At 69.5% G+C, this 113,284-nt stretch carries 103 protein-coding genes, 1 tRNA gene and 2 pseudogenes (2 of these 106 running past the window's edge); 60 read left to right on the top strand and 46 right to left on the bottom strand.

Features of this window, described 5'->3' with window-relative positions; genetic code table 11:
- A protein-coding gene (locus OG729_RS19505; protein WP_405807350.1) for a rhomboid family intramembrane serine protease crosses the window boundary here: on the top strand, positions 1-284 show its 3' portion. It extends 610 nt beyond the left edge of the window; 284 of the gene's 894 nt are visible here — the last part of the coding sequence; the start codon falls outside the window, past its left edge; its stop codon occupies positions 282-284.
- Positions 285-557: 273 nt separating this feature from the next.
- On the opposite strand, the gene crgA is transcribed toward OG729_RS19505, so the two are convergent.
- Positions 558-812, bottom strand: a complete 255-nt coding sequence (crgA, locus tag OG729_RS19500) for a cell division protein CrgA (protein ID WP_360867069.1) — start codon at positions 810-812, stop codon at positions 558-560.
- A gap of 141 nt (positions 813-953) precedes the next feature.
- Between crgA and OG729_RS19495 the strand changes: the two genes are divergently transcribed.
- Genes OG729_RS19495 through OG729_RS19470 form a run of 6 tightly spaced genes read left to right on the top strand, consistent with a single transcriptional unit; the run spans position 954 to position 5,199 of the window.
- The gene (locus OG729_RS19495; protein ID WP_360867067.1) at positions 954-1,721 is read left to right on the top strand and encodes a DUF881 domain-containing protein; all 768 of its coding nucleotides are present in this window, start codon (positions 954-956) and stop codon (positions 1,719-1,721) included.
- 26 nt (positions 1,722-1,747) lie between these two features.
- Positions 1,748-2,449, top strand: coding sequence for a class E sortase (locus OG729_RS19490; RefSeq protein WP_405807348.1), 702 nt, complete (start codon positions 1,748-1,750; stop codon positions 2,447-2,449).
- 56 nt (positions 2,450-2,505) lie between these two features.
- Positions 2,506-2,679 carry a hypothetical protein gene (locus OG729_RS19485; protein ID WP_405807347.1) on the top strand — a complete coding sequence of 58 codons (174 nt, stop codon included), beginning with the start codon at positions 2,506-2,508 and terminating at the stop codon, positions 2,677-2,679.
- The gene (locus OG729_RS19480) at positions 2,676-3,314 is read left to right on the top strand and encodes an aminodeoxychorismate/anthranilate synthase component II (RefSeq protein WP_360867061.1); all 639 of its coding nucleotides are present in this window, start codon (positions 2,676-2,678) and stop codon (positions 3,312-3,314) included. The genes OG729_RS19485 and OG729_RS19480 overlap by 4 nt, the downstream gene beginning before the upstream one ends.
- On the top strand, positions 3,311-4,483 hold the full coding sequence (locus OG729_RS19475) for a class E sortase (RefSeq protein ID WP_405807345.1): 1,173 nt from the start codon (positions 3,311-3,313) through the stop codon (positions 4,481-4,483). Before OG729_RS19480 ends, OG729_RS19475 begins: the two co-directional genes overlap by 4 nt.
- Positions 4,484-4,524: 41 nt before the next feature.
- Positions 4,525-5,199, top strand: a complete 675-nt coding sequence (locus OG729_RS19470; protein WP_360867055.1) for a class E sortase — start codon at positions 4,525-4,527, stop codon at positions 5,197-5,199.
- 72 nt (positions 5,200-5,271) lie between these two features.
- Here OG729_RS19470 and OG729_RS19465 read toward each other — a convergent pair whose 3' ends face one another.
- The 7 genes from OG729_RS19465 to OG729_RS19435 all read right to left on the bottom strand — a co-directional run bounded on the left by OG729_RS19465 (position 5,272) and on the right by OG729_RS19435 (position 14,575).
- The gene (locus OG729_RS19465; protein ID WP_405807343.1) at positions 5,272-6,321 is read right to left on the bottom strand and encodes a restriction endonuclease; all 1,050 of its coding nucleotides are present in this window, start codon (positions 6,319-6,321) and stop codon (positions 5,272-5,274) included.
- Positions 6,322-6,547: 226 nt separating this feature from the next.
- The gene (pknB, locus tag OG729_RS19460; protein ID WP_360867049.1) at positions 6,548-8,515 is read right to left on the bottom strand and encodes a Stk1 family PASTA domain-containing Ser/Thr kinase; all 1,968 of its coding nucleotides are present in this window, start codon (positions 8,513-8,515) and stop codon (positions 6,548-6,550) included.
- Between the two features lie 168 nt (positions 8,516-8,683).
- A complete protein-coding gene (locus OG729_RS19455; RefSeq protein ID WP_360867046.1) occupies positions 8,684-10,144 on the bottom strand; it encodes a penicillin-binding transpeptidase domain-containing protein in 1,461 nt (486 codons plus the stop codon).
- On the bottom strand, positions 10,141-11,550 hold the full coding sequence (locus OG729_RS19450; RefSeq protein WP_360867043.1) for an FtsW/RodA/SpoVE family cell cycle protein: 1,410 nt from the start codon (positions 11,548-11,550) through the stop codon (positions 10,141-10,143). The genes OG729_RS19455 and OG729_RS19450 overlap by 4 nt, the downstream gene beginning before the upstream one ends.
- Before the next feature lie 24 nt (positions 11,551-11,574).
- Positions 11,575-13,068: a PP2C family serine/threonine-protein phosphatase gene (locus OG729_RS19445; protein WP_360867041.1), complete on the bottom strand. Its 1,494-nt coding sequence runs from the start codon at positions 13,066-13,068 to the stop codon at positions 11,575-11,577.
- 129 nt (positions 13,069-13,197) lie between these two features.
- A complete protein-coding gene (locus OG729_RS19440; protein WP_360867038.1) occupies positions 13,198-13,710 on the bottom strand; it encodes an FHA domain-containing protein in 513 nt (170 codons plus the stop codon).
- Between the two features lie 10 nt (positions 13,711-13,720).
- Positions 13,721-14,575, bottom strand: coding sequence for an FhaA domain-containing protein (locus OG729_RS19435; protein ID WP_405807340.1), 855 nt, complete (start codon positions 14,573-14,575; stop codon positions 13,721-13,723).
- Positions 14,576-14,892: 317 nt separating this feature from the next.
- Between OG729_RS19435 and OG729_RS19430 the strand changes: the two genes are divergently transcribed.
- The 3 genes from OG729_RS19430 to OG729_RS19420 all read left to right on the top strand — a co-directional run bounded on the left by OG729_RS19430 (position 14,893) and on the right by OG729_RS19420 (position 17,714).
- Positions 14,893-14,976, top strand: a tRNA-Leu gene (locus tag OG729_RS19430).
- A gap of 337 nt (positions 14,977-15,313) precedes the next feature.
- A complete protein-coding gene (locus OG729_RS19425) occupies positions 15,314-17,008 on the top strand; it encodes a sensor histidine kinase (protein ID WP_405807338.1) in 1,695 nt (564 codons plus the stop codon).
- Between the two features lie 34 nt (positions 17,009-17,042).
- Complete coding sequence (locus tag OG729_RS19420; protein WP_360866969.1) at positions 17,043-17,714, top strand: response regulator transcription factor; 672 nt, start codon at positions 17,043-17,045, stop codon at positions 17,712-17,714.
- Between the two features lie 158 nt (positions 17,715-17,872).
- Here the strand turns inward: OG729_RS19420 and OG729_RS19415 are convergent, their stop codons facing one another.
- The gene (locus tag OG729_RS19415) at positions 17,873-18,484 is read right to left on the bottom strand and encodes an NAD(P)H-dependent oxidoreductase (protein ID WP_360866966.1); all 612 of its coding nucleotides are present in this window, start codon (positions 18,482-18,484) and stop codon (positions 17,873-17,875) included.
- A 111-nt stretch (positions 18,485-18,595) separates the two neighbouring features.
- Between OG729_RS19415 and OG729_RS19410 the strand changes: the two genes are divergently transcribed.
- From OG729_RS19410 to OG729_RS19395, 4 genes are all read left to right on the top strand, one after another.
- Entirely contained in the window at positions 18,596-18,955 is a 360-nt protein-coding gene (locus tag OG729_RS19410) for a helix-turn-helix domain-containing protein (protein WP_360866963.1), read from the top strand.
- Positions 18,956-19,084: 129 nt separating this feature from the next.
- On the top strand, positions 19,085-20,596 hold the full coding sequence (locus OG729_RS19405) for a DUF2252 domain-containing protein (protein WP_360866960.1): 1,512 nt from the start codon (positions 19,085-19,087) through the stop codon (positions 20,594-20,596).
- 33 nt (positions 20,597-20,629) lie between these two features.
- Entirely contained in the window at positions 20,630-21,463 is an 834-nt protein-coding gene (locus OG729_RS19400; protein ID WP_360866957.1) for a hypothetical protein, read from the top strand.
- Positions 21,464-21,527: 64 nt separating this feature from the next.
- A complete protein-coding gene (locus OG729_RS19395; RefSeq protein ID WP_405807336.1) occupies positions 21,528-21,872 on the top strand; it encodes a rhodanese-like domain-containing protein in 345 nt (114 codons plus the stop codon).
- Between the two features lie 22 nt (positions 21,873-21,894).
- Here OG729_RS19395 and OG729_RS19390 read toward each other — a convergent pair whose 3' ends face one another.
- The 6 genes from OG729_RS19390 to paaA all read right to left on the bottom strand — a co-directional run bounded on the left by OG729_RS19390 (position 21,895) and on the right by paaA (position 26,739).
- Positions 21,895-23,052 (bottom strand): acyl-CoA dehydrogenase family protein, encoded by a 1,158-nt coding sequence (locus OG729_RS19390; protein ID WP_405811193.1) that lies wholly within the window; start codon positions 23,050-23,052, stop codon positions 21,895-21,897.
- Between the two features lie 138 nt (positions 23,053-23,190).
- Positions 23,191-24,246: a 2Fe-2S iron-sulfur cluster-binding protein gene (locus tag OG729_RS19385; RefSeq protein WP_405807334.1), complete on the bottom strand. Its 1,056-nt coding sequence runs from the start codon at positions 24,244-24,246 to the stop codon at positions 23,191-23,193.
- On the bottom strand, positions 24,247-24,759 hold the full coding sequence (paaD, locus tag OG729_RS19380; RefSeq protein WP_405807332.1) for a 1,2-phenylacetyl-CoA epoxidase subunit PaaD: 513 nt from the start codon (positions 24,757-24,759) through the stop codon (positions 24,247-24,249).
- Positions 24,753-25,469: a 1,2-phenylacetyl-CoA epoxidase subunit PaaC gene (gene paaC / locus OG729_RS19375; protein WP_405807330.1), complete on the bottom strand. Its 717-nt coding sequence runs from the start codon at positions 25,467-25,469 to the stop codon at positions 24,753-24,755. The genes paaD and paaC overlap by 7 nt, the downstream gene beginning before the upstream one ends.
- On the bottom strand, positions 25,466-25,756 hold the full coding sequence (gene paaB, locus OG729_RS19370) for a 1,2-phenylacetyl-CoA epoxidase subunit PaaB (RefSeq protein ID WP_360866943.1): 291 nt from the start codon (positions 25,754-25,756) through the stop codon (positions 25,466-25,468). Before paaB ends, paaC begins: the two co-directional genes overlap by 4 nt.
- A complete protein-coding gene (paaA, locus tag OG729_RS19365) occupies positions 25,753-26,739 on the bottom strand; it encodes a 1,2-phenylacetyl-CoA epoxidase subunit PaaA (protein WP_360866940.1) in 987 nt (328 codons plus the stop codon). Before paaA ends, paaB begins: the two co-directional genes overlap by 4 nt.
- Before the next feature lie 113 nt (positions 26,740-26,852).
- Here paaA and OG729_RS19360 point away from each other — a divergent pair, with 113 nt between their 5' ends.
- Genes OG729_RS19360 through OG729_RS19350 form a run of 3 tightly spaced genes read left to right on the top strand, consistent with a single transcriptional unit; the run spans position 26,853 to position 29,775 of the window.
- Positions 26,853-27,860, top strand: a complete 1,008-nt coding sequence (locus OG729_RS19360) for a DUF5819 family protein (RefSeq protein ID WP_405807328.1) — start codon at positions 26,853-26,855, stop codon at positions 27,858-27,860.
- Complete coding sequence (locus OG729_RS19355; RefSeq protein ID WP_405807326.1) at positions 27,857-29,125, top strand: HTTM domain-containing protein; 1,269 nt, start codon at positions 27,857-27,859, stop codon at positions 29,123-29,125. The genes OG729_RS19360 and OG729_RS19355 overlap by 4 nt, the downstream gene beginning before the upstream one ends.
- Positions 29,122-29,775, top strand: coding sequence for a TrmH family RNA methyltransferase (locus OG729_RS19350; protein ID WP_405807324.1), 654 nt, complete (start codon positions 29,122-29,124; stop codon positions 29,773-29,775). The genes OG729_RS19355 and OG729_RS19350 overlap by 4 nt, the downstream gene beginning before the upstream one ends.
- Before the next feature lie 67 nt (positions 29,776-29,842).
- On the opposite strand, the gene paaN is transcribed toward OG729_RS19350, so the two are convergent.
- Positions 29,843-31,504, bottom strand: coding sequence for a phenylacetic acid degradation protein PaaN (gene paaN / locus OG729_RS19345; RefSeq protein WP_405807323.1), 1,662 nt, complete (start codon positions 31,502-31,504; stop codon positions 29,843-29,845).
- A 124-nt stretch (positions 31,505-31,628) separates the two neighbouring features.
- On the opposite strand from paaN, the gene OG729_RS19340 reads away from it, so the two are divergent.
- Positions 31,629-33,140 carry a 3-hydroxyacyl-CoA dehydrogenase gene (locus tag OG729_RS19340; RefSeq protein WP_405807321.1) on the top strand — a complete coding sequence of 504 codons (1,512 nt, stop codon included), beginning with the start codon at positions 31,629-31,631 and terminating at the stop codon, positions 33,138-33,140.
- Positions 33,137-33,730 (top strand): TetR/AcrR family transcriptional regulator, encoded by a 594-nt coding sequence (locus OG729_RS19335; RefSeq protein ID WP_360866923.1) that lies wholly within the window; start codon positions 33,137-33,139, stop codon positions 33,728-33,730. Before OG729_RS19340 ends, OG729_RS19335 begins: the two co-directional genes overlap by 4 nt.
- Before the next feature lie 38 nt (positions 33,731-33,768).
- On the opposite strand, the gene OG729_RS19330 is transcribed toward OG729_RS19335, so the two are convergent.
- Entirely contained in the window at positions 33,769-34,311 is a 543-nt protein-coding gene (locus OG729_RS19330) for an Lrp/AsnC family transcriptional regulator (protein ID WP_405811191.1), read from the bottom strand.
- Between the two features lie 204 nt (positions 34,312-34,515).
- On the opposite strand from OG729_RS19330, the gene pdhA (OG729_RS19325) reads away from it, so the two are divergent.
- The 6 genes and pseudogenes from pdhA (OG729_RS19325) to OG729_RS19300 all read left to right on the top strand — a co-directional run.
- A complete protein-coding gene (pdhA, locus tag OG729_RS19325) occupies positions 34,516-35,655 on the top strand; it encodes a pyruvate dehydrogenase (acetyl-transferring) E1 component subunit alpha (RefSeq protein WP_405807319.1) in 1,140 nt (379 codons plus the stop codon).
- Positions 35,652-36,656 carry an alpha-ketoacid dehydrogenase subunit beta gene (locus tag OG729_RS19320; protein ID WP_360866918.1) on the top strand — a complete coding sequence of 335 codons (1,005 nt, stop codon included), beginning with the start codon at positions 35,652-35,654 and terminating at the stop codon, positions 36,654-36,656. The genes pdhA (OG729_RS19325) and OG729_RS19320 overlap by 4 nt, the downstream gene beginning before the upstream one ends.
- Positions 36,656-38,032, top strand: a complete 1,377-nt coding sequence (locus OG729_RS19315; protein WP_405807317.1) for a dihydrolipoamide acetyltransferase family protein — start codon at positions 36,656-36,658, stop codon at positions 38,030-38,032. Before OG729_RS19320 ends, OG729_RS19315 begins: the two co-directional genes overlap by 1 nt.
- Positions 38,033-38,109: 77 nt before the next feature.
- On the top strand, positions 38,110-39,042 hold the full coding sequence (locus OG729_RS19310; RefSeq protein ID WP_405807316.1) for an NTP transferase domain-containing protein: 933 nt from the start codon (positions 38,110-38,112) through the stop codon (positions 39,040-39,042).
- On the top strand, positions 39,039-40,430 hold the full coding sequence (locus OG729_RS19305) for a molybdopterin molybdotransferase MoeA (RefSeq protein ID WP_405807314.1): 1,392 nt from the start codon (positions 39,039-39,041) through the stop codon (positions 40,428-40,430). Before OG729_RS19310 ends, OG729_RS19305 begins: the two co-directional genes overlap by 4 nt.
- A 20-nt stretch (positions 40,431-40,450) precedes the next feature.
- Positions 40,451-40,569 (top strand): annotated as a pseudogene (locus tag OG729_RS19300) (Ion channel protein); the annotation flags it as partial.
- On the opposite strand, the gene OG729_RS19295 reads toward OG729_RS19300, so the two are convergent.
- Entirely contained in the window at positions 40,558-41,655 is a 1,098-nt protein-coding gene (locus OG729_RS19295; protein ID WP_405807312.1) for a potassium channel family protein, read from the bottom strand. The pseudogene OG729_RS19300 and the gene OG729_RS19295 overlap by 12 nt on opposite strands.
- A 233-nt stretch (positions 41,656-41,888) precedes the next feature.
- Positions 41,889-41,993: pseudogene (locus OG729_RS19290) on the bottom strand (DNA mismatch repair protein MutT); the annotation flags it as partial.
- Positions 41,994-42,199: 206 nt separating this feature from the next.
- Between OG729_RS19290 and OG729_RS19285 the strand changes: the two are divergent.
- The 3 genes from OG729_RS19285 (at position 42,200) to OG729_RS19275 (ending at position 46,298) form a co-directional block, all read left to right on the top strand.
- Positions 42,200-44,293, top strand: a complete 2,094-nt coding sequence (locus OG729_RS19285; protein WP_405811189.1) for a right-handed parallel beta-helix repeat-containing protein — start codon at positions 42,200-42,202, stop codon at positions 44,291-44,293.
- Between the two features lie 81 nt (positions 44,294-44,374).
- Positions 44,375-45,298 carry a potassium channel family protein gene (locus OG729_RS19280; protein WP_405807311.1) on the top strand — a complete coding sequence of 308 codons (924 nt, stop codon included), beginning with the start codon at positions 44,375-44,377 and terminating at the stop codon, positions 45,296-45,298.
- Positions 45,299-45,308: 10 nt separating this feature from the next.
- Positions 45,309-46,298, top strand: a complete 990-nt coding sequence (locus OG729_RS19275; RefSeq protein WP_405807310.1) for an NAD(P)H-quinone oxidoreductase — start codon at positions 45,309-45,311, stop codon at positions 46,296-46,298.
- Positions 46,299-46,517: 219 nt separating this feature from the next.
- Here OG729_RS19275 and OG729_RS19270 read toward each other — a convergent pair whose 3' ends face one another.
- The 6 genes from OG729_RS19270 to OG729_RS19245 form a co-directional block, all read right to left on the bottom strand.
- The gene (locus OG729_RS19270) at positions 46,518-47,057 is read right to left on the bottom strand and encodes a bacterial proteasome activator family protein (RefSeq protein ID WP_360866901.1); all 540 of its coding nucleotides are present in this window, start codon (positions 47,055-47,057) and stop codon (positions 46,518-46,520) included.
- A 108-nt stretch (positions 47,058-47,165) separates the two neighbouring features.
- Entirely contained in the window at positions 47,166-50,027 is a 2,862-nt protein-coding gene (locus OG729_RS19265) for an FtsX-like permease family protein (RefSeq protein WP_405807308.1), read from the bottom strand.
- Positions 50,024-50,776, bottom strand: a complete 753-nt coding sequence (locus tag OG729_RS19260; protein ID WP_360866895.1) for an ABC transporter ATP-binding protein — start codon at positions 50,774-50,776, stop codon at positions 50,024-50,026. The genes OG729_RS19265 and OG729_RS19260 overlap by 4 nt, the downstream gene beginning before the upstream one ends.
- Before the next feature lie 180 nt (positions 50,777-50,956).
- Positions 50,957-51,592, bottom strand: a complete 636-nt coding sequence (locus tag OG729_RS19255) for a PadR family transcriptional regulator (RefSeq protein WP_405807306.1) — start codon at positions 51,590-51,592, stop codon at positions 50,957-50,959.
- 84 nt (positions 51,593-51,676) lie between these two features.
- On the bottom strand, positions 51,677-52,222 hold the full coding sequence (locus OG729_RS19250) for a hypothetical protein (RefSeq protein ID WP_405807305.1): 546 nt from the start codon (positions 52,220-52,222) through the stop codon (positions 51,677-51,679).
- Positions 52,223-52,447: 225 nt separating this feature from the next.
- A complete protein-coding gene (locus OG729_RS19245) occupies positions 52,448-54,073 on the bottom strand; it encodes a protein kinase domain-containing protein (RefSeq protein ID WP_405807303.1) in 1,626 nt (541 codons plus the stop codon).
- A 358-nt stretch (positions 54,074-54,431) separates the two neighbouring features.
- On the opposite strand from OG729_RS19245, the gene OG729_RS19240 reads away from it, so the two are divergent.
- Complete coding sequence (locus OG729_RS19240; RefSeq protein ID WP_405807301.1) at positions 54,432-55,952, top strand: protein kinase domain-containing protein; 1,521 nt, start codon at positions 54,432-54,434, stop codon at positions 55,950-55,952.
- A gap of 171 nt (positions 55,953-56,123) precedes the next feature.
- Here the strand turns inward: OG729_RS19240 and OG729_RS19235 are convergent, their stop codons facing one another.
- On the bottom strand, positions 56,124-57,131 hold the full coding sequence (locus tag OG729_RS19235) for a phosphotransferase (protein WP_360866881.1): 1,008 nt from the start codon (positions 57,129-57,131) through the stop codon (positions 56,124-56,126).
- A gap of 471 nt (positions 57,132-57,602) precedes the next feature.
- Between OG729_RS19235 and pdhA (OG729_RS19230) the strand changes: the two genes are divergently transcribed.
- The 5 genes from pdhA (OG729_RS19230) to OG729_RS19210 all read left to right on the top strand — a co-directional run bounded on the left by pdhA (OG729_RS19230) (position 57,603) and on the right by OG729_RS19210 (position 63,067).
- A complete protein-coding gene (pdhA, locus tag OG729_RS19230; protein ID WP_360866879.1) occupies positions 57,603-58,751 on the top strand; it encodes a pyruvate dehydrogenase (acetyl-transferring) E1 component subunit alpha in 1,149 nt (382 codons plus the stop codon).
- 2 nt (positions 58,752-58,753) lie between these two features.
- Positions 58,754-59,734 carry an alpha-ketoacid dehydrogenase subunit beta gene (locus OG729_RS19225; protein WP_360866876.1) on the top strand — a complete coding sequence of 327 codons (981 nt, stop codon included), beginning with the start codon at positions 58,754-58,756 and terminating at the stop codon, positions 59,732-59,734.
- Between the two features lie 16 nt (positions 59,735-59,750).
- Positions 59,751-61,154 (top strand): dihydrolipoamide acetyltransferase family protein, encoded by a 1,404-nt coding sequence (locus OG729_RS19220; RefSeq protein ID WP_405807299.1) that lies wholly within the window; start codon positions 59,751-59,753, stop codon positions 61,152-61,154.
- 239 nt (positions 61,155-61,393) lie between these two features.
- The gene (locus OG729_RS19215) at positions 61,394-62,092 is read left to right on the top strand and encodes an HAD-IB family hydrolase (RefSeq protein WP_360866870.1); all 699 of its coding nucleotides are present in this window, start codon (positions 61,394-61,396) and stop codon (positions 62,090-62,092) included.
- 285 nt (positions 62,093-62,377) lie between these two features.
- Positions 62,378-63,067 (top strand): response regulator transcription factor, encoded by a 690-nt coding sequence (locus tag OG729_RS19210; RefSeq protein WP_360866867.1) that lies wholly within the window; start codon positions 62,378-62,380, stop codon positions 63,065-63,067.
- A 33-nt stretch (positions 63,068-63,100) separates the two neighbouring features.
- Here OG729_RS19210 and OG729_RS19205 read toward each other — a convergent pair whose 3' ends face one another.
- From OG729_RS19205 to OG729_RS19195, 3 genes are all read right to left on the bottom strand, one after another.
- Positions 63,101-64,006, bottom strand: coding sequence for a serine/threonine protein kinase (locus tag OG729_RS19205; protein WP_405807296.1), 906 nt, complete (start codon positions 64,004-64,006; stop codon positions 63,101-63,103).
- A gap of 94 nt (positions 64,007-64,100) precedes the next feature.
- Positions 64,101-65,438, bottom strand: a complete 1,338-nt coding sequence (gene rfbH, locus OG729_RS19200; RefSeq protein WP_405807295.1) for a lipopolysaccharide biosynthesis protein RfbH — start codon at positions 65,436-65,438, stop codon at positions 64,101-64,103.
- A gap of 47 nt (positions 65,439-65,485) precedes the next feature.
- The gene (locus OG729_RS19195; RefSeq protein WP_405807293.1) at positions 65,486-66,628 is read right to left on the bottom strand and encodes a nucleotide disphospho-sugar-binding domain-containing protein; all 1,143 of its coding nucleotides are present in this window, start codon (positions 66,626-66,628) and stop codon (positions 65,486-65,488) included.
- 175 nt (positions 66,629-66,803) lie between these two features.
- On the opposite strand from OG729_RS19195, the gene rfbB reads away from it, so the two are divergent.
- Together rfbB and rfbA are read left to right on the top strand one after the other, a co-directional pair.
- The gene (gene rfbB / locus OG729_RS19190; RefSeq protein ID WP_405807291.1) at positions 66,804-67,778 is read left to right on the top strand and encodes a dTDP-glucose 4,6-dehydratase; all 975 of its coding nucleotides are present in this window, start codon (positions 66,804-66,806) and stop codon (positions 67,776-67,778) included.
- 7 nt (positions 67,779-67,785) lie between these two features.
- A complete protein-coding gene (gene rfbA / locus OG729_RS19185) occupies positions 67,786-68,652 on the top strand; it encodes a glucose-1-phosphate thymidylyltransferase RfbA (RefSeq protein ID WP_405807289.1) in 867 nt (288 codons plus the stop codon).
- Between the two features lie 59 nt (positions 68,653-68,711).
- Here rfbA and OG729_RS19180 read toward each other — a convergent pair whose 3' ends face one another.
- On the bottom strand, positions 68,712-68,966 hold the full coding sequence (locus OG729_RS19180) for an acyl carrier protein (protein ID WP_360866851.1): 255 nt from the start codon (positions 68,964-68,966) through the stop codon (positions 68,712-68,714).
- A 43-nt stretch (positions 68,967-69,009) separates the two neighbouring features.
- Positions 69,010-70,065, bottom strand: coding sequence for a beta-ketoacyl-ACP synthase III (locus tag OG729_RS19175; protein WP_405807288.1), 1,056 nt, complete (start codon positions 70,063-70,065; stop codon positions 69,010-69,012).
- Between the two features lie 267 nt (positions 70,066-70,332).
- On the opposite strand from OG729_RS19175, the gene OG729_RS19170 reads away from it, so the two are divergent.
- The 7 genes from OG729_RS19170 to OG729_RS19140 are packed head-to-tail and all read left to right on the top strand — an operon-like array spanning position 70,333 to position 75,783.
- Complete coding sequence (locus OG729_RS19170; protein WP_405807286.1) at positions 70,333-71,079, top strand: AfsA-related hotdog domain-containing protein; 747 nt, start codon at positions 70,333-70,335, stop codon at positions 71,077-71,079.
- A 48-nt stretch (positions 71,080-71,127) separates the two neighbouring features.
- On the top strand, positions 71,128-71,745 hold the full coding sequence (locus OG729_RS19165) for a hypothetical protein (protein ID WP_360866843.1): 618 nt from the start codon (positions 71,128-71,130) through the stop codon (positions 71,743-71,745).
- Positions 71,746-71,754: 9 nt separating this feature from the next.
- Positions 71,755-72,567, top strand: coding sequence for an SDR family NAD(P)-dependent oxidoreductase (locus OG729_RS19160; protein WP_405807285.1), 813 nt, complete (start codon positions 71,755-71,757; stop codon positions 72,565-72,567).
- A 15-nt stretch (positions 72,568-72,582) separates the two neighbouring features.
- On the top strand, positions 72,583-73,851 hold the full coding sequence (locus OG729_RS19155; RefSeq protein WP_405807283.1) for an MFS transporter: 1,269 nt from the start codon (positions 72,583-72,585) through the stop codon (positions 73,849-73,851).
- Positions 73,848-74,693, top strand: coding sequence for a hypothetical protein (locus OG729_RS19150; RefSeq protein ID WP_405807282.1), 846 nt, complete (start codon positions 73,848-73,850; stop codon positions 74,691-74,693). The genes OG729_RS19155 and OG729_RS19150 overlap by 4 nt, the downstream gene beginning before the upstream one ends.
- Positions 74,694-74,709: 16 nt before the next feature.
- Complete coding sequence (locus OG729_RS19145; RefSeq protein ID WP_360866833.1) at positions 74,710-74,925, top strand: tautomerase family protein; 216 nt, start codon at positions 74,710-74,712, stop codon at positions 74,923-74,925.
- Positions 74,926-74,967: 42 nt separating this feature from the next.
- Positions 74,968-75,783, top strand: a complete 816-nt coding sequence (locus tag OG729_RS19140; protein ID WP_405807280.1) for a carboxymuconolactone decarboxylase family protein — start codon at positions 74,968-74,970, stop codon at positions 75,781-75,783.
- Here OG729_RS19140 and OG729_RS19135 read toward each other — a convergent pair.
- Together OG729_RS19135 and OG729_RS19130 are read right to left on the bottom strand one after the other, a co-directional pair.
- Complete coding sequence (locus tag OG729_RS19135; RefSeq protein ID WP_405807278.1) at positions 75,780-76,841, bottom strand: hypothetical protein; 1,062 nt, start codon at positions 76,839-76,841, stop codon at positions 75,780-75,782. The genes OG729_RS19140 and OG729_RS19135 overlap by 4 nt on opposite strands.
- Positions 76,838-77,467 (bottom strand): NAD(P)-binding oxidoreductase, encoded by a 630-nt coding sequence (locus OG729_RS19130; RefSeq protein WP_405807276.1) that lies wholly within the window; start codon positions 77,465-77,467, stop codon positions 76,838-76,840. The genes OG729_RS19135 and OG729_RS19130 overlap by 4 nt, the downstream gene beginning before the upstream one ends.
- Before the next feature lie 101 nt (positions 77,468-77,568).
- Between OG729_RS19130 and OG729_RS19125 the strand changes: the two genes are divergently transcribed.
- On the top strand, positions 77,569-78,477 hold the full coding sequence (locus tag OG729_RS19125; RefSeq protein WP_405807274.1) for a LysR family transcriptional regulator: 909 nt from the start codon (positions 77,569-77,571) through the stop codon (positions 78,475-78,477).
- 75 nt (positions 78,478-78,552) lie between these two features.
- On the opposite strand, the gene OG729_RS19120 is transcribed toward OG729_RS19125, so the two are convergent.
- A complete protein-coding gene (locus OG729_RS19120; RefSeq protein ID WP_405807273.1) occupies positions 78,553-79,464 on the bottom strand; it encodes a D-alanyl-D-alanine carboxypeptidase family protein in 912 nt (303 codons plus the stop codon).
- 236 nt (positions 79,465-79,700) lie between these two features.
- Here OG729_RS19120 and OG729_RS19115 point away from each other — a divergent pair, with 236 nt between their 5' ends.
- Together OG729_RS19115 and OG729_RS19110 are read left to right on the top strand one after the other, a co-directional pair.
- The gene (locus OG729_RS19115; RefSeq protein ID WP_360866818.1) at positions 79,701-80,342 is read left to right on the top strand and encodes a GntR family transcriptional regulator; all 642 of its coding nucleotides are present in this window, start codon (positions 79,701-79,703) and stop codon (positions 80,340-80,342) included.
- A complete protein-coding gene (locus OG729_RS19110) occupies positions 80,339-81,640 on the top strand; it encodes an MFS transporter (protein WP_360866815.1) in 1,302 nt (433 codons plus the stop codon). Before OG729_RS19115 ends, OG729_RS19110 begins: the two co-directional genes overlap by 4 nt.
- 145 nt (positions 81,641-81,785) lie before the next feature.
- Here the strand turns inward: OG729_RS19110 and OG729_RS19105 are convergent, their stop codons facing one another.
- The gene (locus OG729_RS19105) at positions 81,786-82,610 is read right to left on the bottom strand and encodes a maleylpyruvate isomerase family mycothiol-dependent enzyme (protein ID WP_360866812.1); all 825 of its coding nucleotides are present in this window, start codon (positions 82,608-82,610) and stop codon (positions 81,786-81,788) included.
- A gap of 164 nt (positions 82,611-82,774) precedes the next feature.
- On the opposite strand from OG729_RS19105, the gene OG729_RS19100 reads away from it, so the two are divergent.
- A complete protein-coding gene (locus OG729_RS19100; RefSeq protein WP_405807271.1) occupies positions 82,775-83,572 on the top strand; it encodes a carbon-nitrogen family hydrolase in 798 nt (265 codons plus the stop codon).
- 22 nt (positions 83,573-83,594) lie between these two features.
- On the opposite strand, the gene OG729_RS19095 is transcribed toward OG729_RS19100, so the two are convergent.
- Positions 83,595-84,053 carry a MarR family winged helix-turn-helix transcriptional regulator gene (locus OG729_RS19095; RefSeq protein WP_405807270.1) on the bottom strand — a complete coding sequence of 153 codons (459 nt, stop codon included), beginning with the start codon at positions 84,051-84,053 and terminating at the stop codon, positions 83,595-83,597.
- 85 nt (positions 84,054-84,138) lie between these two features.
- Between OG729_RS19095 and OG729_RS19090 the strand changes: the two genes are divergently transcribed.
- Both OG729_RS19090 and OG729_RS19085 read left to right on the top strand, forming a co-directional pair.
- Positions 84,139-84,510, top strand: a complete 372-nt coding sequence (locus OG729_RS19090) for a VOC family protein (RefSeq protein ID WP_360866804.1) — start codon at positions 84,139-84,141, stop codon at positions 84,508-84,510.
- 2 nt (positions 84,511-84,512) lie between these two features.
- Entirely contained in the window at positions 84,513-85,484 is a 972-nt protein-coding gene (locus OG729_RS19085; protein WP_405807268.1) for a DNA-3-methyladenine glycosylase family protein, read from the top strand.
- Between the two features lie 92 nt (positions 85,485-85,576).
- Here OG729_RS19085 and OG729_RS19080 read toward each other — a convergent pair whose 3' ends face one another.
- Positions 85,577-86,077: an LURP-one-related/scramblase family protein gene (locus OG729_RS19080; RefSeq protein ID WP_405807266.1), complete on the bottom strand. Its 501-nt coding sequence runs from the start codon at positions 86,075-86,077 to the stop codon at positions 85,577-85,579.
- Between the two features lie 41 nt (positions 86,078-86,118).
- On the opposite strand from OG729_RS19080, the gene OG729_RS19075 reads away from it, so the two are divergent.
- Positions 86,119-87,957, top strand: coding sequence for an NHL domain-containing thioredoxin family protein (locus tag OG729_RS19075; RefSeq protein WP_405807264.1), 1,839 nt, complete (start codon positions 86,119-86,121; stop codon positions 87,955-87,957).
- A gap of 54 nt (positions 87,958-88,011) precedes the next feature.
- Here the strand turns inward: OG729_RS19075 and OG729_RS19070 are convergent, their stop codons facing one another.
- From OG729_RS19070 to OG729_RS19060, 3 genes are all read right to left on the bottom strand, one after another.
- Positions 88,012-88,383, bottom strand: coding sequence for a hypothetical protein (locus tag OG729_RS19070; protein WP_405807262.1), 372 nt, complete (start codon positions 88,381-88,383; stop codon positions 88,012-88,014).
- 74 nt (positions 88,384-88,457) lie between these two features.
- The gene (locus OG729_RS19065) at positions 88,458-89,753 is read right to left on the bottom strand and encodes a M18 family aminopeptidase (RefSeq protein ID WP_405807260.1); all 1,296 of its coding nucleotides are present in this window, start codon (positions 89,751-89,753) and stop codon (positions 88,458-88,460) included.
- A gap of 104 nt (positions 89,754-89,857) precedes the next feature.
- Positions 89,858-91,684, bottom strand: coding sequence for an acyl-CoA dehydrogenase (locus OG729_RS19060; protein WP_405807258.1), 1,827 nt, complete (start codon positions 91,682-91,684; stop codon positions 89,858-89,860).
- A 175-nt stretch (positions 91,685-91,859) separates the two neighbouring features.
- Between OG729_RS19060 and OG729_RS19055 the strand changes: the two genes are divergently transcribed.
- The 3 genes from OG729_RS19055 to OG729_RS19045 all read left to right on the top strand — a co-directional run bounded on the left by OG729_RS19055 (position 91,860) and on the right by OG729_RS19045 (position 94,532).
- Positions 91,860-92,309, top strand: a complete 450-nt coding sequence (locus tag OG729_RS19055; protein ID WP_360866783.1) for an SseB family protein — start codon at positions 91,860-91,862, stop codon at positions 92,307-92,309.
- Positions 92,310-92,445: 136 nt separating this feature from the next.
- Complete coding sequence (locus OG729_RS19050) at positions 92,446-93,405, top strand: pirin family protein (RefSeq protein WP_405807257.1); 960 nt, start codon at positions 92,446-92,448, stop codon at positions 93,403-93,405.
- 80 nt (positions 93,406-93,485) lie between these two features.
- Positions 93,486-94,532 carry an AI-2E family transporter gene (locus tag OG729_RS19045; RefSeq protein ID WP_405807256.1) on the top strand — a complete coding sequence of 349 codons (1,047 nt, stop codon included), beginning with the start codon at positions 93,486-93,488 and terminating at the stop codon, positions 94,530-94,532.
- Here the strand turns inward: OG729_RS19045 and OG729_RS19040 are convergent.
- Entirely contained in the window at positions 94,505-96,613 is a 2,109-nt protein-coding gene (locus OG729_RS19040; protein WP_405807254.1) for a SpoIIE family protein phosphatase, read from the bottom strand. The two genes, OG729_RS19045 and OG729_RS19040, sit on opposite strands and share 28 nt — an antisense overlap.
- Before the next feature lie 137 nt (positions 96,614-96,750).
- On the opposite strand from OG729_RS19040, the gene aspS reads away from it, so the two are divergent.
- Positions 96,751-98,523, top strand: coding sequence for an aspartate--tRNA ligase (gene aspS, locus OG729_RS19035; RefSeq protein WP_405807252.1), 1,773 nt, complete (start codon positions 96,751-96,753; stop codon positions 98,521-98,523).
- Between the two features lie 327 nt (positions 98,524-98,850).
- On the top strand, positions 98,851-99,627 hold the full coding sequence (locus OG729_RS19030) for a L,D-transpeptidase family protein (RefSeq protein ID WP_360866773.1): 777 nt from the start codon (positions 98,851-98,853) through the stop codon (positions 99,625-99,627).
- Positions 99,628-99,800: 173 nt separating this feature from the next.
- Here the strand turns inward: OG729_RS19030 and metG are convergent, their stop codons facing one another.
- Positions 99,801-101,417, bottom strand: coding sequence for a methionine--tRNA ligase (gene metG / locus OG729_RS19025; RefSeq protein ID WP_405807251.1), 1,617 nt, complete (start codon positions 101,415-101,417; stop codon positions 99,801-99,803).
- Positions 101,418-101,586: 169 nt separating this feature from the next.
- Here metG and OG729_RS19020 point away from each other — a divergent pair, with 169 nt between their 5' ends.
- Both OG729_RS19020 and OG729_RS19015 read left to right on the top strand, forming a co-directional pair.
- The gene (locus OG729_RS19020) at positions 101,587-102,240 is read left to right on the top strand and encodes a response regulator transcription factor (protein ID WP_405807249.1); all 654 of its coding nucleotides are present in this window, start codon (positions 101,587-101,589) and stop codon (positions 102,238-102,240) included.
- Positions 102,237-103,331, top strand: a complete 1,095-nt coding sequence (locus OG729_RS19015; RefSeq protein ID WP_405807247.1) for a sensor histidine kinase — start codon at positions 102,237-102,239, stop codon at positions 103,329-103,331. Before OG729_RS19020 ends, OG729_RS19015 begins: the two co-directional genes overlap by 4 nt.
- Before the next feature lie 192 nt (positions 103,332-103,523).
- Here the strand turns inward: OG729_RS19015 and OG729_RS19010 are convergent, their stop codons facing one another.
- The gene (locus OG729_RS19010; RefSeq protein ID WP_405807245.1) at positions 103,524-105,161 is read right to left on the bottom strand and encodes a VWA domain-containing protein; all 1,638 of its coding nucleotides are present in this window, start codon (positions 105,159-105,161) and stop codon (positions 103,524-103,526) included.
- 308 nt (positions 105,162-105,469) lie between these two features.
- On the opposite strand from OG729_RS19010, the gene OG729_RS19005 reads away from it, so the two are divergent.
- A complete protein-coding gene (locus tag OG729_RS19005; RefSeq protein ID WP_405807243.1) occupies positions 105,470-107,545 on the top strand; it encodes a PhoX family protein in 2,076 nt (691 codons plus the stop codon).
- Positions 107,546-107,587: 42 nt separating this feature from the next.
- Here the strand turns inward: OG729_RS19005 and OG729_RS19000 are convergent, their stop codons facing one another.
- Together OG729_RS19000 and OG729_RS18995 are read right to left on the bottom strand one after the other, a co-directional pair.
- A complete protein-coding gene (locus OG729_RS19000; protein WP_405807241.1) occupies positions 107,588-108,553 on the bottom strand; it encodes a hypothetical protein in 966 nt (321 codons plus the stop codon).
- Between the two features lie 13 nt (positions 108,554-108,566).
- On the bottom strand, positions 108,567-110,063 hold the full coding sequence (locus OG729_RS18995; RefSeq protein ID WP_360877468.1) for an APC family permease: 1,497 nt from the start codon (positions 110,061-110,063) through the stop codon (positions 108,567-108,569).
- A 129-nt stretch (positions 110,064-110,192) separates the two neighbouring features.
- Between OG729_RS18995 and OG729_RS18990 the strand changes: the two genes are divergently transcribed.
- Entirely contained in the window at positions 110,193-110,609 is a 417-nt protein-coding gene (locus tag OG729_RS18990) for an RNA-binding S4 domain-containing protein (protein ID WP_360877465.1), read from the top strand.
- Positions 110,610-110,661: 52 nt separating this feature from the next.
- Positions 110,662-112,014 carry a flavin monoamine oxidase family protein gene (locus OG729_RS18985; protein ID WP_405807239.1) on the top strand — a complete coding sequence of 451 codons (1,353 nt, stop codon included), beginning with the start codon at positions 110,662-110,664 and terminating at the stop codon, positions 112,012-112,014.
- 77 nt (positions 112,015-112,091) lie between these two features.
- Here the strand turns inward: OG729_RS18985 and OG729_RS18980 are convergent, their stop codons facing one another.
- Positions 112,092-113,284 carry the 3' portion of an FUSC family protein gene (locus OG729_RS18980; protein WP_405807238.1) on the bottom strand. The gene runs 775 nt beyond the window's last position, so the window shows 1,193 of its 1,968 coding nt (coding positions 776-1,968); the start codon falls outside the window, past its right edge; it ends in the stop codon at positions 112,092-112,094.

Raw genomic sequence — 113,284 nt, 5'->3', positions numbered from 1 at the left:
CCATCTTCGGACTGCTGGGAGCGACGGCCGTACTGATGCGCCGCCTCAACTACGACATGCGGCCGGTCATCGCCCTGCTCGCGCTGAACCTGCTCTTCACTTTCACCTGGTCGGGCATCGCCTGGGAGGCGCATGTCGGCGGCCTGATCGCGGGCACGGCCATCGCCTTCGGCCTGGTGCACGCGCCCCGCGAGCACCGCACCCTCGTGCAGGCCGGGACCTGTGCACTGGTCCTCATCGCGACCGTCGTGACCGTGCTGGCCAGGACCGTCGCGCTCACCTGAGCGAGACCTTTCCCCAAAGTTGTCCACAGCGCGTGGCGGATCTTGTGCATGCTGTGGGGAACAAGCGTGCCCCTTGTCGCTGAGCTGGGTTTTCCCAGCAGGGACAAGGGGCGGGGCGCTTCACCAAGATGGCCGATGCAGTCACACCGGCGTCAATGCCCGGAGAGTTATCCACAGATCGTCTGACCTTTTCCCCACTGTGGAAAACCTGTGGATAACCTCAGGGCAGGACTTGGCGGCCGGGCAGCGGAGGCCGCCGAAGCTGCGGAAAAGCTACTTCCACTGGGTGGAGACACCGAAGCCGGCGGCGATGAAGCCGAAGCCCGCGACGATGTTCCAGTTGCCGAAGCTCTTGATCGGCAGGTCGCCCTCGGTCACATAGAAGAGGACGATCCAGGCGAGACCGATCAGGAACAGCGCGAGCATCACCGGCGCAACCCAGCTGCGGTTGGTCAGCTTGATGTTCGTCGCCTGCTTCGACGCCGGCGGCGTGAAGTCGGCCTTCTTGCGGATACGTGACTTCGGCACGAGGGACTCTCCTGTCGATGCGCTGCGTGACCGCGCAGGGAACTGTGGCTTGGCGCCGGGGCTGGAGCGAGGGGGACCACGGCCTCACCCGGGCGTCCGTTAGCGTAGTGCTTCCGCGGCGCCTAAGGAGATAAGGGTACGTTGAGCAATTCTGCCGACTCCCCCCAAGGGCCGGTCCACCGCTTCGAGTGGCGGCTGGTCCGGTTGCTGACGGCTGCCGTTTTCGCGCTTGCCGGGCTGATCTTCGTGACCAGCTTCAATACCGCCAAGGGCACCAATATCCGGACGGACGCGTCGCTGCTGAAGCTCTCCGACCTGATCCAGCAGCGCAGCGCCAAGAACGCGGACCTCGACGAGTCCACCGCGGCGCTGCGCGGGGACATCGACGTCCTCGCCCAGCGCGACAACGGCTCCACCAAGGCCGAGAACGTGAAGCTCGGCGCTCTGGAGAAGGCCGCGGGTACCGAGAAGATCAGCGGGCCCGCCGTCACCGTCACCCTCAACGACGCGCCGCCGAACGCGCAGGCCGCGCCCGGCTACCCCGAGCCGCAGGCCAATGACCTGGTGATTCACCAGCAGGACCTGCAGGCCGTCGTCAATGCCCTGTGGCAGGGCGGCGCCAGGGGCGTCCAGGTCATGGATCAGCGGCTGATCTCCACCAGCGCCGTGCGGTGCGTCGGCAACACGCTGATCCTCCAGGGTCGCGTCTACTCCCCGCCGTACAAGATCACCGCGGTCGGTGACCGGGGCGCGCTCAAGAAGGCGCTCACCGCCTCCCCGGCGATCCAGAACTACCAGCTCTATGTGAAGGCCTACGGCCTCGGCTGGAAAGTCGACGACCGCGAGGCGGTGACTCTCCCCGGCTACTCGGGCACAGTGGATCTCCACTACGCGAAGCCGGTGCGGTAGCCCCTGGGGGGACGGTGGGACGGACGGTGTCGGTACGCCTGGTCGTCAGGACCTTCAGTGAACTCTGCATCACCGTCGGTACCTTGATCGTCCTCTTCGTCGTGTACGTGCTGTTCTGGACCGGCGTCAAGGCGGCCGGTGCCAGCGACGGCCAGATCGACAGGCTCCAGGAGGAGTGGTCCCAGGGCACGGTCGCGTCCCCGGTCCCGGCGCCCGGGCGGACGACGACGCCCGTTCCGCCGGCTCCCAAGGCGTACGAGGACGGCAAGCCCTTCGCCGTGATGTACATTCCCCGCTTCGGCAGGAGTTGGGACTGGCCGGTCCTGGAAGGCACCACGACGGGCACCCTCAAGAGGGGCCTTGGGCACTATGCGTCCACCACGGCGCTCGGCGGCACCGGCAACTTCTCCGTCGCCGGGCACCGGCGCACGTACGGCGATCCTTTCAAGGACTTTCCACAGCTGCGCCCGGGGGACGCGGTCGTGCTGACGGACGGGACGACCTGGTTCACGTACCGCATCGACAATGAGCCCTACCGGACCGTCCCGAGTGACGTCGGCGTGATCGATCCCGTCCCCGGGAAGTCCGGCTTCGACGGGCCGGGACGCTATCTGACCCTGACCACGTGCGATCCGGAATGGGGCAGCAGCCACCGGCTGGTCGCCTGGGCGCATCTGGACGCCATGCAGCCTGTGACCGACGGCAAACCGGAAGCTTTGCACAGCTGACCCATGCACCCCTGCCGACCTTTAGTCTGGTGCGGTACCGAACGGAAAGGGACAGCATGTACGGCTGGATCTGGCGGCATCTGCCGGGCAATGCATGGGCGCGGGCGTTCACCTCGCTCGTGCTGATCCTCGCGGTCGTATACGTGCTGTTCCAGTACGTCTTCCCGTGGGCGGAGCCGCTGCTTCCGTTCAACGATGTGACGGTCGACGGAGCGGGGGCGGCCAGATGAGCGCGCGCATTCTGGTCGTCGACAACTACGACAGCTTCGTCTTCAACCTCGTTCAGTACCTGTACCAGCTCGGTGCGGAGTGTGAGGTTCTACGCAACGACGAGGTGGCCCTCTCGCATGCGCAGGACGGCTTCGACGGGGTGCTGCTCTCCCCCGGGCCGGGCGCGCCGGAGCAGGCCGGGGTCTGTATCGAGATGGTCCGGCACTGCGCGGACACCGGCGTGCCGGTCTTCGGCGTCTGTCTGGGCATGCAGTCGATGGCGGTGGCGTACGGCGGTGTGGTGGGCCGCGCGCCCGAGCTGCTGCACGGCAAGACCTCGCTGGTCACGCACGAGGGCAAGGGGGTATTCACCGGGCTGCCCTCGCCCTTCACCGCGACCCGCTACCACTCGCTGGCTGCCGAGCCCGCGGAGCTGCCGGACGAGCTGGAGGTCACGGCGCGTACGGCGGACGGCATCATCATGGGGCTGCGCCACCGTGAACTGGCCGTCGAGGGTGTGCAGTTCCACCCCGAGTCGGTGCTCACCGAACATGGCCATCTGATGCTCGCCAACTGGCTGGAGCAGTGCGGCGACACCGGCGCGGTCGGGCGTTCGGCGGGGCTCGCACCAGTGGTGGGCAAGGCCGTGGCGTGAGCTCGCCGCGCCCCGGTGACGGGCACGAGTACGACCCGCTGACGGATCCTCTGCCGCCGGGGGAGCACAGCTCGCCGTGGTTCCTGGCGACGGACGGTCCGGCGGACGAGGGGTATGTGCAGCAGGAGCCTCAGTCTCAGTCCCGGTCCCAGGAGTGGTCCGGCCATGAGCAGCAGTACGCCGTAGACGACTCTGAGGGCTATCAGCGGGACTGGTATGCGCAGCCGCAAGCGCAGTCGCAGCCGGAAGCGGAACCTCAGGGCATATCCGAGCCGATACCCGTACCGGACGACGAGACCGTGGCCCTGCGTACGTCGGAGACCCGGCGCGCCGCCGAGACGCCCGCCGGTCCCGGCCGGGCCGAGCGCCGCCGGGCGGCCAAGGCCCGCGGGCGCAGGCGCCCCGAGCCCGCTGCCGCCGCCTCGGCTTCCGGGGCGCCTGGGGCGCCTGCCAAGCCGCTTTCGCGCGTCGAGGCCCGCCGTGCCGCGCGTGCGGCGAAGGACAGCCCCGCTGTCATCGCCAGCCGCGCCATCGGCGAGCTCTTCATCAGCTTCGGCGTGCTGATGCTGCTCTTCGTCACCTACCAGCTCTGGTGGACGAACATCCGCGCCGGGCAGGAGGCCAGTCAGGAGACGAACAAGATCCAGGACGACTGGGCGAAGGGCCGCAAGCCCGGTGCGTTCGAGCCGGGACAGGGCTTCGCCATCATGCACATCCCCAAGCTGGATGTGGTCGTCCCGATCGCGGAGGGCATCAGCAAGCACAATGTCCTCGACCGCGGAATGGTGGGTCACTACGGCGAAGGGAAGCTCAAGACCGCAATGCCTTCGGACAAGTTGGGCAACTTCGCGGTCGCAGGCCACCGCAACACCCACGGCGAACCCTTCCGGTACATCAACCGTCTCAAGCCGGGGGATCCGATCGTCGTGGAGACCCAGGATGCGTACTACACGTACAAGATGGAGAGCATCCTCCCCCAGACGTCGCCGTCGAACGTGAGCGTGATCGGTCCGGTGCCGCCCGGCTCCGGGTTCACCGAGCCCGGCCGGTACATCACGCTGACGACGTGTACGCCGGAATTCACGAGTACGTACCGAATGATCGTGTGGGGCAAGATGGTCGAGGAACGGCCGCGCAGCAAGGGCAAACCCGACGCGCTTGTCGGCTGAACGCTGTGGGACTTCTGGGACTTCAAGACGGGAAAAGTGCAGTGTCACGTGCGCGTAGCCGGACCGCCGGCGTCATCAGTGTCTTCGGCGAGCTGCTGATCACTGCGGGCGTGGTGCTGGGGCTCTTCGTCGTCTACTCCCTGTGGTGGACGAACGTCCTTGCCGACCGTGAGGCTTCCAAGCAGGGCGACCAGATGCGCGACGACTGGGCCGGCAGCCCCGGCGCGCTCGACACCAAGGACGGCATCGGCTTTCTGCACGTTCCCGCCATGAACAACGGCGAGGTGCTGGTGAAGCAGGGCACCGATTCCATGAGCCTCAACGACGGTATCGCCGGCTACTACAAGGACCCGATCAAGTCGGCGCTCCCCTGGGACAAGAAAGGCAACTTCACGCTGGCGGCGCACCGGGACGGCCACGGTGCGAAGTTCCACAACATCCACAAGCTGAAGGACGGCGACCCGATCGTCTTCGAGACGCGGGACACCTGGTACGTCTACAAGGTCTACAAGAAGCTCACTGAGACGTCGAAGTTCAACGTGGATGTGCTGCAGCCGGTCCCGAAGGAGTCGGGGAAGACGAAGCCGGGCCGGTACATCACGCTGACGACGTGCACGCCCATCTACACCTCCGACTACCGGTACATCGTGTGGGGCGAGCTGGTGCGTACGGAGAGGGTCGACAAGGACCGTACGCCGCCGGTGGAACTGCGCTAGCCGTACGATGAGTCGGGCCCGAAGCCGCAACTGAGCCTTGCGACTTCGGGCCCTTTGTCTGTACGGCGTCGGCTACCGCAGAACGTTCAGCGCAGTGCCCGCGCTCCAGGCCTCCAGCAGCCCTCGATGCACGGCGGTGATGCCGCCCTCGGCGGAGATGTAGAGCGCTTCGCGGGTGAACGGGCACGTGGCTACGTAGAGAGCGACGTCGGCCTTGTGCAGCACCTTGGCGGCCCCCAGGAATTTCTGGATGTCGGGGCTCGTCACGGAGTTGTGGGGCGCGAATCGCTTGCACTGGACGACGAGAGGTCGCCCGTCGGGGGTACGGCCCGTGATGTCCACGCCACGGTCGCCGCCACCGCCGCGTACGACGACGGCGGAGCAGCCGTCACGGCGCAGCAGGCCGGCGATGTGCTCTTCGAACTCGTAGCCGTTCATGGCGTCGATGGCAGCCATGACGCCGGCGAGCGGCCGGTCTTCCCGGGGGCCTTCCAGTCGCCGCAGCCGAGTGTGGTGGAGACAGAGTTTGCGCTCGACGTGTTGGATGTCCTGGCGAAGCGCTATCAGTTCCTTGCGGTGTTCGCCCGAGGTCTCGATGAGGGCGTTGAACATGGGGACGACGGCTGTGCCGAGGATGTCGGCGATGCGCCGGTCGATGCGTTCGTCGAGGGAGTCGTCAGGGCTGTGGACGGAGTTGTCCACAGGGGCAGTGCGTGCCATGTACTCCATGTCGAGGAGGTATGTACGCACCTGACGTGCGACGTCGCTGTCGCGGAGGAGCATGGCGACGTTGAGGACGGCTCGACGTGGCCAGATGGCCATGCCCGAACGGGGCTGTGGATAACTCTCGGGATAGGAACTCAGGGTGAGTTCCTTGAATTCCTGCAGCTCAGCGCCGCGCAGGACTCGTAGACCGTTGATCTCGAGCTCTTCGCGGTGTCGGCCGAGAAGGTTGTTGATCACAGTCTCGGCGACCCCGAAGTAGGCGGCAACCATCGCTGTCGTCACATGCATGCCGTCCGGCAGCAGCGACAGCGTCTTCACCTTGTCAAGCACCTCTGTTCGCGCGACAACACCCTCGCGCAGCGACCTCGACTCCAGCAGTACGGCTTCGTTGATCACGTGTCCGTCCCCGTCTACTCGTGTAATCGGCCTTGCGGCCGAGGTGGAGCCGGAGTCCCCACCTCATCCGGCCCAACGAGTCGGGACATATGAAGACACGACCGATGGTCGAGAGTGTGCGCGAAGTGGGCGACGGCATAAGAGGTGACGGCATAGAGGTGACGGCACAAGAAGGGCCCCGGCGCCCATCAAGGGAGCCGGGGCCTTCGCCTTACTGGGGCGGCGACTAGCCGAAGATTCCGCCGTCGTTGCCGCCGCCACCGTTGTTCCCGCCGCCACCGTCGATGGTGCGGACACTCACCTGCTGGCCGGGAGTCGCCTGGCTGCCGGCCGCCGGGTCCTGGACGATGACCCGGGCCTTGTCGTCGTTGGGACCGTCGACGTTGCCGAGCTGCAGGCCCGCCTGGGCCAGGAGCTGCTTGGCCTCGCCGAGCGTCTTGTTGAACAGGTTCGGCACCTGGGCGGTCTGCTGCGGGCCCTTGGAGACCTGCAGGGTGACCGTGGTTCCCTTGGCCGCCTGCGTGCCGCCCTGGGGGTCCTGCGCGATGACCGTACCCGCGGGCTGATTGGAGTCCACGTCGGTTCGGGCGACCTGGAACTCAAGGCCTTCCAGCTGGGCCTTTGCGGCGTCGAATTGCGCTCCCACGACCGGCGGCACGTTGATCTTGGACTGCTTGGCCACGGTGAGGGTGACCGTCGAGCCCTTCTCGGCCTGGGAGCCGCCCTTGGGGACCTGGCTGAGCACTGTGCCCGGCTCTTGGTCCGACGACTCGGCCTCCTCGAACTTGACGACGAAGTTCTTGTCCGTCAGAGCCTTCTCGGCCTTCTCCCGGGACTTCTCGGTGACGTCGGGAACCTCGATCTTGGGCGCGCCCTCGGAGACGACGACCTGGACGGTCTCGCCCTCCTTCATCTTGCCGCCCTCACCCGGCGTCTGGCTGCAGATGCTGCCCTTGGGCTGTTCGCACCGCTGTGTGCCGGACTGCGCGACCTTCACGTGTGAGTTGGTCGCGAGGTCCTGTGCCTCGGTCAGTGTCTTGCCCACGAGCGCAGGCACCGGCACATCGCCGCTGCCGCCGCCACCGCCGAAGACCGACTTGCCGATCAGCACCGCGCCGACCAGCACCAGGATGCCCGCGAGGACCAGCAGGATCGTCGAGGTGTTCGACTTCTTCTGGCGGCGGCGGTCCGGACGGTCGTCGTAACCGCCGTAGCCGCCGTCGTCCGGGTTCATCGGCGGGAGCATCGACGTCTGGCCCGCCGGGTCGGCCTGGCGCAGTGCCGTGGTCGGCTGGTCGTCCGCGCCGTACCCGCCGTAGCCGACCGCGCCCATCGCCGCCGTCGCCGCGACTGGCTGGCCGTCGAGGCAGGCCTCGATGTCCGCGCGCATCTCGTCGGCGGACTGGTAGCGGTAGTCGGGGTCCTTGACCAGGGCCCGCAGGACGATGGCGTCCATCTCGGGCGTGATCTCGGGGTCGAAGTTGCTGGGCGGCTGCGGCTCCTCGCGTACATGCTGATACGCCACCGCCACCGGGGAGTCGCCCACGAACGGGGGACGGACGGTGAGGAGCTCGTAGAGCAGGCAGCCGGTGGAGTACAGGTCGGAGCGCGCGTCGACCTGCTCGCCCTTGGCCTGTTCCGGGGAGAGGTACTGGGCGGTGCCGATGACGGCCGCGGTCTGGGTCATGGTCATGCCGGAGTCGCCCATCGCGCGGGCGATGCCGAAGTCCATGACCTTGACCTGGCCGGTGCGCGTCAGCATGACGTTCGCCGGCTTGATGTCGCGGTGGACGATGCCGTTGCGGTGCGAGTACTCGAGCGCCTGGAGGATGCCGATGGTCATCTCCAGCGTGCGCTCGGGCAGCAGCTTGCGCCCGGAGTGCAGCAGCTCTCTGAGCGTGGAGCCGTCCACGTACTCCATCACGATGTACGGGATCGAGACCCCGTCGACATAGTCCTCGCCGGTGTCGTAGACAGCGACGATCGCAGGGTGATTGAGCGAGGCGGCCGACTGGGCCTCACGGCGGAACCGGGCCTGGAAGGACGGGTCGCGGGCGAGGTCGGCCCGCAGCGTCTTCACGGCGACGGTGCGGCCGAGCCGGGTGTCGTGGGCGAGGTAGACCTCTGCCATGCCACCGCGGCCGAGCACCGAGCCCAGTTCGTACCGGCCGCCGAGGCGACGCGGCTCTTCCATAGCTGTTCCAGCCCTCTCCGTCAGTCCCGACCGCACCCTCGTGTGGTCCGGCGGTTAGCTGTTCGCGCATACGCTACCGGCCGTGTACCACCTGATCGGCCCGTGACCGTCACCTGATACCCGACCGGTATCCCAATGTGCAGGTATGGACGCCGGACGTGATCCGTGTCACTTCTTGCTGTCCAGTACCGCCTGCATCACGGCCTTGGCGATCGGGGCGGCGAGGCCGCCGCCGGTGATGTCGTCGCGCTTGGCCTCGCTGTCCTCGACGACGACCGCGACGGCGACCGGGGATCCGTCGCCGGTCTTGGCGTACGAGATGAACCAGGCGTAGGGGTTTTTGCTGTTGTTCTCGCCGTGCTGGGCGGTGCCGGTCTTGCCGCCGACCGTGGCGCCGTCGATCTTGGCCTTGGTGCCGGTGCCGTTCTCGACGACGTTCTCCATCATCTGCTGCAGCAGCTGCGCGTTCTTCTGGGAGAGCGGGCGGCTCATCTCCTGCGGCTCGTTCTTCTTGAGGATGTCCAGGTTGGGCGATTCCAGCTGGTCGATCATGTACGGCTTCATCAGCTTGCCGTCGTTGGCGATCGCAGCGGTGACCATGGCCATCTGGAGCGGGGACGCGGCGGTGTTGAACTGGCCGATGGAGGACAGCGCGTTTCCGGGGCGGTCCATCGTCTTGTCGTAGACGGAGGCGGCGGCGCGCACCGGGGTGTCGACCTCGGGGTTGTTGAAGCCGAACTTCTGCGCCGTCTCCAGCATGTTGTCGCGGCCGACCTTGTCACCGAGCTTCGCGAAGACCGAGTTGCAGGAGACCTTGAGCGCCTGGTTCAGGCTGGCGTTCTTGCAGCCGCTGGCGTGGTTGACCATCGGCGTGCGGGTGGTGGGCAGGATGTACGGCTCAGGGGTGTCCGTCGCCGCCTCGATGTCCGTGACTTCGCCGTGCTCCAGGGCTGCGGCCGCCGTGACCACCTTGAAGGTGGAACCGGGCGGGTAGACCTCGCGCAGCGCGCGGTTGAGCTTCGGCTTGTCCTTGTCCTTCTCGAGCTTGTTCCAGGCGATCTCGTCCGATGCGCCGTAGCCGGCGAAGGAGGCGGGGTCGTACGAGGGGGTGGAGGCCAGCGCGAGGATCCTGCCGGTCTGCGGATCGATGGCCGCGACGGCGCCCTTCTTGGAGCCGAGGCCCTTGTAGGCGGCCTTCTGCGCGGCGCCGTTGAGCGTCGTGACGACGTTGCCGCCCTTCTTCTTGTCGCCGGTGAACATCGCCATCGTGCGGTCGAAGAAGAGCTGGTCGGAGTTGCCGGTGAGGATGCCGTCCTCGAGCTTCTCGATCTGGTTGGCGTCGAATGCCTGGGAGGCGTACCCGGTGACGGGAGCCCACATGGGGCCGTCGACGTAGGTGCGCTTGAACTTGAAGTCCGTGTCCTTCGTCTCCACGGAACCGGTGATCGGCTTGCCGTCGACGATGATGTTGCCGCGCTCGGCGGCGTACCGCTCGATCAGGACACGGCGGTTCTTCGAGTTGGTGTTCAGGTCGTCCGCCTGGACGTACTGGAGCCAGTTGGTACGCACCAGCAGGGCGAGTACCAGGAGCCCGCAGAAGATCGCGATCCGGCGCAGGGGCTTGTTCACGGTCGGACCACCTGGGTCATCTCGGCGTCGGGGGACGGAGCGGGAGCCGGCGCGGGACGGCGCGCGGTGTCGCTGATACGGATCAGGATGCCGATCAGCGCCCAGTTGGCGATCACGGACGAACCGCCGTACGCCACGAACGGCATGGTCATTCCGGTGAGCGGGATGAGGCCCATGACACCGCCGGCGACGACGAAGACCTGGATGGCGAAGGCGCCGGAGAGGCCGATGGCGAGGAGCTTGCCGAAGGGGTCGCGGGCGGCGAGGGCGGTGCGTACGCCGCGCTCCACGATCAGGCCGTAGACCAGCAGGAACGCCATCATTCCGGCCAGGCCCAGCTCTTCACCGAAGGTGGAGAGGATGAAGTCGGAGTTGGCGGCGAAGCCGATGAGGTCGGAGTCGCCCTGGCCGAGGCCGGTGCCGAGGGTGCCGCCGGAGCCGAAGGACATCAGCGCCTGGCCGATCTGTTCGCTCTGCCGCCAGGTCTCCTCGGCGAACGGGTTGAGCCAGAACTCCACCCGCTGCTGGACGTGCGGCTCGAAGGAGGCGACGCCGACCGCGCCGACGGCGGACATCAGCAGGCCGAAGACGATCCAGCTGGTGCGCTCGGTGGCGACGTACAGCATGATCACGAAGAGGCCGAAGAACAGCAGCGAGGTGCCGAGGTCGGTCTCGAAGACCAGGATGAGGATCGACATCGCCCAGACCATGAGGATCGGTCCGAGGTCACGGCCGCGGGGCAGATACAGGCCCATGAAGCGGCGGCTGGCCAGCGCGAGGGCGTCCCGCTTCACCATCAGATAGCCGGAGAAGAAGATCGCAATGATGATCTTCGCGAACTCGCCGGGCTGGATGGTGAAGGGACCGAGACTGATCCAGATCTTGGCGCCGTTCACCGCCGGGAAGAACACCGGCAGGATCAGCAGGACCAGGGCCGCTGCCATCGAGATGTACGTGTAGCGCTGCAGGATGCGGTGGTCCTTGAGCAGCATCAGTACGCCGACGAAGAGGCCGATGCCGATCGCGGAGTACATCAGCTGCTTGGGGGCGTCCGGGCTGAAGCCGCCGAAGAGCTTCTGGGCGCGCTGGATCAGCCGGGGCGACTGGTCCAGTCTCCAGATCATCACCAGTCCGAGGCCGTTGAGCAGCGCGGCCAGTGGAAGCAGCAGCGGGTCGGCGTACTTGGCGAACTTGCGCACCGCGAGGTGGGCCACACCGGCGAGCAGGCCAAGGCCGATGCCGTAGCCGAGCACTCCGGCAGGCAGCTCGCCGTCGAGTGCGAGACCCACGTTGATGTACGCGAACACCGGGATGACGACTGCGAAAGCGAGCAGCATCAGCTCGGTGTTGCGGCGGCTCGGTGCTTCGATCGCGCCGATCGTGGTGGTGTTGGTGACAACGCTCATGGTGGAGAGGCCCCCTACGGCCTATTACTGCTTGCCGCAGTTCGAGGCCAGCTTCTGCTCCTCCTCCGAGAGGGTGGGGCCCGGAGTGGGAGTGGCTGCGGTCGGCTTGGTCTTGGCGTTCTGGGTGGTCGGCTTGCCGGTGGTGCCACCGGCCTGGCCCTCGCCGGGTGGCGCGGTGCTCGCGCGGTCGGCCGCTTCGCGGCGTTGCTCGTCCTTCTTGCAGGCCGAGGCCTGCACGGCGAGCTCGTCGATCTTTGCGCGGGCCTTGCCGAGGCTGTCCGCCGTGATCGTCGCCTCCACCTGCTTGCGCTGGTAGGGCGGGAGGTACTTGAGTTCGATCTCGGGGTGGTCCTTCTCCACGTTCGAGAGCGAGACCCAGGCCAGGTCCTGGCTGATGCCCTGGTAGAGGGCGACGTGCTCGTCGTTGGAGCCGACGTAGTACTGGGTCTGGGTCCAGCGGTAGCCGCCGTACAGACCGCCGCCGACGACTGCCAGTGCGAGCACGGCGTAGAAGCTTCTCTTCAGCCACTTGCGGCTGCCGCGCGGCTTGATGAAGTCCTCGTCGGTGTATGCCCCGAAGCTGCCCTCGGGCGGCATGCCGCCGTAGCCCATGCCGTCGCCGCTGCCGGGTGGGCCGAAGCCGCCGGGCTGCGGGGATGCGGGGCGGCCGAGGCCGGCGGCGCGTCCCGCCGGGGTCTGCATGGCGCCGCCGTCGTTCAGCTGGAGCTGGTTCTCGGCGACCGCGCCGACGACGACCGGGGTGTCGTTGAGCTGCCCGGCCAGGGTGTCGTTGGAGTCGGTGTCGAGGACGTCGGCGACGATGCAGGTGATGTTGTCCGGGCCGCCGCCGCGCAGTGCGAGCTGGATCAGGTCCTGGACGGTCTCCTGCGGGCCCTGGTAGCTGGCGAGGGTCTCTTCCATCGTCTGGTGGGAGACGACGCCGGAGAGCCCGTCGGAGCAGATCAGATAGCGGTCGCCGGCGCGGACCTCGCGGATGGAGAGGTCGGGCTCGACATGGTCGCCGCTGCCCAGCGCGCGCATCAGCAGGGAGCGCTGCGGGTGGGTGGTGGCTTCCTCTTCGGTGATCCGGCCCTCGTCGACGAGGCGCTGCACCCAGGTGTGGTCCTGGGTGATCTGGGTCAGCACGCCGTCGCGGAGGAGATAGGCGCGTGAGTCGCCGACGTGTACGAGGCCGAGGCGCTGGCCGGTCCAGAGCAGGGCGGTGAGCGTGGTGCCCATGCCTTCGAGCTGGGGGTCCTCCTCGACCATCAGCCGCAGCTGGTCGTTGGCGCGCTGCACGGCACTGCCGAGCGAGGTGAGGATGTCCGAGCCGGGTACGTCGTCGTCGAGTGTGACGAGGGTGGAGATGACCTCCGATGAGGCGACCTCGCCGGCGGCCTGGCCGCCCATGCCGTCGGCGATGGCCAGAAGGCGGGGGCCGGCATAGCCGGAGTCCTCATTGCCCTCCCGGATCATGCCCTTGTGTGATCCGGCGGCGAAGCGCAGAGACAGACTCATGCGCACCTCGCCCGTCGGATCGGGGTACAACCGGTCTCGAGCCACACTGCCCACCCTCCGGTCGGGAGCCCGTCCCGGTCCGCTGTAAGGACCGCTGCGGCTCGCTCGCTCCGCTCGCTCATTGTCGTACTACTTCCGCAGCTCGATGACGGTCTTGCCGATGCGGATCGGCGCGCCCAGCGGAATCGGTGTCGGGGTGGTGAGTCGGGTCCGGTCGAGATATGTGCCGTTGGTGGACCCGAGATCCTCGACGATCCACTGGCCGTCACGGTCCGGGTAGATCCTGGCATGCCTGCTGGACGCGTAGTCGTCGTCCAGCACGATCGTGGAGTCGTGCGCCCGGCCCAGGGTGATGGTCTGGCCCTGCAGCGCCACCGTGGTACCCGTGAGGGTGCCTTCGGAGACGACCAGTTTGGTGGGTGCTCCGCGGCGCTGGCGGCCGCTCGGCTGCTGCCGCTGCGGCGGTGGCGCGGCGGTCTGGCGCGTCTGTTGGGGACGCGCGTCGGCGTTGCGGCGTGAGCCGCGCTGCGTGACGCGCGTACCGAACAGGTCGCTACGGATGACCTGGACGGCCACGATCACGAACAGCCACAGAACGGCCAGGAAACCTAGCCGCATGACCGTCAGGGTCAGCTCTGACATTGCCCCCGCTTCACCCTTCGGCTTGCCGGTAAACGATGGTGGTGCTGCCCACGACGATCCGCGAGCCGTCGCGGAGCGTAGCGCGGGTGGTGTGCTGCCCGTCTACCACGATGCCGTTGGTAGACCCGAGATCCTGGATCGTCGAGGGCGTTCCGGTCCGGATCTCACAGTGCCGGCGCGATACGCCGGGGTCGTCGATCCGCACATCGGCGTCGGTGCTGCGACCCAGCACCAGCGTCGGGCGGGAGATCTGATGGCGGGTGCCGTTGATCTCGATCCAACGTCGTACTTGGGTGCTCGGCATCGGCCCGGGGCCGGGTGCCGGGCGGCGGTCCGCGACGGACGCGGGGCCGGGTCGGCCGGCGCCCGGAGGGGGCGCGGCAGGCATGGGAGGCGCTCCGGTGGGCGGGTAGCCGTAGCCGCCGCGTGCGCCGCCCTGGGGGGCGACGGGACCGGGGCCGGCGGGAGCCCGCTCGGGCGACTGTGACGTACTCGACGCGAGGGTGCGGCTGCGCACCCGGTACAGACCGGTGTCGAGGTCGTCCGCCTTCTCCAGGTGGACCTTGATGGGCCCCATGAAGGTGTAGCGCTGCTGCTTGGCGTAGTCGCGGACCAGACCGGAGAGTTCGTCGCCCAGCTGGCCGGAGTACGGGCTCAGGCGCTCGAAGTCTGGTGCGCTGAGTTCCACGATGAAGTCGTTGGGGACGACCGTCCGCTCGCGGTTCCAGATCGTCGCGTTGTTGTCGCACTCCCGCTGGAGGGCGCCCGCGATCTCGACGGGCTGGACCTCGGACTTGAACACCTTGGCGAAGGTGCCGTTGACCAGACCTTCGAGACGCTGCTCGAAACGCTTCATGACTCCCATGGGGCACCTCCTCCGTCGTTGCCGTCCTGGTACTGCTTACTGATCGTATCCACGCGTCGGGAAATCGGCTGGTTCCCCTTGTCTGCCCCGTCGATGAGTGTCACCTCTCACACGGATCGTAGAGGCGGCTTCCTGACAGTGTCCCGCACCCGGGAGGCTCCCTGGAGGAGTGGGGGGCGGCCGCCTTCCGTTCCCTGTTCCCGCCGGGGTGTGCCAAACAAACGGATGTGAATCCACCCTGCGCAGCGTGCTAATCTTCTGGATGTCGCCAGGCGCTCCGCACTGAACAGGTGGGGGAAGAGGCGGCAGCACCCAATGCGCGGGTGGCGGAATAGGCAGACGCGCTGGATTCAGGTTCCAGTGCCCGAAAGGGCGTGGGGGTTCAACTCCCCCCTCGCGCACAGAGAAACCGATGAAACGGGTCTCGACCAGTGACGAAAGTCCTGGTGGGGGCCCGTTTCTCGTTGGTCGGGATCGCATCGGCCCGAGGTCGGTGCGTACGGGGCGGTTTCTACGTGAATGAGCCCACACCATGACATGCCTCACGGTGGGACCCCTGCTTGCTTGATGATCTTCAGTTGGTGTGTGCTCTGCGCTCGCGCCGCATGGGCAGCTCGTGCGGCCTGTCTTGGCCGGCTGCCCCGCCGCGGCGCGATCTGTCACTGTGCGACGTTCGTCGTACCGGGGCGATACGAAAGTGGGCCGTGCGCGGCGAGGTGTGCTGTCTAGGGTGCTGGCGTGGACGCGTCATCGAAGATCCGGGCCGGCTGGGCATGGCTGGCCGCGCCCGAGCTGTGGTCGCGGCGGAGGACCGCCGGTGAAGTGGTGCTTGCGCTGGTGCTCGGCCTCATGGCGGCCGGGACCGAGGAGCTGACGGGCAGCGAGGGATCGAGGCTGTTCGTCGTGGGGGCGTCGGCAGCACTGCTGTCGCTGCTGCGGCGCAGGATGCCGACGCCGGTGCTGGCGGTCAGCGGGGTGCTCGCCCCGCTCATGAGCGGGTTCGCGCCGCTGCTGTTGGTCGTGGGGTGGTCGGCCGGGCGCAGGATCGTGGGCGCGGGGCGGGCGCTGGCGGCGTTCACCGTCGCGTACTTCCTGTTCGTCGGCACCATGCTGCTGGACAACTGGAGTCAGCAGGGGCCGATGACGCTGGTGCTGCTGGCCACCCTGTACTTCCTGGCGACGACCGTTGTGCCGGGGCTGGCCAGTCGCTACTGGACACAGCGGCGGACCCTGCTGCACGCGCTGCAGCAGCGCAACGCCCAGCTGCTGTGGGAGCGCGCGATGGTGGCCGGGCAGGCGCGATTGCGTGAGCGGCAGCGGATCGCTCAGGACATGCACGACAGCCTCGGTCACCAGTTGGCCCTGATCTCCGTGCATACGGGGGCGCTTGAGGTGGATCCCGAGCTGACGGGGCGGCAGCGGGAGGCGGTCGGGGTGCTGCGGGAGGCTTCGGTGACCGCGATGCATGAGCTGCGCGAGGTCGTCGGGATTCTGCGGGACGGGGTCGAGGGGCCTGCGCCGGTGGACGAGTCGGGGCGGGCCGCGCGCGGTACGGCAGGCATCGAAGGGCTCGTGGAATCGGCCCGCTCGGCGGGCAATGCGGTGGAGCTGCGGTGTGCGGGCGGGGTGCGGCCGCTTGCCGCGGCGGCCGACCATGCCGCCTACCGCATCGTGCAGGAGGCGCTGACCAACGCGTTCAAGCACGCTCCCGGCGCTCCGATCGAGGTGGAGCTGCGGTACGAGCCGGACTCGTTCGTCGTCGAGATCGTCAGCGGGGCTGCGGCGGCTGCGGCGCCGGGCAAGGTGGTCAGCGGCGGTCAGGGGCTGACCGGGCTGCGTGAGCGGGCCCGGCTGGTCGGCGGCATCGTGCATGCGGGGCCCGCGGACGGAGGGGGGTTCCGGGTGGCGGGTGTGCTGCCGTACGAGGTCGTGGTGGCGGCGCCGTTCGTTGCGGCGGAGGACGACTTCCGCCAGCAGTCGCCGAGGGCTGCGCTCGGGAACGGCGGTCCGGTCATGGACTGGACCGTTTCGGAGCGGGAGCTGGCGATGGGCGGGAAGCGCAGGAGCAGGGGCGGCGGTCTGGCTCTGGGCTGCGGGATAGCTCTTGCGGCACTTCTGGTGCTGGGGGTGGCGGCCGTCTTCGGGATGTTCTTCCTCGTGGGGTCGGTGAGCGAGGGGATGATCGACCCGGCCCAGTACGAGAGCGTGCGGGTCGGGGCGGACGAGGACGAGGTGCGCGACCGGCTGCCGAGCGGGGACACTATCGCGACGGCCGGCTTGAGCGGCAAGGGCCCTCAGGAGCCCGTCGGCTCCGCGTGTCTGGTGCTGATGTCCTCGGACGTGGGGGACGACATCGACACCGAGCCGGTGTTCCGGTTCTGCTTCAAGGACGGCAAGCTGATCGAGAAGAAGTCCTACGAGGTCAGCCGGTGAGCGGCGGCGGCCGTCGGTAGTTGTGGGGGTGCATGTGACGGGGTCGCCGATCCGGGTTGTCATCGCTGATGACGAGCCGCTCATCAGGGCCGGGATACGGATGATCCTCACCTCGGACCGGGGGATCGAGGTCGCGGCGGAGGCGGCGAACGGGCGTGAGGCGGTCGATCTGGCCCGTTCACACAGCGCCGATGTGGTGCTCCTCGACATTCAGATGCCGGTGATGGACGGGCTCACGGCGCTGGGGGAGCTGCGCAGGGCCGTACCGTCGGCGCGGGTGATCGTGCTGACGACCTTCGGCGAGCGGGAGAACGTACTGCGGGCGCTGGAGCAGGGCGGCGCGGGCTTTCTGCTGAAGGACACCGCGCCGGCGGAGCTGATCGGTGCGGTACGGGCGGCGGCCGCGGGGGATGCGTACCTCTCCCCCGGAGCGACGCGGCATGTGGTCGACCAGCTGGCCTCGGGGCGGGCGGCCGCGCGCGGCGAGGAAGCGCGGGCGCGAGTGGCCGGGCTGAGTGCGCGCGAGCGCGAGGTGCTGGCGCTGCTCGGGGAGGGGCTGTCCAATGCGGATGCGGGACACCGGCTGCACATGAGCGAGGCCACGGTGAAGACGTATGTGAGCCGGATCCTGGCGAAGCTGGAGTGTGAGAACCGGGTTCAGGCGGCGCTCCTGGCGCGGGACGCGGGGCTGGATGCCGGGTGGTGAGGGGGCGTTGAGGGCTGATCGGTGGGCGGGGCTGTCGGCCGGCGGGTGCTGCGGGGCTGGTTCGGTCGACGTTTCACGTGGAACATCCGCGTAGCCGGTTCCATGTGATCACCCGCGGAGGGTGCTGCCTCCGCGGGCGTTCGCAGGTTCGGGGGTCGTCAGGCGGCGAGGCGGGCGGCCAGTGCCTTGCCCTTCTCGGCAGCTTCGTCCAGCGCCTTCGTGCGGGACGCGTCGGCGAGCGGGATCAGCTCCGCCATCTCCGGCTTGGAACGGGCCAGCGTCAGCTCGGGGACGATGAATTCGACCTCGGCGCCGAGCATGCCGATGAACACCTTCTCCAGATAGTTCTGGACGAACTCGAAGTCCTCGCGCGGGGTACCGGGGGCGTACGAGCCACCGCGGCTGGCAACGACCGTGACAGGCGTGCCGGCCACCGGCCCGTCGGGACCCGCGTTGTGGCCGACGACGATCACCTGGTCCAGCCATGCCTTGAGCGTGGACGGGATCGTGAAGTTGTACATCGGCGCACCGATCAGAACGGCGTCAGCCGCTTCGAGCTCGGCGGCCAGCTCGGCGCGCAGGGCGTCCTCGATCCCGGCGGAGACGGCGGCGAAGTCCAGGTGGGGCAGCGGCGTGGCGGCGAGATCCCGGTAGATGACGGTGCCGTCGGGGTGCTGCTCCTGCCAGGCCTTGACGAAGGCGGCCGTGATGTCACGAGAGGCCGAGCCCTGAGGGAAGACGGCGGAGTCGAGATGCAGCAGCGTGGCCATGAGGTTCTCCATGGGGGTGGCGAGGAGGAACTAAAATTCCGTATGGACCTATGAATAGCATAGTCACTTATTTTTTGTAAGTCCATGGAGGAGACGCAGTACCCTGGAGCCATGGCGGAACCCGCGGAACACAGCGAACAAGCGTGCAAGAGCGTCGACGGGGGCATCACGCGTGTCTTCGAGCTGTTCGGCAAGCGCTGGACGGGGCCGATCGTCTTCGTACTGCTGCAGCGGGCGGTGCACTTCGCGGAACTGCGGCGAGCCATCCCAGGCATCAGCGAGCGCATGCTCTCGGACCGGCTGACCGAGCTTGCGGCGGCGGGGCTGGTCGTGCGGGAGGTCGACGAGGGGCCGCCGCTGCGGGTCGCGTACCGGCTGACCGAGGCGGGCGCGGCGATGGAGCCCGCGCTCAAGGAGCTGAGGGTGTGGGCCGACAGGTACCTGGCCAAGGGTGGATCGGGCACCTGCTAGCGCGGGGATCTCCGCAGTACGTCGAGTTGCACAGGGTTATCCACAGGGGGAGACGACTGTTGGGCGGCAGCGGTACGGTCGTTGGCAGTTGATGTTGAGGTTGTACGACGACGGGGGAGGCAGCGCGTCATGGGCGAGGCTCAGACGGTGGCGCCGGTGCAGCAGGCGGAGTTCGACGGCGCGGGGGCGCGCTCGGACGAGGGCTCAGCTTCCGGGAGTGGTGTGCGCATTCCAGTAGTGCCGGGCTTCGCGCGGCGCAAGGGCCAGGGGGCGGACGGCGCTGCGGGTGGGGCGCGATCGCCGAAGCAGCAGGGGAAGGCGCTGCGGGACCGGGTGCCGCGGTCCTCTCACGACTCGCTGGTGCTGGCAGTGGCGCGGCCCGACGCGGTACAGGCTGTCGAGGAGTCGAGCCGGGGCCGGGTGCCCGAGCTGACGCCGATACGGGTGGGCAGGATGGCCGCCTCGCCCTTCGCCTTTCTGCGCGGCTCGGCCGCTCTGATGGCTCACGACCTGGTGGGCACCCCGGTCACCGGGGTGAGCGCGCAGATCTGCGGTGACGCGCACGCGGCGAACTTCGGTCTCTACGGCGATGCGCGCGGCCGCCTCGTCATCGACCTCAACGACTTCGACGAGACCGTTGTCGGCCCGTGGGAGTGGGATCTCAAGCGGCTCGCGGTCTCGCTGGTACTGGCGGGGCGCGTGGTGGGCGCGGACGAAACCGTCTGCCGGGCGGCCGCGTTCGACGCCGTGGGCGCGTACCGGCGCACCATGCGTCTGCTGGCGAGGATGCCTGCGCTGGACGCATGGAACGCCATCGCCGACGAGGAACTCGTGTCCCACGCGGACGCGCGCGATCTGCTCGGCACGCTGGAGCGGGTGTCGGAAAAGGCCCGTAACAACACGAGTGCGCGATTCGCCGCCAAGGCGACGGAGGCGGTGTCCGACAGCGGCGAAGAGGGACGGCGCTTCGTGGATGCGCCGCCGGTGCTGCGGCGGGTGCCTGATGCGGAGGCGGCGGCTGTTGCCGCGTCGCTCGAGGAGTATCTGCGCACGGTGTCGGAGGACCGGCTGCCCCTGCTCGCGCGGTACGCGATCCACGATGTGGCGTTCCGGGTGGTCGGCACCGGGAGCGTCGGCACCCGGTCGTATGTGGTGCTGCTGCTCGACCACCGTGGAGATCCGCTGGTGCTGCAGGTGAAGGAGGCGCGTCCCTCGGCGTTGCTGCCCTATCTGCCGGCGGCCGGGTTTCCGACAGCGGAGGTGGCGCACGAAGGCCGTCGGGTGGTGCTCGGGCAGAAGCGGATGCAGGTGGTCAGCGACATCCTGCTCGGCTGGACGACGGTCGACGGACGGCCGTTCCAGGTGCGGCAGTTCAGGAACCGCAAGGGCAGCGTGGACCCGGCGGCGCTTACACCCGACCAGCTCGACGACTACGGACGGATGACCGGCGCGCTGCTCGCCCGGGCGCATGCGCACAGCGCCGACCCGCGGCTGATCGCCGGGTACTGCGGCAAGAACGAGGAGCTGGACGAGGCGATGGCCGGCTTCGCTGTGATCTACGCGGACCGCACGGAAGCGGATCACACGGAGCTGCTGATGGCGATCAAGAACGGGCGGATAGCCGCTGAGCTGGGGGTGTGACGGGGTGCTCCGCCGCGCCCGTAGGCTGGACGGGTGACCCAGGATGCACCCGGGGGGCCGACGACCCGGAACCAGGAAGACCAGGACGCGCAGACCCGGCCCGAGGCCCGGCTGGAGAAGGCGGTGCGCGCGGCCGAGCAGGCGCTGATCGAGTTCGAGATCGCGCTGGAGACGTTCCGGGTGGAGGTGGAGAACTTCTCCCGGCTGCATCACCAGAAGCTCGGCCCGATGTATGCGCGCCTCGACGAGCTGGACGCCCAGATCGCGGAGGCCCGGGCTGCCCGTACCGGCGATCCGGAGGATCTGCGGAAGGCCCAGGAGGCGCGGGCGATGGTGATGCCGATGCCCGGCGTCGAGGAGCTGTTTCACGACTGGATGGACTCCGACGGCCTCTCCCCCGAGGCCGCCGCGATGCTCAACGACCAGCCCGTGCGGGCGCCGAAGCGGGTGCGGCCGAGCGAGGAGGCACGCAAGCTCTACCGCGAGCTGGCGCGCAAGGCGCATCCGGACCTGGCGCAGGACGAGACGGAGCGGGAACGGCGCGGCGAGTTCATCGCGCGGGTGAACGCCGCGTACGGGCTCGGCGACACGGGCCTGCTCCGGGAGCTGGCCGAGGAGTGGGAGGCCGGGCCGGTCCCCGCCGAGCAGCGGCTCAGCGAGAGCGAAGAGCTCTACGCCCGGCTGGAGTGGCTCTCGCAGCGCAAGGAGCTGCTCACGGCCGTGGCCAAGGAGCTGGAGGAGAGCGCGATCGGTGCGATGCTGCGGATGGCGCCCGAGGACCCGGACCGGCTGCTGGAGGAGATCGCCGAGCAGCTGCTTGCGCAGGTAGCCGAGCGTGAGAATGAACTGGCCGGACTGGTGCAGTAGTTTTCCCGAGGCTTCCCGGGAAGCCTCGGAACCCTGCGGCGCAAGTACGAGAAAGGTATGACCCATGAATTTCGCCCCGCTGCCCTCGGTGGCCCCCGCGGCGGTACCGTCCGACGGTCTGGTGCTGGACGTCCGGGAGGACGACGAGTGGGCGGCCGGGCATGTCGAGGGCGCTCTGCACGTCCCGATGAGTGACTTCGTGGCCCGTTTCGGTGAGGTGACCGAGGCGCTGGCCGACGGAGGCCGGGCGTATGTGATGTGCCGGGTCGGCGGGCGGTCCGCGCAGGTCACCCAGTATCTGGTGCAGCAGGGCATCGACGCCGTGAACATCGAAGGCGGCATGCTCGCCTGGGACGGCGCCGGCCGCCCCATGGTCACCGACAGCGGCACCCCGGCGTTCGTCCTCTGAGGCTCTGCCGCCGCACTCCGGATCAGCCGAGGGGGTGGGCGGCCAGCAGGTCGCCCAGTGCCTCCTCGTGGGCCGCGGCCGGGCCGAGCGAGAGCTCCAGCTGTTTGGCCCAGGCGTGATAGCGGTGCAGTGGGTAGTCGGTGTCCGCGCCGAAGCCGCCGTGCAGATGCTGGGCGGTCTGGACTACGCGGCGTACGCCCTCCGAGGCCCAGATCTTGGCCACCGCGACATCGCCGGACACCGGCAGCGGGCCGCCGACCCCCGCACTCCCCCGAGCCGGGCCCAGCCGCCAGGCCGCCTGCCAGAGGGTCGCTTCCATGGCACGTAGATCGATATAGCGGTCGGCGGCCTGCACCGCGACGGCCTGGAAGGTCGCGACCGGGAAGCCGAACTGCTCTCGTTTCCCGGTGTATTCACTGGTCATCGCGAGCACGCCCTCGCCGAGCCCGAGCGCCAGCGCGCAGGTTCCGGTGGCCAGGAGCTGGCGGAGCCACTCCCAGGCACCCTCGGCGTCGATCAGGTCCTGGCCGGCCATCCGTACGGAATCCAGGCCGACCTCGGCGAAACGCTCGCCACTGGTGGAGACCTGCTCGGCGAGCGCGACGCCGTCATGGTCCCGCGGGACCAGGGCGAGGACCCCGCGGCCGTCATCGGTGTGCGCCGGCACAGCGATGCGGTCCGCGCACTGGGCCCAGGGCACGCCCGTCTGCACCCCGTCGAGCACCCAGCCGTCCTTGCGTTCGGCGTCCCGGCGCGCGGTGACGGCGAGTTCGGCGGGATCGTGGCCGGTGCGGCCGTTGGCTCCGACGGTGAGCACCAGTTCACCGCGGCCGACCCGGGGGAGGATCTCGTGGCTCAACCCGCCACTGCCGTAACGCTCCACGGCCATGGCGACCGCGCTGGTCTCCAGCAGCGGCACCCGCGCCAGCACCTTCGCTGACTCGCGCAGCACCAGACAGAGCGCGATGGGGTCGAGGCCTGCCCCGCCGTGCTGCGGGGACAGGACCAGACTCAGCAGATCGGCCTGCGCCAACCTGGCCCACAGCGGCCGGTCGAACTCATCGGCCACCGCGCCCGGAGTGAGAGCCGGGCTCGGCACTCCATCGGGCGCGACGCCCGAGAAGACTGCCCTTGCCGCTTCGACGGCCGCCTGCTGCTCCTCGGTGAAGGTGAAGTCCACTGCCTGTCCTCCCACGCACCGGCGCATCCTGAAGCGCTGCTCGAATCCATATCCGATCCGTATCTGACGGACCGTCAAGATAGAACACGTTCTTGAAAAAGAACACAGTGCGGGCGGGACGGAGCCCATTCGGGGAGGTCAGCGGTCGAAGTCCAACTCCACTTCGGGGGTGGCCGGATGGGACTGGCAGGCCAGCACATAGCCCGCCTCGGTCTCTTCCTGTTCCAGCGCGAAGTTGCGGTCCATACGCACCTCGCCCGAGACCAGGAATGCCCTGCACGTGCCGCAGACTCCGCCCTTGCAGGCGTACGGCGCGTCCGCGCGGCTTCGCAGCACGGTCTCCAGCAGCGACTCACCTTCCCGCACCGGCCACTTGCCGGACCGGCCGTCGAGGGTCGCGGTCAGTTCAGCGCGAGCAGGCGTGCTCACCGGAGCCGAGCTGGTCCCCGAACCGTCGTCGACGTGGAAGATCTCCTCGTGGATACGGCTGCGGTCCACAGCGAGCCCGCGCAGCGCGCGCTCGGCGCCCTGGACCAGGCCGAAGGGTCCGCACAGGAACCAGCCGTCCACGTCCGCCACCGGAAGCAGGGCGGGCAGCAGGCCGGTCAGCCGCTCCTGGTCCAGCCGCCCGGACGGCAGTCCCGACTGCTGTTCCTCCCGCGAGAGCACGGTGACCAGCTGAAAACGGTCCGGGTAGCGGTCCTTGAGGTCGGCAACCTCGTCCAGGAACATCGTCGAGGCCGCGGTGCGGTCGCTGCGTATCAGACAGAACCGGGCCTCCGGCTCCCGAGCCAGCAGCGTCGCCGCCATCGACAGCACCGGGGTGATGCCGCTGCCGCCGACGATCGCCGCGAAGTACCCGGGGCGCGGGGCGAGCAGGAAGCGGCCCATCGGAGGCATCACCTCGACGGTGTCGCCGACGGTCAGTTCTTTGAGCGCGTACGTCGAGAACTCGCCGCCGTCGACCAGCCGGATGCCCACGCGCAGCACGGGATCAGCGTTGCCCAGGGCGGCCGGGGCGCAGATCGAGTACGTACGGCGGATTTCCGTGCCGTCCACCAGACGGCGCAGGGCCAGGTGCTGACCGGGGGTGTGGCGGAAGGTCTCGCGCAGCTCGGACGGCACCTGGAGGGTGACGGCCACCGAGTCGTCCGTGAGCTGTTCGACCTCGCTGACCCGGAGCGGATGGAACATCTACAACTCCTTGAAGTGGTCGAAAGGTTCACGGCAGCTGACGCAGCGGCGCAGTGCCTTGCAGGCGGTGGAGGAGAACCGGCTCAGCAGCTCGGTGTCGGTGGAGCCGCAGTGCGGGCAGCGCACCGAGAGGGAGAGCGGCACCGGCCCCTCCGCCGCGTGCTGCCGCGGCGGGGCTATCCCGAACTCGGAGAGCTTGCGTCGCCCTTCAGCGCTGATGTCGTCCGTCGACCAGGCCGGGGAGAGAACCTTGACGACCGAGACGTCCGGTATCCCGTGATCGTGCAGCACTTGCTCGATGTCCGAGGTCATGGCCTCGATCGCCGGGCAGCCGGTGTACGTCGGGGTCAGCTCCACCTCGACCCTGCCGGGCCCGAGTATCTGCACACCGCGAAGCACGCCGAGCTCTTCGAGCGTCAGCACCGGCAGCTCGGGGTCGGGCACCGAGCCGGCGAGCCTGCGCAGCTCCGCCTCGAGTCGTGTCTCGGTCCCATCAGTCACGTCGGTCACCATGACGCCCCCGGGTGGCTGCGGTGCAGATGCTGCATCTCGGCCAGCATCCGCCCGAAGGACTCGGTGTGCAGGCCCTGCCGTCCCGCGCCGGCGGCCCAACCGCCGGAGCGCGGTCCGGCGGGCACGGTCAGCGTCGAGCGCTCCAGTACGGCGGTGACGGACTCGAGCCAGCCGGACTGCAGCGCCTGCCAGTCGACGTCCAGCCCTTCGACCGGCTCGAACATCTCGCCGGTGAATCGCCACAGCGCGTCGCACGCCCGCTGCATCCGCTCATGGCTCTCGGCCGTGCCGTCGCCGAGCCGCTCGGTCCAGTGCTCGGCGTGGTCCTGGTGGTACGCGACCTCCTTGACGGCCTTCGCTGCGAGCCCGGCGAACTCACCGCCGCCGGCCGCCAACTGCCCGTACAGCAGCCGCTGGTAGAGCGAGAAATAGAGCTGGCGGGCGATGGTGTGCGCGAAGTCGCCGTTCGGCTGCTCGACCAGCTGGAGATTGCGGAAGGCCCGCTCCTCGCGAAGGTACGCCAGCTCGTCCTCGTCCCCCACGAGGGAGAGCAGCACCCGCGCCTGGCCCAGCAGGTCCAGTGCGATATTCGCGAGGGCGACGTCCTCCTCCAGGACGGGCGCATGGCCCGCCCACTCCCCCAGCCGGTGCGAGAGCACCAGCGCGTCGTCGCCGAGGGCGAGTGCCGCGGCGTTCGCCGTGGTGGTCACAGGTGCTTCACCCCTTCCGGGATCTCGTAGAAGGTCGGGTGCCGGTAGGGCTTGTCCGCAGCCGGCTCGAAGAACGGGTCCTTCTCGTCGGGCGACGACGCGGTGATCTCCGTTGAGGGCACCACCCAGATCGACACGCCCTCGTTCCGCCGGGTGTACAGATCGCGGGCGTTGCGCAGGGCCATCTCCGCGTCGGGGGCGTGCAGGCTCCCCGCGTGGGTGTGGGACAGCCCGCGGCGTGAGCGCACGAAGACCTCCCACAGCGGCCAGTCGGTCGAGCTGCTCATGCTGTCGCCTCCCCGGGCTTCGCGTGCTGCGGCGTCTGATGCGTCGCGTGTGTTTGATGCTTTGCGGCGTATGCCGCGGCCGCATCCCGGACCCAGGCGCCCTCTTCGTGGGCCCGGCGGCGCTGCGTGAGCCGCTGTTCGTTGCAGGGGCCGTTGCCCTTGAGGACCTCCTGGAACTCGGCCCAGTCGATCGCACCGAAGTCGTGGTGGCCCCGCTCCTCGTTCCACCGGATATCGGGGTCCGGGAGGGTGAGGCCAAGGGCCTCGGCCTGCGGGACGCAGATGTCCACGAAGCGCTGGCGCAGTTCGTCGTTGGAGTGCCGCTTGATCTTCCAGGCCATGGACTGCGCCGAGTGGGCCGACTCGTCGTCCGGCGGGCCGAACATCATCAGCGACGGCCACCACCAGCGGTTCACCGCGTCCTGCGCCATCTCGTGCTGCGCGGGAGTCCCGCGGGAGAGGGTGAGCAGCAGCTCATAACCCTGGCGCTGGTGGAAGGACTCCTCCTTGCAGATCCGGACCATCGCGCGGGCATAGGGGCCGTACGAGCAGCGGCAGAGCGGCACCTGGTTGGTGATCGCCGCGCCGTCCACCAGCCAGCCGATCGCGCCGACGTCGGCCCAGGTCAGCGTGGGGTAGTTGAAGATCGAGGAGTACCGCTGGCGGCCGGCGTGGAGCTTGTCGAGCAGTTCCTCACGGCTTGTGCCCAGGGTCTCGGCGGCGCTGTACAGATACAGCCCGTGGCCCGCCTCGTCCTGGACCTTGGCCATCAGGATCGCCTTGCGGCGCAGGGAGGGCGCCCGGGTGATCCAGTTCGCCTCGGGCTGCATGCCGATGATTTCGGAATGGGCGTGCTGCGCCATCTGGCGGACGAGCGTCGCCCTGTACGCGTCAGGCATCCAGTCGCGCGGCTCGATGCGCTCGTCGGCGGCCACAGCGGCGTCGAAAACCGCCTCGTACGTATCCGCAGTCACTGCCGTCATCCGGGCTCCCTACCGACCGATCGTTCGGTTCACTGGCTTCAATGGTGAGTCGACGGCCCGTAGGGTGTCAACCCTGTGGATAACTGAGGTGGACCGATGGGGATCGGGGCGGGATGGACTCCTACGAGGACGAGGACGTCAAAGGCGCCAGGAGGCTGAGCTCCGAGCCGCCGCCCGACGACGCCCCCGAGCCGCCTCCAGCAGTCCAGGGCGGGGTCCGGCCCTCAGCCCGGACGGAGCCCGTCCCCGCGTCCCGGACCGAGCCTCAGCCGGGTGTTCTACCGGCCTCGCCGGGCCCGAGCGTTCCGTACGCCCAGGGGTCGGCCGGGGGCACGCAGGCAGCGTGCGGCCCGCAGGCCCCGATCGCCCCGCCGGCGCCGGCCACGCAGGCGCCGAGCGGCACGTTCGCGCCGGGCACGCATGCTCCGCCCGCGTCGCCCCCCGACGTCCCCGTTCCCCTGCGCGGCATCGCCGCCCTCTCCCTCCCCTACCAGGTGGCCGCCGCTCTCTCCCTCGCTCTCGTCGGCGTATTCGCCTGTGTCCACCTGGCAATGGTGTTTCTGCACGTGGCGCCGTCCAACACGGTGACCAAGGAGCACGGCGAGGCGGTCGACGGCTGGGTCTATCCCGAGTTCGAGCAGAACTGGAAGCTCTTCGCCCCCAACCCGCTGCAGCAGAACGTCGCCGTGGAGGTGAAGGCCGAGTACGCGGCCGCCGACGGCAGCCACAAGAACACCGACTGGATCGATCTCACCGCCGAGGACGGCGAGGCGATCCGCGGAAATCTTCTGCCGAGCCATGTGGAACAGAACGAGCTCCGCCGCGCCTGGGACTTCTACGTGAACTCGCACGACAACGAAAACCGAGGGAACGGCCTGCGCGGCCAGCTTTCCGAGAGCTATGTGCGCCGCATCGTGATGCAGCGGCTGGACGCGCACGATCTTGGCGGCCCCGTTGAGCGCATCCGGCTCAGGTCCTCCACCCGCTCGGTCAAGGCTCCTGAGTGGAGCGACGAGAAGATCGACACCCGCGCCTCTTATCGGGTCCTGCCCTGGTGGACGGTCACCGCAGCGGATCTGCCCGGGGGAGTCCGCAACGACCGGACGGAGGCCGGGCAGTGAACGCCACTCCCGACCGCAGGGTCGCCCGGGCCGTCCAGCGCGTCACGGCCACCGCCCTCGGCCCCTACCAGAGCGCCATCGTCCGGATCGGCTTCGCCGCCACCTGGCTGCTTTTCCTGCTGCGGGAGCTGCCCAACCGCCATGAAATGTATGGGCCCCACGGCCCATGGAGCTGGGACATGGCGCGCCAGCTCATTTCGGGCAATGACGCCTTCACCGCGCTCATGTGGGTGGACAACACCGTCTGGTTCGAGATCGTCTACGCCGTCGCCATACTGTCCAGCGCGTTGCTGATGCTCGGCTGGCGGACCCGCACCATGTCGGCGCTCTTCATGATCGGCGTGCTGTCTCTGCAGAATCGCTCGATATTCATGGGCGACGGCGGCGACAACGTCATCCACCTGATGGCGATCTATCTGGTCCTGACGCGCTGCGGGCAGGTCTGGTCCCTGGACGCAAGGCGGCTCGCACGGGCTGTGCCAAGCGGGCCGGCGGCTCCCGGCGGGCCGGTAGTTCCCGGCGGGCCGGTAGTTCCCGTGGGTTCGGTAGTTCCTGCGAGGCCGGCCGGTCCGCCTCGCGACCGGGTCGGCCCCACCCTCTGGGCGGTGCTGGGATTCGCTCTGTTCAGTGCGACATTCCTGAACCAGACCGGCTGGCTCGTACTGCTCCTGCTCTGGGCGCTCTGGGTGGCACAGGCGCTGTGGTGGATGGTGAACCGGTACGCCCCGCACAGCGAGCCCCGCGCTCTGCTGGACATACTCGCCAACCTGGCGCACAACGCGGCGCTCCTCGTGATCATGGCCGAGGTCTGTCTGATCTACGCCACCGCCGGCTGGTACAAGATCCAGGGCTCGCGCTGGCAGGACGGCACGGCGCTCTACTACCCGCTCAAGCTCGACTACTTCACGCCCTGGCCGGCGCTCTCCGACCTCCTCGCATCCGGCGGCGTGATGGTGATGATCCTTACCTACGGCACGGTGATCGTGCAGGTCGCCTTCCCGTTCACGCTCTTCAACCGGCGCGTCAAGAACGTCCTGCTGGGCGCCATGATGCTGGAGCACGCGGCCATCGCGGTGCTGCTCGGGCTGCCCTTCTTCTCGCTCGCGATGATCGCCGCGGACGCGGTGTTCCTGCCGACCGCCTTTCTGGTCTGGCTCGGCGGTCGGGTGGCCCGGGGGCGGGAGCGGCTGTTCTCACGCGCGGACGCTGCCGGGCCGGAGCAGCGGCGGGGGACCCCGGACCAGCCCCGTACGCTCGTCGGGTGAGCACCACCGAAGAACCGATTCAGTACGACGATGCCTTCAGCCCCGAGGTCGGCGTCGGGCCGCATCCGCTGCCGTGGCCTCAGGACGCGCGGTACGACCCCCAGCTGCTGGCCGATGGCGACCGGCGCAATGTTGTCGACCCCTACCGGTACTGGACGCGCGAGGCGATCGTCGCCGACCTCGATACACGACGGCACGGTTTTCATGTGGCCGTGGAGAACTGGGGTCACGACTTCAACATCGGATCTGTAGTGCGTACCGCCAACGCCTTCCTGGCGCAGGAGATCCACATCGTCGGCCGGCGGCGCTGGAACCGGCGCGGCGCCATGGTCACCGACCGGTACCAGCATGTGCGCCACCACTCGGACACGGCCTCGCTGACCGCGTGGGCGGCGGCCGAGGATCTGCCGATCATCGGGATCGACAATCTGCCGGGCGCGGTGCCGCTGGAGCGGACCGAGCTGCCGCGGCGGTGCGTGCTGCTCTTCGGGCAGGAGGGGCCCGGGCTGACGGAGGAGGCGCGCAAGCACGCGACGATGGTGTGCTCGATCGCCCAGTTCGGCTCGACCCGCTCGATCAACGCGGGCGCCGCGGCGGCGATCGCGATGCATGCCTGGGTTCAGCGGTACGCGGAGATCCCGGCCCCGTAGGGGGTTCGCGCTGTGCCGCGGGCCGTGACCCCGGAGGGCATCCTCCTGGATCACGGCCCGTCGGATCTCAGGCCTGGCGGCGGACCTCCACCACGCGGAAGCGGTTCGAGACGAACGCCCCGTCGCACAGGGCCGCGTTCGCCGCGGGGTTGCCGCCCGAGCCGTGGAAGTCGGAGAACGCCGCCGTCTGGTTGACGTACACCCCGCCCGTCAGATTCAGGGAGAGCTGCGCCGACTCGTCCAGGCAGACGTCCTCGATCGCGCGCTCCGTCGCCTCGGACGTGGTGTACGCGCCCACCGTCATCGCGCCCTTGTCGCGGACGGTGCGCCGCAGCAGCTCCACCGCGTCCGCCGTCGAGTCGACCGCGACCGCGAAGGAGACCGGGCCGAAGCACTCCGACATGTAGACCGCTTCGGCGTCCGGCTTGGCGCCGTCGAGCTTGACGATCACTGGCGTACGGACGACGGCGTCCGGGAATTCCGGGTTGGCGATCTTCCGAGAGGGCAGGGCCACCTCGCCCAGTTCTGCCGCCGCGTCCAGGCGGGACTTGACGTCCGGGTTGACCAGCGCGCCCAGCAGGGCGTTCGCCCGCGCGTCGTCGCCGAGCAGGCCGCCCACCGAGGCCGCGAGGTCGGTGACCACGTCGTCGTACGACTTGGGTCCGGCGTCCGTCGAGATGCCGTCCCTCGGGATGAGGAAGTTCTGCGGGGTGGTGCACATCTGGCCGCTGTACAGGGACAGCGAGAAGGCCAGGTTGGACAGCATCCCCTTGTAGTTGTCGGTGGAGTCGACGACGACGGTGTTGACTCCGGCCTTCTCGGTGTAGACCTGCGCCTGGCGGGCGTTGGCCTCCAGCCAGTCACCGAAGGCGGTGGACCCCGTGTAGTCGATGATCTTGATCTCGGGCCGCACCGCGAGGGTCTTGGCGATCCCCTCGCCCGGCCGCTCGACGGCCAGCGCGACCAGGTTCGGATCGAAGCCGGCCTCGGACAGCACCTCGCGGGCCACGCGCACCGTGAGTGCAAGCGGCAGCACCGCGCGGGGGTGCGGCTTGACCAGCACCGGGTTGCCCGTGGCCAGGGAGGCGAACAGCCCCGGGTAGCCGTTCCACGTGGGGAAGGTGTTGCAGCCGATCAGCAGGGAGATGCCGCGGCCCGCGGTGGTGAAAGTCTTCCGCAGCTCCAGCGGGTCGCGCTTGCCCTGCGGCTTGGACCAGTCGGCGGCCTCGGGGGTGCGGGTCTGCTCCTGGTAGGCGTACGCGACGGCCTCGAGGCCGCGGTCCTGGGCGTGCGGGCCGCCTGCCTGGAACGCCATCATGAACGCCTGCCCGCTGGTGTGCATCACCGCGTGCGCGAACTCATGGGTGCGGGCGCTGATCCGCGAAAGGATCTCCAGACAGACCAGGGCGCGGGTCTCGGGCCCCGTCTCGCGCCAGGCGGTCATGCCCGCCCGCATGGCGGGCAGCAGGACGTCGATGTCCGGGTGGGGGTACTCGATGCCCAGCTCCGGGCCGTACGGCGAGACTTCGCCACCTGTCCAGCCGTCCGTGCCCGGCTGGTCCAGCTCGAAGCGGGTGTTGCGCAGGGCATCGAACGCCGCGAGTCCGTCGGCCGGCGCGCTCTCGCCGTATGCCTTGGGGTGCTCGGGGTGCGGGGACCAGTAGGCGCGGGTGCGGATGGCTTCGAGGGCCTGGTCGAGCGTGGGCCGGTGGGTCTCGGTCAGCTGCATGGAAGGACCAACTCCTCGTCGAGCTGGGCAGGGAAGGATTGACAGAGTTAGAGTAACCGAACGATCGGTCGGTACAAGGGGGCCTGTCAAACCTGTGGACAACTCATCGGGGAGGATCGCTTCCATGACCGCCATCGATCAGAGCCGTACCGTCGCCGTGGTCGGCACCGGCACCATGGGGCAGGGCATCGCCCAGGTCGCCCTTGCCGCAGGCCATCGGGTACGGCTCTACGACGCCGTCCCCGGACGGGCCGGCGAGGCCGCGAAGACCATCGGCGCACGCCTCGACCGGCTGGTCGAGAAGGGCCGCATGGACGCCGCCGAACGGGACGCCGCACGTGCGCGCCTGCACCCGGCCGCGGAACTGGCCGAGCTGGCCGACGCCGCGCTCGTCGTCGAGGCGGTACTCGAGCAACTGAAGATCAAACAGGAGCTGTTCACGGCGCTGGAGGAGCTCGTTGCCGACGACTGCCTGCTCGCCACCAACACCTCCTCCCTCTCCGTCACGGCCATCGCGGGCGCGCTCAAGCACCCCGGGCGCTTCGTCGGACTGCACTTCTTCAATCCGGCGCCCCTGCTCCCCCTTGTCGAGGTCGTCAGCGGCTTCGCCACGGACGAGGCGTCGGCCACGCGCGCGTGGGCGACGGCAGCGGCCTGGGGCAAGACCCCGGTGCGCTGCGCCGACCTGCCCGGTTTCATCGTCAACCGCATAGCCAGGCCCTTCTACGCGGAGGCCTTCGCCGTCTACGAGGAGCGGGGCGCCGACCCCGCCACGATCGACGCGGTGCTGCGCGAGTCGGGCGGCTTCCAGATGGGCCCCTTCGAGCTCACCGACCTGATCGGCCAGGACGTCAACGAGGCCGTCACCCGCTCCGTGTGGGAGTCCTTCTTCCAGAACGAGAAGTTCGCTCCTTCGCTGCCGCAGCGGCGGCTCGTCGAGGCGGGCCTGCTGGGCCGTAAGTCGGGCCGTGGCTGGTACGACTACGCAGAAGGTGCCGTCCGCCCTGAGCCGCACACCGCGGCGCCCGCCGACGCCCCGGAGTACGTCATCGCCGAGGGCGACCTGGGCGCCGCCGCCGAGCTGCTCGACCTGATCCGCGAGTCCGGCATCACGGTGCGCAAGGGCGAGGACACCGGTACCCGGCTGGTGCTGCCCAGTGGCGGCCAGCTGGGGCTCGCGGACGGCCAGATGTCCGGAGAGTTCCGCGACGTCGTCTTCTTCGACCTGGCGCTGGACTACCGGGCCGCCACCCGGATCGCCCTCTCTGCCTCCCCAGGCACCCCGGAACGCACCGTTTTGGAGGCCACCGGCCTGTTCCAGGCGCTGGGCAAGAAGGTCAGCGTCATCCGAGACGTACCCGGCATGATCGTCGCCCGTACCGTCGCGATGCTGGTGGATGCCGCGGCCGACGCCCTCGCCAAGGGGGTCGCAACCGAGGACGACATCGACACGGCGATGAGGCGCGGCGTCAACTACCCGCTGGGGCCCATCGAATGGAGCCGCAGGCTCCCCCAGGGCTGGGCCTACGAGCTGCTTCAAGAGCTGGACCTGCGCTTTCCGGGTGGGCGCTACGCACCCTCGGTCGCCCTCTTCCAGCACTCGCTCGCCGGTGACGCGGAAGGAGCGGACGAATGACCACCGCCAAGCGCGACACGTACACCCCGGAGACACTGCTGACCGTCGCAGTCCGGATCTTCAACGAGCGCGGTTACGACGGCACGTCCATGGAGCATCTCTCGCAGGCGGCCGGCATCTCCAAGTCCTCGATCTACCACCATGTGGCGGGCAAGGAGGAACTGCTGCGCCGGGCCGTCAGCCGGGCGCTGGACGCGCTTTTCGCGATCCTCGACGAGCCGGGAGCCCTCCGGGGGCGTGCCATCGAGCAGGTCGAGTACGTCACCCGGCGCACCGTCGAGGTGCTGATGGCCGAGCTGCCCTACGTGACGCTGCTGCTGCGCGTACGCGGCAACACCAAGACCGAGCGCTGGGCCATGGAGCGGCGGCGTGAGTTCGACCAGCGGGTGGCCGATCTGCTGAAGGCGGCCGCGGCGGACGGCGATCTCCGCACGGACGTGGACATCCGGCTGGCGACCAGGCTGCTCTTCGGCATGGTGAACTCGCTCGTCGAGTGGTACCGGCCGCATCCGGGCAGCGGCTACGACGGCGACCAGGTCGCCGAGGCGGTCGTCAGACTCGCCTTCGACGGGCTGCGTACCGACTCGTAGGCGCCCGGCAGGCCTCCCGCTCATGGGGAGGCTCTCGGCTAGAGCGGCTCGGCGTCCGGAGCCGGTGCCGGGCCGAGAGCCGTACCCGGACTCGGGGCCGGCCCGGGGTCGAGGTCCGTCTCCTCGAAGACCAGCAGCGTACGCGTGGACAGCACCTCCGGGATCGACTGGAGCCTGGTCAGGACCAGCTCGCGCAGCGTGCGGTTGTCCGAGGTGTGCACCAGCAGCAGGACGTCGAAGTCTCCGCTGACCAGTGCGATGTGGGCGGCACCCGGCAGTGCCTGGAGCTGTTCGCGCACGGTTCGCCAGGAGTTCTGCACGATCTTCAGCGTGATGTAGGCGGAAGCGCCCTGGCCTGCCCGCTCGTGGTTCACGCGGGCGCTGAAACCGCGGATCACTCCGTCGTCGATGAGCCGGTTGATCCGGGCGTACGCATTGGCGCGGGAGACATGGACGCGCTCGGCCACGGATCGTATCGAGGCGCGACCGTCCGTCTGGAGGATCCGCAGGATGTCCCGGTCGATGGAGTCGAGCGGGCGCGGCGGAGGCGTCTGCTCCGCCCGGTCCCCGCCCTCGGCCATTTGTTCAGCTGCCATATCCCCCCGCTTCCTTAGCATGGACGACCTGTCTCTATATCAGGCTGTGGAGAACCGTTTGTCCACAGGCTGAAGGTGCCTGTAGCCAAAATGCGTCCACGACCGAACAATCGGTAGGGGAGGCGGGCCACACTCGTGCCGCTTCGTCGTCGCCCCCACGAGGAGGTGCTCGCGTTGAGAAAGAGCAGCATGACGGTTCAAGAGCTGCCCGGTGCCACGGCTGCCTACCGGCCCACCCCGCCCCCGGCGTGGAAGCCCCGCACCGACCCCGCACCGCTGCTCCCGGACCCGGAGCCGTACCGCGTGCTCGGCACGGACGCCGCAGCCGGCGCCGACCCCGAGCTGCTGCTGCGGCTGTACGCGGAGCTGGTGCGCGGCCGCAGGTACAACGCCCAGGCGACCGCGCTGACCAAGCAGGGCCGGCTCGCCGTCTACCCGTCGAGCACCGGCCAGGAGGCGTGCGAGGTGGCGGCTGCGCTGGCGCTGGAGGAGCGGGACTGGCTCTTCCCCAGCTACCGCGACACTCTCGCGGCCGTGGCCCGCGGCCTCGACCCGGTGCAGGCGCTGACCCTGCTGCGCGGCGACTGGCACACCGGCTACGACCCTCATGAGCACCGCATAGCGCCCCTGTGCACCCCGCTCGCCACCCAGCTGCCGCATGCCGTCGGGCTGGCCCACGCCGCCAGGCTCAAGGGTGACGACGTCGTCGCGCTCGCCCTTGTCGGCGACGGCGGCACCAGCGAGGGCGACTTCCACGAGGCGCTGAACTTCGCCGCGGTCTGGCAGGCCCCGGTCGTCTTCCTCGTCCAGAACAACGGCTTTGCGATCTCCGTGCCGCTGGCCAAGCAGACGGCGGCACCCTCGCTCGCCCACAAGGCCGTGGGGTACGGAATGCCCGGCCGGCTCGTCGACGGGAACGACGCGGCCGCGGTCCACGAGGTGCTCAGCGATGCACTGGCGCGAGCCAGGCGCGGCGGTGGCCCGACGCTGATCGAGGCCGTGACGTACCGCATCGACGCGCATACGAACGCCGATGACGCGACCCGCTACCGGGGCGAGAGCGAGGTCGAGGCCTGGCGTGCGCACGATCCGATCCGGCTGCTGGAGCGGGAGTTGACGGAGCGAGGTCTGCTCGACGAGGACGGCATAAGGGCGGCGGCCGACGCCTCCGAGACGATGGCCGCGGATCTGCGCGAGCGGATGAACGCCGACCCGGTGCTGGACCCGATGGATCTGTTCGCGCATGTCTACGCCGAGCAGACCAGTCAGCTGCGGGAGCAGGCGGCGCAGCTGCAGGCCGAGCTCGACGCTGAGGGAGAGGCACGATGACCACGGCCGCGGTGAAGCCCGCCTCGATGGCGCAGGCCCTGCAGCGCGCGATGCGCGATGCGATGGCCGAGGACCCGGCCGTCCATGTGCTGGGGGAGGACGTCGGCACGCTCGGCGGGGTCTTCCGGGTGACGGACGGGCTCGCCAAGGAATTCGGCGAGGACCGCTGTACGGACACGCCACTCGCCGAGGCGGGCATCCTCGGCACGGCCGTCGGCATGGCGATGTACGGGCTGCGGCCGGTCGTCGAGATGCAGTTCGACGCCTTCGCCTATCCGGCGTTCGAGCAGCTGATCAGCCATGTGGCGCGGATGCGGAACCGCACCAGGGGCGGCATGGCGCTGCCGATCACCGTCCGGGTGCCGTACGGCGGCGGGATCGGCGGGGTCGAGCACCACAGCGACTCGTCCGAGGCGTACTACATGGCGACTCCGGGGCTCCATGTCGTCACGCCCGCGACGGTCGAAGACGCCTACGGGCTGCTGCGGGCCGCGATCGCCTCCGACGACCCGGTCGTCTTCCTGGAGCCGAAGCGTCTGTACTGGTCGAAGGCGGCGTGGTCGCCGGACGCCCCGACCGAGGTCGAGCCGATGGGCCGGGCCGTGGTGCGGCGGCAGGGGCGGAGCGCCACGCTGATCACCTACGGGCCTTCCGTGCCGGTCTGCATGGAGGCGGCGGAGGCCGCCGCGGCCGAGGGCTGGGATCTTGAAGTCGTCGATCTGCGCTCGCTGGTGCCCTTCGACGACGAAACGGTCTGTGCGTCCGTCCGGCGTACGGGACGGGCGGTCGTCGTCCACGAGTCCACCGGCTTCGGTGGCCCTGGCGGGGAGATCGCCGCGCGGGTGACGGAGCGCTGCTTCCACCACCTGGAGGCACCGGTGCTGCGCGTGGCCGGTTTTGACATTCCGTATCCGCCGCCGATGCTGGAGCGGCACCATCTGCCGGGAGTGGACCGGGTGCTGGACGCGGTCGCACGGCTGCAGTGGGAGGCGGCGAGCTGATGGCTCAGGTGCTCGAATTCAAGCTCCCGGACCTCGGGGAGGGGCTCACCGAGGCGGAGATCGTGCGCTGGCTGGTGGCAGTGGGCGATGTCGTTGCGATCGACCAGCCGGTCGTCGAGGTCGAGACGGCCAAGGCGATGGTGGAGGTGCCGTGCCCGTACGGGGGCGTGGTGACTGCGCGTTTCGGCGAAGAGGGCACGGAACTGCCCGTCGGCGCACCGCTGTTGACGGTTGCGGTGGGGGCGGTGGATTCCCTCGGATCCGCGGCTGCCGCCGAATCCTCCGCTGTCACCGAAGCCTCGGCCGGGGCGAGCGAGTCGTCCGGCAATGTGCTGGTCGGCTATGGGACGGGGGCGCCGGCGGCTCGTCGTCGCCGGATCCGGCCCGCCGCCTCCGCTCCGGCTGTGCCAGTCGTCACTCCTGCCCCCGCGCCGGCTGCGGAGCCGGAGCGCCGGGTGGTTCGCGCCGTGGCGGTCGAGGATGTGGCGCAGAGCGGCCCCGTGCCCGTCATATCGCCGCTCGTTCGCCGGCTCGCCCGCGAGCACGGCCTCGATCTGCGTCAGTTGACCGGATCCGGACCCGACGGCCTGATCCTGCGAGCCGACGTCGAGCACGCGATGCGGGCAGCCGAGACAAAGGCCGCTCCCGAGCCCGCGCCCGCCGCAGCGCCTGCCTCCGCGGCGGCGCGCGGTGAGCGGATACCGCTGCGCGGCGTGCGCGGAGCCGTGGCCGACAAGCTCTCCCGTAGCCGGCGTGAGATACCGGACGCCACCTGCTGGGTCGATGCGGACGCAACAGAGCTGATGGCCGCGCGGGCCTCGATGAACGCCGCGGGCGGGCCGAAGATCTCGCTCCTGGCACTGCTGGCCCGGATCTGTACGGCCGCGCTCGCCCGCCACCCGGAGCTCAACTCCACGGTGGACATGGACGCCAGGGAGATCGTGCGCCTCGCCGAGGTGCATCTCGGCTTCGCCGCGCAGACCGAGCGAGGACTGGTCGTCCCTGTGGTGCGGGATGCGCATCTGCGCTCGGCCGAGTCGCTGAGCGCGGAGGTCGGGCGGCTCACGGAGGCGGCCAGGCAGGGGACGCTGACTCCGGCGGATCTGACGGGCGGGACGTTCACCCTGAACAACTACGGGGTGTTCGGTGTCGACGGCTCCACGCCGATCATCAACCACCCCGAGGCTGCGATGCTCGGGGTCGGCCGGATCGTGCCGAAGCCGTGGGTGCACGAGGGCGAACTGGCCGTACGCAAGGTCGTCCAGCTCTCGCTCACCTTCGACCACCGGGTCTGTGACGGCGGCACTGCGGGCGGTTTCCTGCGCTATGTCGCCGACTGTGTGGAGCACCCATCGGTGCTGCTGCGCAGCCTGTAGGTCCATACAGCGAGACGGACCCGGCAGAGATCCAATCGGGGCTCCCCGCCCACGCGATCGCGGCCCATACTTCAGGCATGACCGCGTATGACGCCATCGTGCTCGCCGGAGGTGCCGCGAAGCGGCTGGGCGGGGCCGACAAGCCGGCGGTGAGCGTGGGCGGGCGCCCCCTGCTCGACCGCGTGCTCGGCGTGTGCCGCGACGCGGGACGCACCGTTGTCGTCGGCGGGCGCAGGGCCACCGCGCGCCCCGTGGTCTGGGCGCGTGAGGAGCCCCCGGGCGGCGGGCCGCTCGCCGCGCTGGACGCCGGCCTGCGACAGGTCGAGGCACAGGCAGTCCTTGTGCTCTCGGCCGATCTGCCGTTCCTGGGGGAGCGCACGGTACGGCAGCTGATCGGCACCCTCGGCTCGAGCGGGCGCGAGGCGGCGCTGCTCACCGATCCCGACGGCCGCGACCAGCCGCTCGTCGCCGCGTACCGCACCGAGCCGCTCCGCCGTGAACTTGCTCTTCTCACCACCGAGTACGGGAGTCTGACCGGGCTGCCGTTGCGCCTGCTGACGCAGGAACTGGATCTCGCCCGGATCGATGCGGAGCCGCTCGCCTCTTTCGACTGCGACACCTGGGAGGACATCTCCGCGGCCCGGGCCCGTATCAGGGAGCATGGGAACGTGCTGGACGAATGGATCACCGCAGTCAAGGACGAACTCGGCATCGAACTCGACGTCGACACCGGCGTCCTGCTCGACCTCGCACGGGACGCGGCGCACGGCGTCGCCCGTCCCGCGGCGCCGCTCACCACCTTCCTGGTGGGGTACGCGGCGGCTCAGGCGGGCAGCGGCGGCCCGGCGGCGGTCGCGGAGGCCGCCCGCAAGGCGGCCGCGCTCGCCACGCGCTGGGCGGAGGAAGCCGAGCAGGCCACCCCCCAGGCCGGTGCCGCCACGGGCTCCGAGCCTCCGGGGCCGGTCAAGGGCGCCGAGCCCGCCGAACCGGACCGGGGCGACGCCGGATGAACGGTCAGGAGCAGGAGGCCGAGTCGGACGGCGTCGAGGAAGCCCTCGCACTGGTCGGCCGGCAGACGCGGCAGGAGCCTGCGCCCGGCTCGGATCCCGTCTCCGACTCGGCTCCCGGCACTGACCACGGGCCGGCCGGCCATGCCGCCACGGTGCGGCACCGCGCGACCCCCTGGCCCGACGCCCGGGCTCTCGCCGCGCGCATCGGGCGCGCCGCCCCGCTCCGTAGCGCGCGCATCCCTCTCGATCAGGCTCGTGGCCAGGTGCTCGCCGAGCCGCTCACCGCACTCTGCGACCTGCCCTCCTTCGACACCTCCGCCATGGACGGCTGGGCCGTCGCGGGCCCGGGGCCCTGGACCATTCAGGGCGGCGGTTCGATCCTTGCCGGGCACGGCGAGGCCCCGCCGCTCCCCGACGGCGCGGCGGTACGGATCGCCACCGGGGCCCGTATCCCGCCCGAGACCACCGCGGTGATCCGCAGTGAGCACGCCCGCACCGCGGACCGCGGCCAGCTGTACGCCGAGCGCGAGGTGGTCCCCGGCCAGGACATCCGGCCGCGGGGCCAGGAGTGCCGCTCCGGCGACCAACTCCTGCCCACCGGCTCGCTGGTGACCCCGGCCGTGCTGGGCCTCGCTGCGGCCGCCGGCTACGACGAACTGCTCACAGTTCTCCGGCCGCGCGTCGAAGTCCTTGTCCTCGGCGATGAGTTGCTCACCACCGGACTCCCCCACGACGGCCTCATCCGCGACGCCCTCGGGCCGATGATCGGCCCCTGGCTCAGTGCCCTCGGCGTCGATGTCATCGCCAGCCGCCGCCTCGGTGACGACGCCGAAGCCCTCCACGAGGCCGTCACCACCTCCGACGCCGATCTCATCCTCACCACAGGCGGTACGGCCACGGGCCCCGTCGACCATGTCCACCCGGTCCTGCGGAAGGCGGGCGCCGAGCTGCTGGTCGACGGAGTCGCCGTGCGGCCCGGGCATCCGATGCTCCTTGCCCGGCTGCCCCAGGAGGGCGACCGGCCCGCCCGGCATCTGGTGGGCCTGCCCGGTAATCCCCTGGCCGCCGTCTCCGGGCTTCTGACGCTCGCCGAGCCGCTGCTGCGGGGGCTTGCGGGCCACCCGGCGGCCGTTCCATATCGCGCTTCCGTACGTGACGAGGTGCACGGGCATCCGTACGACACCCGCCTTGTGCCCTTCGTACACCGCGCCGAACAGCTGGTGCCGCTGCACTACAACGGGCCGGCCATGTTGCGTGGCATCGCCGCCGCCGACGGGCTTGCCGTGGTACCGCCGGGCGGTGCGCGGCCGGGCGACGAGCTGGAAGTGCTCGATCTGCCGTGGACACCGGGGACCTCCTCGGTCGCCGGGGGAGGACGTTTCACGTGAAACGTCCCGGCCATGACGCCATGGCCCGGAATGCCGACGAACAGCTGGTCACCAGCCGGGTGAAACTCCCCCGTCGTATCGTCGGGCGCCGCTGCGGCAGGTCGGCGAACGGCTGCTGATGGCGGTATTACTTCGTGCGGGTCACCGTGATCAGCCGATCGCCGGGCCGGAGCGTCGCGGCGTCCGGGTGGTCGTAGCCCAGAATCTCCTTCCTGCGCACGACAGCGACAACGAGGTCCTTGCACTCGCGGGGTGACCGGCCCGTCTCTTCGTCGGTCACCGGCCGCTCTGACAAATCGAGCCCGCTGCCATAGGTCATCAGCTCGTCCAGCACCGTGCCCACATAGGGCTTGCCCGTGGAGAGCCCGAGCAGGCGTCCGGCAGAACTGGAGCTGGTTACCACGCCATCCGCACCACTCTGCTTGATCAGCGGTACGTTCTCGTCTTCCCGGACGGCCGCGACGATGGCGGCTCGCCTGTTGAGTTGTCTCGCGGTGAGCGTAACCAACGTGGCGGTGTCGTCCCGCTGGGGAGCGATGATCACTTGTGCGGCTCGCGGCAACTCTGCTCGCAGCAGCGTGTCGGACCGTGTCGCGTCCCCATGAATGGCGACGAACCCGTCACTACTGGCGGCTTCCACGGCCGTCCTCTGCGGGTCGATGATGACGATCTTGTCTTTGGGGATTCCCTGGCCGAGCAGCGTTGCGATGGCGTGACGGCCCTTGGTGCCGTAGCCGACGACGACCACATGGTCTTTGGTGCGGCTCTTCCAACGGTGAACACGGGCCTGCTGCCGCGTTCGTTCTGTGAGTACCTCGAGGGTGGTGCCCACCAAGATGATCAGGAAGAGCACACGCAACGGGGTGATGAGAAGGATGTTGGTCAGGCGTGCGCTGTCGCTGTGCGGAACGATGTCGCCGTAGCCGGTGGTGGAGAGGGTCACCGTCGCGTAGTAGAAGGCGTCGAGCAGATCGACAGAGTTGTCGGCATTGTCGTGGTAGCCGTTGCGATCAACGTAGACGACAGCCACTGTCGCCAGCAGTACGCCCAGGGCCATGGTGAGGCGTCGTAGGACTTGCTGAAGTGGAGGCACCACGCCCATGACCGGCATGACGACGGTGCGGGCGGCGTCGGCGTCGACCTGGCCCCCCGACCTGGTGCCGGACCAGAGAGACCGGAGAACCGAGAGGGTTCCCGTCTCGGTCGGCTGCGTCTCGTCTCTCATGACCGGCCCTCGCGCGCAGTGATCCGTTCATTCAGCATGCCGACCATGCTTCCGTACGGACCGGCGAATGGTGTGCACGCGGGAGGGCTTGATCTCGGCTTGCCATGGATCTAGCCCGGTAGGAGTGAGAGCGAGGTTTGTTGCCGTCGGCGGTCCACTCGACGCGGGAGCAATCCGGCAGCGTGGCGGTAGCTCGTTGTGCTCGGCTGCCTCGCTGAGCGCCGCGCGTTTCGCTAGCCGAGGTACGGCCGGTCTCGGTGCTCCAGGAAGTGCTGGATCCGGAGCCGCTGTGTGTGGTGCATGGGCAGCGTGTCGAGCTCCTCCGGCGACACGAAGCGCGTCTATCGGTCTGCTGTGGGGACGGCTGCGACTGCTGAGATCTCAACGATTCACACCCTGCGGCCACCGCATACGGGAGAACATGGGTGAGGCGTCGTGTCGGGGTGGCTTTGAGGGGAATGGGGCCAAGAGATGGCCGCAGAAGTGGAGTCGGCCTTCGTCTGTAGTGGGGAGGGGGGCCATGCACGGTGAGCCTGTGGCGTTCATGAGCTATGTCCGTTTCAACGACCAGCACGACGACGGCCTGCTCACCCAGTTCCGGGAACGGCTCGGTACCGAAGTCCGGGCGCAGACCGGCGAGGAGTTCGCGATCTTCCAGGATCGTAACGACGTCGCCTGGGGGCAGAACTGGCAACAGCGCATCGATGAAGCGCTGGATGCAGTGACACTGTTGCTGGTCATCATCACGCCGAGCCTGTTCCGAAGCCCCGCCTGTCGGGCAGAGGTGGCACGGTTCCTGGAGCGGGAAGCTGACCTGGGCCGCCAGGACTTGATCTTGCCGGTGTATTACATCAGCGCCCGGGAGCTGGATGTTCCCGAGCTGCGCGAAGCCGATGAGATGGCCAGGATGCTGGCCTCACGTCAGCACGCCGACTGGCGGGAGCTGCGGTTCGAGCCGTTCACCTCACCGCTGGTTCGCAAGTCCATCGCGCAACTGGCGTCGCGGATGCGGGATACGTTCTGGCATCCGCCCACCACCGCCCCGGCGCGCCCCGCCAGGCGTGCGGAGGCAACTGAAGCGACGGCCGGGGCGGCGGAACAGACGGAGGGCGCGGCCGGAGCCACGGCCAAGACCGAGCCACCGACCCATGTGGTGGATCCCTATCAGCGGGGAGACTTCGCCACGGTCAGCGCCGCGATCAAGGCCGCGAAACCCGGTGACCGGATCCTGGTCCGACCGGGCCTGTACGAGGAGGGCCTGGTGGTCGACAAGCCGCTGGAAATCCTCGGCGACGGCCCGGTCGCCGACATCGAGATCCGCGCCCGCGACGCCAACGCGCTGATGTTCCAGGCCAGCATTGGCCGCGTCGCGAACCTGACCCTACGTCAGACTGGGGGTGGCTGGTACTGCGTTGACATCACCCAGGGTCGGCTGGACCTGGAAGGCTGCGACATCAGCAGCCAGGGCCTCGCGTGCGTCACCATCCGCAACGGCGCCGACCCGCGCCTGCGCCGCAACCGGATCCACGACGGCAAGGCTTCCGGCGTCCTGGTCCATGACAGCGGCATGGGCACGCTGGAGGACAACGACATCACCGGGAACGCTTTGGCGGGTGTGGAGATCAAAACGGGTGGCGACCCCACGTTGCGCCGCAACCAGATCCACGACGGCAGGACGGGCGGCGTGTTCGTCCATGACAGCGGCATGGGCACGCTGGAGGACAACGACATCACCGGCAACGCTTCGACGAATGTGACGATCAAAACGGGTGGCGACCCCACGTTGCGCCGCAACCGGATCCACGACGGCAGGACGGGCGGCGTGTTCGTCCTTGACAGCGGCATGGGCATGCTGGAGGACAACGACATCACGGGCAACGCTTTGGCGGGTGTGGAGATCGCGACGGGTGGCGACCCCACGTTGCGCCGCAACCGGATCCACGACGGCAAGGCTTCCGGCGTCTTGGTCCTTGACGGCGGCATGGGCACGCTGGAGGACAACGACATCACCGGGAACGCTTTGGCGGGTGTGGAGATCAAAACGGGTGGCGACCCCACGTTGCGCCGCAACCGGATCCACGACGGCAGGACGGGCGGCGTGTTCGTCCACGACAGCGGCATGGGCACGCTGGAGGACAACGACATCACCGGCAACGCTTCGACGAATGTGGTCATCACGACGGGTGGCGACCCCACGTTGCGCCGCAACCGGATCCACGACGGCAAGGCTTCCGGCGTCTTGGTCCTTGACAGCGGCATGGGCACGCTGGAGGACAACGACATCACCGGGAACGCTTTGGCGGGTGTGGAGATCAAAACGGGTGGCGACCCCACGTTGCGCCGCAACCGGATCCACGACGGTAAGACGGGCGGCGTGTTCGTCCATGACAGCGGCATGGGCACGCTGGAGGACAACGACATCACCGGCAACGCTTTGACGGGTGTGACGATCACAACGGGTAGTAACCCGACCTTGCGCGCCAACCGGATCAACGGCAACCAATATCAGGCGGTATGGATTTACGAAGGTGGCGGTGGCGTGATCGAAGGCAATGACCTGACGGGCAATGTCAAAAGCGCGTGGCGCATCGCAGAGGATTGCAAGGACAATGTGACCCGCGCCGGCAACGAGGAATGAGTACTGCTTCACACACCTGGCCCCCACGGCCGTGCTGGGTCGCTCAAGAACGCCGGTCGCGGTCACAATCCGTGCGACCGTGTGGCCGTTGTCGGTGCGGAGGTCGAGAGAGCCCGTGATGTCGCGCCCGGTTCAGGGGCGGAATCCCTTCTTGGCCTCTGTGCTGTCGGTACCGTCGTTCCCATCGGTACCGGGGCCATCGTCGGGCTCGAAGGAAAGCCGGACGAGACCGGCCCAATTCTGGCCTTCAAGATCGCCCCAGCGTGCCCGCTTCACGAGATCATCGCTCAGGTTTTTTGGTTACTTTCGAGAAAGCGCTGGAGGCTTCAATTGCGTGAGCACACCGTCGTTGTGGGCTTCGGCACCAAGGGCCGGTCCGCGATTCAGACGCTGACTGCCACGGGCCTGAAGAAGGTACAGATCGTCGTGGTCGACCCCAGCAGCAAGGTGATCGAGACGGCCAATGCCGAGGGCTTTGTGGGGGTGATCGGTGATGCGACCCGTAGCGACGTTCTTCTACGGGCCGAGGTGCAGAAGGCCCGTCAGATCGTCATTGCGACACAGCGCGACGACACGGCGGTGCTCGTCGCGCTGACCGCGCGGCAGCTCAATCGCGGGGCGAAGATCGTCGCGGCGGTGCGGGAGGAGGAGAACGCGCCGCTGCTGCGCCGGTCCGGCGCCGATGCGGTGATCACCAGCGCGAGTGCGGCGGGCCGGCTGCTGGGCCTGTCCGTGCTCAGCCCGAGCGCGGGCATAGTGATGGAGGATCTGATCCAGCAGGGCAGCGGGCTCGACCTCACCGAACGGCCGGTGACAAAGGCCGAGGTGGGGCGTGGTGTGCGGGAGACGGACGACCTGGTGGTGAGCGTGCTGCGGGGGCATCGGCTGATCGGTTACGACGATCCGGCGGCGAGTCCGTTGCAGCTGACGGACCGGCTGATCACGATCGTGCGCGCGGATGGTGGCTCACCCCTCAGCAGCCTCAACAGGCCCGCTCCGGAGTAGCCTCGCGCCCATGCATGCGATCACGATTCCCGAACCTGGTGGTCCCGAGGCGCTTGTCTGGGCCGAGGTGCCCGATCCCGTGCCCGGCGAGGGAGAGGTCCTCGTCGACGTCGTCGCGAGCGCCGTCAACCGCGCCGATCTGCTGCAGCGGCAGGGCTTCTACGATCCGCCGCCCGGTGCGTCCTCGTATCCCGGGCTCGAATGCTCGGGGCGCATCTCGGCCCTGGGGCCCGGTGTCTCGGGATGGGCCCTGGGCGACGAGGTGTGCGCGCTGCTCGCGGGCGGTGGTTACGCGGAGAAGGCCGCCGTGCCGGCCGGGCAGCTGCTGCCGGTGCCCGAAGGGGTGGACCTGATCACGGCGGCGGCGCTGCCGGAGGTGACCGCGACGGTGTGGTCGAACGTGTTCATGATCGCCCACCTGCGGCCGGGCGAGACGCTGCTGGTCCACGGTGGCGCGAGCGGGATCGGCACGATGGCGATTCAGCTGGCCAAGGCGGTGGGGGCGCGGGTGGCCGTCACGGCGGGTGGGCCGGAGAAGCTGGCGCGGTGCGCGGAACTGGGCGCGGACATTCTGATCGACTACCGCGAGCAGGACTTCGTGGAGGAGCTGCGCAAGGCGACGGACGGGGCGGGGGCGGACGTCATCCTCGACATCATCGGCGCGAAGTATCTGGACCGGAATGTGCGGGCGCTGGCGGTCAACGGCCGGCTGGCCGTGATCGGCATGCAGGGCGGCGTCAAGGGTGAGCTGAACCTGGCGATGCTGCTGGGGAAGCGGGCGGCAGTGACGGCGACGTCGCTGCGGGGGCGGCCGCTGGGTGAGAAGGCGTCGATCGTGGCGGCGGTTCGGGAGCATGTGTGGCCGCTGATCGAGGGGGGTCGGGTGCGGGCGGTGGTGGACCGGAGGATTGCGATGCGGGATGCGGGGGAGGGACATCGGGTGCTGGAGTCCGGCGCGAATATCGGCAAGGTCCTGCTGGTCTCGCCTGCGGCGGGCTGACCGCACCCGCCCGCCCTTGATTGTGAGTGCGCCCCACGCCCCGGGTGCGGGCCTGCTCACCCCGCCCGCCCTGTACGCGCGGGTACTGCGCACCCCCCGGCACCTCCGCCACCGTGGCGGCATCGCCGCACCGGCCAGCTCTCGCACGGGCTGAAGTGCCGCGCCGCGTGGCCGGGGGCGCCGTGCCCCCGGGCCCTCGGTGGCGGTGGGTTTCCAGGACTACAGGTACGGGCCCGAGCGGATTGCTCCGTGTTGGCCGTCATCGTCGTCGTGCGGGGCGCCCGGTGGCAGGGCTCGGCGCATTTGTTCCAACTGGGCGCGGGCTGCCATTTGCTGGGCGAACAGGGCTGTTTGGATTCCGTGGAAGAGGCCCTCCAGCCAGCCCACCAACTGGGCCTGGGCAATGCGGAGTTCCGCTTCGGAGGGGATTGCCTCGTCGGTGAAGGGGAGCGAGAGGCGCTCGAGTTCCTCGACGAGTTCGGGGGCGAGGCCGTCCTCCAGTTCCTTGACCGAGCTGGCGTGGATCTCCTTGAGCCGGACCCGGCTCGCCTCGTCCAGAGGGGCTGCCCTGACTTCCTCCAGCAGCTGCTTGATCATGCTGCCGATCCGCATGACCTTCGCCGGCTGTTCGACCATCTCCGTCACCGGGACCTCGCGCGACTCGTCGTCACCGTCACCGCCGCCGAGTGCCATTCCGTCCTGCCCCACGACAAGGACGTGGGGGCTCTCCTGCGACCGTTCATTCCTCGGCATCTCCATGCCGCCATTCTCTCGCACGTGGGCGTCACCACACGGTGTGCCCCCGTACGAGAGTGATCCACCCTCGTACGGGGGCACAAAACCGCAGGCAGTGCGATCAGTGGCCGATTATGTTGCCTCGCGGCGGGCCAGCGCCCCGCGCGAGCGCGTCACCAGCGCCGCCAGTAGCGCCGCGCCCACCGGGACCGCGACGAGCAGTGCGGCCAGGGTTTCCCAGGGCACGATGATCGGTACGTGCGGCGCCGAACCGCCCGAGCTGTAGCCCTGGTCCAGTGCCTGCTGGTACCACTTGATCTGCTCGCGCTCCTCGGTGAGCCGCAGCCCGATCGCGGGCAGTACACCGGCCGCCGAGCCGAGCACCACACCCATTGCGGCCACCACCCCGCACTGGAAGCCGCTGAGCGTCCTGCGCACCCGCGGCGGGGCGCCGACGGCGGCGAGTGTCTTCAGATCGGCCTCGGCATCGGCCTGGGCGAGGCCCGTGGCGATACCGGCCGCGCCGATGGTGATCAGCCCGGCGAAGACGGTCAGCGACAGCAGGATGATGCTGTTCTTGCTGGTGTAGCCCTCCTCGATGTGCAGGGCTACCTCAGAGCCGGTCTTGTCGAGCTCGCCGTCGAGACGCTGGCGCTGCTCGCTGCTCGGCATCTTGTCCGTCGAGTAGTACGCCCCCAGCGGCACCGTGGTCATGCCCGCCGCCTTGGCCGCGGCAGGAGGCACGATCATCGAGACGCCGTACGACATGGGCTCACCGGTGACCTGATGCACGGAGAAGGTCTTGATCACGCCCGGCGCATCCAGGCCCTTCTGCGTTGCCTCGTCGGCCTTCTTGGTGTCGGTGATCAGACGGATGCTGATCTTGCCCTTGGCGTCGACGTTGCGCTTGTCGAACGCGACGACCTGTCCGGCCGCCAGCGCCTTTTCGGCACCGGGGTCGTCGATCGCGAGCACCTTCAGCAGCTTCGCGTCGCCGACCAGCACCCCGCCTTCGATATTCATGTAGCCGCTGGACTCCTTGCAGCGCCAGTCGGCGGAGAGCTTGCGGCGCTCGGCCTTGCTGAACCTCGCCGTGGGGTCCTCGTCCGGCTTGGCCGGGTCGGTGATCCACAGCGGGCACTGGTTGGCCTTCGGCACGACGATCTCGTAGCGGCCGCAGCCCTCCGCGTCGCTGTACGGCGAACAGCTGGGCTTGCCGACCGCGATCCGGTCCACATCGGCCCGTACGTCGATGGGCAGCATCTTCTGCACGGTGGCGCGCACCGCCGGGACATCGCGCCCGCCTCCCTCGTCGAGGATCACGGAGACCGCGCCGTGCGGAAGGCGTGCCTGGTACTCGGCCTCGCTCTGGGCATCGCTGCTCGCGGTGTACGTTGCCACGGCCACCGTGCCGGCGACCGCGGCCAGCACCGCGGCCACGGCGGGAGCCGTGCGGCCCCGGTTGCGCACCGCGTCACGCAGCGCGAGGCGCGGAGAGAGCGGCAGGATGCGTCCGGTCCGGCCGAACAGGCCGACCAGGGCGGGGGTCAGCGCGACCACGCCCAGCTCCGCGATGGCGCTGCCGCCGGCGACCATGATGGTCTGGTCGGTCACCACCGATCCGTAGAGCGCGATCACCACGCCCAGTGCCACCGCGATCAGGCCGACGACGGTCAGCGCGCGGCTGCTCTTGCGGACGCCGCGTCGACCGGTGAGCGAGGAGAGTACGGACTGCCGGGAGGACGTGATCGCCGGGACGATCGCGGCCATCAGGCCCGTGAGTACGGCGAGCAGCCCGATGCCGAGCAGTTCCAGCGGCCGTACGTCGAAGCTGCCGAAGCGCTGGCCCATGGATTCCTCGAGCACCGGCTGCAGCGCGAAGGTGAGCAGCAGACCGAGGACCGTGCCGACCACGGCCGCGGCGACGCCGATCACCAGACCACCGGCGAGGACGATGGCGCGGATATGGCGGCGGTCGCCGCCGTTGGCGCCGACCAGACCCAGCTGGCGGCGCGAGCGCCGGGCGCCGACCGCGAAGGCGGGCCCTGCCAGCAGGCAGATCTCGAGCATGGCGAGGCCGACGACGGTACCGACGGCAGCGAGCGCGGCGGCCTTGGCGGCCGTGCTGTCCTCGAAGCTGCCCCAGCCCTCTTCCTGGTAGATCGGAACGTCGGCCTTGGCGGGCGGGTTGAGAGCGACCGCGCGCGAATTGACCGCCACACCCTTGGTGTTGATCTCCTTGACCATGTTCCACGTGAAACCACCGGGAGCGGTCACCAGATATGAGGTGGTCGCCTCGTTGACGGGCAGCCCGGCCTTTTCGAGGGCCTTGTTGAGCGGGGCGAGAAACGCGCCCGGCAGCGCGTTGACCTGGTCGGTGTCCAGTTCGTCGGGAAGTTCGTACGAGCCGACGATCTTGTACTCACGGACGAGTCCGCGGGCCGTGAGTTTGCCGCCCACCTTCAGACCGCTGGACTCCAGAAAGTGCGTGGTCGCTGCGACCTCGTCGGACTTCTGCGGCAGCCGGCCCTGGTCGACGACCATGATGCCCTTGGCCATCGGGTCGGCGGACTTGAGCTCCCGGATCTCGGTGTTCAGCAGACCGTGCGTGGTGCGCAGCTTGCCCGAACCGGTGGAGTCCGACAGGGACTTGGTGCCGGCGGGCAGCGCCTTCGTTATGTCCGTCTTGCCCTCGGGCCACGGCTTGCCGTCGAAGTCCTCCACCGGCATATAGCTGTTGGCGTCGGGGGTCTGCTTGATGGGCGTCCCGCCCATGCCGGGGTCGGACACCCGCGCGTCCGCTGCGCCGAGCGTGCGCTCAAGGCTCTGCTCGGTGGACAGTTCCGCGCTGCGCAGGGTCAGATCCGCGGCGCTCACGCCGAGGATGGGGAGCGCGATCATCGCCAGGACGAGGAAACTGCGTCCCTTGGAGCGCCAGGCGTCGCGGCGGGCGATCCGGATCGCGGCCCGCCAGGAGTGGTACCAGGTCTTCACAGCTCGGCCGCCTGGCCGGAGAGCAGCGAGTCGGCCTGGCTGCGGATGGTCTGGTCGACGACCGCGCCGTCGCGCAGGAAGACCACACGGTCCGCCCAGGCCGCGAAGCGCGGTTCGTGCGTAACGAGAATGCCGGCCGCACCGGCGTCACAGCGCGAGCGCAGCAGGGCCAGTACGGATTCACCGGTCTCCGAGTCCAGGGCGCCGGTCGGCTCGTCGGCGAGGACGAGACGGCGCTCGCCGACCAGCGCGCGGGCGATGGCCACACGCTGCTGCTGACCGCCCGACATCTCGTCGGGGAAGCGGTCGGCGAGATGCCCGAGCTCCATCTCCTCCAGCGCGGCGACGGCCTCGGTACGGGCTTTGCGTGCGGAGATGCCGTCCAGCTCGCGCGGCAGGGAGACGTTCTCGGCGGCGGTGAGGGCCGGGATGAGGTTGTAGTCCTGGAAGACATAGCCGATGCTGCGGCGGCGCAGCGCGGCGAGCGTCTTGCGGTCGGCGGTGGTGATGTCGGTGTTCTCGACGATCACCCGGCCCGAGGAGGGGGTGTCGAGCCCGCCGGCGATGGTGAGCAGTGTGGACTTGCCGGAGCCGGACGGGCCCATGACGGCGACGAGTTCGCCGGGGAAGACATCGAGGTTGATGCCGCGCAGCGCATGCACCTCGGTGGCGCCACTGCCGTGGACACGGGTCAGTTCCTGGAGTTGCAGCACAGGTTGCTGGGACTTCTGTGACTGGTGTTGAGACATGGGAAGGGTCCCCCCTTGGACGGACGGTGTACGTACGAGCGGATGTACGGAGCTTCAGAGATGCGAAGAGGTCGGTGAAGGCGGTGAGGTCGGTGAAGGCGGTGAGGACGGTGAGGCGGTGAGGACGGTGAAGGCCGTGAGGACGGAGAAGGTTGCCGGACGGGACGCCGGGCAGTCGGGCTAGGTCGGCGTCGCGGGCCGGGGCTGCACCGGTGCAGCGGGCTGCCCGAGCAGAGAAGCCGCCATCGTGCTCCCGGCTCCCTGCTGGGCCGCCGCGGAGAGCCGGATGAGCCGCACCTCGCAGTGATCGAGCCAGCGCGCCTCGGCCTCGGTCTGGAAGATCAGCTGCTCCAGCACGAGCAGCCAGGCCACGTCGTCGCGCTCGGCCGAGCCGCCGCCCTCGATCGCGGCCAGGGCCTGCGCCTTGAGCCGGGTGTAGTCCTGCATCGCCCTCACGGTGTGGTGGCGCTGGGACTGAATGACGCTACGGATGTCCACGCCGGGCGCGCCGACCGCCATCGCGAGCTTGATGGCCAGCTCGTCACGGGGCGGGCTGCTGCGGTCCACGGGGGTCTCGAACCAGCTCTTCAGCTCGGTCCGCCCGGCATCGGTGATGACGTAGAGTGCATGGCCGGCGTCGTCCTCGCCGCCCTGGGCGACCATGCCGTCGCGCTCCAGGCGGCTGAGGGTCGTATAGACCTGGCCGACGTTGAGTGGCCAGGTGGCACCGGTGCGCGACTCGAACTCCGAACGGAGCTGGGAGCCGTAGCGAGGGCCGTGCTCAAGGAGGGCGAGGAGCCCGTGTCGGATGGACATACTCAGTATGTATACCGGGTATGCGGGGGCCAGCAACCACCAATAGGCGGAGCCCCTGCCTCCATCTTGAGGATGACGCGAGGATCAACGACGCCTCAGCCGTACGCCCAGAAAGCCGATGCCGAGCCCCATGAGGGCCATTCCGATCCCCAGTGACATCGGGGAAATCTGGTGCGCGATGGGCCCGGGAAGGGCCTGAGGTTCCTGGTGACCTGCGGCGGCGGGTGCGGTACGGGTCGAGGTGGGCGTCGGCGCGGCCCAGGCGCCGTCCGGCTCCTCCGTCTCCAGTGCCTCGTCCTCCGCAGGAGGGGGCTCCGGCTTGGCCGGATGCGTAAGGGACGGGGCCGCCGAAGCGGAACGGGACGCGGAAACGGACGCCGAAGGCGACACGGACGCTCCGGTGGACGGCCTACGGGCCGGGTCGTCGCGGTCGTACGACCCGTCGTCACCCTCGTCATCGCTCGGGCTCACCGTTCTGGGGAGCCGTCCGGGCCGGGGCCGCCCCTCCCCGGCCTGCCGCCCGGCGAGAGAGGCGGAGGCGGCGGGAGAGGCCGTTGGTGAGGGGTCGGAGGCCTCGGACTCCTCGGCGTACGCAACGGGCGTGGCCAGCAGCAGAAACGAGGCGACCATGATCGCGCACTGTGTGCGGAGCCTTGGAGTCACCGGGTGACCCCCTCCCGTGCCGAGTCGCCGAGTCGCCGAGATATCGGACTCAGGGTCACATGCCATGACTCTTCCGGCATCTCGGGCGGCTGCACAAGGGAACGGGGAGAAGGGAGCGGGAACGGGAAACGGGAACGGCCCGGCACGCGCGCTGCGTGCCGGGCCGTTCCCGGGAAGACGGTGCGGGCCGGGTCAGCCCGACTTGCCCGTGGAGATCGTGAGCTCGAACTCCTGGCTCTTCGGCACGATGGCCTCGCCCGAACTCGGGTACTGCAGGATGACGGCGTCCTTGGGGTATTGAGGGTTGTCCTCCTCGGTCACCTTCCAGGTCCAGCCGGCTTCCCGAAGGCAGTCCTTCACCGAGAGGATGTCCTTGTAGAGGAGCTGCGGGGCCTGAACCTTCGACGGGTCGGTGCCGTCCTCCGTGGCGTCCGTGCACTTCGACTTGTCGATCGTCCGCGTACGGTCCGGCGCCTTGACGCCCGCCTCCACCGACTCGCTCGAGCTCGGGTCGCCGCCCGTGTTGTCCCCGCTCCCCGAGTCCTTGTTCAGCGAGATCACTGTGATCAGGCCGCCGACCGCCAGCAGCGCCACCACGATGGCGCCCACGATGACCGGCATGTTCCGCTTGCCGCCGCCGTTGCCGCCGCCGTGGCCGCCCGGCACCGCTGTCTGAGGTGAGATGGAGTACGGAGGCGGAGTCGAGGCCACCGGAGCATGCTGCTGGTACGGCGAAACCGGAGAGGGCGTCTGCGGGTACCCGTAGTGCGGTGCCGGAGCGGGCGCCGGGGTCGGCGGCCCGTACGGACCCGGCTGGTACGGCGTCTGCACGCTCTGCGGTGCCGAAGGCGCCTGGTCCAGCGGCGGGAAGACCGCGGAGCCGACCCCCGCGCCACTCGTCGTGGGCGCGCCGCCGATGATCACCGGCGCCCCCGTCTGCCCGGCGCTCGCCACCCGCGCGCACTCGTCGCGCATCGCTGCGGCGCTCGGGAAACGTTCGTTGGGGTTCTTCTTCAGCGCCCGCGCGACCAGTGCGTCCATCGCGGGCGTGACAGAGCGGTTGATCGTGGACGGAGCGACCGGCTCCTCCTGCACATGCGCGTACGCGATCGCCAGCGGCGAGTCCGCGTCGAACGGCAGCCGTCCGGTCAGCAGTTGGAACAGCATGATGCCGACGGAGTACAGGTCCGACCGCGCGTCCACGCCACGCCCCAGCGCCTGCTCGGGCGACAGATACTGCGGCGTGCCGACGACCATGCCGGTCTGCGTCATCGAGGTGACGCCGGACTGCATGGCGCGCGCGATGCCGAAGTCCATGACCTTCACGACATTGCGCTTGGTCATCATCACGTTGCCGGGCTTGATGTCGCGGTGGACCAGGCCCATCTCGTGGCTGGTCTCCAGGGCGGCCAGCACATCGGCCGTCACCTTCAGCGCCTTGTCGGCCGGCATCGCGCCGTACTGCGCAATGTCCGCCTGCAGTACGGATCCGAGCGGCCGGCCCTCGACGTACTCCATGACGATGTACGGCATCAACGAGCCATCGAGCTCGTCCTCGCCGGTGTCGAAGACCGACACGATGTTGGTGTGCGACAGCTTGGCGACCGCCTGCGCCTCGCGCCGGAACCGCTCGCGGAAGGACTGCTCGCGCCCCAGTTCCGTATGCAGCGTCTTGATGGCGACCTGACGGTCCAGGGCCGAGTCGTACGCGAGATACACGGAGGCCATGCCGCCTTCGCCGAGCAGGTCGCGCAGCTGATACCGGCCGCCGGCGACCGAACCTCCCGCATAGCGGCCCTGTGCGCCGTCCTGGCTCATTCTGTGCTTCCCCCTCGGCACGAAGGCCCGTGATCCGTATGGCCGCGACCCGTATTGCCGTGATCAGTATTGAGATGATCCGTTGGCGTGATCCGTATTACGGGCCAAGTCTGCCCGAGGGCAGAGACACGTCAAGCCAGGTGCCCGTTCCGTGACCGTACGCACAACAAGCGTCTCGGAAGCGTTACAGGAAAAGCATGGAATTTGCGGGCCGGACAGGCAGCGGGTTTGATGGCCGGTCCATCTCGAAACCGCCGCGCCGCCCGAAGGCTGTAGCGTGACGTGGCAGAGAACTGAGGACGACAGCGAATCCCGCACGCAACACTACGCAGGCGGACAGATACGACGGCGAGGACTGATGGCACCCGAACCCGAGGCCGGCAACGGCGGAGTGCCGGATGCGGCCGACTCCTGGGGCATCGGCGGAGTGGTCGGCGACGGCCGCTATCGCCTGACGCACCGTCTTGGACGCGGTGGCATGGCCGAGGTGTTCGCCGCGGAGGACGTACGGCTCGGCCGTACCGTCGCCGTCAAGTTGCTCCGACCCGATCTCGCCGAGGACCCGGTCTCCAAGGCCCGTTTCACGCGTGAGGCGCAGTCGGTGGCCGGCCTCAACCACCATGCGGTGGTGGCGGTCTACGACTCCGGCGAGGACGTGGTGGGCGGTCAGACCGTCCCCTACATCGTGATGGAGCTCGTCGAGGGCCGCACCATCCGCGATCTGCTCGTCAACGCTGAAGCCCCGCCGCCCGAGCAGGCGTTGATCATCGTCTCCGGTGTGCTGGAGGCGCTCGCCTACTCGCACCAGCACGGCATCGTGCACCGTGACATCAAGCCCGCGAACGTCATCATCACCAACTCCGGTGCGGTGAAGGTGATGGACTTCGGCATCGCGCGCGCCCTGCACGGCGCGCAGTCGACGATGACCCAGACCGGCATGGTCATGGGCACGCCCCAGTACCTCTCCCCCGAGCAGGCGCTGGGCAAGGCCGTCGACCACCGTTCCGATCTGTACGCCACGGGCTGTCTGCTCTACGAACTCCTCGCCCTGCGTCCCCCATTCACCGGCGAGACCCCGCTTTCGGTGGTCTACCAGCATGTCCAGGACATCCCGGTGCCGCCGTCCGAGGTCTCGGACGTGGTGCCGCCGGAACTCGACGGTCTGGTGATGCGCTCGCTCGCGAAGGACCCGGACGACCGGTTCCAGAGCGCGGAGGAGATGCGCGGCCTCATCCAGTACGGGCTGCAGATGCTGCAGCAGCAGGGCAGCCACTCCGGCACCTGGAACACCGGTCCGGTCGAGGTGCACGACGCCGCGTTCACCCCCGCGATGGGGGTGACCGGCCCGACGGCGATGCATCACCCGGTGCACGGCGAGACCTCGCAGGGGCCGCTGTTGCCGCCGATGAACCCCAACGACGGCGGATACGACGGCGGTCACCGGGACGGCCGGGGTGGCAAGGGCGGCCGCGGAAAGATGTGGCTGTTCGCCGTGCTCGCGGTGATCGCGATCGCGGCGGGTGTCGCGTTCGCGGTGGACAGGGCGAAGGAAGCCGGTACGGGTCAGAAGGACGACACGAAGACGTCGCAGTCCCCGACGACGCCGGAGGCTTCGCCGACGCCGTCCGAAGAAGAGTCGCAGAGCGAGGATCCGGACCCCACGGGCGACGAGCAGCAGCCGTCCTGGACGCCGTCCTGGACGCCGTCGTACACGCCGAGCGATCCGCAGACGCCGACGGACGACCCGACGACGGCTGACCCGACGGAGCCGACGGGTGATCCGACGGACGGTCCGACGACGGCGGATCCGACGGAGCCGACCGGGGATCCGACGGGGGATCCGACGGGCGGGCCGGGCGAACCGGGCGGGGGTCCCTGACGGGGCGGTGCGGTAGGCCTGGGGCTCAGCCCCAAAGCCGGCGCCTCAAACGCCGACGGGGCTTGGTACGGGGCTCTGCCCCGGGCCCCGGGCCTCAACCGCCGGACGGGCTGAAGTGTGGGGCTCCGCCCCACACCCCGCGCCTCAAGCGCCGGCGGGGTTGGACCTTGCTCAGCCCGTGAAGGCCTCGCACACCGCCTCGTACTCGCTCGTCCACCAGACCGCCAGGGCCGACGCCGCAGGGAACTGCGGGTCGGCCCTTCGGTCGTGCAGTTGGTAGCGCCAGCGCAGTATCCAGAAGTCGTTCAGCCGCTCCCACCACACCCGGTGGACCGCTGCCGTCAGCTCCGCCGCGTCCGCGCCGGCCGCTCGCCGGTAGGCCCGCGCATACGCCCGTACCTTCGTCAGCTCCAGCTCCCCGGCCGGCTGGACGAAGAAGATGGCCGCCGCCCGCACCGCCTCCTCCGCACGCGGCTGCACCCCCAGCCGGTCCCAGTCGACGATCGCGGCCGGCTCCCCGCCCCGGTAGAGCAGATTCAGCGGGTGGAAGTCGCCGTGCACCCAGCCGCCCGCGGACGCCGGGGGCGGTCTGCGGTCGGCATGGCGCTCCAGCAGTTCGCGCCGCTCCAGGAGGCGGTGTTCGGCCAGGGCGTCGAAGGCGTCCAGGGGGCGGGCCCGGCGGGCCAGCACCAGCAGTTCGTCGATGAGCGAGAACGTCTCCTCGGGGTCGGCGCTCTCGTACTGCCTGCCCTCGGTGGCGTCCACGTCCATGACCTGCTCCAGACAGGTGTGTACGAGCCCGAGGAGCGAGCCGAGCCGCTGGGACTGGAGGGTGGTCAGATGCGCGCCGTCGCGGTGCCGTCCGTCGATCCAGGGGTGCAGCGCGTAGCACCGTCCGCCGATCACCGCGACGGTGTCGCCGTGCGCGTCCTCGAGGGGTGGGGCGACCGGCACGCCGAGCATCTGGAGCCGCTGGGTCGCACGGTGCTGGCGGGTGATGGCCTCGCGGTCGCCGTCGAGATGGTGCTTGAGGAAGTACGCGCCACGGGTGGTGGCGAGCCGGTAGCCGCGGTTGAGGAGGCCCTGGGTGACGGGCTCGCAGGAGAGTGGTTCGCCCGGGTCCTTGTAGCGGTTCAGCAGTGGGCCGATGGGAGGGGCAGTTGCAGATGAGCGCGGCACTCGCCAGATGTTAGATCACGCAGCGTGGTCAATGGGCGGCTCTTGGAGATAATCCGGGGGTGCACCGTGACGAGGTGCGCCACGCCGCACGGACCAGTTCATGGGGTTCCTTCAGAAATGCGGCGATTTTCCCGACTTCGCGCGCGAAAGTGGTCTCACACATTTACTCTTCCCGTGTCCGGGGTGGCCGGGATAACGTGCCGGTGTTCCGGCGGCCTGCAAGGCTGTGACCAGTGGTTGTTCCCGCATTTCTCGATTTACTTGGAAATCCAAGCAAAATTGCAGGTCAAGTGGGGTTTCGCAGTAACGCGACACACTGGGTAACGTGCCTTTGGCAGGGCGCTCGCCGGGGCACCTGTCACGCCTGATCCTGGCCGAGTCGCACCCACCCCGTGCACAGGTACGGATACAGGCGAGCCGCACTGGTTTCCCGGCGGACCCCGGGGGCCGGACCGACGGAGGAGCACGCACGTGACCGTGGAGAGCACTGCCGCGCGCAAACCGCGCCGCGCCAGCAAGCGCGCGAGCGCAGCGAAGAAGCCGCAGAGTGCCGAGCCCCAGCTCGTCCAGCTGCTGACCCCCGAGGGGGTGCGCGTCGAGCACCCCGAGTACGAGATCGACCTGAGCCCGGACGAGCTGCGCGGACTGTACCGGGACATGGTCCTGACCCGCCGCTTCGATGCCGAGGCCACCGCTCTTCAGCGGCAGGGCGAGCTCGGACTGTGGGCGTCCCTGCTGGGCCAGGAGGCCGCACAGATCGGCTCCGGCCGTGCGCTGCGCGACGACGACTATGTCTTCCCGACCTACCGCGAGCACGGCGTCGCCTGGTGCCGCGGGGTCGACCCGACCAATCTCCTGGGCATGTTCCGTGGTGTGAACCACGGTGGCTGGGACCCCACCATCAACAACTTCCACCTGTACACGATCGTCATCGGCTCGCAGACGCTGCACGCCACCGGCTACGCGATGGGCGTGGCCAAGGACGGCGCCGACTCGGCCGTGATCGCGTACTTCGGCGACGGCGCGTCCAGTCAGGGCGATGTCGCCGAATCGTTCACCTTCTCCGCGGTCTACAACGCCCCGGTCGTGTTCTTCTGCCAGAACAACCAGTGGGCGATCTCCGAGCCGACCGAGAAGCAGACCCGGGTGCCGCTCTACCAGCGGGCCCAGGGCTTCGGCTTCCCCGGCGTCCGCGTCGACGGCAATGACGTACTGGCCTGCCTCGCCGTGACGAAGTGGGCGCTGGAGCGGGCCCGCCGCGGCGAGGGGCCGACGCTGGTCGAGGCGTTCACCTACCGGATGGGCGCGCACACCACGTCGGACGACCCGACCAAGTACCGCCACGACGACGAGCGGCAGGCCTGGGAGGCCAAGGACCCGATCCTTCGGCTGCGTACCTACCTGACGAACGAGGGGCACGCCGACGAGGCGTACTTCACCGCGCTGGACGAGGAGAGCGACGCGCTCGCCAAGCGGGTGCGGGAGGCGGTGCGGGCCATGCCCGACCCGGACGACATGGCCATGTTCGACCATGTGTACGCGGACGGGCACGCGCTCGTCGACGAGGAGCGCGCGCAGTTCGCCGCCTACCAGGCGTCCTTCGCCGAGGAGGGCAACTAGCCATGGCCGTACAGAAGCTTCCCCTCGCCAAGGCGCTCAACGAGTCGCTGCGCAAGGCCCTGGAGACCGACCCCAAGGTCCTGATCATGGGCGAGGACGTCGGCAAACTCGGCGGCGTCTTCCGGGTCACCGACGGACTGCAGAAGGACTTCGGTGAGGACCGGGTCATCGACACCCCGCTCGCCGAGTCCGGCATCGTCGGCACGGCCATCGGTCTCGCGCTGCGCGGCTACCGGCCCGTCGTGGAGATCCAGTTCGACGGTTTCGTCTTCCCCGCGTACGACCAGATCGTCACGCAGCTCGCGAAGATGCACGCCCGTGCGCTCGGCAAGATCAAGATGCCGGTCGTCGTCCGCATTCCCTACGGCGGCGGCATCGGCGCGGTCGAGCACCACAGTGAGTCCCCCGAGGCGCTCTTCGCGCATGTCGCGGGTCTGAAGGTGGTCTCGCCGTCCAACTCCTCCGACGCGTACTGGATGCTGCAGCAGGCGATCCAGAGCGACGACCCGGTCATCTTCTTCGAGCCGAAGCGGCGTTACTGGGACAAGGGCGAGGTCGACACCGAGGCGATCCCCGGCCCGCTGCACAAGGCGCGGACCGTGCAGACCGGCTCCGACATCACGCTCGCCGCGTACGGGCCGATGGTGAAGGTCTGTGTCGAGGCGGCGGCCGCGGCCGCCGAGGAGGGCAAGTCGGTGGAGGTCCTGGACCTGCGCTCGATGTCCCCGATCGACTTCGACACCATCCAGACGTCGGTGGAGAAGACGCGCCGCCTTGTCGTGGTGCACGAGGCGCCGGTCTTCTACGGCTCGGGCGCGGAGATCGCCGCCCGGATCACCGAGCGGTGCTTCTACCATCTGGAGGCCCCGGTGCTGAGGGTCGGCGGCTTCCACGCGCCGTACCCACCGGCGAGGCTGGAAGAGGAGTACTTGCCGGGCCTGGACCGGGTACTCGACGCCGTCGACCGCTCGCTCGCGTACTGAGAAGGGCCCCTGGAACATGTCTCGCTACCGCGAATTCAAGATGCCCGATGTGGGCGAGGGCCTGACCGAGGCCGAGATCCTCAAGTGGTACGTCCAGCCCGGTGACACCGTCACCGACGGCCAGGTCGTCTGCGAGGTGGAGACCGCGAAGGCTGCCGTCGAGCTGCCGATTCCGTACGACGGAGTGGTGCACGAGCTCCGCTTCGAGGAGGGCACGACGGTCGACGTCGGCACGTCGATCATCACCGTGGACGTGGCCCCGGGTTCGGAGCCGGAACAGCCCGCGGAGCCGGCGGCTCCTTTGGCCGCTGCCGCTCCGGTCGATGCCCCGGCCGAGAAGAAGCCGGAGGGCCGGCAGCCGGTCCTCGTCGGCTACGGCGTCGCCGAGTCCTCCACCAAGCGTCGCCCGCGCAAGGGGGCTTCGGTCCCGGAGCAGCCCCAGGCCGCGCCCGCGAGCACGTACTACGCGCCGCCCGCCGCAGCGGCGGTTCAGGGCGAGCTGAACGGCCACGCGGGCACGGTCACGCTGGACCGTCCGCTCGCCAAGCCGCCGGTCCGCAAGCTCGCCAAGGACCTCGGCGTCGATCTGACGACGGTCACGCCGACCGGTCCGGACGGGATCATCACCCGCGAGGACGTCCACGCGGCGGTGGCCACGGCGCCCGCTGCTGTCCTGCCGGAGCCGGTGGCCGAGGCCCCCGCGCCGGTGGCGGCGGGTGCGCGGGAGACGCGTATCCCCGTCAAGGGCGTGCGGAAGGCCATCGCGGCGGCGATGGTCGGAAGCGCCTTCACCGCGCCGCATGTCACGGAGTTCATCACGCTCGATGTGACGCGGACGATGAAGCTCGTCGAGGAGCTCAAGGCCGACAAGGACATGGCGGGGCTGCGGGTCAATCCGCTGCTGCTGGTCGCCAAGGCGCTGCTGGTCGCGATCAAGCGGAACCCCGAGGTCAACGCTGCCTGGGACGAGGCCAACCAGGAGATCGTGCTCAAGCACTATGTGAACCTGGGCATCGCGGCGGCCACCCCGCGCGGTCTGATCGTGCCGAACATCAAGGATGCGCACGACAAGACGCTGCCCGAACTGGCGGCGGCACTGGGTGAGCTGGTTTCCACGGCCCGCGAGGGCAAGACCACTCCGGCCGCCATGCAGGGCGGCACGGTGACCATCACCAACGTCGGCGTCTTCGGCGTCGACACGGGCACGCCGATCCTGAACCCGGGCGAGTCCGCGATTCTCGCGGTCGGCGCGATCAAGCTCCAGCCGTGGGTCCACAAGGGCAAGGTCAAGCCGCGCCAGGTCACCACGCTCGCGCTCTCCTTCGACCACCGGCTGGTCGACGGCGAGCTGGGCTCCAAGGTGCTGGCGGACGTCGCGGCGATCCTGGAGAACCCGAAGCGGCTGATCACCTGGTCCTGATCCGAAGGTCTGATCCACGGGCTCTGATCCACAGGCCCTGATCCACAGATCTGATCCGGCTGTTCCGCCGGCCTGATCCGCAGGTCACAAGGCAAGGCCCGGGCGAGTGACGCCCGGGCCTCTGCCATGCCTGCTCGGTGTGCCCGAAGGAGCAGCCCGAACTGTCCTTGTCCCTCCTCCGCCGACCGGACATGATCGTCCGGAGCGGCGGCAGACGATGACTGGCGATGGGGAACACCATGACTTCAGTGCGCCGTTCGGCGTTTTTCGATGCCGACGAGACGGTGATCACGACCAAGAGCATGTTCGCGTTTCTGCGCCACTGGATGGCTCAGAACGGAGACTCCGGGTCCGGATACGACAGGATCATGGCGGACATCAGGGCCATGGCTGCGAACAACGTCGACCGCAGCGAGATCAATCGCACCTACTACCGGCTCTTCAAAGGCGTACCGCAGCGGGAGCTGACGGCAGCGGGCCGTGAGTGGTACGCCGGCTACCGCGCCGGGCCCACCGCGTTCGTCGGAGCCACGCTGGACGCCCTGGACGAGCATCGTGCGGCCGGCGATCTGATCTGCCTTGTCTCCGGCTCGTTCCGCGGTGTTCTCCTGCCGCTTGCCGAGGAGATCGCTGCGGACGTCATCCTGTGTACCGAGCCCGTCGTCACGCACGACGGACTGCTCACCGGCGAGGTGCACCAGCCGATGATCGGCGCGGCGAAGAGTGCCGCGGTGGCACGCACCATCGCCGAACAAGCCCTCTCACCTGCGGATTGCTATGGATACGGCGACCATCTGTCCGACCTGGGACTGCTGGAGCAGGTCGGGAACCCTCATGTCGTCGACGTTGATCCGGCATTGGTCGCCCTCGCGAAGGAGCGGGGCTGGCCGGTGCTGTCGTCCGCTCCCGCGCCTGCGCGCCGCGCGGCCGACCGCTGAAATGTAGGGCGGTAATTCCACTTCGATTAACCCCCGGGTATTTCTGCCGGGGGTTCTTTTCGCTTTCTTTCCCATCGTGTTGCCGGTTTATTAACGAAATCGTCCGGCGGGTCATTCTGGTATGCACTTACGGTGCGGTAGTTATTTCCTGAACTTCTTTTGTATCATGTTCAATTTGTTGGTGGTGAGCTATATCACATAGGATGGCTGAATCCCGTCGGTATCCTTGACTTGTGCCCGGAGTCGGATGACCGCCGGCGCGCTTCAAAGCAACAGGGGGTAGTCTTGCTGGGCGTCTCGGAAATTAAGGAAAGAGAGATCACTGTACGGCGCGTCGTCGTGGCAATCGGGAATGGATTGCTGCGTTACGGCGTCGAGCGAATGCTTCAAGTGCCACCGAAGGTCGAGATCCGCTCCCTGCCGGGGCTCGCCGGAGCGCTTTCTGACGGTCTCGACGACGGAGACCTGCTCATCGCGCTGCTGAGTGAGGTCGACGACGCAGTTGCCGCGGAATTACGCCAGAACGAGGATCGCGGAGTCCGCATCATGCTGCTCATCGAGGACGACGATCTCGATGAGCTGCCCAATATGACCGGTATCAGGGCCGGCTTTGTGAAGATCGACGGGATCAACGAGGACACTCTGAACAAGGCGCTGGCCTCTGTTGCCGGGGGTAACGTGCCCATCCCTCCTGAGCTCGCCCAGGATCTGCTCCTGCTCGCGACCCGGCGCAACGACGCGCCGCGGGGTCAGCTGAGGCTGACCCCGCGGGAGCAGGAAGCACTTGTGCTCATGGTCGAGGGGCTGAGCAACAGGCAAATTGCCCGCAGGCTGCAGATATCCGAGCACGGAGCGAAGCGCCTGGTGGCCAATATTTTGGCAAAGATGGACTGCAACAATCGCACGCTCGCTGTTTCAAGGGCTCTGCGTGAAGGCCTCTACGAGCGTTATGTGAAAGCCCGCGAAATGAACTGACAACCCTCTGTGAAGGTCTTGTACAAGGGGCTGCTACGAGGGGATCTCATAGTAAGCGGAATCCCCCCAGGTTGCGGTTGCCAGGTGGCCCTCGGCGTCAATGCCGAGGGCCACAGGCGAACTGAGACCGGTCAGCACGGAGGTGATCGAGCCATCGCGGGCCACCCGTTTGATCGCACCCGCCGTGCGGTCGGTGACAAAAACGGAACCCGCCTTGTCGGCGACGATTCCCACACCGAGTCCGTCGAAGTCCTTGGAGTGGGTTTCCACGGTCCCGTCCCGCGTGACGCGGGACAGCACGCCACCCTCGTAATTCGACACATAGATCGTGCCGTCGGCGGCCTCGACCACGCCCACCGGGGTGCGCAGCCCGTCGGCAACCCGGCTGCTTCTCCCGTCCGGGGAGACGCTCATGAGCTCGTTGCTCGCCCGGTTGGTGACCAGGAGGTTGTGCCGGGAGTCGAAGCTGATGCCGGTCGGGGTGTGGAAGCCGGAGGCGAACTTCTCCAGCTTCCCCGCGGCCGGGGCGCGGTAGACGACATCGGCGTTGTAGTCGGCGATGTAGAGGACGCCCTGCCGGTCCACGGCCAGACCGGCGGGGGCTTGAAGACCCTTGACGTGGACGGAGCGCTTGCCGTCGCGGGTGATCCGCTCGACCGTGCCGGCCGACCAGTTGGACACGTACACCGAGCCGTCCCGGCCGTAGGCCAGACCGGTCGGCGACGAGAAGCCCGTGTACTTCGGCTTCCCGGCCCCCGGGGCCTTCGCGGCGGGCTCGCCGCCCGTTCCGCCTCCCTGGGTGGGGGGACCGGAGGAGGCGGAGGATCCCGGCGACTGCGATGCGCCGGAGCGCCCCGCGTCGTCGTCGCTTGTGCAGGCTGCCACGGAGGACACCAGCAGGCCGCCCACGAGAAGCTTCGGCAGGAGTAAGGAACGCATGACCACCTCTTGGGGGAGTGGATGAGTGCGCCGACAGACAACGTACGAGTTGGAGCGCACTCCACCGCAAGGGCCGACCGGACTGCGGAACGGCTCAACGCCCCTTGCTGCGTGCAAAGTCGGTCACGGACTGGGCCATGTAGTCGGTCATCTCGTCGGTGAGCCCGGGGTGCACACCGATCCAGAAGCTGTGCTCCGTGATGATGTCGCTGTTGGTCAGGTCGCCGGCCACGCGGTAGTTCGTGCCCTGATAGGCCGGGTGCCGGGTCAGGTTGCCCGCGAAGACCTGGCGCGTGCCGATGCTCCTCGCCTCCAGGAAGGCCACCAGCTCACGGCGGGTGAAGGGGGCGTCCGGCAGCACGGTCAGCACAAAGCCGAACCAGCTCGGCTCGCTGTTCGGGGTGGCGCTCGGCAGCAGCAGGCCCGGCACGTCCGCCAGCGCGTCGTGCAGCCGCTGCCAGTTGCGCCGGCGCGCCTCGATGAAGACGGGCAGCTTGGCCAGCTGGGTCAGACCCAGCGCGGCCTGGCTGTCGGTCGCCTTGAGGTTGTAACCCACATGGGAATAGATGTACTTGTGGTCGTAACCCTCGGGCAGGGTGCCCAACTGCCAACGGAACCGCTTGGCGCACTTGTTGTCCTCGCCGGGAGCACACCAGCAGTCCCGTCCCCAGTCGCGCAGCGACTCGACGATGCGCGCCAGATGCAGATCGCTCGTGGAGACCACCCCGCCCTCGCCCATCGTGATGTGGTGCGCGGGATAGCAGCTGAGCGTCGACAGATCACCGAACGTACCGGTCAGCCGGCCGTCGTAACGGGCGCCCAGGGCATCGCAGTTGTCCTCGACGAGCCACAGGTCGTGCTGCTCGGCCAGCTCCGCGATCTCGCGGGCGGCGTACGGATTGCCCAGCGTGTGGGCGAGGGCGATCGCCCTGGTCCGCGGGCCGATCGCCGCCGCGATCCGGTCCACGCTCGCGTTGTACGTACCGAGCTCGGTGTCCACGAACACCGGCACCAGGCCGTTCTGCAGCACCGGGTTGACGGTGGTGGGGAAGCCCGCGGCGACGGTGATGACCTCGTCACCCGGAACCAGCCGCCGGTCGGCCAGCTGCGGGGACGTCAGCGCGCTGATCGCCAGCAGATTGGCGGACGAGCCCGAGTTCACCAGGTGCGACTTGCGTACGCCGATGGTCTTGGAGAAGCGGCTCTCGAATTCCTGCGCGGTCTTCTTCGCCACGATCCGCATCTCCAGTGCGGCCTCGACGAGTGCCACGCGGTCCTCGTCGTCGAAGACCGGCCCTGAGGAGTACAGCGGTGTCACACCGGGCACGAACGGCCGGTCGGACTCGGTGGAGCGATGGAACTTGCGTACGGCGTCGAGGAGCTGGGCCTTGGCCTCTTCACGGCTGTCTGTCTGCACGGGTGCGCTGGTCACACTGGACCCCTTCGCTTCGTGTGGTGGGAAATCAGGACTGACCGCGGTCAGCGGCCCTCGGCTTCGAAGGCCGTCTCCAGCAGGCGGACCGTCTCGTCGAGGCCGGTGCGTGCGGCGTTCTCGTTCTGCAGCCGCCACGCGACCTCCTGCAGGCCGGGCTCCTCCAGCACGCTGCGTACGGATTCCCTGATGGCCTCCACCGAGGCCTCCTCCGGGTGCAGTACGCGCGCGGCGCCGACCTCGGCGATCCGGTCCGCATGCTGGTACTGGACGCACATCTGCGGGAGCCCGAGCTGAGGAAGGCCGGCGGCGGTCGCGGCCATGGCGCTGCCCGCACCCCCGTGGTGGATGACCGCCGTGCAGGTCGGCAGCACCTGCGAGAGCGGCAGCGTGTGGATCAGCCGGGTGCGCGCCGGACGCTCGCCCAGCTGGTCCAGCTTGATGTGGTCGCCGACCGCGATGACCACATCGATGTCGAAGGCGGCCAGCGCCTGGACCGTGCGCTGGAGGACATTGGCGTGGTCACCGCCGATCGGCGCGTTGCCGAGGGTGACGAGCACGCGCGGTGCGTCGGGCTGCTCGAACAGCCACTGAGGCATGACACCCGCCCCGTTGAAGGGGACGTACCGGCTGGGCACGGCGTTGGCCGGCGGGGTCCGCCACTGCAGTTCCGGCGGGCAGTTGTCGATGATCTTCCAGTGGCTGTGTGCCTCCTCGCCGAGGCCCCACTTGCGGCGGATCGGCCGCAGCGCCTCAGCGATCGGCTCGTCGACCGCGGGGTCGGCCAGCAGCCCCCAGCCGTGCAGGACCGTCGGCACACCGATCAGACCCGCCGCTATGGGGGCCGCGTACTCCCAGTCGGTGCACAGGATCAGGTCGGGCCGCCAGGTGTCGGCGACGGCCACGGTCCGGTCCACGGTCCGCTCGGTGGCGGGCACGTAGTAGTCGATGATGTGGTCGGTCAACTCGGCGATCGACGAGCCCTGCTGGGCCCGCTTGGTGCCGAGGTCGCCGAGACGGAAGTCCTCGGCGACCGCCACGGACGAGATTCCCGCCTCGGCGGTCAGCCGCGCGAACCTGTCGGGCAGCGCGGCCAGCACCTCGTGACCGGCGTTCCGCAATGCCCACAGCGTCGAAATCATTGGATAGAGATGCCCCTGGTTGGGGGCACTGGTCGCCAGAATTCGCATTGCTCGAACATAAGGAATCGCTTTTCCCTCGGTCAATGCCCGCCAATTATCAGCCCTTTGGGTGTAGCCGTCTGGTGCATGCCCTCACGGGCAGCCCAGAATCGCCTTGTCGGGCGGCCTGTGCCGCTGGCAGGGTCATCGGCATTCGTCCTCGAATGCTGGACAGGTGAATTCCATGCGCATTCTGGTTACCGGCGGGGCAGGCTTCATCGGTTCGCACTATGTGCGCAGCCTCCTCGGCAGCGATCTGCCCGCGCGCGCGGTGGAACGGCTCACCGTGCTCGACAAGCTGACCTACGCCGGAAGAAAGAGCAATATCGCGGCACATCTCGCTGATCCGCGGCTGACGTTCGTGCACGGCGACATCGGTGACCCGAAGCTGGTCGACGAGGTCATGGCCGGCCAGGACGTCGTGGTGCACTTCGCCGCCGAGTCGCACGTCGACCGGTCCATCGCCGAAGCCTCGGTCTTCGTCCGTACGAACGTGCTCGGCACAGAAGTGCTGCTCAGCGCGGCTCGGCGGCATGACGTCGGCACCTTCGTACATGTCTCGACCGACGAGGTCTACGGCTCCCTGGAACGGGGCTCATGGCCCGAAACCGATCCGGTGAACCCCAACTCCCCCTACGCGGCGAGCAAGGCGTCCTCGGATCTGCTGGCCCTCGCGTACCACCGGACATACGGAATGGACGTACGCATCACCCGCTGCTCCAACAACTACGGCCCGTACCAATTCCCCGAGAAGGTCATCCCGTTGTTCGTGACCAATCTTCTCGAAGGGAAGAAAGTGCCGCTCTACGGCGACGGAATGAACGTACGCGACTGGCTGCATGTCGACGATCACTGTCACGGCATCCGGCTGGTGGTGGAGAAGGGGCAGCCGGGTGAGATCTACAACATCGGCGGCGGGCAGGAACTGGCCAATATAGAACTGGCCCAACTGCTCCTCGACGCACTCGGCCACGGCCGGGAAATGATCGAGCATGTCGAGGACCGCAAAGGCCACGACCGTCGCTACTCCGTGGACTGGTCGAAGGCGCGCGCGGAAATCGGCTATGAGCCGCGACACGACTTCTCCTCCGGGCTCGCCGACACCATCGACTGGTACCGGGAAAACCAGGACTGGTGGACGGCGCTGAAGAAAAGGTGAATCGCTGATGCGTGGAATCATCCTGGCGGGCGGCGCCGGCACCCGGCTGCGGCCGCTGACCTCGGTGACATCGAAACAGCTGCTCCCGGTCTACGACAAACCCATGATCTACTACCCGCTCTCGATCCAGCTGCTGGCCGGGATCCGCGAGATCCTGATCATCACCACCCCCGAGAGCCGCGAGGACTTCCACCGGCTGCTCGGGAACGGGGAGCGGCTGGGCGTGCGGATCGAGTATGCCCAGCAGGACGAACCGCGCGGCCTCGCCGACGCCTTCCTGCTCGGCCGCCGCTTCATCGGTGACGACCAGGTCTGCCTGGTCCTCGGCGACAACATCTTCCACGGTCAGGACCTGCCGACCATTGTGCGCAAGGAGGTCGCGCAGCTCGAAGGGGCGACCCTCTTCGGCTACCAGGTGGACGATCCTCAGCGGTACGGCGTCGCGGTACTGGACGACGAGGGCCGGCTGGTCGACATCGAGGAGAAGCCCGCCGAACCCAAGTCGGACCTGGCGGTCACGGGTCTCTACCTCTACGACAACGACGTGGTCTCCTACGCGGCACAGCTGTCGCCCTCCGCGCGCGGCGAACTGGAGATCACCGACATCAACCGTCGCTATGTGGAACAGGGCAGGGCGCGGCTGGTGAATCTGGGCTCCGGTACGGCGTGGCTGGACACCGGGACCCACGACAGCCTCTTCGAGGCGGCCGGCTATGTCCATGCCGTGCAGTCGCGGCAGGGGGTGCAGATCGCCTGTATCGAGGAGGTGGCGTTCCGGATGGGGTTCATCGGGGCCGACGATGTGGCCAACAGCATCGACGCGTACGGGCGTTCGTCGGACTACGGACGTCATCTGGCGCGGCTGGTGGGCTGAGCGCACGACAAGGATGGCCGTCCCGGGGGGTGGGGACGGCCATCCGGCATGTAGGTGCTTCAGGATGTGGTGGCGGCTGCCGTGGAGAGCTTCTGCGCCAGCAACGTCAGCACGTCGTCGAGGGTGTGCTCGAGGGTGATCTCCTCCTCGTCGACCGGGGTGCCGAACTCGTTCTCCAGGGCGGTGGCGAGCTCCACCAGGGTCAGCGAGTCGAACTCCAGGGACTCCAGCGTCGGGTTGTCCGCCAGCGCGGCGGCATCGAGCTCGAAGGTGGAGAGAAGGATTGCCGTCACCCGGCTCAACAGGTCGCTCATAGATCTTTTCTCCTCATCGGTGATGGGCTTTCAGTGGTCGGTGTCACGAGGTGACTGCGGTGACATCCGGCCAGCGCAGTACGGTCGAGGCCCAGGTCAGCCCGCCGCCGAAGGCCGTCAGCAGCACGCGCTGCCCCGGCCGCAGAGTGCCGGAGGCGGCCGCGTCGGCGAGCGCGAGCGGTATCGAGGCGGCGGAGGTGTTGCCCACCCGCTCGATCTGCGAGACGACCCGCTCGCCCGGGACGTCCAGCTCGGCGGCGACGGCGTCGAGGATGCGCTGGTTCGCCTGGTGGGCGACGACATGGTCGAGGGTGTCGGCACTCCAGCCCGCACTCGCCAGCACCCGCCGCGCGGACTGCGACATATGGGCCACGGCGTTGCGGTAGACCCGCTTGCCCTGCATCTGGAAGTAGTGGTCGGCCCGTTCGACGCTCTGCCCGGGGGCCGAGCGCTGGCGTGAACCGCCCGCGGGGATCGTGATGAGATCGGCGAGCGACCCGTCGCTGCCCAGGTCGTACGGTCCGAGCGCGCCCTCCTCGTCCGCCGTGCCCGCACGCAGCACCACGGCGCCCGCCCCGTCCCCGAACACCGCACGGGTGGTGCGGTCCTGCGGGTCCAGGATGGTCGAGTACGCGTCCGCGCCGATCACCAGCACCCGCTCGGCGATGCCGGCGGCGATGAAACCCGAGGCGACGGCGAGGCTGTAGACGAATCCACTGCACACGGCCGCCACATCGAAGGCGGGTACGGGGCCGAGGCCGAGACGTCCCGCCACATCGGGTGCGGTGGCCGGACACGGCCTGTCCGGCGTCGTGGTGGCCACCACAACCGCGTCCACGTCCGAGGATCCGGCCGACTTCAGGGCACGAAAACCCGCTTCGACCGCGAGGTCGGAGGTGGCCATCCCCTCGTCGATCACATGCCGCCGGGCGATGCCCGTACGGCTGCGGATCCATTCGTCGCTGGTGTCCAGTTCGGCGGAGAGGTCATGGTTGGTGACCACTCTGGCCGGCAGCCAGGAGCCGACACCGGTGACGACGGCGGCCCGGTGGCGCCCCTGAAGTTGATTGCCCGGTTGACTCTCCGGTCCTGAAACCATGTCATTCATCCCCTTGTCGAAGCCGCGTCGAAAGTCTTCCAAGTGGTGTCAGAAATAGGGAATTTCATGGAAGCCGGTTTCGAAAGTATTCATCGAAGTGGGCTGGCGTCAACGGATATCTAGGGGATGCTTGCAGGTCACATCGGGCGGCGTAGCCGAACGGCCACCCCGGTCTGGCAGTTGTGCCGCGGGAATTCGGGAAACTAATGTCCATGACGTACTTCCTGGGCGGTTGTTACGCCGAAATTACCGGGAGAGGAACGGAAGATGAGCACCCACGTCATGGTGGTCGCGGACCGCTTCACCGGCTTTGTGCACTCGGACGACGTCCGCACGATCTCCGGACTGACTGCGGAGATCAACAAGGGCGTGTTCGACGACGGAGACGGCGAGGTCCTGCTGCACGAAGGGCAGGGCGTCGGCAGCTTCGAGCGCACGTACGTCCAGCAGGCCATCGACCGTCGCAAGCTGACCGACCGGATTCGCTTCACCGGTCCGGAGGTGGCGCCGGAAGGCCGCGATGTAGTGCACAAACACAGCGAGAACAACGTCTTGCTGGCCGGCCTGAGGCAGCTGGACGAGGCGCGTTACGCCGCTGACATCCGGGTGCACGGCGACAACGAACTCCTCCTCGACCACCAGACCGGCGAGCACGTCCAGGGCATGGTCATCGTCGAGGCGGTGCGCCAGCTGTTCCTCGGTGTCTTCGAGCGCGGGTACCGCAATCGCTGGCCTCTCAGCGATTTCTACATCGTCTGGAACTCGGTGAATCTGACGTTCGGGAACTTCCTCTTCCCGCTCCCGGCAGAAATACGCTGTACCGTGCGTGAGCTGTCGGTCGACAAGCCGGACCGGCAGCTCGACTTCGAGCTCGACTTCGAGCTGTATCAGAGCGGAAAACTGGCGGCTTCGGGGCAGGTCGGTTTCTCCGGATTCCCGCGCCAGAAAATCGCCGTACTTGAGCGCCGCAAGGCTCAGAAGGCCCTCAAGGGTCACCTTGGGGCCAGCGCCTGACCTCGTGCACTTCTTCACTCCACTTCACTTCTCCAGGAGGAAATCCTCGTGTCCGCACGCCTGTTGCTCGTGACCGAAGTGCCGGTGCAGAGCGAAGAGATCGACAAGACCAGCGCGGCCTGGGCGGCCCACAACGCGGCCTCCGGCCACCACGGCTCCGTGCTCTACCGCTCGCTCGACGACGCCGGCCTGCTGGTGGAGCTGACGCCCATCGCCGGCCTCGCAGAGATCGCCGAGCGCGAGGCTGCCCACCGGGAGCTCTACACCACGATCGCGCCCGCCCTGGCCGGGGACTTCCGCCGCCAGGTCGTCGAGTTCGTCGAGGCACCGAAGGACACGGACGAGCCGCTGCCGGCCACTCCGTACATCCAGCTGAGGCACGTCGAGGTGAAGCCGCCGGTGCACGACGCCTACCGGGAGTGGCGGGACCGCACGATCTTCGACGTCGTACGCACACATGACGAGGTCGAGGTCTTCCTGGCCTACCACTCACTGCTGAGCACCGAGCCCGGCGTGCTGTTCGTCTCCGGATTCTCCGTCGAGCCCGACGTCTACCAGGCGGTGTTCACCTCCCCCCGGTACCAGGACATCGTCAAGCAGGCCGGGGACACGTACATCACCGACCGGGGGCTCTACACCCGGATCTACGCCCGCGTCGAGAACTGAGGGGATCCCATGACTGAGGTGCGGGATACGGACCGAGAGGTGGCCGTCGTCAGCGGCGCCACCGGCGGAATCGGCGGCGCGGTCGTGGAACGGCTGGCCGCGGACGGCGCGCACGTGGTGCTGCTCGGCCGTGACGCGGCCCGGCTGGAAGCGGCCCGCAAGCGCATCGCCGGGCGGCTCGGCGAGAGTGGCGACGCTGCGCGCGAGCTCACCGCCGTGGTCCTCGACATCAACGAGACCGCGTCGGTCGAAGAGGGCATCGCCTGGGTGGTGGGCCGTTTCGGCCGGATCGACGTCCTGGTGAACGCGGCGGGCGACGGACCGGTGGCCCCGCTCCTGGAATCCACCGACGAGCAGTGGGACACCACGGTCAACAGCAAGCTCTTCGGCGCGATACGGCTCACCAGGGCCGTCGCCAGGGCCATGGTGGAGCGGAGAGCCGGCCGGATCGTCTTCATCAACGGCTCGTTCCGCCGCGAGCCCGATCCGCTCTTCGTGATCAATGCAGTCGCCAACGCCGGGCTCGGCGGTTTCGCCAAGGCGATCTCCCGCGACCTGGGCGGGAGCGGACTGCGGGTCAACACCGTGGACCCGGGTGCGACCGACACCGATCTGTGGACACAGACTCTCGCGGACCTCGGGCAGCGCTTCGGCATCAGCCCCGACCAGGTGGGCCAGGACTTCCTCGGCAAGACGCCGTACGGATCGCTGCCGACGCCCGCCGATGTCGCGGGGGCGGTGGCCTATCTCGTGTCGCCCGGCGCAGCCCAGGTCAACGGAGCCTCGATCACCGTCGACGGCGGCGCCTCGGTGGCGCTGTAGGTGGAGGGAGCCGACATGGTCACCACGGCACAGACAGCCTCCTCCGCTGCCGCGCGTTCCGCGGCGGCGTCCTGGCGTGCGGCCGTCATCGCCGCGGCCGCAACCTGCTGCGCGGTCTCCACGATCTATATGACGCAGCCGGTCTTTCCCGAGATCGCCGCGTCCCTCGATGTCGGCCCGGAGGACGCGCGGTTCGTCTTCACCGTGGCGAGCTTCGCGTACGCCCTGTCGTTCTTCCTCTTCGGGCCGCTCTCCGACCGGTTCCGCAGCAAGGTGCTGGGCGCGGCCGGGGCGGTGACGGTCGCCGTACTGATCGCCATTGGCGCGGTCGTCCCCGGCTTCACCGCGTTCGCGCTGCTGCTCGCCGCGGCCGGGATCGCGGCCGCGGCGGTACCGGCCGCGATGATCGCGCTGATGCCGAGGATCGCCCCCGACGGTCTGGTGGGCGTCTTCTTCGGGCTGATCATCGGGGCCACGGTCGCGGGCATCACCCTCGGACGCTCCTTCACCGGGGTTGTCGCCGGCTGGGCGGACTGGCACAAGGCGGTGCTGCTGCTCGCGGCGCTCAATGTGCTGACCGCGGTGCTGATGCGGCTGCTGCCGGCGCCGGGCGCGGCAGATCAGCGGGTCCGCAAGCCGGTGGGGCAGGCGTATCTGGCAGCGCTGCGGATGTTCGGACAGGGGCCTGTGGTCCGGCTGTTCGGCGTCGGGGCGCTGCTGTTCTTCGGGTATCTCGGACTCGTCACCTTCCTCACCTATCGGCTGCAGGGCGCCCCCTTCCACTACAGCGCCGGTGCGATCGGCACGGTCAGCCTGATCGGTCTGACCGGAGTGCTGGGCGCACCGCTGGCCGGACGGCTGAGCAGCCGGATCGCGCCGCGCCATGTCGTGCTGCTGGGCCTCGGCCTGGTGCTGGCCGGTGTCGCGGCGCTCGGGGCGGCGAGAGGCACCGCGCTGCTGGTGGTGGGAATGCTGCTGCTCTTCCTCGGCGTCTTCTCGTGCCAGCCGGCCGTGCTGGTGCTGCTCGCGCGGGCCGTGCCCGAGGAGCGGCGGGGTGCCGCCTCGTCCATGTACATGCTGGTCTGCCTGCTCGCGGGCAGTGCCGCCAGCGCCGCGCTCGGCCCCGTGTGGACCGGCGGCGGCTGGGGTGCCGTGGTGGCCACCGGTGCGGGTTCCGTGGCACTCGCGGCCGCACTCGCCGCACTCGGCTTCCGCGACAGCACGGCAGTCCGGGACAACACAGCAGTTCGGGACAACACAGCAGAAGGGAGCGGTTCGCGATGAGCCGTTCGGGGACCTACCGGCTCAGCCCCACCACCCAGGGGCCGTCCTATCCGCCCAGTGAGATCGTCGACGCCGACGGCGACTTCGTGGTGATCGGCATGATCAACCGGGAGGGCCCTTCGGGGGGTCTCGAACGGTCCTGGGGATCGGCGATCGTCAGCCCCAAGAGCGAGTTGCCGCCGTTCGGCGAGCAGGTCCCGTACACCATCGTGCGTGAGCTCGGCGACGAACTCGACACGGCGGACCGGGACATGGTGCTGTATACGCTGCCGCTTCCGCTGCCCTGCAACAACTACCCGATGGTCTTCGCGCCCGAGCAGCGCCCCGACGCCAACGAGATCGTACGGCCGAGCTATCCGCTGCATCAGGCGCCGATCCCCGACTTGCGTCCCGAGGACGGGCCCAAGGTGACCGAGCCGATCACGCTCGGCCGATGGGTCCAGGCGGAGGGGGAGCTGGAGGTGGAGCTCACCGAGGACGGCCGCGGCGCCGTGTTCCGGATGGAGTTCGGGGGGCTCGTCCCCAGCAGCCTCTACACCGTGATGTCCCTGCGCCAGCACGACCTGGACCCGGCCGGTCCCACCAGGCCGGGGCCGCTGGGTGTGCCCAATGTCTTCGTCACCGACGAGGAGGGCAGAGCCAGTTACCGCGCGACCATGCCCCATCCCTTCCCGGCACCCGGCACACCGGGAGCGAACCGGATCATCAATGTCGTGGTGCTGTGGATGAGTTATCAGCAGAACTACGGCGGTGCCATCGGCTGGTTCGGTCTGGGCGGGGATATTCACGCCCAGTTGAAACTCCAGAAGCCTGCATTTCACGAATTTGTAACGACGGAATGAATCGAGGTCGGCGGCTGTGCCGTTCATCACTGTGACCACCTGGCCGAATCAGACGGACGAGAAGTGCCAGGAGCTGATAGAGGAGATCACGAAGGCCACGCACAAGGTCACCGGAGCGCCACTCGACAAGATAGCGGTGGTTATTCAGGAGATTCCCCAGAATCGCTGGGGCGAGGGTGGGATCATGGCTACGAACCCGGAGTTTCCGGAGTTGAGCCGGCGTCGGTCCTGAGCCGGCGCAGGTCCTGACCATGGAACAAGGAGTCACCCAGGCATGGCAGTTGAGTCCCACAACGAGAAGGACCGCTACACCAGGGGGTTGGCCATCCTGCAGCAACTGGCCGCTGAGGAACGTCCTTCGGTGCTCGACAGCTTCTCCGACATCGCACCGGATCTCGGCCGGTTCACGGTGGAGTTCCCCTACGGCGACATCTATGCGCGGTCCTCACTCACGCTGCGCCAGAGGCAACTGGCGACAGTGGGCGCCCTGACGGCTCTCGGAAATGCCGCACCGCAGCTGAAGTTCCATATCAGCGGAGCGCTCAATATCGGTGTGACGCGGCGCGAGATCGTCGAGGCGATCCTTCATGTCGTGGTGTACGCGGGATTCCCGGCGGCCATCAACGGCATCAATGTTGCCAAGGCGGTGTTCGCGGAGCGCACGGACGACGGCGACGAGGCCCCGCACGGGGTCAGCGAGAAGGATGAATCGCCGCGCTACGACCGTGGCTGGGACGCGCTCGCCGAGATCGACGGCCATGCGGGCGAGGCGGTGATCGAGAGCCTCAAGGACATCGCTCCCGATCTCGCCCGCTACATCGTGGAGTTCTCCTTCGGCGACATCTACACGCGCGGCGGCTTGGACCTGCATGCCCGCGAGGTGGTGACGATCGCCGCATGCACCGCGCTGGGGACGGCCCGTCCTCAGCTCAAGGTGCATGTGAACGGGCTGCTCAACGTCGGCGGCACACAGGACGAAGTCGTCGAGACCATCCTGCAGATGGCCGTCTACGCGGGCTTCCCCGCCGCGATCAACGGCATCACGGCCGCCCGCGAGGTCTTCGCGGAGCGGGCGGCCGCCGGTCACTAGGGCGCCAGGTTCGGGTATGCCCGGGCGGCCCGCGGGGGCACCGCGAACGTCGCCCGGCTCCGTACCTCCATCACCGAGTTGATGCCGTTGTTGCGGCGGACCCCGATGTCGCCGTGATGCCCGCGCGCGTCCGCCGCGTTCATCACCGCGCGGGTGGCGTTGAAGTCCTCCATGGTGCGCTGCAGGGACACGAAATGGGTCCCCGGCGCACCATGGTCGAGGGTCGCGAAATCCCGCCGGTTGATCCGGGGACGCCCGTGGAGCCGGGCGCGGCCGGTGGCCTGCGCATGTCCGACCGATCCGTGCGCGCCGGCCAGCGCGGGCAGCCGGTCCGCGTCGCTGCGTGCGTCGTCCACCAGCTTTTCGGCCTCGTCGGCGCTGATGCCGGGGGCGTACATCCGGGCGCTGCGGGTGTCGCGGTCCTGCTCGTACCAGCTGTCGAGGTCGAGCTCGATATAGCTCACATGCATGGTGGTGCCGCCGGCCAGCGGGCCCTCGGCGACGGTGATGCTCTGTTCGGTCGCCTGGTTGCCGCGCAGCCCCGAGTGGAAGCCGAGCAGCAGCGGCGCCTTCGGGGAGAGCCCGCGCTCGGGCAGCCGCTCGGCGGGCAGCCCGCCCCCGACGAAACCGGTGCGTACCTCCCGTATCCGCAGCCGTGCGCGCTGGTCCAGCGGGCCGGGTCCGAAGAGCGCGTCGGTGACTTCCGAGAGGCGGTCCTCGTCGTCGGACGCCAGATGCAGACAGGCGTCGATGTCCTCCAGCGCCGGGTTCTCCCAGCGTGCCATGGGGATGGCGCGGGGTACGGGGGAGCGGATGGCCGTGTGCCGCGCGTACCAGCCGAATCCCCAGCCCAGGCAGGTGAGCAGTCCGTCGGGTCCGTACGGGAGACGCTCCTCCAGGGCGGCGAGCGCACCCTCGAGGCGCTCGGTGTCCGCGGCGGCGGGGTGGTCCAGGACGTCGAGCATGAGCAGCCGATGGAAGCGCGGGGCGAGCGGACGGCCCTCCTCGTCGGCACGAAAGGTCGGTTCCCATGCGTGCTGGGCCTCGGGCAGTTTCATACGAGTTCCTTGTGGGGCGCGGCGTCGGGCTGGAGGCGGGCGTATGCGGCGGCCCAGTCGGCAGGCGGTGTGCCCGGCTCGCTGAACAGCCCGAAGGTCGTACGGACGGCGCTCCCGCTCTCGATGGCCGCGATGAGTGCCACCGCGATGTCCGCACGGGAGACCATGCCGTCGGCGTGCGGATCCTGGGTGAGGGTGATGGCGTGCGCACCGGGTGGATCGTCGGTGAGCCAGGTGGGGCGGACGATCGTGTACGGCAGCCCGCTGGCGCGCAGATTCTCTTCGGAGGCGATCCTCGCGGGCAGCTGTGTGGCATCGACCCGGCTCAGCGGGTGAGCCCTGCCATGGCCGACGACGAACGAGCTGACCAGCAGGATGCGCGGGGGCGCGGGCAGTTCGGCGGCAGCGGCGAGCAGGGTGCGCATGGCCTGCTGGGCGTGCAGCCGCGCATCGCCGCGCTTGGGTACGAGGACGGCGGCGTCGGTGCCGGTGAGCGCCCGGCGGACGGGCCCGACCTCGTCATAGGTGCCGAGCCGGCGTACGTCGTGCCCCCCGGCACCGGCGAGTTCCGCGAAGTGCACCGCGGTGGTGCCGGGCGACATGGTCCCGGCGATGACGAGTCTCATGTCAGCACGTTAGGAGCGGGAAACGGCGGAGGGGAAAGACCGCCCGGGTCTCAACTCATAGGCAGCGGTTATGAATTCGCGGCGATCCGTATCCTGGCTCCATGATTCCGGAGGCGAGGCTGCTGCGCTATTTCCTGGCCGTGGCCGAGGAACGGAACTTCACCCGCGCCGCCGAGCGCCTGCACATCGCGCAGCCGGCGCTGAGTGCCCAGATCCGCCGTCTGGAGTCCCAGCTGGGTGTACGGCTCCTGGAGCGGACCACCCGTGTGGTGCGGCTGACCGAAGCGGGCCGTGCGGTCCAGGAGCGGGGCCCGGCCGCCCTGGCGGCGCTGTCCGAGGTCTGGGACGCCGCGCGCCGCGCGGGCCGGGGCGAGCTGGGCCGCGTCCGCATCGTCTACAGCGCGAGCACCGGCTACGGCACCGTTCCCCACCTGCTGGAAACCCTGCACCGGCACCACCCCGACATCGACGTGAGCACCGAGATGCTCCGTACGCCCGACATCACGCGTGCCGTGCTGGAAGGGCACGCCGATGTCGGCATCGCGCGCACCCCGGAGCCGGCCGGGGGTCTGCGCGTGCGACCGCTGCGGTTGGAGCGCAGGGGGATTCTGGTCGCTGCCGGCCATCCGCTCGCGGGCGCGGCCCCGGTCGTCGACCCGGCGGAGATCGCACCGTTCCCGGTGCTGGCGCATCCGCGCGAAGCCAATCCGGTCCACTACGACGAGCTGGTCGAGCTGCTGCGGCGCGCGGGCGTGCGGCCCAGGCTGGTCGAGCGGCCGGTGGCCTTCGACCCCACGCAGCGCGTACTGCGCGACGCGAAGACCGTCGCGCTGGTCGGTGAGGCCTCCTCGGACGGACTGGCCCCGTGGCTGCGGTGGGTGCCGCTGGCCGAGCCGCATGCCCGGCTGCTGGTCGCGCTCGTGCTGCCGGACCCCGCGCGGCCGTCGGCCGAGCGCTTCGAGCGGGTGGCGGTCGAGGCGGCCGCGGAGGCGGGCTGGCTGCCCGGCTGATACGGCCCGTCGGCCGCCGTCACACCGAGACGCCGACGCGGATCGCGTCGGCGTCTTTGGTGCTGCGGGGCAGGATCAGTCGCGTTCGGCGCCGGCCGGCAGCGAGCGCAGCTGCATCGTCTGCGCGGTGCTGGAGCCGAAGCCGAAGTCGAGCAGCTTCGCCGCGTCCTTGTAGCGGTCGGCGCCGTTCAGGGTGACGCCCACGAAGGTCTTGCCGTCGCGGGTGGCGGCGAAGACGAGGCAGGGTCCCGCGGCGGTGCCGGTGCCCGTCTTGATGCCGATGGCGCCCTTGTACGAGCCGAGCAGCTGGTTGGTGTTGTACCAGGTGTAGGTGCGCTTGGCGCCCGTGCTGCTCGTCGCCGTGGTGACGTACTTCGGCGTGGCGACCACCGCACGGAAGTTGGAGTTGGTCATGGCGTACTTGGCGATCTTCGCCAGGTCGCGCGGCGTCGTGTAGTTGCTCCCGGCCGACGAGATGCCGTCGAAGGAGTCGAAATGCGTGTTCTTCAGACCGAGTTCGGCGGCCTTCTTGTTCATCTTCCCGATGAACGACTTGGTGCGCGCGGCGGTGGTGGTGCCGGTGCCGAGGAGGTCGGCGAGGGCGTACGCGGCGTCGCAGCCGGAGGGCAGCATGGTCCCGTAGAGCAGCTGACGGACGGTCACCTTGTCGCCGGTCTTCAGGTCCGCGGTGCTGGCGCCCTGCTTGACGACGTAGTCGCGGTAGGCCTGCTTGACCGTCACGACGTGGTTGAGGTTGATGCCCTTGGTGGTGACCACCACGGCGGCCGTCATGATCTTCGTCGTGCTCGCCATCTGGCGGCGGGTGTCCGGGGTCTTGGTGTAGACCGCGGTGCCGGTCGTGCCGTTGATCAGGATCGCGCCCTTGCTGGCGATCGGCGGTACGGGGACCGCGTGAGCGGGGGCGGCCAGGGGCGAGATGGTCAGCAGGGAGCCGGTGGCGAGAACGACCACGGCGGCCTTGCGCACGCCCGGGAGGCTGATTGTCAAGAGAACGCTCCGAGTTCGCGAATGCGGTGAAAAGGGCGGTAAGGGACCACGGCAGAAAGAGGGTCCCAGTACGAGACGACTGAGAGGCCCGAAGGGATGTACGCCCACGGCACATCAGTTGACCCACGTCCCGTCCGGTGTCTCGGTCCGGCGTCTGCGTCCTGCATCGTGGACGTGACTTTCTGATGCACCTGTGTTGTATCTAAGCTGTGCGCATGCCCGCCGCCGCACCCGCCGCCGAACGCGTCTACACCCACATCAAGCAAGCCGTCCTCGACCGCCGTTACGAGGGCGGCACCCTCCTCACCGAGGGCGAACTGGCCGACGCCGTCGGCGTGTCGCGCACCCCCGTCCGCGAGGCTCTCCTCAAGCTCGAGGTCGAGGGGCTGATCAAGCTGTACCCCAAGAAGGGCGCCCTGGTCCTCGCCGTCTCCGCGCAGGAGATCGCCGATGTCGTGGAGACCCGGCTGCTGGTCGAGGAGCACGCCGCGCGCAAGGCCGTACCTGCGTCGCCGCAACTCCTCGCCCGGCTCGAAGAACTCCTCGAGCAGCAGAAGCGGCAGGGCGAGGAGGGCGATCTCGCGGCCGTCGCGGTCACCGACCGCTGCTTCCACGCCGAGATCGTGCGCAGCGGCGGCAACGAAATCCTCTCCCGCCTCTACGACCAGCTCCGCGACCGGCAGCTGCGGATGGGCGTCGCCGTGATGCACTCCCACCCCGACCGGATCGCCAAGAACGTCGTCGAGCACAGCGAGATCCTCGAAGCTCTGCGCGCCGGCGACCCGGACGCGGCGGCCGCCCTCGTACACCGGCACGTCGGTTGGTTCAGCAACCTGGCGCGGGGCGAAGTCCGATGAGCGCATCGGCCGTCGCCCTGCCGGGCGATCCACCCGGCGGCCGGCGCGCCGCCACGGTCTGGGGCACAGGCGTCGCCGTTTACTTCGTCGCCGTCATCTTCCGTACGTCCCTGGGCGTCGCGGGCCTCGACGCCGCCGACCGCTTCGACGTCAACGCCTCCGCCCTGTCCACCTTCTCCATCCTCCAGCTGCTGGTGTACGCGGGGATGCAGATACCCGTTGGCCTGATGGTCGACCGGCTGGGCACCAAGAAGGTACTCACGCTCGGCGTGGTGCTGTTCACGGCCGGGCAGCTGGGCTTCGCGCTCTCCCCCTCGTACGGCATGGCACTCGCCTCCCGCGCGCTGCTCGGCTGCGGCGACGCGATGACCTTCATCAGCGTGCTGCGGCTCGGCTCGCGCTGGTTCCCGGCCCGCCGCGGACCGCTGATCGGGCAGGTCGCCGCGCTCTTCGGGATGGCGGGCAATCTCGTCTCGACCATCGTCATCGCGCGGATGCTGCACGGCGTCGGCTGGACCGCGACCTTCGCGGGCAGCGCGGGGGCCGGAGTGGTCGTGCTCGTGCTGCTCACGTTGTTCCTGAAGGATCACCCCGAGGGGCACGAGCCCCCGCCCGCACAGCACGCCGGATCCGCTTTCGTACGGAAGCAGATCGCGCTGTCCTGGCGGGAGCCCGGCACCCGGCTCGGCCTGTGGGTGCACTTCACCACCCAGTTCCCCGCCATGGTGTTTCTGCTGCTGTGGGGGATGCCCTTCCTGGTCGAGGCACAGGGCCTGTCCCGGGAGACCGCGGGCACGCTGCTGACCCTGGTGGTGGTCACCAACATGGTGGTGGGTCTGGTGTACGGGCAGATCATCGCCCGCCACCACGCGGCCCGTGTCCCGCTTGCCCTCGGCACCGTCGGGGCGACGGCACTGCTATGGGCCACGACCATTGCGTACCCCGGTGACCAGGCGCCGATGTGGCTGCTGATCACACTGTGCACCGTGCTCGGGGCGTGCGGTCCCGCTTCGATGATCGGCTTCGACTTCGCCCGCCCGGCCAACCCGCCGGAGCGTCAGGGGACGGCCTCCGGAATCGTCAACATGGGTGGTTTTGTCGCCTCGATGACGACGTTGCTGGCGGTCGGAGTGCTGCTGGACGCGACCGGGGACAACTACCGGATCGCCTTCTCCTCGGTCTTCGTGCTGGAGGCGCTGGGGATCGCGCAGATCCTGCGACTGCGGGCGCGCACGGTGCGGCGGGAGCGGGAGCGGCTGGTGGCGAGCCGGGTGGAGGCCGTGCACGTACCGGCCTGAGGTGAGCCGATGCCATGGCGGCGGAACCCGTCACCGGCGTGGGCGGTCCGCGGGTCGTGGAGGGCCCCCGCCCGCCGCCGGGCGTCCGCAGGCCTGCACGGTGCGGGCGATCCGTCGGCGACGGACCGGGCTGCCCGGGCTGGGGTCAGGGAGTGACCGCGAACTCGCGCAGGATCGCCGCGGCCAGGTCGGGGTCGCCGTCCACCTTGATCCGGTCCGGCACCGCGGTCGCCCGCACCCGGCCGCAGGCCAGGCGGACATACGTCTCCCAGTCCAGGGCGAGAGTGACGATCGGCCCCAGCGAGGGCGCCCCGTCGATCGTGCCGTGGCCGTCCGCGTCCACCCGGACCGTCCGCAGGAACTCGACGGGGCCGTGCACATCGAAGACGACCGCGGAGTTCGCCGGTGCGCCGGCGTCCTTCGCGACCACCTTGGGCAGGGCTTCGAGCAGGCAGTCCCGGGTGATGTACGCGCCGGGGGAGTCGAGGTTGCCCGGCTTGTTCAGCGCGACACGCAGATCCTGCTCGTGCGCCCAGGTGTCGAACGCGCGCATCCGCATGGCGAGTTCAAGGGTCTGCTCGGCGCCCAGCGGGGCGCGGACCATGGTGTCGGGTGCGCGGTTCTCGTTGCGCAGCTGACGGGCCCGGCGGATCATCGTGTACTCGAGCTCGGAGGTCATCTCCGGCGCCGTGTGGTGGCGGCGCACATCGACCTGCATCTCCATATAGCGGGTGAACTCGCTCTGCACATGATAGAGATCGCGCGGCAGCGTATGGATGGGCCGGGGATCGCCGAGCATCTCGCACTCCATGCCGATGACATGCGAGACGAGGTCACGCACCGACCAGCCGGGGCAGGGCGTTGGCCGGTTCCACTCGCCCTCGACGAGCGGCTGCACCAGCTCGGCTATTGATTCGATGGAGTGGGTCCAGGCGTCGGCGTAGGTCTGGAGGCTGGGATGGACGGTCACGGGACCCCTCGGCGGTTCTGCGGTACGCGGGCTGGGCTGCTGACTGCTGGGCTGCGTGGGAGGCTCGGCAGTTAAGTTACGCTGCCGGGCGGCACCCCGGCAGTGCTTTCGTGTGACGATCGTAGGCCCGTGTTTGAGGGCTCGAATGCCAGGACGGTGGTAGTGTGCGCGCCTCACTCATCCAGATCGCAGTAGACCCGGACGAATCGGTTGATTCTCGCCGCCGACGGGCCGCGTCGCTGGTGCGGGAGCAGCACGGCGCCGATCTGGTGGTCCTTCCGGAGCTGTGGCCCGTCGGGGCGTTCGCGTACCAGTCCTTCGAGGGCGAGGCGGAGTCGCCCGCCGGGCCCACCTACGAGGCGATGGCGAAGGCGGCGAGCGACGCGGGGGTCTGGCTGCATGCGGGCTCCGTCGTCGAGCGCGATCCGGACGGCACCCTCTACAACACCTCCCTCGTCCTCTCCCCCACCGGTGAGCTCGCCGCCACCTACCGGAAGATCCACCGATTCGGCTTCGACCAGGGCGAGGCGGTGATGATGGGCGCGGGCGAATCGCTGGTCACGCTCGCGCTGCCCGAGCTCACGCTCGGCCTCGCCACCTGCTACGACCTGCGCTTCCCCGAGCTGTTCCGCGGCCTGGTGGACGCGGGTGCGCAGGCCTTCGTCGTGCCGGCCGGCTGGCCCGCCCGCCGCCGCGAGCACTGGACCCTGCTGGCCCGCGCCCGCGCCGTGGAGAACCAGGCGTACGTCCTGGCCTGCGGCACGGCGGGCACGCACGCCGGGGTCGAACAGGCCGGGCACAGCATCGTGGTCGATCCCTGGGGTGAGGTACTGGCCGAGGCGGGTCCGGGCGAGGAAGTCCTCAGCGTCGAGCTCGACGTGACGAAGGTGTTGACGACGCGGGAGCAGTTCCCGGTCCTGAAGGACCGCATGCTGGGCCTGGCGGCGCCGCGCCGCGGCTAGGTGTACTCGGGGGCGGCTGCTCTCAGCCGTCGAGTGCCGCCGCCATGTGGTCGAGTTCGGCGAGGAGTTCGGCGAGGCGTTGCTCCGGGACGGCGTCGGTCATGCGCTGGTCGACGGCGTAGACGGCGGAGCGTGCTGCCGCGAGGCGGCGTTGGCCCTCCTCGGTGAGGTGGGCGGGCAGGGCGCGACCGCGGTCGGTGGTGGCCGGCCGGGTGATGAGGCCGGCGTCCTGCAGTCCGCGAAGGACGACGTTCATGGACTGCCGCGTGACGAAGGTGCCGCGGGCCAGCTCGGCGTTGGACAGGCCGGGTTGCTGGTCGAGGAGTTCGAGGCAGGCGTACTGCGGCACCGTCAGGCCGTGCTCACGCAGCGCTCTGTCCATCGCGCTGCGCAGCGCCGCGGCGGCGCGCTTGAGGCGGTATCCCAGGCGCGCGGTCACGTCGGCGGCCGGGGCCTGGCTGGAGGGAGTCCCATCGTGCATGTCAGGAGTTTGACATCTAAGCGTGGCGCCGTCTATCTTCTGGGTATGTCAAAGTCCTGACATGCAGCACGATCGAGGAGTACTCATGACTGTCACCGCCGGTGGGCCGGACTTCATCGCTCTGCAGGTGCGCGATGTCGAAGCGGCTGCCGCCTTCTACGAGCAGCACCTCGGGCTGCGCCGCGCGCCCGCCTCGCCGCCCGGCGCCGTGGTGTTCGCCACCGAGCCGGTCCCGTTCGCCGTCCGCGAGCCGCTGCCGGGAGTGGATCTCGACGCCGTCGAGCGGCCCGGCCTCGGCGTCGCCCTGTGGTTCAAGACCACCGACGCACAGGCCCTGCACGACCGGCTCCACGCCGCCGGGATCCCCATCATCAAGGCACCCGAGGACGGTCCGTTCGGCAGGATGTTCACGTTCGCCGGCCCCGAGGGCTACGCCATCACCACGCACGAAGGCTGACCATGACCGCGATCGGCATCACCCCGCGCGGGCCGTTCTCACTTGCGGCGAGCATGCGGTTCCTGGAGGGCTTTACACCCGCCGGGTACCGCGACGCCTCAACCGGCAGGGTGCTGCGCCTGGCCTTTCCCGTCGACGACGGCCACTCGACGGTGAGCGCGGAGGTGAGGCAGGCGGAGGACTCGGAGGGCACCGTGCAGGCGGATGTCACCGTGCACACCGGGAGTCCGGGCAAGGACGCGGTGGGCACGGCAGCTGCGGAATCGGACGGGACGAGCGCGGTGCGGGCGCAACTGGCCCGCATCCTCTCGCTCGACGTCGACGGCAGCGGGTTCCCACGGCTCGCCGAGGACGATCCCGTCGTGGCCGAGCTCATCGCGGCGTACCCGGGGTTGCGGCCGGTGTGTTTCTACTCGCCGTACGAGGCCGCGGCCTGGGCGGTCATCGGCCACCGCATCCGGATGGTCCAGGCCGCCGCGATCAAGGCCCGCATCGCCGAGCACTATGGACAGCGCGTCACCGTCGCCGGAGAGTTGTTGCACGCCTTCCCCACCCCGCTGGTCCTGCGCGGACTCAGCCGTGTTCCGGGCCTGCCCGAAACGAAGGTCGAACGGCTGCGTGCCCTCGCCGACGCGGCTCTCGCCGGTGATCTCGACGCCGCCCGGCTGCGCGCGATGCCAGTGGAAGACGCCCTCGCTCATCTGCGCACCCTGCCCGGCATCGGCCCCTTCTCCGGGGAGCTCATCCTCATCCGCGGCGCCGGACACCCCGACGTCTTCCCCCGCCATGAACGCCGGCTCCACGCTTCGATGGCCGATGCCTACGGTCTCGGCGATCCCGAGGCATCCGATGCGCGTCGGCTCGTCGGGATCAGCGACCACTGGGCGCCCTACCGCAGTTGGGTCGCGCTCCTGCTGCGCACCCGCCGTGAGGAGAAGGCCGGGCCGGCAGCCGGCGGTCGCCCGGTGCGGTAGTCCCCGCGGCGGTCGGGTCCGGCCGCACCCCGGGACGCCTTCGGGCGTGTCATCAATCTCCCTCAGACTTCGTCCGGGGGGACCCCCGGGGCCTAGTCGTCGTCGCCCCCGCGTTCCTTCTCCGCCATACGGATCACGCACACCGCGACCGCGATCATCAGCGCCGGGTCCGCGTCCTCCCGTACGACATTCACGGCGTACGTCTCCCGCACCCGGAACCACTGCCGGGAGATGTGCGCCAGGAGCTCCCCCTCGTACTCGACCGTGAACTCCCGGTCCAGGATCCGGCCGCTGACATCCAGCTCCGTGCCCTCGACGAGCGTGACGCGGTAGTGATTGCGCAGCAGCGAGAGCCGCTTCCTGCGGATCGTGGCGAGCGGCTGGTCTTCCCGCTCGATGGTCATCGCGTCCCGCAGGCTGAGCAACTTCTTGCGCAGCGTGACGAGAACAAGCCCGGACGGATCCTTGAGCTCCAGCGTGTCGCGCAGCCGCAGCGCCTTGCCGTCCACGAGGAAGGCGTGGCGGCCCGCCTCGTCGTCGATCCAGTAGTCGTCACCGATCGCGAAGATCTTGTCGCGTACGAGGTATTTCATGGCTGGAATGCGTACCCCGTCGCGTGCTGTTGGATGGGGGCATGGCTACACGTGCACGCGTTCGGGCCCCCGAGCTGATCGGCAAGGGCGGCTGGCTCAATACCGGCGAAACCCAGTACACCCTCGCTGACCTGCGAGGACGCATCGTAATTCTGGATTTTTGGACATTTTGTTGCATTAACTGTCTGCATGTCCTGGATGAGCTGCGTGCGCTCGAGGAGAAGCACCGCGACACCGTGGTGATCATCGGGGTCCACTCGCCGAAGTTCGTGCACGAGGCCGAGCACCAGGCCGTCGTCGACGCGGTCGAGCGCTACCAGGTGCACCACCCCGTGCTCGACGATCCCGAGCTCGCCACCTGGAAGCAGTACGCCGTACGCGCCTGGCCCACGCTCGTCGTCATCGACCCCGAGGGGTATGTCGTCGCCCAGCACGCGGGTGAAGGGCATGCGCACGCCATTGAGAAGCTCGTGGAGGAGCTGGAGGCAGCGCACGAGGCGAAGGGCACACTGCGGCGCGGCGACGGGCCGTACGTCGCGCCCGAGCCGGTTGCCACGCATCTGCGCTTCCCCGGGAAGGCGCTCGCGCTGCCCGGTGGTGGCTTCCTCGTCTCCGACACCACCCGTCACCAGCTGGTCCGGCTGGCCGAGGACGGCGAGAGCGTCCTTCAGCGGTACGGCGACGGTGAGCGCGGGCTCGTCGACGGTGGTCCGGACCGGGTGCGGTTCAGTGAGCCGCAGGGTCTCGCGCTGCTGCCCGAGGGCCGCGTCGTCGTCGCCGACACCGTCAACCACGCCCTGCGTGTGCTCGATCCGGAGACCGGCGAGACGACGACCGTCGCCGGCACTGGCCGCCAGTGGTGGCAGGGTTCGGCCACGTCCGGGCCCGCCCTTGATGTGGATCTCTCCTCGCCGTGGGACGTGGCCTGGTGGCAGGGCAGGGTGTGGATCGCGATGGCGGGTGTCCACCAGCTCTGGGCCTACGACCCGGAGAGCGGGACCGTCGAGGTCGCGGCCGGGACCACGAACGAGGGCCTCGTCGACGGGCCGGCCGCCGAGGCCTGGTTCGCCCAGCCGTCCGGGCTCGCCGCGACCGAGGACCGGCTGTGGATCGCCGACTCCGAGACCAGCGCGGTCAGATGGATCGGCACCGACGGGGCCGTGCACACCGCCGTCGGCACCGGTCTCTTCGACTTCGGGCACCGGGACGGGGCCGCGGGTCAGGCCCTGCTGCAGCACCCCTTGGGCGTCACCGCGCTGCCCGACGGCTCGGTGGCCGTCAGCGACACGTACAACCACGCGCTGCGCCGCTTCGACCCGGCGACGGGCGAAGTGACCACGCTCGCCACCGACCTGCGGGAGCCGAGCGGCGCCGTGCTCGTCGGGGACGAGATCGTGGTGGTGGAGTCGGCCCGGCACCGGCTGACCCGGCTGCGGCTGCCGGAGGAGGCGGTACGCGTCGAGGCCGTCGCCCACCGCACGCAGCGTGCCGCCACCGAAGTCGCCGCGGGCAAGCTCCAGCTGGATGTGGTTTTCCAGGCCCCGGCGGGCCAGAAGCTGGACACCCGGTACGGTCCTTCCACCCGGCTGCTCGTCTCCTCGACCCCGCCGGAGCTGCTGCTCGGCGGCGACGGCGCGGGCACCGACCTGTCGCGGGCGCTGGAGATCGACCCGGCAGTCGCCGAGGGCGTGCTGCATGTCTCGGCGATGGCGGCGTCCTGCGACGACGACCCCGATGGGGGCACCTCCCGGTCGGAGACTGGGGGAGAGTACCCGGCCTGTCATGTGCACCAGCAGGACTGGGGAGTTCCGGTGCGGGTGACCGCGGAGGGGACCTCGCGGCTGCCGCTCGTACTGGCCGGGATGGATCAGGAGCAGTAGCGGCGGCCAGGTCCTGTCCGGTCGATCGAGCCCGGCCTGATCCGAAGACAGGCCTTAGTGGAACAGGCCCTGCTTGGTCAGCTGCCGACCCGCCGCGCCGTCCAGGCAGCCCTCCACCCACAGACCGGGGTCGTACGTCGCCTTTCGCCCGCCCCACCCGGCGGACTGAATCTGCGCGCATCCACCGGCCAGGAGCTTCTTGGTCTCCTGGCCGGTGGGGTCGGCCTTCCGGATGCGGCTGCCCTGGATGTAGCCCGCCTCGTACGTGATGTCCAGCGCCCACGGCGGCCGTTCGTTGTACCGCTGGATGATGAACCAGGACCCCGCGAGCAGGACCGCGACCGCCGAGGTGAGCGCGAGGGACAGGGTGCGTCGCGACGGGCCCGGGCGGTACGCGCCGAGCGTCTGATGACCGTGCAGAACCATGGTCGTCAGCGTGGCGTGCGGATGCTTTCGCAGATGTTTCGCGCGGCCTCAACGGCCGGGCGGATCAGGCGACTTCAGCCCTCCAGGAAGGCGGTCAGCGCGTTCGCCAGCAGATACGGGTCCTCGGCGCCGCACAGTTCACGCGCGCTGTGCATCGACAGGATCGCGACGCCGATGTCGACGGTCCGGATGCCGTGCCGGGCGGCGGTGATCGGGCCGATGGTCGTGCCGCACGGCATCGCGTTGTTCGACACGAACGTCTGCCACGGCACTTGGGCCTTCTCGCAGGCCGCGGCGAACACGGCCCGGCCGCTGCCGTCCGTGGCGTACCGCTGGTTCACGTTGACCTTGAGGATCGGGCCGCCGTTGACGCGCGGGTGGTGCGTCGGGTCGTGGCGCTCCGCGTAGTTGGGGTGGACGGCGTGGCCGGTGTCGGACGAAAGACACACCGTGCCCGCGAAGGCGCGCGCCTTGTCCTCGTACGTACCGCCGCGCGCGAACACCGAGCGCTCCAGCACATTGCCGAGCAGCGGGCCGTCGGCGCCGGTGTCGGCCTGCGAGCCGTTCTCCTCGTGGTCGAAGGCGGCGAGCACCGGGATGTACCCGAGCTCCGGCGACGCGGAGGCCGCGGCCAGCGCTGCCGTCGCGGAGTGCACGGACAGCAGATTGTCCATCCGCGGACCGGCGACCAGCTCGCGGTCGCGGCCCAGGTGGGCGGGCGCCTCCAGGGCGTGCGTCATCAGGTCCCAGCCGGTGACCTCCCCGGCCGCGAGTCCGAGCTCCTGCTCCAGGAAAGAGATCAGACCGCCCTCGTCGGTGACGTCGCCCAGGCCCCAGATGGGCTGCATGTGCCGCTGCTTGTCGAGCTGCAGACCCTTCTCGTGGATCGAGCGGTCCATGTGGATGGCCAGCTGCGGCACGCGCAGCAGGGGCCGGTCGATGTTGACCAGCCGCGTCGTGCCGTCGCGCAGGGAGAGCCGGCCGGCCAGTCCCAGATCACGGTCGAGCCAGGAGTTCAGCAGCGGGCCGCCGTAGACCTCGACGGCGATCTGACGCCAGCCGTGCGCGCCCATGTCGGGCTGCGGCTTGACGCGCAGATTCGGCGAGTCGGTGTGGGCGCCGACGATCCGGAACGGGGTGTGCGGCGCGGCGCCCTCCGGCACGTACCAGGCGATGATCGCCCCGCCGCGCAGTACGTACTTGCCGCCGGTCGTCCCTTCCCAGGCGTCCGTCTCCAGGACCTGCCGGAAGCCGGCCTTCTCGAGCCGTTCGGCGGCGGCTGCCACCGCGTGGTACGGAGACGGCGCGGCCGCCAGAAAGGACATGAGGTCGTCGGTGTGTCCGCGATCGAAGCGAGGTGCGCTGCTCATGGAGTCACCTTAACGAGGGGCGTACGCCCGGGCGCATAGATGGAAGCGGCCCGCCCCCCGGGCGGGGGGCGGGCCGCGTCTCGCACGGGCCGGAGCGACAGCGACTAGAACGCGGCCTCGTCCAGGTCCATCAGAGAGCTGTCGACGGTCTCCGCGAGCGCGCGCTCGACCGAGACGCCCGGCAGCACGTTGGCGGCGAAGAACTTCGCGGCCGCGATCTTGCCCTGGTAGAACGGCACGTCCTTCGCGGACGCCGTCTCGAGCTTCTCCGCCGCGACGGCCGCGCCGCGCAGCAGCAGGTAGCCGACGACCACGTCGCCCGAAGCCATCAGCAGACGCGTGGTGTTGAGGCCCACCTTGTAGATGTTCTTGACGTCCTCGCCGGTGGCGATGAGGTCGTTCGTCATCGTGCCGACGATCGCCTCCAGGTCCACCGCCGCCTTGGCCAGCGCGTCGCGGGCCGGGGCCAGCTCCTCGCCGCCGGTGCCGACCGCCAGGAACTTCTTGATCTCCTCGGAGAGGGTGTTCAGCGCCTGGCCCTGGTCGCGGACGATCTTCCGGAAGAAGTAGTCCTGGCCCTGGATGGCGGTGGTGCCCTCGTAGAGGGTGTCGATCTTGGCGTCCCGGATGTACTGCTCGACCGGGTACTCCTGCAGATAGCCGGAGCCGCCGAAGGTCTGCAGCGACTGGGCGAGCTGCTCGTACGACCTCTCCGAGCCGTAGCCCTTCACGATCGGCAGCAGCAGGTCGTTCAGCGCGACGAGGGACTTGGTGTCCTCGCCCGCGGCCTCCTTGACGGCGATCTCGTCCTGGACGGAGGCGGTGTAGAGCACCAGGGCGCGCATGCCCTCGGCGTACGCCTTCTGCGTCATCAGCGAACGGCGGACGTCGGGGTGGTGCGTGATGGTGACCTTGGGCGCGGACTTGTCCGCGAAGTTCACCAGGTCCTGGCCCTGGACGCGCTCCTTGGCGTACTCCAGCGCGTTCAGGTATCCGGTGGAGAGGGTCGCGATCGCCTTCGTGCCGACCATCATCCGGGCGAACTCGATGATCATGAACATCTGGCGGATGCCGTCGTGCTTGTCGCCGATCAGCCAGCCCTTGGCGGGGTGCTGGTCGCCGAACGTCATCTCGCAGGTGTTGGAGGCCTTGAGGCCCATCTTGTGCTCGACGTTCGTGGCGTACACGCCGTTGCGCTCGCCCAGCTCGCCGGTCTCCCAGTCGAAGTGGAACTTCGGCACGAGGAAGAGGGACAGACCCTTGGTGCCCGGGCCGTGGCCCTCGGGGCGGGCGAGCACGTAGTGAAGGATGTTCTCCTCCATGTCGTGCTCACCGGAGGTGATGAAGCGCTTCACGCCCTCGATGTGCCAGGAGCCGTCGTCCTGCTGGACGGCCTTGGTGCGGCCGGCGCCGACGTCCGAGCCGGCGTCCGGCTCGGTGAGCACCATGGTGGAGCCCCAGCGCTTCTCGACGGCTATCTCGGCGACCTTCTTCTGCGCCTCGTTGCCCTCTGTGAAGAGGATGCCGGCGAAGGCCGGGCCGGAGGAGTACATCCAGATGGCCGGGTTCGAGCCGAGGAGCAGCTCCGCGTACGACCAGATCAGGGAGCGGGGAGAGGTGGTGCCGCCGATCTCCTCGGGCAGACCGAGCCGCCAGTACTCGGAGTCCATGAAGGCCTGGTAGCTCTTCTTGAAGGTCGCCGGGACGGGCGCGGTGTTGGTGGCCGGGTCGAAGACCGGGGGGTTGCGGTCGGCATCGGCGAAGGATTCGGCCAGCTCGTTCTCGGCGAGACGGGCGATCTCCTCGAGGATGCTCTTTGCGGTGTCGACGTCCATCTCCGCGAACGGGCCGGTGCCGTACAGCTTGTCGCGCCCGAGGACCTCGAAGAGGTTGAACTCGATGTCGCGGAGATTCGACTTGTAGTGCCCCATGGCGACGGCTCCGTAAGGTCGGTATCAGCGGCGCGAAGCGCCTCATTGAGGTGGTGCTCGGGCGACGGCAGGCGGATTTCCTTTCCACCTACCGGTCAGTAGCTACGATGATGCTACCCGCCGGTAATAAGATGCAACCCCTATGGGGCAAGTGTGACTCGCTACTCTTGCGGACATGTACGGCTACGACCAGAACCCGGGCGCTCAACAGCAGTACGTACCGCAGCAGCCCTCCTACGGGGAGCAGCCGCTCTACCCCGAGCCGTCGCCTCCCTCCCTGGCCGACGCGGTGCGGGCCTTCACCACCGGGTCGCTGTCCGCCGAGGACTTCCAGCAGATCTTCGCGACCTCGAAGGTCTACTGTCCGCGCGGTGACAACCCCGGCTTCCTCGCGCTGCACAACACCCAGCAGCCGGTCATCCCCATGTTCAGCACGCTCAAGGAGCTGCGCAGGTACGCGGGCAAGGAGTCGAAGTACTTCGTGATCACCGGCGCCGAGGTGATCGATCTGCTGCCGACCGGGTACGGCTTCGTCCTCGACATGGAGGGTGATCACCGGATGGTCTTCGACGCGAAGGCCGTCGAGCAGATGGTGGACTTCGCGATGCGGCGGATGTACGGCTAGCCACTGTCGTACGGCTGGGCACTGTCCGGCCGATCCTGTCTTGGGCGCCCGGGGGGAATTCCTCCCGGGCGTCGTGCGTTCCCCGTGGCGTGAAGTTCAGTCTTCAACTAAAATGGACGCACAAGGAGGCCCCGTCATGCCTGCAGTGACCGTCGAGAACCCGCTCACCCTGCCGCGCGTCTCCGCGCCCGCCGGGGCGCTGCCGCGGCCCGTGCTCGCCGTGTCCACGGCGCCAACGGGCTTCGAGGGGGAGGGCTTCCCGGTGCGGCGTGCGTTCGCCGGGATCAACTACCAGTACCTCGACCCGTTCATCATGATGGATCAGATGGGCGAGGTGGACTACGCGCCGGGCGAGCCCAAGGGGACACCCTGGCATCCGCACCGAGGGTTCGAGACCGTCACCTATCTGATCGACGGAACCTTCGTCCACCAGGACAGCAACGGCGGCGGCGGGACCATCCAGAACGGTGACACCCAGTGGATGACGGCCGGCTCGGGCCTGCTCCACATCGAGGCGCCGCCGGAGTCGCTGGTCATGTCCGGCGGGCTCTTCCACGGGCTCCAGCTGTGGGTGAACCTGCCCGCGAAGGACAAGTGGATGGACCCCCGCTACCAGGACATCCGCGGCGGCAATGTCCAGCTGCTCACCTCGCCCGACGGCGGTGCGCTGCTGCGGGTCATCGCCGGTGAGCTGGACGGTCATCAGGGCCCCGGTATCACGCACACGCCGATCACGATGATCCACGCGACGCTCCGGCCGGGCGCGCAGATCACCCTGCCGTGGCGGGAGGACTTCAACGGCCTGGCGTACGTCCTGGCCGGGCGCGGCGCGGTCGGCACCGAGCGGCGGCCCGTCCACATGGGACAGACCGCGGTGTTCGGCGAGGGCGGCGCGCTGACCGTGTGGGCGGACGACGCCCAGAACGGCTCGCACACCGGCGACCTCGAGGTCGTGCTGCTGGGCGGGCAGTCCATCCGTGAGCCGATGGCGCACTACGGGCCGTTCGTGATGAACACCCGTGAGGAACTGCAGCAGGCCCTCGAGGACTTCCAGAAGGGCCGCCTGGGCACGATCCCCGCGGTGCACGGAATGTGAGCTGAGGCGACCAGGGTGCCTCACCCGCCCGGCCCCGGTGGGCGGGACGGGGTGGCACCCGCCGTGGTCGGCTGGGCTCTGTGCAGCCCCTTCTTCCCGAGCCCGTGCGGCGGCTCGCCGCCTGGTGTGTCGTCGCGCTGCTGGTCGCAGGTGTGGCCGCCGTCGGGATCTGGCTCGTCATCGTCCTCAAGACCGCCGTCACACCGGTGCTGCTCGCGCTGCTCGGGACCGCCCTCCTCGGGCCCCTGAACCGGCGGCTCATCAGGATGAAGGTGCATCGGTCGCTCGCCGCCGGGCTCACCTGTGCCGCGGTGGTCGCCGTCTTCGGTGGGGTCACCTACATCGTCGTCAGTGCGCTCATCGAGACCGGCGACCAGATCATCGCCTCGCTGCGGCAGGCCGCCAAGGATCTCTCCGAGCACTTCGGGTCCGTCGGCACCTCGCTCGACGATCTCGCCAAGAACTCGAAGGAACTGCTCGGGAAGTTCGGCGGGACCGCCGCGTCCGGGGTGATCAGCGGGCTGAGCGTGGTGGGGGAGGTGATCGCCACCGCCGTGCTCGCGCTGCTGCTCAGCTTTTTCTTTCTGCGGGACTCGCACAAGGCCGCCCCAGCCCTGAGGTCGCTGGCGCCGAGTGCGACCGGGGACCTCGTCGAGGCCATGGGGCGGCGTGCTTTCGAGGCCGTCGAGGGCTTTATGCGCGGGACGACCTTCATCGCGCTCATCGACGCCCTGTGCATCACCGTCGGCCTGCTGATCCTCCGCGTCCCCGGCGCCGTCGGACTCGGCGCGCTCGTCTTCGTGGGCGCGTACATCCCCTACCTCGGCGCCTTCATCTCCGGCGCCGTCGCCGTGCTCGTCGCGCTCGCCGACCGGGGATTTGTGATCGCCCTCTGGGCGCTGGGCGTGGTCCTCGCAGTGCAGGTGCTGGAGGGTCATGTGCTCCAGCCCGTGATCCAGAGCCGTCTGGTGCGGATGCATCCGGCCGTCGTGATGCTGGCGATCACCGCGGGCGCCTCCGTCGCGGGCATCCTCGGGATGCTTCTCGCCGTGCCGGTCACCGCCGCCGCCTTCGGGGTGATCGGTGAGCTGCGCAGGCGCTACGAAAGCGGCGCCGACGGCTCGTAGCGCGCCGGTGGCTCGTGGAGCTCGAACCAGATCGACTTGCCCTCGCCCCGCGGCTCCACGCCCCACGCGTCCGCGAGCATCTCCGTCAGCAGCAGTCCACGCCCCGACGACGCCAGCTCGCCGGGCCGTCGCTTGTGCGGCAGTTCGTCGCTCGTGTCCGTGACCTCCACGCGCAGCCGCCGTGCGGCGTCGTGGGTCACCTCCGCCACCAGCAGCGCGTGTCCGTCCGTGTGGACCAGCACATTGGTGACCATCTCGGAGACCATCAGCACCGCGGAGTCGATCTGCTCCTGGTCCGCCCAGTCGTGCAGGAGCTCGCGCAGCTGCTGCCTGGCCGCCGCGATCCGCTCCGGTTCGGCCTGGGCCACGCTCATCGCCGTGCGCCGCGGCGCCCGCCGGGCCGGCGTCGCGTCCCGGGCGAGCAGCAGGACCGCGATGTCGTCCTCGCGCCGGTCCGCGAGCGGCCCGGGCGTGTGGTGCGAGCCGGGGCCGTGCACCGCGTGTACGAGGGCGTCGGCGAGTTCCTCCAGCGACTGGTCCGCGTGCTCCTCCAGGACCGTACGCAGCCGGGTCCACCCGGTGTCCAGATCGTGCCCGCCCGTCTCCAGGAGACCGTCCGTGCAGATCAGCATCGTCTCGCCGGGCTCGAGGACCAGCCGCGTCGTCGGGTAGTCCGTGTCCGGGTCGATGCCCAGCGGCAGTCCGCCTTCGGTGGGGCGCACCAGCACAGTGCCGTCCGAGGTGCGGACGATCGGCTCCGGGTGGCCGGCCCGCGCGATCTCGACGCTGCCGGTGGACGGTTCGACCTCCAGATAGAGGCAGGTCGCGAAGCGCGGGCCGGCGTGGTCGCCTTCGTCGTGCGTATCGGCCCCGGAAAAATCGTGCACCCCGTGCAGAAAGCGGGAGGCGCGGGAGAGCACCGCGTCGGGCCGGTGCCCCTCGGAGGCGTAGGCACGCAGAGCGATCCGCAGCTGGCCCATCAGCCCGGCGGCGCGCACATCGTGGCCCTGGACGTCCCCGATGACCACGGCGAACCGCCCCGACGGCAGCGGGATCATGTCGTACCAGTCGCCGCCGACCTGGAGTCCGCCGCCCGTCGGGACGTACCGCGCGGCGATCGCCATCCCCGGCACCTCGGGCCCGAGCACCGGCATCATCGAGCGCTGCAGGCCCAGTGACAGTTCGCGCTCGGACTCGGCGACACCGGCCCGGGCGAGGGCCTGCGCCAGCATCCGGGCGACGGTGGTCAGTACGGACCGTTCGTCGGGCGTGAAGGCGACGGGGTGTTTGAAGGCGGCCAACCAGGCGCCGATGGTGCGCCCCGCGACGATCAGCGGCACGTACGCCCAGGACTCCCGCCCGAAGGGCTCCGCGAGCGGCCAGGTGGTGGGGTAGCGGCGGCGGTACTCCTCGGGGGTCGGCAGATACACCGCCCGCCCCGTGCGTACCACGTCCGCCGCCGGATAGTCCGTGTCCAGCGGCATGTCGATGAACGGGCTCTCGTCGCCCGGCCGATACCCGTGGTGCCCGATGACCGTCAGCCGCTCGCCCGCCATCCCGAAGACGGCGAGCCCGTCCGGCGAGAAGCCCGGCATGGACAGCGAGGCGGCGACCCGCAGCACCTCGGCGGTGGAGCGTGCCTCGGCCAGCGCCCGGCCGGCGTCCAGCAGGAACGCCTCGCGCGAGCGCCGCCAGTCGCCGGTTATGGGCGTGTGCGCGGCGGCTCCCGGCTGCGGCTCGGCCACTTCCTGGATCATGCCGACCAGGCGGAAGTCGCCGTCGACCGCGATCGGCTTGGAGCGGCTGCGTACGGTGCGCAGCACCCGGCCCGCCTCGTCCACGATCCGCAGCCGCGCCTCGGCGAGGGTCTCCTCGGCGATCGCGAGGCTGACGACGCCGTTGATCTCGTTCCAGTCGACGGGGTGGAAACGGGAGCGCACGACGGACTCGGGGAAGTCGCCCGGTACGGCGGGCATACCGAGCAGCCGGGCGGCCTCGGCGTCGAGGGTGACCGTCCCGGATGCGTTGTCCCACCGCCACAGGCCGGTGGCGATCGTGGCCAGGACGTCCTCGGTGCGCATTGGGTTACTTTATTCCGATCCTCATGGCGTTGACCTGCCAGCCTGCTGGCATGCGTATGTCAATGGGGTGAAGGGGGACCGGCCGGTACCCTTGACGGGCCCACCCCTCTCAAAACGCTAAGACTGGATGAACGACGATGCATCGGTACAGGTCCCACACCTGCGGCGAGCTCCGCGCCTCTGACGTCGGAGCCGACGTCCGGCTGAGCGGCTGGCTGCACAATCGCCGAGACCTGGGCGGCATCCTCTTCATCGATCTGCGCGACCACTACGGCATCACGCAGCTCGTCGCCCGCCCCGGCACTCCCGCGTACGAGGCGCTCGACAAGGTCAACAAGGAGTCGGTCGTCCGCGTCGACGGCAAGGTCGTCTCGCGCGGCGCCGAGAACATCAACCCCGAGCTGCCGACCGGTGAGGTCGAGGTCGAGGTCTTTGCGGTCGAACTGCTGGGCGCGGCGCAGCAGCTGCCGTTCCAGATCAACACCGACGACGGGGTGGGCGAGGAGCGGCGTCTCGAATACCGCTTCCTCGACCTGCGCCGCGAGCGCATGCACCGCAACATCATGCTGCGTACGGCGGTCATCTCCGCCATCCGGCACAAGATGACCGCGCTCGGCTTCAACGAGATGGCGACCCCGATCCTGACCGCGACCTCCCCCGAGGGCGCGCGCGACTTCGTGGTGCCCTCCCGGCTGAACCCCGGCAAGTTCTACGCGCTGCCGCAGGCTCCGCAGCAGTTCAAGCAGCTGCTGATGATCTCGGGCTTCGACCGCTACTTCCAGATCGCGCCCTGCTTCCGCGACGAGGACGCCCGCGCCGACCGTTCGCCGGGTGAGTTCTACCAGCTCGACATCGAGATGTCCTTCGTCGAGCAGGAGGACGTGTTCCAGCCCGTCGAGAAGCTGATGACGGAACTCTTCGAGGAGTTCGGCGGCGGCCGACATGTCACCTCCCCCTTCACGCGGATCCCGTTCCGCGAGGCCATGCTGAAGTACGGCTCCGACAAGCCGGACCTGCGTGCCCAGTTGGAGCTCGTCGACATCTCGGACGTCTTCGAGGGCTCGGAGTTCAAGGCCTTTGCCGGAAAGCACGTACGCGCGCTGCCGGTGCCGGACACCGCAGGGCAGACGCGGAAGTTCTTCGACGGTCTCGGTGACTTCGCCGTCGAGCACGGCGCGAAGGGCCTGGCCTGGGTGCGGGTCGGCGAGGACGCCACACTGAGCGGTCCGATCGCCAAGTTCCTCACCGAGGAGAACGTCAAGGTCCTCACCGAGCGTCTCGGGCTCGCCCCCGGCCACGCCGTCTTCTTCGGCGCGGGTGACTTCGACGAGGTCTCGAAGATCATGGGCGCGGTCCGCGTCGAGGCGGCCAAGCGGGCCGGCCGCTTCGAGGAGGGCGTCTTCCGGTTCTGCTGGATCGTCGACTTCCCGATGTACGAGAAGGACGAGGAGACCGGAAAGATCGACTTCTCGCACAACCCCTTCTCGATGCCGCAGGGCGGCCTCGAGGCCCTTGAGACCCAGGACCCGCTGGACATTCTGGGCTGGCAGTACGACATCGTCTGCAACGGCGTGGAGCTGTCCTCCGGCGCGATCCGGAACCACGAGCCCGAGATCATGTTCAAGGCGTTCGAGATCGCGGGCTACTCGCGGGAGACCGTCGAGCACGAGTTCTCCGGCATGCTGCGCGCCTTCCAGTACGGCGCCCCGCCGCACGGCGGCATCGCCCCGGGCGTCGACCGCATCGTGATGCTGCTGGCCGACGAGCCGAACATCCGCGAGACGATCGCCTTCCCGCTCAACGGCAACGCCCAGGACCTGATGATGGGCGCGCCGACGGAGCTGGACGAGGCGCGTCTGCGTGAGCTGAACATCGCGCTGCGCAAGCCGGTCGCCAAGTCCGGCGAGTAGTCCTACGTCGTAACGTCGCACCCGGAAGGGGCCCGGAACCGAATGGTTCCGGGCCCCTTCTCGGCTGTCGCGGGCAACCCTGGCCGGCGACGGCGACTTCCAGGCATGTGTCGCCGCCCGGAGTGCACCGCACGGATCGGTGTACCCGTCGAGGGCAGGACTCCGCCGTCTTCGTCAGCCTCTGTGTCTCCGGCGACGCCTCACACGCTCTGACCGAAACGCAACGGATGATCTTAAACATCCGATTTGCCGTCGCCGGGGCCGAGGTCGCCCCCACCCCGCCCCGAAGCAGCAGCACGACACGTCCCCGAACTGAAAGGCCCGCACATGTCCCTCCGCACAGGATCGTTCCCGGCGGTCGCCCTGGCCGTTGCCGGTCTGCTGCTCACCGGCTGCGCGGGCGATACCGGCAAGGTGGCGCCGGCGGCCGCGAATGTGTCCCCGAGCGCGAGCGCCGTCGGCAGGCCGGGCCCCGGCAGGCACTCCGGCCCCGAGGCGCTGGCCGGCCGGGCGCGGGAGATCCCCTCTCTCGGACCGGGGATCCGCGCGGAGATCACCCCGGCGAACCGGCAGGCGGTGGTGGTGGTCGGCCAGGGCCCCGATTCCAACCGGTCCGTCGCCGTGCTCTATGAACGTGATCCCGTTCTGGGCTGGCGGCCCGTGTCCGGCGCGTGGCCCGCGCACAACGGGCTGCTCGGCTGGACCGACGACCATGAGGCGGGCGACCGCCGCTCCCCGATCGGGGTCTTCGGTCTCACGGATGCGGGGGGCAGACTGCCCAACCCGGGCACGAGGCTCCCGTACGACGAGGGACCCGACTTCGACGCGCCCGGCACCGGCTTCGAGGGCGAATCCCTGGAGGGGTCCTTCGACCATGTCGTGGCCATCAACTACAACCGCGAGCCCGGGACCACGCCGCTGGACTGGACCCGGCCGCTCGGCGCGGACAAGGGCGGCGGCATCTGGATCCACGTCGACCACGGCGGGCCCACGCAGGGTTGCGTCTCGTTGCCGTTCGACCGGATGGAGCAGCTGCTGCGGTGGCTGGATCCGGCGAAGCGGCCGGTGGTGGTGATGGGCGACGCGGCGGCGCTGGGCGAGTGAGCTGACGCGCCGCATGGCCGCGGGGCGGGGACCGGCGGGTGCGCCGCCCGGTCCCGCCCCGGCCGGGTCTCAGCCCGAAGGGGCCCGCGTGCTGCGGGCCCCTTCGGGATGGCGTGTGCGACGACGTACGCGTACGTACTGGGTTCCGCCCGGCAAGATCGGCCGGACAGGGGCTACGCCTTCTTCGGCTCCTCCAGGCGCGGGAACAGCACCGCACCCTTCGTCACCGTCGCGCCCGGCGAGAGCTTGCCCCACTCGCCCGCGTGCTGGACCTGCTGGTCGGCCAGCGCGCCCAGCGCGGCCTCGGCTCCCAGCGAGTCCCACAGCGCCTGCGAGGTCTGAGGCATCACCGGGTTCAGCAGGACCGCGACCGCCCGCAGGGACTCGGCCGCCGTGTACAGGATCGTCGCGAGACGGGCCTGGCCCTCGGGCGAGTCGTCCTTCGCGACCTTCCACGGCTCCTGCTCCGTGATGTAGCCGTTGACCTGCTTCACGAAGTCGAAGACCGCCAGGATGCCGCCCTGGAAGTCCAGCTCCTCGCCGATCTTCCGGTCGGCCTCGGCGACCGCCTTCGCGAGCCCCTCCTGGACGGCCTTCTCCGCCTCGCCGGAGGCGTCGGCGGACGGCAGCGTGCCGCCGAAGTACTTGCCGACCATCGCCGCGACGCGGGAGGCGAGGTTGCCGTAGTCGTTGGCGAGCTCGCTCGTGTAGCGGGCGGTGAAGTCCTCCCAGGAGAAGGAGCCGTCCTGGCCGAACGCGATCGCGCGCAGGAAGTACCAGCGGTATGCGTCCACGCCGAAGTGCGAGGTCAGATCCTGCGGCTTGATGCCGGTCAGGTTCGACTTGGACATCTTCTCGCCGCCGACCATCAGCCAGCCGTTCGCGGCGACGCGACCCGGCACCGGCAGGCCGTTCGCCATCAGCATCGCGGGCCAGATGATCGCGTGGAAGCGCAGGATGTCCTTGCCGACCAGGTGCACATCGGCCGGGAAGGTCTCGGCGAACTTCACTGGGTTCTCGTTGTAGCCGACGGCCGTCGCGTAGTTGAGCAGCGCGTCGATCCACACATAGATGACGTGCTTCTCGTCCCACGGCACCGGGACGCCCCAGTCGAAGGTCGAGCGCGAGATGGAGAGGTCCTGCAGGCCCTGCTTGACGAAGTTCACGACCTCGTTGCGGGCGGACTCGGGCTGGATGAAGCCGGGGTTGGCCTCGTAGAACTCCAGCAGCTTCGGACCGTACTCGCTGAGCTTGAAGAAGTAGTTCTCCTCCTTGAGGATCTCCACCGGCTTCTTGTGGATCGGGCAGAGCTTCTGCCCGGCGAATTCACCCTCGCCGTCCAGCAGGTCGGCGGGGAGCTTGTACTCCTCGCAGCCCACGCAGTACGGGCCTTCGTACCCGCCCTTGTAGATCTCGCCCTTGTCGTACAGGTCCTGCACGAACTCCTGCACACGGTCCGTGTGCCGCTTCTCCGTCGTACGGATGAAGTCGTCGTTCGCGATGTTCAGATGCTCCCAGAGGGGCTTCCATGCCTCCTCGACGAGCTTGTCGCACCACTCCTGGGGCGTGACGTTGTTCGCCTCGGCAGTGCGCATGATCTTCTGACCGTGCTCGTCCGTGCCGGTGAGGTACCACACCTTCTCGCCACGCTGACGGTGCCAGCGTGTGAGCACGTCGCCTGCGACGGTCGTGTAGGCGTGGCCCAGGTGAGGAGCGTCGTTGACGTAGTAAATGGGGGTCGAGACGTAGTACGCCTTCGCCCCCTGCTTCTCGGATCCAGTGGCCGCCATGGTCGAAATCCTAACGGCCCCGGGAAGGTCGACTCACCCCGATAACTCGAGGCGGGCAGGAGCGGGACAGCCGCCATGGAGAGGTCCGCGAAACATCCGGTCCGGTAGAAAGGCGCATCCTGGGAGAAGCGGCGGCGCGTGGGGGCAGGAGAGCAGGGGGGAAGGCGAGATGCGGGTACTGGTCGCCGAGGACGAGGAAGTCCTGGCCGAGCTGGTCGCCACGGGGCTGCGGCGGGCCGGATTCGCCGTCGACACCGTCTACAGCGGGGACGCCGCGCTCGCCTATCTCGGGCTCCACGACTACGACGTCGTGGTCCTCGACCGCGATCTGCCGCGGGTGCACGGCGACGAGGTGGCGCGGGAGCTGGTCGCCTCCGCGTCGCGCACCCGCATCCTGATGCTGACCGCCTCCTCGTCCATGGAGGACCGGGTGGAGGGCCTGGACCTGGGCGCGGACGACTATCTGGGCAAGCCCTTCGAGTTCCCCGAGCTGGTCTCCCGGGTGCGGGCGCTGCGGCGGCGCAGCGCCCGGCCGGTGCCGCCGCTGCTGGAGCGGCACGGGCTGCGGATGGACACCGTGCGGCGCACGGCGGAGCGGGACGGGCGGGATCTGGACCTCTCCCCCAAGGAGTTCTCGGTGCTGCAGATCCTGCTGGAGGCGGACGGTGCGACGGTCTCGGCGGAGGAGCTGCTGGAGCGGGCGTGGGACGCGCACACGGATCCGTTCACGGGAGCGGTGCGGGTGTGCATGAGCAAGCTGCGCGGGAAGCTGGGGGAGCCGGCGCTGATCCGTACGGTGCAGGGCGTGGGGTACGTCCTGTGATCGGGCCCGGGTCCACGATCCGTACGCGGATCGCGCTTGTCTACGGGGGTGTCTTTCTGGTCCTCGGGGCGTGTCTGCTCGGGATCGTCAATCTGCTCTCCCGGGCCGGTACGGAGGACGAGGTCGCGGCGATCAGGGCGCGCGCGGTGCCCGCGCTGCCGGTGACGGACGTGCGCGGGGGCACGATCGTCCAGCTGACGGACAGCGTCCGGGTCGCGGCGGGGCAGCAGATGCTGATCTGGTCTGCGTTCGCGCTGCTGGGGACGGCGCTGTGCGCGGTCGTGGTCGGGTGGTGGACGGCGGGGCGGGTGCTGCGGCCGGTCCATGAGATGACGGCGAAGGCACGGCGTCTTTCGGAGCGGACGCTGCACGAGAGGATCGGGGCGAGCGGTCCCGACGACGAGCTGAAGGAGCTCGGGGACACGCTGGATGCGCTGCTGGCGCGGCTGCAGAAGGCGTTCGACAGTCAGCGGCGGTTCATCGCCAATGCGTCGCACGAGCTGCGGACGCCGCTGGCCACGCAGCGTACGGCGATCCAGGTCGGCCTGGACGCGGGCTGTTCGCCGGACGAACTGGCCGCCACGAAGCGCGTGTTGCTGGACAACAACCGGCGCAGTGAGCGGCTGATCGAGGGCCTGCTGGTGCTGGCGCGCAGCGAGCGGGGGCTGGCGGAGCGGGAGGACGTGGACCTGGGGGAGGTCGTGTCGGAGGGGGCGGCACGCCACGAGGTGAAGGTGGCGGCGTCCCGGTCCGCCGGGGTGGTGCGGGGGAACCGGCTGCTGCTGGCGCAGCTGGTGGGCAATCTCGTCGCCAATGCCGTGGCGTACAACATGCCGGACGGCTCGGTGGACGTCCGCGTCGAGTCCGGGGTGCTGACGGTGTGCAACACCGGGCCGGTGGTCGCGGCGGAGGATGTGCCGGCGCTGTTCGAGCCCTTCCGGAGAGGAGAGGGGCGGGACCGGATGGGGCCCGGGGCGGGCCTCGGTCTGTCGATCGTCCGCTCGATAGCCGAGGCGCACGGCGGCACGGTGACGGCCGAGCCGGGCCCCGAGGGGGGCTTGGCCGTCACCGTGGTGCTGCCCGTGTCTTAAGGTCCTGTCCTGCCGATCTTGCCGGGCTCGCGTGCCCTGGCACGCACATCTGCTGCGTTGTCGTCAGTCGCCGACGCTCCGCGTCGGCTCCTTCCTCCGCCTTGCATCTGCACGCACCAGACCCTCCCCCTACGCCCTGGGGGCGTGGGGGGACCCCCACTCACTGATCCGGCCTGATCGACCGGACAGGACCTAGGAGCGGGGCCGCCAGGTGGCAAGGACGCCCTCGAACAGCTCGGCGTCGAGGAGCTCGCGGGGCGCGGGGCCGGCGTGGAAGAACGCGGCGTTGTCGGCCTGGAGCTTGCGCAGGTAGTCGAACGCCTTGGCGTCGTACTCGCCGAACGCCACGAACTGCCAGAAGACGGGCTTGTCGGCGGCCGCGGCGAGCGCGGCGGTGGCAGCGGTCTTGGACTCGGGCGCGCCGTCCGTCTGGAAGATCACGAACGCGGCGGCGTCCGGGTCCGCCTTGGCGTGCAGGGCGAGAACCTCCTCGACGGCGAGGTGGTAGTTCGTACGCCCCATGCGGCCGAGACCGGCGTGGAGCTCGTCGATGCGGCCCTCGTACGCGTCGAGGGTGAGCTCGCCGGTGCCGTCGATCTCGGTCGAGAAGAAGACGACGTCGACGGCGCCGTTCTCGGCGAGGTGCGCGGCGAGCGCGAGTGCCTGCTCACCGAGCCCCTGGGCGCTGCCGTCCTTGAAGTACGGCCGCATGGACCCGGAACGGTCCAGCACGAGATACACACGGGCCCGGGCCCCGCTGAGCCCCTGCTTCTTGAGGGCGGCGCCGGCGGCGGCGTAGGCCTCGACGAGCTGGGGCGCGCGGGAGGTGACCCGGGCACGGGAGACGGCGGGCTTGCCGTCCGGGACGGCGGCCTTGGGCGCCGGGTCGGCGGCGGCCGCGTCGGGCTCCGCGGCGGGCTCGGGCTCCGCGGGGGTGGGCTCGTCGGCGGCGGCCGCTACGGGCTCGGCCTCGGGAGCGGCTGCGGCCTCCGGCTCGGTGACCGCTTCGGTTGCTGCGACCGGCTCCTGTGGAGCGGCTTCCGGCTCGGCTGCCGCGGCGGCGGGCTCGGCCGCGGTGTCGGCCTGCGGCTCGACGACCGGCTCGGCGTCCGCCTGCGGCTCGACCGGGGCGGCGGGCTCGGCGTTCGCCGGAGCGGCCTCCGGCTCAATCTCCGCGGCAGCGGGCTCGACCACGGCTTCGGCCGTTGTGACCGGCTCCTCCGGAGCAGCCTCCGGCTCGGCGACGGCCTCCGCGGCCGAGGGCTCAGTCTCGGTGACGGCCGTTTCGGCCACTGGCTCGGGCTCGGTCGCTGCCGCGCCAGCGGGTTCGGCCTCAGCCTCGGGCTCCTCGACCGCAGGCTCCGGCTCGGTCGCGGCCACGGGCTCGGGCGTGACCTGGGCCTCGGGCGAAGCCACCGGCTCCGCGACGCCCTCGGGCTCGTCGACCACCGGCTCGGCTTCGGCGACTGCCACCGGCTCGGTCGTGACCTGGGCCTCGGGCGAAGCCACCGGCTCCGCCGTCTCCTGAGGCTCCGCAGCCGCGGTCTCCGCGGTCGTCGGCTCCGGCTTCGCGGCGGCCTCCGGCTCGGGCGTCGCCTGCCGGGTCCCCGGGGTCGGGTCCGACGAGGACTGGGCCGGGACCCTTGGGGCCGGGTTGTCGAACGCCGCCGAGACCAGGTCCGCCGCCCTCTCCGCCGGGGACGGGGCCGGCACCGTCGCCTTCGTCGGGTCCGTGCGCTCGGTCTGGGGCGGTACGGAGGCTGTCGCCGACTCGATGCGCTCCGAACGATCGCGACCAAACACCTTGCGCAGCAAGCTCCGAATGCCCATGTGCGAGGCCTTTCGCATGAGTTGAGTGCGGTGATTGTCCGTCCTTGGGCCGGGCGTCCAGAGGGTGTCCTGGCCAGGGCGGACACGTAAGGTTAGCCGCCGCCCGCGGCGAACCCCGGCAGGGGCGCCCGCCCGGCCGCCGCACCCTGGGCCCCGCCCCCGCGCGTACACCCCAACCCCGCCCCGGCCGCGCCGGATTCATCCCGCGTTCACCTTGCGGCCGCCACATTGCGCTCGTACACCCCTAACGTCTCAGCCGGACATATTCCGACACCATGTCGGCGCAGGTTGCGCCGTAGGAGGACGAAGTGCGCAAACTGCTGCCGCTGTTGAACACGAACCCCCACCCCGGCGGACGTTCCGCCCTCACCTGCCGGTACCGCTGCGGCGACGCCTGCTTCCACGAGGTCCCGAACACCAGCGACAACGAATATGTCGGTGATGTCATAGCAAGCGCCATATCGAGACGATCGATGATGCGCGCCGCCGCCGTCGTGACCGTCGCCGCCGCGGCCGGTACCGCGACCGTCATCGGCCAGGGCGGTGGCGGTCAGGCCGCCGCCGCGACCGTCGGCGCGGCGGAGCGCCACGGGAACACCGGGCGAGGCGCCCGCGGCCTCCGCTTCAGCCCCGTCGCCCCCAACAAGGACGACCAGGTCACCATCCCCGACGGCTACGCCCAGAACGTCGTCATCCGCTGGGGCGAGCCGATCCTCCGCGGCGCGCCCGCCTTCGACGCCGACAAGCAGAGTGCCGAGGCACAGGCCGGCCAGTTCGGCTACAACAACGACTTCCTCTCCCTGCTCCCCCTCTACGGTGAGCGCGGCCGCCAGGTGCTCGTGGCCAACCACGAGTACACGGACGAAGTCCTGATGTTCAAGGGCTACGACCCGGCCAACCCCACCCGCGAGCAGGTCGAGATCGCCTGGGCCGCGCACGGCCTGGGTGTCGTCGTGGTCGAGGAGGAGCACCGGACCGGCAAGCTCAACGCCGTCACCCGCCACCACCTCAACCGCCGTCTGACGGCCACGAGCGAGTTCAAGCTCACCGGCCCCGTCGCGGGCGGCGCCCTGGTGAAGACCTCCGCCGACCCGAGCGGCACCAAGGTCCTCGGCACGCTCAACAACTGCTCCGGCGGCACCACCCCGTGGGGCACCACCCTCCACGGCGAGGAGAACTTCAACCAGTACTTCGCCAACGGGTCGAGTGCCACGGACAAGCGGTACGGCATCGGAACCGGCGCCACCGAGCGCAAGTGGGAGCGTTTCGACAAGCGCTTCGACGTGGCGCAGGAGCCCAACGAGTCGCACCGCTTCGGCTGGGTCGTCGAGCTCGACCCGTACAACCCGGACTCCACGCCCCGCAAGCGCACCGCGCTCGGCCGCTTCAAGCACGAGGGCGCGCAGCCGCGGCTGACCGACGACGGCCGTCCCGTCGTCTACCTGGGTGACGACGAGCGCTTCGACTACTTCTACAAGTTCGTGTCGTCCAAGCGGATGAAGAAGGGTTCGAGCCGCGCCGCCCGCGAGCACAACCTCACCCTCCTCGACGAGGGCACCCTGTACGTCGCCAAGCTGACCGGCGACTCCCCGGCGGCCGAGATCGACGGCACCGGCAAGCTCCCGAGCGACGGCGAGTTCGACGGCTCCGGGCAGTGGATTCCGCTGGCCACGGCGGGCCCCGAGGGCAGCGTCTCGCACGTCCCCGGCATGAGTGCCGAGGAGGTGTACGTCTTCACCCGCCTCGCCGGCGACAAGGTGGGCGCCACCAAGATGGACCGCCCCGAGGACATCGAGCCGAGCCCGCGCACCGGCCGTGTCTACGTCGTACTGACGAACAACACCGACCGTGGCAAGGCCGGCAAGGCCCCGGCCGACGAGGCCAACCCGCGCAACCTCAACAAGCACGGCCAGATTCTGGAGCTCGCCGAGCACTGGGACGACCCGGCCGGTGACGGCTTCTCCTGGCGGCTCTTCCTGGTCGCGGGCGACCCGGGCGACCCCGCCACCTACTTCGCGGGCTTCCCGAAGGAGAAGGTCAGCCCCATCTCCTGCCCGGACAACGTCACCTTCGACCCGCACGGCAACCTGTGGATCTCCACGGACGGGAACCAGCTGGGGTCCCACGACGGCCTGTTCGGTGTCGCGACCCACGGCGAGCGGCGCGGTGAGCTCAAGCAGTTCCTGACCGTCCCGGCGGGCGCCGAGACCTGTGGCCCGATCGTGCAGGACCGACGGGTGCTCGTCGCGGTCCAGCACCCGGGCGAGATCGACGGTGCGTCCGTCGAGAAGCCCGCGAGCGTCTGGCCGGACGGACCGGGCAAGATCGTCCGGCCGTCGGTCGTCGCCGTCTGGCGCAAGGACGGCTGCGACATCGGCGCCTAGGACTTCGTCGGCGCCCAGGTCTCCACCGGCGTCCAGGACGTCTCATGAGGTGGCGCGCACATGTGCGCGCCACCTCATGAACTCCGCCGCCGCGTCCCCCGTGTACGACCACGGCACCCGCGCCGCCCGTGTCCCGAGGAGTCCGAACAGCCGGCGGGCCTCGTCGTTCAGCCCCGCGTAACAGGCCGCGTGCGCCAGATAGTTGAGCTCCCCGATCTCCTCGGGTCCGGCGGGGCCCGGCGGACGGCCGCCGATCCAGCGGTCCCAGGTGCGCCGTACGTCCGTCACCGCCAGCTCGTGGTGCCAGTGCCGCCCGAAGTCCCGCACCGCAGCGCGACCGCCCTCGGTGGCGTACCGGTACTCCTCCACCCGTGCGATCTGCACCAGAACCTGCAGCGGCGACCCGAGCGGCGCCGCGCCCGCCACATCGCGGGCGAAGTCGTACATCCTGCCGTGTGTGCCGTGCCAGCGCGCCGAGTAGTAGCGCAGCAGCTGTACATGGCCCTCGATGTTGTACGGGTCGCGTCGGCGCAATTCGTCCCACCAGCGCCACAGTTCGCGCCGTGACACCCCCGTCTCGTACAGCCGGGCCACCGTCAGCAGCGACACCCACGGCATCGGATCGGCCGGGTGCACCTCGGCCGCGCCCAGAGCGACCAGCACCGTCGCATCGAGCCGTGCCTCGTCGAGCCCGGACCCGCGGCCCGCCGCGATGACCTGGTGGAAGACCCGTACGACCTCCGTCGCCGCACGCAGCACCGCCGCGTCCGGGTCGCGGGGCTCCGCCGCACGCCAGGTCTCCACCGCAGACGAGCCCGCCGCCGCATGCGAGAGCAGCCGCAGCCGGTGGGTGCGCAGCGGCCAGTCGTCGCCGGTGGCGCGCAGCAGATCCCGTACGCCCTGCCAGCGGCCGATGACGATGTCGTGCACGGCGTCGGCGAGCGGCCGGTCCCCGAAGGCGGGGTCGAAGTCCGGGACGAAACCGCCACGGCGGCGGTGCGCGGCCATCTCCGGCACGTCCTCAGAAATCCGTCGCCAGCGCGTTGTCGGCGTAATCCGTATGCTGGGAAGCGGAGTTGGCGTACTGCTCCTCGGCGGCCTTGGCACGGGTCGCATCCAGCCGTGCGGGACGGTAGTACGAACTCCCCTGCCGCCAGTAGCGGATCATCGGCACCAGACCGGCGGCGAGACCGCCGATGCCGATCGCGATCGAGGCCGCGCTCAGCTCGCCCAGCGCCTCGACCAGGATCCAGAGCATGAACAGCGCCCCGAGCAGCGGCCATACGCCGCCCAGGACGAAGTCCCGTACGGATGCCAGCAGCGTCCTGCGGTATGCGACGACGGCGGCGATGCCCGCGAGCCCGTAGTAGAACGCGATCTGCAGGCCTATCGCGGCGACCGCCGCGGAGAGCACCTCGCCGACCGAACCGAGCGCGGTGGAGGCGACGAACATCGCGAGCGCCACAGCACCGACGACGGCGATCGCGACCCAGGGGGTGTTCCACCGGCGGTGCACGGTGCCGAGCGCCGCGGGCATCGTACGGTCCCGGCCCATCGCGAACAGCGAGCGCGTGACCTGGATCAGGGTGGTCTCCAAGGTGGCGACGGTGGACAGGAGCACTGCCACGACCAGCAGTTTCCCGCCGACGCCGGGCCAGATCGCATCACCGAGCGCGCCCAGCACATTGGCGCCGCCGGCCCGGATCTGCTCGCGGGTAAGGATCATGTTCACGGCGATCGTGAACGTCTCGAAGAGCAGGAAGACGACGCCGACGCCGACGAGCGCGGCGAATCCCGCGGTACGGCGGCTGTCGCGGGTCTCCTCGCTGAGGTTGCTGGTGACGTCCCAGCCCCAGTAGTAGAAGGCGGCGACCAGCGCGCCGGAGGCGAAGCCGGCCGCTCCGTCGAAGTGCGAGAAGCCGAGCCAGGACCAGTCGAAGGCAGTCGCGACGCGGCCCCGCAGGAGTACGGCGACGACGAAGAACAGCAGTATCGCCAGCTCCACGCCGGACATCAGCAGCTGCGCGCGTACGGTCATCCGCGCGCCGCCCAGGACGACGAGCAGCATCGCCAGGAACCAGGCCGCGCCGACGGCTGTTGCGGAGGCGGTGTTGTCGGCGAGGGCGGGGTCGAAGAGCGCGAGCGTCATCGCACCGGCCGGGAGCGAACCCGCCACCATGAAGATGGTCGCGGAGACCACCAGCGCCCAGCCGGACAGAAAGCCCAGGAAGGGATGGAGGGTTCGGGCCACCCAGGAGTAGCTGGCGCCCGCGTTGACGTCGATCCTGCCGAGTCTTCGGAAGGCGAGGACGATGCCGAGCATGGGTATGGCGCAGTAGAGCAGCGCGGCGGGTCCGGCGAGGCCGACGGCCGCGACGAGTACGGCGGTTGTGGCCGCGATGGAGTAGGCGGGGGCGCTGCCCGCGATGGCCATCACGATGGTGTCGAAGGTGCCGAGGACATTGGGCTGAAGCCCTCTGCTGGCTCTGGTGGAGCTTCTGCCGGAGCTACTGCGCATGGGACTCTCCGAATGCCCTCGTGCCGCCTCCGTAAAGGGAGGACGTGCGCATCGTAGTCGGATGTGTGCTCCGTGGTGAGAGGGCGGTGCTCGCCGGTGCGGGCGGCACGGACGGAATAGAGTCGGTGCATGGCTGCAGAGGTTTCGGACGAGCAGGCCGTACGGGTCGACGCCTGGATCTGGTCCGTACGGCTCACAAAGACCCGCTCCCAGGCCGCGTCGGCATGCCGGGCCGGCCATGTCCGGGTGAACGGCGAACGGGTCAAGCCGGCGCACCCGGTGCGCGCGGGTGACCAGGTGCGGCTGTTCCACGCGGGCCGGGAACGGCTGGTGGTCGTCTCGAAGATCGTCCGCAAGAGGGTGGGCCCACCGGTGGCGGCCCAGTGCTACGTGGACAACAGTCCGCCGCCCCCACCGCGGGAGTTCGTGGCCCCGGCGGCGGTACGGGACCGGGGCGCGGGCCGGCCGACCAAGCGGGACCGCCGCGAACTGGAACGCCTCCAGCGCGCTGCGTCGGACGGGTTCTCATCCTCCTCGGGTGGGTGACCCGCCGCGCGTGACCGGCGGCGGGCGGTAAAGCTGCACCCGGAGGTGAGCCATGGAACGCCGGGATGCGGACGTGTGCGTGGTAGGTGCGGGTTTCGCCGGTCTGGCCGCCGCGCGGCAGCTGGCAGGGGCCGGCCGCGAGGTGGTGGTGCTCGAGGCCCGGGACCGGGTCGGCGGGCGGGTGTGGAACCGCGAGCTGCCCGAGGGCCCGGTGATCTCGGCGGGCGGCTCCTGGCTGGGCAAGGGGCAGGAGCGGATGTTCGACCTCTGCCGGGAGGTCGGCCTGGAGGTGTACCCGCAGTACGAGCAGGGTGATCAGATCCTGCGCCTGGACGGCGTCAACCACCGCTACCGGGGGCTGATCCCCAAGATCGGACCGGCGGCGGTCGCTTCACTCGGCGTGGCGTTCATGCGCCTGGACCGGATGGCGCGGCGGCTTCCGGCCGACGCCCCCTGGCGGGCACACGGCGCCCGGGCACTGGACGCCCGCACGCTCGGGGAGTGGCTCTCCAACCCGGTCAACCTGCCCTCGCCCACGGCCCGCACCCTGGCAAGGGCCTCGATGAACCTGGTGTTCTGCGCCGACCCGGCGGAAGTCTCGCTGCTGGGGGCGCTGGTCCAGGCCCGTGGGGGCGGCGGCTTCAGCTACTACACCGACAGCCGGCGGACCGAGACCCACCTGGTGGACGGCGGGGCGCCGGAGCTGGCCCGCCGGATGGCCGAGCGCCTGGGGGATGCGGTTCATCTGTCCTGCCCGGTCCGGCAGATCACGCACAACGGGACGGACGTGGAGGTCCGCTGCGACGCGCTCACCGTGCGGGCGGGGCGGGTGATCGTGGCGACGCCACCCCTGCTGGCCGGCCGGATCGCCTTCGATCCGCCGCTGCCCGCCGACCACCACCATCTCCTGCAACGGGTGGTGCCCGGGGCGGTCTTCCGGGTGCACACGGTCTACCCGGAGCCGTTCTGGCGGGAACAGCACCTGTCGGGACAGACGCTGGCGCCCCAGTCGCCCGTCTCGGTCACCATCGACCAGACGCCGCGCTCGGGACGGCCGGGGGTGCTCAGCACCTTCGCGTTCGGCCCCGGCGCCCTGGAGATGGGACGCCTGGAGCCCAAGGAGCGGCGGGACGTGTGGCTGAAGGCGCTCGCCGAGCGGTTCGGCCCGCAGGCTCAGTCCCCCACCGGCTACCTGGAAACCGACTGGTCCGCCGAGCCGTGGTCGCTGGGCGGGATGGTCGGCCACTTCCCGCCGGGCGCGCTGACCAGTTACGGCCCGGCACTGCGCCGGCCGGTGGGGCGGATCCACTGGGCGAGCACGGAGACGGCGACGCTGATGCACGGGCTGATGGAAGGGGCTGTGCGCTCGGGCGAGCGGGCGGCCCACGAGGTGCTGGCGCTCTGATCGGGCGTGGCTCCCGCTACGGCCGGCGGGTTCGGCCCCCGGTGATCCCGAGCGACTCGGTCACCCTGACCGACCTGTCACCCCGGCTGCTCCGGTGACGCAATCGCTCTCGCCGCCTGGACCTCCCGCCGCAGTGGGCCCAGCACCCCCTCGTCGCCCCCCGTCAGCTCCGCACTGACCTCGACCAGCACCTCGCTGCTCCGCAACCCCGCCGCCAGCTCCCGCAGCTGCTGCTCGATCTCATCGACCTCCGACCGCGTCGGCGGCTGGGCGCCATGGTTGACCCGGACGCGGGCCGCCGTCGTCGCGTCCACGACGCGTTCGACGGCGACGACCAGCGGCCACCATGCCGCCGCCCGCGCGCCCACCGGCGGCGGTTCGGTCAGCGCGCGCTGGAACTCCGAGCGCACCGACGACAGATCGCGGTAGATCCGCCGCCGTCTGCGCACCCGCTCCCCCTGGTCCTCCCCCGACGGGGATCCGAACGCGTACGCCACATACCCCGCCGCGTCCTCCACCGCCGTCGCCAGCCGGTCGCCGACGCGCGTGTGCCAGCTCTCCGGCCAGAGCAGATAGCCCGCGACCAGCGCGATCGCGCAGCCTATGAGGCTGTCCACCAGCCGGGGCAGGACCAGGTGGAATCCCTGGTGGTTGAGGACGTCGGAGAGCAGCAGGATCACCGGGGTGATGGCCGCGGTCTGGAAGGCGTACCCCTTCGCGGAGAACGCGGGGATGAGCGCCGCGAGGACCATCATCACCGGCACGTCCCACCACCCGCGCGGTACCTCGGAGAGCACCGCCGCCGCGACGAGCAGCCCCGCCGCCGTGCCGAGCGCACGCAGCACCGCCCGGGAGAAGACCGAGCCGAAGTCGGGCTTCATGACGAAGGTGACGGTGAGGGCGACCCAGTACGAGCGGGGCACGGGTACCAGCGAGACCAGCGACTGCGCGAGGCCGATGCAGAGCGCGAGCCGCAGCCCGTAGCGCCAGGAGGATTCGGAGAGCAGCGCGTTCCGGGCCCCGCGCCGGGCGCGGATGCCCAGTGCCGCGGGCCGCCCGAGCCGGTCGTCGACGTTGTACGGGTCGGGGTCCGGCTTGTGCACGACCACCGCGGCGTACCGCAGCGCGGCCTCCACGGCGCGGTCGGCCGGTCCCTCGGGCCGGGGCAGCTGCAGCTCGGGGGCCTCGCTGCGGCCCTTGTCGACCGCGTCCGCCAAGTCCCGTACCGCCTGGGCGATTTCGGGCCGCCGCGAGGCCCGCCCGTGCAGAT

It is taken from the genome of Streptomyces sp. NBC_00210 (assembly GCF_045160975.1).
Lineage (GTDB): Bacteria > Actinomycetota > Actinomycetes > Streptomycetales > Streptomycetaceae > Streptomyces.
The sequence above is the reverse complement of the archived record's forward strand: the minus strand, read 5'-3'. Positions and strand labels throughout refer to the sequence as shown.

Bases quoted from the DNA above. Each gene is read 5' to 3' on its own strand.
- OG729_RS19215 (WP_360866870.1), top strand. From the start codon at position 61,394: ATGACTTCAGTGCGCCGTTCGGCGTTTTTCGATGCCGACGAGACGGTG.
- OG729_RS19415 (WP_360866966.1), bottom strand. From the start codon at position 18,484: ATGGCCACGCTGCTGCATCTCGACTCCGCCGTCTTCCCTCAGGGCTCG.
- OG729_RS19335 (WP_360866923.1), top strand. From the start codon at position 33,137: ATGACCACCGCCAAGCGCGACACGTACACCCCGGAGACACTGCTGACC.
- OG729_RS19245 (WP_405807303.1), bottom strand. From the start codon at position 54,073: ATGAGCCAGGACGGCGCACAGGGCCGCTATGCGGGAGGTTCGGTCGCC.
- OG729_RS19085 (WP_405807268.1), top strand. From the start codon at position 84,513: ATGACCGCGATCGGCATCACCCCGCGCGGGCCGTTCTCACTTGCGGCG.
- paaB (WP_360866943.1), bottom strand. From the start codon at position 25,756: ATGAGCAGCTCGACCGACTGGCCGCTGTGGGAGGTCTTCGTGCGCTCA.
- OG729_RS19260 (WP_360866895.1), bottom strand. From the start codon at position 50,776: ATGTCTCAACACCAGTCACAGAAGTCCCAGCAACCTGTGCTGCAACTC.
- OG729_RS19055 (WP_360866783.1), top strand. From the start codon at position 91,860: ATGTACGGCTACGACCAGAACCCGGGCGCTCAACAGCAGTACGTACCG.
- OG729_RS19320 (WP_360866918.1), top strand. From the start codon at position 35,652: ATGACCACGGCCGCGGTGAAGCCCGCCTCGATGGCGCAGGCCCTGCAG.
- OG729_RS19395 (WP_405807336.1), top strand. From the start codon at position 21,528: ATGAATTTCGCCCCGCTGCCCTCGGTGGCCCCCGCGGCGGTACCGTCC.
- paaA (WP_360866940.1), bottom strand. From the start codon at position 26,739: ATGACGGCAGTGACTGCGGATACGTACGAGGCGGTTTTCGACGCCGCT.
- OG729_RS19405 (WP_360866960.1), top strand. From the start codon at position 19,085: ATGGGCGAGGCTCAGACGGTGGCGCCGGTGCAGCAGGCGGAGTTCGAC.
- OG729_RS19305 (WP_405807314.1), top strand. From the start codon at position 39,039: ATGAACGGTCAGGAGCAGGAGGCCGAGTCGGACGGCGTCGAGGAAGCC.
- OG729_RS19010 (WP_405807245.1), bottom strand. From the start codon at position 105,161: ATGGGCATTCGGAGCTTGCTGCGCAAGGTGTTTGGTCGCGATCGTTCG.
- OG729_RS18985 (WP_405807239.1), top strand. From the start codon at position 110,662: ATGGAACGCCGGGATGCGGACGTGTGCGTGGTAGGTGCGGGTTTCGCC.
- OG729_RS19255 (WP_405807306.1), bottom strand. From the start codon at position 51,592: ATGTCCATCCGACACGGGCTCCTCGCCCTCCTTGAGCACGGCCCTCGC.
- pdhA (WP_405807319.1), top strand. From the start codon at position 34,516: ATGACGGTTCAAGAGCTGCCCGGTGCCACGGCTGCCTACCGGCCCACC.
- metG (WP_405807251.1), bottom strand. From the start codon at position 101,417: ATGGCGGCCACTGGATCCGAGAAGCAGGGGGCGAAGGCGTACTACGTC.
- rfbA (WP_405807289.1), top strand. From the start codon at position 67,786: ATGCGTGGAATCATCCTGGCGGGCGGCGCCGGCACCCGGCTGCGGCCG.
- OG729_RS19340 (WP_405807321.1), top strand. From the start codon at position 31,629: ATGACCGCCATCGATCAGAGCCGTACCGTCGCCGTGGTCGGCACCGGC.
- OG729_RS19225 (WP_360866876.1), top strand. From the start codon at position 58,754: ATGGCCGTACAGAAGCTTCCCCTCGCCAAGGCGCTCAACGAGTCGCTG.
- OG729_RS18990 (WP_360877465.1), top strand. From the start codon at position 110,193: ATGGCTGCAGAGGTTTCGGACGAGCAGGCCGTACGGGTCGACGCCTGG.
- OG729_RS19030 (WP_360866773.1), top strand. From the start codon at position 98,851: ATGTCCCTCCGCACAGGATCGTTCCCGGCGGTCGCCCTGGCCGTTGCC.
- OG729_RS19140 (WP_405807280.1), top strand. From the start codon at position 74,968: ATGGCAGTTGAGTCCCACAACGAGAAGGACCGCTACACCAGGGGGTTG.
- OG729_RS19070 (WP_405807262.1), bottom strand. From the start codon at position 88,383: ATGGTTCTGCACGGTCATCAGACGCTCGGCGCGTACCGCCCGGGCCCG.
- OG729_RS19075 (WP_405807264.1), top strand. From the start codon at position 86,119: ATGGCTACACGTGCACGCGTTCGGGCCCCCGAGCTGATCGGCAAGGGC.
- OG729_RS19480 (WP_360867061.1), top strand. From the start codon at position 2,676: ATGAGCGCGCGCATTCTGGTCGTCGACAACTACGACAGCTTCGTCTTC.
- OG729_RS19330 (WP_405811191.1), bottom strand. From the start codon at position 34,311: ATGGCCGAGGGCGGGGACCGGGCGGAGCAGACGCCTCCGCCGCGCCCG.
- OG729_RS19360 (WP_405807328.1), top strand. From the start codon at position 26,853: ATGGACTCCTACGAGGACGAGGACGTCAAAGGCGCCAGGAGGCTGAGC.
- OG729_RS18995 (WP_360877468.1), bottom strand. From the start codon at position 110,063: ATGCGCAGTAGCTCCGGCAGAAGCTCCACCAGAGCCAGCAGAGGGCTT.
- OG729_RS19115 (WP_360866818.1), top strand. From the start codon at position 79,701: ATGCCCGCCGCCGCACCCGCCGCCGAACGCGTCTACACCCACATCAAG.
- OG729_RS19270 (WP_360866901.1), bottom strand. From the start codon at position 47,057: ATGGAGATGCCGAGGAATGAACGGTCGCAGGAGAGCCCCCACGTCCTT.
- OG729_RS19060 (WP_405807258.1), bottom strand. From the start codon at position 91,684: ATGGGGCACTACAAGTCGAATCTCCGCGACATCGAGTTCAACCTCTTC.
- aspS (WP_405807252.1), top strand. From the start codon at position 96,751: ATGCATCGGTACAGGTCCCACACCTGCGGCGAGCTCCGCGCCTCTGAC.
- OG729_RS19385 (WP_405807334.1), bottom strand. From the start codon at position 24,246: ATGTTCCATCCGCTCCGGGTCAGCGAGGTCGAACAGCTCACGGACGAC.
- OG729_RS19155 (WP_405807283.1), top strand. From the start codon at position 72,583: ATGGTCACCACGGCACAGACAGCCTCCTCCGCTGCCGCGCGTTCCGCG.
- OG729_RS19160 (WP_405807285.1), top strand. From the start codon at position 71,755: ATGACTGAGGTGCGGGATACGGACCGAGAGGTGGCCGTCGTCAGCGGC.
- OG729_RS19080 (WP_405807266.1), bottom strand. From the start codon at position 86,077: ATGAAATACCTCGTACGCGACAAGATCTTCGCGATCGGTGACGACTAC.
- OG729_RS19310 (WP_405807316.1), top strand. From the start codon at position 38,110: ATGACCGCGTATGACGCCATCGTGCTCGCCGGAGGTGCCGCGAAGCGG.
- OG729_RS19240 (WP_405807301.1), top strand. From the start codon at position 54,432: ATGGCACCCGAACCCGAGGCCGGCAACGGCGGAGTGCCGGATGCGGCC.
- OG729_RS19125 (WP_405807274.1), top strand. From the start codon at position 77,569: ATGATTCCGGAGGCGAGGCTGCTGCGCTATTTCCTGGCCGTGGCCGAG.
- OG729_RS19220 (WP_405807299.1), top strand. From the start codon at position 59,751: ATGTCTCGCTACCGCGAATTCAAGATGCCCGATGTGGGCGAGGGCCTG.
- OG729_RS19110 (WP_360866815.1), top strand. From the start codon at position 80,339: ATGAGCGCATCGGCCGTCGCCCTGCCGGGCGATCCACCCGGCGGCCGG.
- OG729_RS19285 (WP_405811189.1), top strand. From the start codon at position 42,200: ATGAGCTATGTCCGTTTCAACGACCAGCACGACGACGGCCTGCTCACC.
- pknB (WP_360867049.1), bottom strand. From the start codon at position 8,515: ATGGAAGAGCCGCGTCGCCTCGGCGGCCGGTACGAACTGGGCTCGGTG.
- OG729_RS19175 (WP_405807288.1), bottom strand. From the start codon at position 70,065: ATGGTTTCAGGACCGGAGAGTCAACCGGGCAATCAACTTCAGGGGCGC.
- OG729_RS19170 (WP_405807286.1), top strand. From the start codon at position 70,333: ATGAGCACCCACGTCATGGTGGTCGCGGACCGCTTCACCGGCTTTGTG.
- paaN (WP_405807323.1), bottom strand. From the start codon at position 31,504: ATGCAGCTGACCGAGACCCACCGGCCCACGCTCGACCAGGCCCTCGAA.
- OG729_RS19440 (WP_360867038.1), bottom strand. From the start codon at position 13,710: ATGTCAGAGCTGACCCTGACGGTCATGCGGCTAGGTTTCCTGGCCGTT.
- OG729_RS19485 (WP_405807347.1), top strand. From the start codon at position 2,506: ATGTACGGCTGGATCTGGCGGCATCTGCCGGGCAATGCATGGGCGCGG.
- paaD (WP_405807332.1), bottom strand. From the start codon at position 24,759: ATGGTGACCGACGTGACTGATGGGACCGAGACACGACTCGAGGCGGAG.
- OG729_RS19410 (WP_360866963.1), top strand. From the start codon at position 18,596: ATGGCGGAACCCGCGGAACACAGCGAACAAGCGTGCAAGAGCGTCGAC.
- OG729_RS19020 (WP_405807249.1), top strand. From the start codon at position 101,587: ATGCGGGTACTGGTCGCCGAGGACGAGGAAGTCCTGGCCGAGCTGGTC.
- OG729_RS19040 (WP_405807254.1), bottom strand. From the start codon at position 96,613: ATGCGCACCGAGGACGTCCTGGCCACGATCGCCACCGGCCTGTGGCGG.
- OG729_RS19090 (WP_360866804.1), top strand. From the start codon at position 84,139: ATGACTGTCACCGCCGGTGGGCCGGACTTCATCGCTCTGCAGGTGCGC.
- OG729_RS19130 (WP_405807276.1), bottom strand. From the start codon at position 77,467: ATGAGACTCGTCATCGCCGGGACCATGTCGCCCGGCACCACCGCGGTG.
- OG729_RS19065 (WP_405807260.1), bottom strand. From the start codon at position 89,753: ATGAGCAGCGCACCTCGCTTCGATCGCGGACACACCGACGACCTCATG.
- OG729_RS19445 (WP_360867041.1), bottom strand. From the start codon at position 13,068: ATGAGTCTGTCTCTGCGCTTCGCCGCCGGATCACACAAGGGCATGATC.
- rfbB (WP_405807291.1), top strand. From the start codon at position 66,804: ATGCGCATTCTGGTTACCGGCGGGGCAGGCTTCATCGGTTCGCACTAT.
- OG729_RS19450 (WP_360867043.1), bottom strand. From the start codon at position 11,550: ATGAGCGTTGTCACCAACACCACCACGATCGGCGCGATCGAAGCACCG.
- OG729_RS19050 (WP_405807257.1), top strand. From the start codon at position 92,446: ATGCCTGCAGTGACCGTCGAGAACCCGCTCACCCTGCCGCGCGTCTCC.
- OG729_RS19180 (WP_360866851.1), bottom strand. From the start codon at position 68,966: ATGAGCGACCTGTTGAGCCGGGTGACGGCAATCCTTCTCTCCACCTTC.
- OG729_RS19135 (WP_405807278.1), bottom strand. From the start codon at position 76,841: ATGAAACTGCCCGAGGCCCAGCACGCATGGGAACCGACCTTTCGTGCC.
- OG729_RS19000 (WP_405807241.1), bottom strand. From the start codon at position 108,553: ATGGCCGCGCACCGCCGCCGTGGCGGTTTCGTCCCGGACTTCGACCCC.
- OG729_RS19275 (WP_405807310.1), top strand. From the start codon at position 45,309: ATGCATGCGATCACGATTCCCGAACCTGGTGGTCCCGAGGCGCTTGTC.
- OG729_RS19195 (WP_405807293.1), bottom strand. From the start codon at position 66,628: ATGCGAATTCTGGCGACCAGTGCCCCCAACCAGGGGCATCTCTATCCA.
- OG729_RS19150 (WP_405807282.1), top strand. From the start codon at position 73,848: ATGAGCCGTTCGGGGACCTACCGGCTCAGCCCCACCACCCAGGGGCCG.
- OG729_RS19095 (WP_405807270.1), bottom strand. From the start codon at position 84,053: ATGCACGATGGGACTCCCTCCAGCCAGGCCCCGGCCGCCGACGTGACC.
- OG729_RS19315 (WP_405807317.1), top strand. From the start codon at position 36,656: ATGGCTCAGGTGCTCGAATTCAAGCTCCCGGACCTCGGGGAGGGGCTC.
- OG729_RS19435 (WP_405807340.1), bottom strand. From the start codon at position 14,575: ATGGGAGTCATGAAGCGTTTCGAGCAGCGTCTCGAAGGTCTGGTCAAC.
- OG729_RS19295 (WP_405807312.1), bottom strand. From the start codon at position 41,655: ATGAGAGACGAGACGCAGCCGACCGAGACGGGAACCCTCTCGGTTCTC.
- OG729_RS19205 (WP_405807296.1), bottom strand. From the start codon at position 64,006: ATGCGTTCCTTACTCCTGCCGAAGCTTCTCGTGGGCGGCCTGCTGGTG.
- OG729_RS19250 (WP_405807305.1), bottom strand. From the start codon at position 52,222: ATGGTCGCCTCGTTTCTGCTGCTGGCCACGCCCGTTGCGTACGCCGAG.